Genomic DNA, 114,612 nt, shown 5'->3' on the forward strand with positions numbered 1-114,612 from the left:
GCCGCCGCGACCGCGTCCGAGCTCGTCGCCAGGGATGGGCAGCACGGTGATGCCCGCTTTGTCGTACTTCTCGTTGGTCCAGACGTTGCGCTCGTAGCCAATCACCACGCCCGGGCGGATGGTCAGCACGTTGTTGGCGTCGTTCCACTGCTCGCGTTCGGCTTCAAAGGCGTCGCCGCCGGTGGTGATCAGGCGCACCTGGTTAATGCCGAGCGCTTTCTCGATGGCGTGCAGCAGGTCGGTTTCCTGAGTGCGCAGCAGGCCGCCGCGTCCGTCCGGGGTAAGCGTCCAGCACTGGGCGTCCTTGCGCACCACTTCCGGGTAGACGGAGAAGGTGTCCACGTCGATGTGGGTCATGACGGTGTCGAGGTGCATACAGGAGCGGTGTTTGGGCAGCTCAACGGCAATCACGCGCTCGGCCTGGCGGTGCTTAAACAGGCTGTTAGCGAGGAACTCCACGCCCTGCGGCGTCGTGCGCTCGGACATGCCGATCAATACCGCCCCGCGGCCAATCACCAGTACGTCGCCGCCTTCTAAGGTGGCGTGGTCGTAATTAATATTCTCGTCGCCGAAATACTTAATAAAATCGCCGTCGGCAAACGCCGGGTGCCAGCGATATATTGCCCGCAGGTTATTGGTTTCACGCTGACGGGCTGGTTTGGCCATTGGGTTAATAGAGACGCCGTTATAAATCCAGCACGAGGTATCGCGGGTAAATAAATGGTTCGGCAGCGGCTTCATAATAAAATCATTCGCCGTGTGGGTATCCACCACCATATTTTTAATGGCCGCCGGAATTTCGCCGTAGGTTAATCCGCCGCTCAGTCTGCGCGCCAGTTCGCGGTGCGGCATATCCGCCAGCCAGCCGCGCACGTCGCCAGCAAAGGTTGGGCCGAGGCGGTAGTCAGAGATTTGCGTCTCCAGCAGCCAGGCTTTCGCCTCAGCGATATCAAGGGTTTGTGTCAGCAGGTCGGTCAGCAGCAGGACTTCCACCCCCTGCTCGCGCAGCGTGTTGGCGAAGATGTCATGCTCCTCACCCGCCCGCTCAACCGAGAGCACGTCATCAAATAGCAGCTCCTGACAGTTTGATGGCGTTAAGCGTTTCAGACTTAAATTTGGGCGGTGCAGCATAACGCTACGCAATTGACCAATTTCAGAACCGACGTAATGCTTTTCCATAATTATTCCTTTAACTGTTTTTCAGAATAAAAAGGGCATGCGCCATGTCATGTATTTAATTGCATGGCGGCTAAGCTCAATTGATTTCGTGGTTCATACTAGGCAGTTAAATAATCCGTATTGTGATATTGCTCACGCGAAAATGGATATTAAGCGGTTTGTTTTCATTTGCATGATTCGCATCAGATAATGATTAATTGGCTATTCTGGCGAGGTGAATAGCTAAGCACTATCCGTTGTCATTATTTGCAGTTGTTAGTGTTTTGTAGAATTTCATGCTTTGAAATATTTTGTTAAGCTATTGATTTTAATTGTTTTTATGGTTTGTGTGGAATGGCTATGCAATATTGCTAATTAACTATTTTTGGCTTAAGGAAAATCAATAAATATTTATTGAATTTAATAGCAAATTATCAAAGTGCTAAAATGTGAAGCGGTAGCGAGTTTTGTTGTTAAGGCATGATGATCAGTAAGTTAGCGCAAGGCCGTGATAACGAAGAACTGAAGATATGCATAATGACTGCATAAATGCCTGCGAAGGCTTAACAGCAAATTAACACCATTCCCGATAAACATGCGTTCGCGCAAATCCCGCCTAAAAAGGACTGGTATGGCAGCCAGGATTCTCGTATAAAAGATAAAAATGAAACGTTGTTTTATATCGAGGGTTTTCTGATGATTATCGGCAACATCCACCATCTGCACTCCTGGCTGCCTGACGAACTGCGACAGGCCATCGAGCACGTTAAATCTCACGTCACCGACGCGACGCCGCTCGGCAAGCACGACATCAACGGCAACAGTCTGTTTTATCTGGTCTCCGAAGACACGACCCAGCCGTTCGCCGAGCGTCGCGCCGAGTACCACGCGCGCTATCTGGATATTCAGATCGTGATGAAGGGTCTGGAAGGGATGACCTTCAGCACCCTGCCGCCCGGCACGCCGGACACCGACTGGCTGGCGGATAAAGATATCGCCTTCCTGCCGGAAGGCGAGCAGGAGAAAACCGTGGTGCTGAGCGAAGGGGATTTTGTGGCGTTCTGGCCGGGTGAGGTGCATAAGCCGCTGTGCGCGGTGGGCGCGCCGGCGCAGGTGCGTAAGGTTGTGGTGAAAATGCTGGTGGAGTAAGACCCCTCATCCCAGCCCTCTCCTACAGGTAGAGGGTTAGGGTGCGGGCATCAGGCCGCATCGCCGCCTGATTTGCGGGCCTACAAGGGATTGCGTAGTTAATTGATATCGCGGAATAAGGTTGGCCGGGTAAGCGTAGCGTCACCCGGCAAAAAGAGCGCACCAAATCAATTTCATTGTTAGTACGTCGTTTGGCTCATTTTGCGATAGCCAGATTTCTTGAAAAATCCGCATTAGAAACTGACTGTACCTTCCATAAGTTGTTTTCTTTAACCATGCAGTCTATGACTACGTGCTCCTGCTTTTTGCCAAATGCAATGTATACGTTGACACAAACTGGATCAGTATCCCCGGCTATGGCTGTTACATTCTGGGGCCAGTCATCGCCAACGTATTGCGCTTTTAAAAACATATCGGCTTCGTAAAACTCTTCGTCGGCATAACGCGGAGCCTGCGTATGACGGAGTTTTTTCATTGTTGATGCTGTGACATATTTATCTATTTCGTTTCCATCAGTAATGGGAAATGCATCTTTGTTGATTTGATTAATGTACCAGCTGTTAAATTTTACAGCACGCTCAATCGGGTCAGAGTGGCCAGCCATTACAGAGAAAGAAAATATGAAGAGAAGCAGTAAGATATTTTTCATATCAGTAGTGCCTGTAAAGGGTGATTTTTGGCTGTATCTTCCGATATGTCTGGCCGGGATAAAGGCTGTTCTGTTTAAAATCTGAATACCAGGTACCCGATTCGTCGTAGATACATGCATGCCCATTCTGATGCGCACCTGGTAATGCGTCAATTACTGCGACATCACCCTCAATGGGTGTGCCGTACACCTTGCTGAATCCTGCCTTCTCAAGAGAGCGCCAGAAGTTTTTTGCATCAGCACCATCAATTTTCAAACCTCCGGCACGAATAGCTGCAGCGACGGCGCGAGCGCAGTAACCCGTACTGTTATGATGTGCGTGGCTGCGGGCATATGACACAGCTTCATGCTTATTCCATGACATAAAATAATCCTTATTTTATTAACTAAACGTAGTAATAAGGAAACATTACACCGAATATTTACAATGGTTTGTAATTGATAATAATCTAATATTAACCATCATCAATCTAATAAATAATGGTTAATAAAATTATAAATACATATTATGGTTGATGCTTATCTGAGGATGCGTCAGTAAAATGATTTTTTTGCGCGTAAACTGGAAATGATTATCTGCTGAAAAATAATTCAGCAGATAATCACCATCTCAAGGTAACAGAGAGGCTCACTCCCCAAGCGTCGCCACCATCACCGCCTTAATCGTATGCATCCGGTTTTCCGCCTGGTCGAACACGATGCTCGCCGCCGACTCAAACACCTCGTCCGTCACCTCCATCCCGCCGTGCAGGTCGAACTCCTTCGCCATCTGCTTGCCGAGCGTGGTCTGGTCGTCATGGAACGCCGGCAGACAGTGCAGGAACTTCACGTCCGGGTTGCCGGTCAGCGCCATCATCTGGGCATTCACCTGATACCCACGCAGCAGCGCAATCCGCTCCGCCCACTTCTCTTTGGCTTCGCCCATCGACACCCACACGTCGGTATAGATAAAGTCCGCGCCCTTCACGCCCGCCGCCACGTCTTCCGTCAGCGTGATTTTCCCGCCGTGCTTCTCCGCCAGCGCGCTGCACTCCGCCACCAGGCTCTCTTCCGGCCAGCAGGCCTTCGGAGCCACCAGGCGCAGATCCAGCCCCGTCAGCGCCGCCGCTTCCAGCATCGAGTTGCCCATGTTGTTGCGCGCGTCGCCCGCGTAGACCAGCGTCATCTCGTTAAACGCCTTGCCCGGCAGGTGCTCCTGCATGGTCAGCAGGTCCGCCAGCAGCTGCGTCGGGTGGAACTCGTTGGTCAGCCCGTTCCACACCGGCACGCCCGCATACTGCGCCAGCGTCTCGACCACTTCCTGGCCGTGGCCGCGATACTGAATGCCGTCGTACATCCGCCCGAGCACGCGCGCGGTGTCCTTAATTGACTCTTTATGCCCAATCTGGCTGCCGCTCGGCCCTAAATACGTGACGCGCGCGCCCTGGTCAAATGCGGCAACTTCGAAAGAGCAACGGGTACGGGTCGAGTCTTTTTCGAAGATGAGCGCGATGTTTTTACCGGTAAGCTTCTGTACTTCCTTGCCATTTTTTTTATCGGCTTTGAGCTGTGCGGCAAGGGTCAGCAGAGAAGTGAACTGTGCAGGGGTAAAGTCGAGCAATTTCAGAAAGTGTTTCTTGTACAGATCAGACATTTTATCCTCACATGGCGAACGCCACTTATTGAATTAAAATTCACTTTATATGTGTAATTATTCATTTGCAACCCCGTTTCACAATTCTTTCTTACAAAGGTGGAGGCAAACCCGTCCGTGTGTGAAAATAGAAGTATCTGCCGCACTTTAAAGAGGATTGAGCCATGGCAAACCCGGAACACCTGGAAGAGCAACGCGAAGAGACGCGTCTGATTATTGAAGAGCTGCTGGAAGACGGTAGCGATCCGGACGCGCTGTACACTATTGAGCATCATTTCTCTGCGGATGATTTCGACGCGCTGGAAAAAATGGCCGTGGAAGCCTTCAAGCTGGGTTACGAAGTGACCGAGCCGGAAGAGCTGGAAGTGGAAGAGGGCGACACCGTCATCTGCTGCGACATCCTGAGCGAAGGCGCGCTGAAGGCGGAGCTGATCGACGCGCAGGTTGAACAGCTGATGAACCTGGCCGAGAAGTTTGAAGTGGAATACGACGGCTGGGGAACCTATTTCGAAGATCCGAACGGTGAAGACGGCGAAGAAGGCGACGACGAAGATTACGTCGACGAAGACGACGACGGCGTGCGTCACTAAGCGTTTCAGGCGGTGGCGCGCGCCACCGCTTTTTCAAGGCAGAACCATGGATTACCCGCAGATACTCGCCCCCGTACTCAACTTCCTCCAGTGCCCGACCCCGCAAGCATGGATTGATAAAGCCCGCGATCCGGCGAACCTGCCGCTGCTGCTCACCGACCACATGGTGTGCGAGCTCAAGGCCGCCCAGACCGCGCTGCTGCTGGTGCGTAAATACGTCGCCGACGAAAGCGGTGCCGACGCGCTGCTCGACTGGCTCAAGCCCTACGAACAGTTCACCTTCCGCGACGGCCCGGAGCCGGACTTCATCGCCCTGCACAGGCAGATTGGCAAAAGCGTGATGCCCAAAACCGACGATCCGTGGGGCCAGGCGCTTATCGACAGCATGGTGCTGCTGATCAAAGAGGAGCTGCATCACTTCTGGCAGGTGCGCGAGGCGATGCTGGCCCGCGACATTCCGTACGTCAAAATCACCGCCAGCCGCTACGCCAAAGGGATGCTGAAGGAAGTACGCACCCACGAGCCGCTGACGCTGATCGACAAGCTCATCTGCGGCGCCTACATCGAAGCCCGCTCCTGCGAACGCTTCGCCGCGCTGGCCCCGTTCCTCGACGACGACCTGCAGAAGTTCTATCTCTCGCTGCTGCGCTCGGAAGCGCGCCACTATCAGGACTACCTGACGCTGGCCCAGCAGGTGAGCGACGACGATATCTCACCGCGCATAAAGCTTTTTGGCGAAATTGAAGCCACACTTATCTCGACACCGGACAACGAGTTTCGCTTCCACAGCGGCGTGCCGGTGTAAACCGGCATAACTCAAGGATAAGGATGCGAGATGAATAAAACGTGGACCCGTATTGTGATTGTCGTCATTGCGGCTGCCGCCGTGGCGTTCTGGGTGTTTTTCGACAGGCAGCGCGCCCCGGAACGGCAGATGGATAACGCCCTTAACGCGATGCCCGCCTGGCAGGTGATTAAGGAGCAGGAGCCCGCGCTGCATCAGCGCATCCTCGACCAGATGGCCGCCCTGCAAAAAGCGGGCGAGCCGGAGCAGCAGATTATCGACACCATCCAGCCGCAGATCCTGCATCTGCAGATGTCGCGCCTGCAAAACGCCCCGGACGCCAACGTGGTGAACTACATGACCATCAACATGGAGCAGACCGCCGCTATCCAGAAGGTGAGCGACGACGCCTGCTTCCGCTTCCTCTACCCGATGGTGAAGGGCGGCATCAACCCGATGCGCATGCTGGATAAAGACCTGATGACGCGGCGCATGCAGGCCGACGCCGACATGATGCGCGCGGCCTACGGCAAAAACCGCCACACCGTGACCCCGGCCGAACGCGAGGCGGCCGTCGAGGATGTGCGGCCGATTATGAAGCAACTTGCCGATAAGTACGGCGAGGACATCCAGCTGCTGCAGATGCCGGAGAAGGCGGCGGGCAAAGAGAAGCTCTCCTGCGATATGGTGCAGGAGATGTGGGCGAAGGTGCTGGCGCTGCCGGAGCAGAAGGCGGCAGGGGTGATTCGGCTGGCGGTGTCTGAGCTGGACTGACGAAGGGCGCTGGTTTTTTGGGCACTTAGCGCGGGTTTAGCGCGTCGTCGCTTGCATGGCGGCGCGCGACAGGTATAATCCACAACGTTTCCGCATCCCCTTCAGTGCCGAAGTGGCGAAATCGGTAGACGCAGTTGATTCAAAATCAACCGTAGAAATACGTGCCGGTTCGAGTCCGGCCTTCGGCACCAAAAGATGCAAATCAAAGTCGCTTAAGGGCGGCTTTTTTTGTGTCTATATTCATCTAAATTTACTCATCACCAAACGTAATAAAATCGAATTTATTGGTGATAAATAACAATCGATATTGCTTGAACATTCTGCATATAACTGGTTCTTTCCCTGCTGAGTTTGAAAAGCAAAATGTTAAACAGGACGCTTAACAATTCCCTGGCAATATTATCGTTACCACTTTCCCCTATGTGCATGAGCATGGTCCAGCTTGAGCGGCATAGCATCCGCGTGTCCAAAGCTACGGTTGAACGCTGCAAGATGGCAAGGTGTACAAAGATGCACTTTCCCATAGTTGCTGTCGGCATATGCCCTGATTGGGCTGATGTAGCTGTGGCATTCGGCACAGTAATGTTTTTCTGTAACGATTTTCCCCCTTCTGACCTTCAGGATCAGCGGACCGTGCTCACCGCTGACAAGATTATCATAATCGCTGGTTGCAATATTATAGCGGGTCGGTTTTCCATGCCGTTTAGCTGTAGCGTCCGTCTTTTCTTGGCGACTTCCTAGTGCCTTGAGGATTTTCTTCTGCGAGTAAGGTGACAAGACAAATCCCGGATTATTTACTTTCGACATTGTAGTTTACCTCTGGTTACGATCCATAAACTCACTCAATACGAGACTTTCGTGAAGGCATCAAACCGGAAATTACGCTCTAAATCTATGATCAGGATCAGTCGATAATCTGCATCAATAAATCACATCATTGTTCGGGTCTTAACCATGGCATATCACCTGCGGGCCGATTACAATCATTACTTGATTTTTTGCGAGCAGCATTCCGGATTTTTGATGACAAACACCATGAAAAAAAATGACAAACGCTGGATTGGCGATCTGCTGGGCGGTTCGTTGATGGTCCGAGAGAGCCGAACCATTGCTGAGCTGTTGCTATCTGAGCCAGATGAAACGACCTGGCAGCAGCAAATAATCAATGAAAATATTCTTCAGGCATCCTCCACCAGTACCGCAAATCGTTATGCCAGAACCTTAAGGCTGCGATTAATGACCCTGGATCGTGAGTGTTGGCAACTGATTGCTAATGGCAGTGAAAGCGAACGTCTGCAGATGCTGTTGGTTGCGTTGATGATACAGTCGCCAGTTGTTGCGGAGTTTATTGCTGATGTCGTAAATCCGGCTCGCCAACAGTTTAAAGAAAAGCTTGGTTTAAATTGCTGGGGTGATTTTGTGGATGAGAATCTTCGTTTGCACCCGGAGCTGGCTGCATTCTCTGATTCATCTATCCAAAAAATGGGTAACAATCTGATTAAGGCGCTTGCAGAAGCAGGTTACCTGGATAGCCCACGCCGCCGGAACTTACAAAACGTTTTCCTTCTACCAGATGTTGCAACGGCCTTGCATCGTTTAAACAAAGCCGAATTGCTTCCTGTTCTGGAGGGTAAAGCATGAATGATCCGATCCTTGAATATCGTTTAAAACAGTTAGAAGAACGTATCGGCGACGATCGTTTTTTGAAAAACCAAGGCTCCGGCAACGAGATTGGCTTCTGGATCTTTGACTATCCGGCGAAGCAGGAGCTTCAGGTCCGCGAGTATTTACACTTTTTATTCAAAAAACTGGATAAAAAATATACCTATAAAACACTCAATATCTTCCAGGTTATCATCGATATGCTTGAAGAACGTAAGCTCTTTGACCGTATCTGCCAGCGGGAGCCTGAGCTTGGCCTTGAGACACTGAAAAAGCATCTGGCAGCCCCACTAAGCCAAAAAAAAATCGCGGAATATATTGCGCGTACGGTCGATCTTCCGGCACAGCAATTTGTCATTCTGACGGGCCTCGGTAACGCCTGGCCATTGGTTCGCGGTCATGAGCTTATGAGCGCACTTCAGGACGTGATGGGGTTTACACCACTGCTGATGTTCTATCCTGGCACCTACAGTGGATATGATCTTTCTCCACTCTCAGGCATTAACTCGCGTAACTATTACCGCGCCTTCAGACTGGTACCAGAAACCGGACCTGCGGCGACTTTGACTCCTCGTTAAAAGACGACAGCAATGAACATAGAAAAAATTTTTGAGAAACCGCTAAAACGTAATATTAACGGCGTAGTTAAAGCCGAGCAGACCGACGACGAAAGCGCCTGGATAGAACTGGATGAGTACGTCATCACTCGGGAGCTCGATGGCCACCTGCGTCAGTTCTTTGAAGTCTATGCCCCAGCTACTGGACCCGGCAGATTACAGCTTGCCGATAAAATGGGCGTCTGGGTTTCAGGCTTCTTTGGGTCCGGTAAATCACACTTCATTAAGATCCTTTCCTATCTGCTGGCGAACCGCGAAGTTAGCCACAATGGCGTCACGCGTAATGCGCTCTCCTTCTTTGAAGAGAAAATTGATGATGCACTGCTGTTGGCCGATATTCGGAAATCGGTTCAGCATCCGACTGATGTCGTACTATTCAATATTGACTCACGCGCTAATGTCGAAGATGGCGTTGATGCCATTCTCAAAGTCTTTCTGAAAGTCTTTAACGAACTGGCTGGTTATTGTGGGGACTTCCCACATATTGCACACCTGGAACGTGAGCTCGATAAGCGTGGGCAGTTTGATACCTTTAAAGCCGCCTTTGCGGATATCACCGGCTCTCGTTGGGAAGATGAACGTGATGTTTATCTGATGATAAACGATCAGATGGCTAAGGCGCTGAGTGTTGCTACAGGCCAGAGTGAAGAGTCTTCTCGCCAGTGGATCGAGCAACTTGATAAGAACTTCCCTCTGGATATCAAAAATTTCTGTACGTGGGTTAAAGAGTGGCTGGATAGTCAAGGCAACCGCAACATTCTGTTTATGGTCGATGAAGTTGGGCAGTTCATTGGTAAAGATGCACAGATGATGCTGAAGCTGCAAACTATCACCGAAAACCTGGGCGTTATTTGCGGTGGACGCGCATGGGTGATTGTGACCTCCCAGGCCGACATTAATGCCGCCATTGGCGGTATGAGCAGTCGCGATGGTCAGGATTTCTCCAAGATTCAGGGGCGTTTCTCAACGCGCTTACAACTCTCCAGCTCGAATACCTCAGAAGTTATTCAGAAACGTTTGCTGGTGAAAACTGATGCGGCAATACCGGCGCTGGAAGCTATCTGGCAGGAAAAAGGCGATATTCTGCGTAACCAGTTGGCGTTTGACACGACAACGACAGCTACGCTGCGAGCCTATACAAACAGCCGCGAGTTCGTGGATAACTATCCGTTTGTACCGTGGCATTACCAGATCCTGCAAAAGGTCTTTGAATCAATCCGTACCAAAGGGGCCGCAGGTAAGCAGTTGGCAATGGGGGAACGCTCTTTGCTGGATGCCTTCCAGTCAGCTGCAGTCCAGATTTCTGCCGATGGTCTGGATAGTCTGGTCCCGTTCTGGCGCTTTTACTCAGCGATTGAAAGCTTCCTGGAACCTGCAGTTAGCCGCACTATTATTCAGGCCTGCCAGTCTCCGTCACTGACGGAGTTTGACGGCAAACTACTAAAGACGCTGTTCCTGATCCGCTACGTCGATGTGCTGAAAAGTACTCTCGACAATCTCGTCACGCTCTCTATTGAGCGTATTGATACTGATAAAGTGGAACTCCGTCGACAGATTGAAGCCAGTCTTAATCGTCTGCAGGCTGAGATGCTGATCTCGCGTATTGATGACAAATTTGTTTTTCTCACTAACGAAGAAAAAGAGATTGAAAACGAAATCCGCAATATTGACGTGGAATTCACCACCATCAATAAGCAACTCTCAACGATCATTTTCGAAGAGATCCTGAAAAACAAAAGATATCGCTATCCGGCCAATAAGCAGGATTTTGATATCAGTCGTTTTTGTAACGGACATCCGCTGGATGGTGCGAATCTTAACGATCTGGTGGTTAAGGTGCTCACGCCACTGGACTCGAACTACGAGAGCTATAAGGGTGCGCATTCTAATAGTCTGCTGATGACGGACAGTAAGGACTGCATCTTAATTTGTCTGCCTGATGAGGCTCGTACCTGGCAAGACCTGACCATGTACGCACAGACCAAAGCCTTCCTTAGCAAGCAAAGCGGACAGCGTCCGGAACAGGCAACGCTGTTGGCAGAAAAAGGCCGTGAAAATGGCATGCGCGAAAAAACGCTGAAGGCGCAGATTGAAGGCTTGCTGGCTCAAGCTGATGTCTGGGCGCTGGGCGAACGGCTGGATAAGAAATCCTCTTCGCCGTTAGCTATCGTGGATGCAGCCTGCGGTTACGTTATCGAGAACAGTTTCTCTAAACTAAAATTGCTGCGTCTTAGCACCGGAGACGTAAATCGTGAAACTCACGCGCTGTTGACAGTAGAAAATGATACCCAGCTCGACATCGGGGAAATGGAGGAATCCAATCCTGAGGCAATGCGTGAAGTGGATAACTGGATCAGTATGAGTATTGAGACTCATAAGCCAGTTTACCTGCGGGATATACTCACCACTTTTGGCCGTCGCCCATTTGGCTGGCCGGAAGATGAAGTCAAATTGCTGGTTGCTCGGTTGGCGCGTAGCGGAAAATACAGCTTCACTCTACAAGGCAGTGAAATCGCACTGAAGCAGGCGTGGGATGCGTTTAATAATTCACGTCGTTACAGCGATTTGCGTCTGCATAAAGTTCGTCGCCATGACGAAGCACAATTGACTAAAGCTGCGCAGCTGATGGCTGAGATTGCCGGAGAGCCGTTTAACGAGCGTGAAGAACAGTCGTTGGTATCTCATATTCGCGAACTCTTTGGCCGCTGGAAGAGCGAACTGACCGTTTTTAAAACTCGTGCAGAGAGTGGACAAAACCCTGGCCGTAAAGAGATAGAAGAAGGGCTGGTATTGCTGAACGGGATTCTCAACGAGAAAGAGGAATACGCGGTCATTGAAAAAATCACCGCAGCGGCTGACGATCTTAAAGATTTCTCGGAAGACTGGGACGATTTGGTCAGCTTCTACAAAAACCAATACGCCACATGGCAGCGCTTGAGTATGGCGTTGAATGGAAGTTTTAAAGCTAACCGTAACGCGCTGGATAAAGACGAAACGGCCCAAAAGGCTTTGCAGGAGTTGGAAGGTATCTACAGCAAGGCACGACCTTACGGAGAGCTACACCGGATTATTCCGCTGATTGAAACCGTTGAAACCATCAACCAGCGTCTGGTGGAAGAATACCGAAGCCATGCGCTGCAGCAGATAGATAACCATATCAATGAGCTGAAGCAAAGCATGCAGGAGATGCACGTCCCTGCTGACTTGCAGCACTCGCTTTTACACCCGATGCAGCAATCGCGTAAGAAAGTGGAGCAGAACGGCCTGATCCCACAGATTATGGAAGAACAGGCTGAGGTTCGAGCGCTACAATTCAAAGCAAACGAACGACTGAACGGCTGGGTTGAAGAACAGCGTAAGAAAGTGCCTGAACCAAAAACTGTCCCTCAGCCAGGGATTATCGATCCAGTAGCTAAGCCTGAACCCAAGCTGAAAAAGACCATCTACGTGAACACGCGTAAAACGATGGAACGAGCTGCGGGTGTGACAACGCTGGATAACGCCGAACAGGTAGACAAAGCGCTGGAACAACTCCGTAAAACGCTAATGGATGCTATTAACGCAGGCGAACGCGTTCAGCTTCAGTAATTTCCCCATTTTCAGGGCAGATGTTGTCTGCCCTTTTCAGGACTTCACATGAATACGTCAAATATCAAAAAATACGCCCCAGTGGCACGTAAACAGTTCCGCGATGCGGTCATGCAAAAACTGACCACGCTGGGTATTGAGGCCGATAAAAAGGGAAACCTGCAAATTGCGCAAGCAACCGATCTTGGCGACAGCGTGCGTTATGGTCAGTTCTCGTTGGATAAATCACTGGCTTCACGCCGTGAGCGTCTGGTCAAACGAGCAGAAAAGCAGGGCTACGACGTGCTGGTGGAACACATTGCTTACACCTGGTTTAACCGCTTCTGCGCTATTCGCTATATGGAGCTGCATGGCTATCTTGATCACGGTTTCCGTATGCTGTCTCACCCGACGCTGGAAGGGGGTTTTGAGGTTCTGGATCATGTGCCGGAAGTGGCTGACGCTCTAGGGCAGGACAAAGCGCGACTGGTGGAGATGAAGCTGGCAGGCGATCGCGATGAAGAGCTATATCGTGAACTGTTGCTTGCCCAGTGCCATGCGCTACACGGGGCAATGCCTTTCCTGTTCGAAGCAGTCAATGATGAAATTGAGCTAGTACTGCCGGATAACCTGACTCGCACCGACTCCATTCTGCGCGGGCTGGTGGACATTATTCCTGAAGAAGACTGGGAGCAGGTCGAAGTGATCGGCTGGCTGTATCAGTTCTACATCTCCGATAAGAAAGACGAAGTGATCGGCAAGGTGGTAAAGAGCGAAGATATTCCCGCCGCCACTCAGCTGTTTACCCCGAACTGGATTGTGCAGTACCTGGTACAGAACTCGGTGGGCCGCCAGTGGCTGCAAACCTACCCGGACTCGAGCCTGAAAGGCAAAATGCCGTACTACATTGAGCCAGCGGAGCAAACGCCGGAAGTGCGGGCACAGTTGGCAGCTATCACCCCATCCAGCATTGAGCCTGAAAGCATTAAAGTGCTGGATCCGGCCTGCGGCTCCGGGCATATCCTGACTGAAGCCTATAACGTACTGAAGGCCATTTACGAAGAGCGCGGCTATCGTACCCGTGATATTCCGCAGCTGATTCTGGAAAACAATATCTTCGGCCTCGATATCGACGACCGTGCCGCACAGCTGTCTGGTTTTGCAATGCTGATGCTGGCCCGCCAGGATGACCGTCGTATTCTGGGGCGTGGCGTTCGTCTAAATATTGTTTCCCTGCAGGAAAGTAAGCTGGACATCGCAGAACTGTGGACCAAGCTGAACTTCCACCAGCAGGTGCAGCGTGGCAGCATGGGAGATATGTTTGCAGAGGGGACGGCACTGACCAATACCGACAGCGCGGAATATAAGCTGCTGATGCGTACGTTGGCATTGTTCACCAGTGCGAAAACGCTGGGATCGCTGATTCAGGTTTCACATGAAGATGAAGCGGGGTTAAAGGCGTTTCTGGATAGGTTGTATCGTCTGACTATTGAGGGTGATATTCAGCAGAAAGAAGCGGCGACAGAGCTGATCCCGTATATCCAGCAGGCGTGGATACTGGCGCAGCGCTATGATGCTGTGGTGGCAAATCCGCCATATATGGGGGGGAAAGGAATGAACGGCGAGCTGAAAGAGTTTGCTAAAAAACTATTCCCGGACAGCAAGTCGGATCTGTTTGCGATATTCATGCAGCATGCGTTTTCTTTACTTAAAGAAAACGGCTTTAACGCGCAAGTGAATATGCAGTCGTGGATGTTCCTGTCGAGCTATGAAGCGCTACGTAACTGGTTGTTGGATAATAAAACATTTATAACCATGGCGCATTTAGGTGCGCGGGCATTTGGGCAAATCTCGGGAGAGGTAGTTCAGACTACTGCATGGGTGATTAGAAAACATCACGCGAAGTACTACCGACCTACGTTCTTTCGTTTAGTTGAGGGGAATGAAGAACAAAAACAACAATCATTATTTAAGAAAACTAACTATTTTGATAATGTTGTGGCTGATGATTTCAAAAAAATCCCTGGCTCCCCGATTATTTATGATATTGATAAATCTATTTATTCCTCATTTGAAAAATTACCTTCACTGATTGAGACGCATCATGCTTGTTCGGGATTGCAAACAGGAAATAATGATGTTCACCTGAAACAATGGCATGAGGTCAATTATCATGGGGTTTTTTCACAATATAGCGACATTAATAATAGAGGGAGTTTTAAATGGTTTTTCCATCGTAAAGGCGGTGAGTTTAGAAAGTGGTATGGGAATATTGACTACATTCTGAATTGGGAAAACGATGGGGAAGATATCCGGAATTCTAAATCTGCTCGCCCTCAAAACTTAGATAAGTGGTTTTTAAACGGTGCCACATGGTCACACACATCGTCAACCTCATTTAGTGCAAGATTATTACGAAATATAGACACAATAAACGTTGAAGGACCATCTGCGTTTGCAAAAGAACCTGAACAACTATTGGGATATTTGTCGTCAAAATTAGCATTTTATTTTATGAGTATTTTGAGTCCAACTCTACATTTCCTTGTTGGGACGGTATCTCAGTTACCTTATAAAAGTGGTGTTGGTGATGTTAACGTTATTCGTCGTTTGATCGAAATATCTAAAAGAGACTGGGATTCTTACGAGACATCATGGGATTTTTCATCTAACCCCTTAGTTCAGTTCGGATTTCAACAGACTGTGTTATCTCATTGCTACCATTCAATTAAACAAAATTGGCAAGATAGTATGTTTGAAATGCAACATTTAGAGGAAAAAAATAACAGAATTTTCATTGAAGCATATGGTTTAGAGGGAGTGCTAGCTCCCTACGTAAATTTAAACGAAGTAACTTTAAATAATAACCCGCACTTTCGATATGGTAGTAAAAACAACGAAGCTGAGCTCAAAATCATTCAACAAAGCGATACTATCGCAGAGCTTATTTCATATACTATCGGCTGTCAGATGGGTCGCTACTCCCTCGATCGAGAAGGTCTTGTCTATGCTCACGAAGGCAACAAAGGTTTCGCGGAGCTAGTCGCCGAAGGTGCCTATAAAACTTTCCCTGCCGATGAAGATGGCATTCTGCCATTAATGAATTCAGACTGGTTCGATGACGATGTTACAGCGCGCGTTAAAGAGTTTGTCTGCGTCGTGTGGGGTGCGGAACATCTGCAGGAAAACCTCGACTTTATCGCCGAAAGTCTCTGTTTGTACGCAGTCAAACCGAAAAAAGGTGAGTCTTCTCTGGAAACCGTTCGCCGCTATCTTTCCACTCAGTTCTGGAAAGATCATATGAAGATGTACAAAAAACGCCCGATTTACTGGCTGTTCAGCTCTGGTAAAGAGAAAGCATTTGAGTGCCTGGTGTATCTGCACCGTTATAATGAAGGCACATTGTCGCGTATGCGTACCGAATACGTAGTTCCGCTGCTGGCGCGCTATCAGGGCAATATCGACCTGGTAAACGATCAGCTTAAGAGTGCTGAATCGGGAGCTGCTACCACGCGTCTGAAAAAAGAACTGGATGGGCTGACCAAAAAATTCAACGAGCTGCGTAGCTTCGATGACCGCTTGCGTCACTATGCTGATAGACGCATCACTATTGATCTGGATGACGGCGTTAAGGTTAACTACGGCAAATTTGGTGATCTGCTGGCGGATGTAAAAGCCATTACCGGCAGTGCACCTGAAGAAATTTGAATTTAAATTATCAACAAGCCAGTTCTCCAATAGTTCTGGCTTTTAATAAATTTAAAATATGCCCGTTATTTGAACGCCAGCATGTTTATTGAATTTATTGGGATTGAATATGAATACGTCCAACATCAAAAAATATGCCCCGGTGGCACGTAAACAGTTCCGTGGTGCAGTCATGCAAAAACTGACCACTCTGGGTATTGAGGCCGATAAAAAAGGCAACCTGCAAATTGCGCAAGCAACCGATCTTGGCGACAGCGTGCGTTATGGTCAGTTCTCACTGGATAAATCACTGGCGTCACGCCGTGAGCGTCTGGTCAAGCGTGCCGAAAAGCGGGGTTACGAGGTGCTGGTGGAGCACATCGCTTACACCTGGTTTAACCGCTTCTGCGCTATTCGCTATATGGAGCTGCACGGCTATCTTGATCACGGTTTCCGTATGCTGTCTCACCCGACGCTGGAAGATGGTTTTGAGGTTCTGGATCATGTGCCGGAAGTGGCTGATGCTCTGGGGCTGGACAAAGCGCGCCTGGTGGAGATGAAGCTGGCGGGCGATCGTGACGAAGAGTTGTACCGTGAACTGCTACGGGCGCAGTGTCATGCGCTGCACGGCGCGATGCCTTTCCTGTTCGAAGCTGTCAATGATGATATCGAACTGGTACTGCCGGATAACCTGACTCGCACCGACTCCATTCTGCGCGGGCTGGTAGATATTATTCCTGAGGAGGACTGGGAGCAGGTCGAAGTGATCGGCTGGCTGTATCAGTTTTATATTTCCGAGAAAAAAGACGATGTGATCGGCAAGGTGGTGAAGAGCGAAGATATTCCCGCCGCCACTCAGCTGTTTACCCCGAACTGGATTGTGCAGTATCTGGTGCAGAACTCGGTGGGCCGCCAGTGGCTGCAAACCTACCCGGACTCGAGCCTGAAAGGTAAAATGCCGTACTACATTGAGCCAGCGGAGCAAACGCCGGAAGTGCGGGCACAGCTGGCAGCTATCACCCCATCAAGCATTGAGCCTGAAAGCATGAAGGTGCTGGATCCGGCCTGCGGCTCCGGGCATATCCTGACTGAAGCCTATAACGTGCTGAAGGCCATTTACGAAGAGCGCGGTTACCGTACCCGTGACATTCCGCAGCTGATTCTGGAAAACAATCTCTTCGGCCTAGACATCGACGACCGTGCGGCGCAGCTTTCCGGATTTGCAATGCTGATGCTGGCCCGCCAGGATGACCGTCGTATTCTGAGTCGCAGCGTGAGGCTGAATATTGTTTCCCTGCAGGAAAATAAGCTGGATATCGCTGAGCTGTGGACCAAGCTGAATTTTCACCAGCAAGTGCTGCGCGGCAGCATGGGAGATATGTTCAGCGAAGGGCCGGCACTGGCCAATACTGACAGTGCGGAGTATAAGCTGCTGATGCGCACACTGGCATTGTTCACCAGCGCGAAAACGCTGGGCTCATTGATTCACGTCTCTCATGAAGATGAAGTGGCGTTAAAAGCGTTTCTGGATGGGCTGTATCGTCTGGTTGTTGAGGGCGATATTCAGCAGAAGGAAGCAGCGACAGAGCTGATCCCGTATATCCAGCAGGCGTGGATCCTGGCGCAGCGTTATGATGCGGTGGTGGCGAATCCACCTTATATGGGTGGGAAAGGGATGAATGGCGAGCTGAAAGAGTTTGCTCAAAAGCAATTCCCGGACAGTAAATCGGATTTGTTTGCGATGTTTATGCAACATGCATTTTCTTTGCTCAAAGATAACGGCTTTAATGCGCAAGTGAATATGCAGTCATGGATGTTCCTGTCCAGCTATGAAGCGTTTCGTGGATGGTTGCTGGATAATAAAACCCTTATTACGATGGCACATTTAGGCGCTCGGGCGTTTGGGGAAATTTCTGGAGAGGTGGTTCAAGCGACAGCATGGGTGATTAATAATCACACTACTGAAAGTTACCAACCAGTATTTTTCCGCTTAATTGAAGGTAATGAAGAGCAAAAGAAAAATGCTTTGCTTGAGCAAAAAGAACGTTCCGATAAAACCACTCAGAATAATTTTAAAAAAATCCCTGGCTGTCCAATAGCATATTGGCTTCCTAAAGAAATAATTGATGTTTTTTCTACCTCAACTAGGGTAACTGAAGTAGCTAACTCTCGTGCGGGGATGACGAGTGGCAATAATGATTTATTTACCCGTCAATGGTTTGAAGTAGTTCATGATAAAATAAAATATGATGCTTCCGACTGGAACAATGCTGTTAATAGTGGTTGTCGCTGGTTTCCATATAACAAAGGAGGGGCTTACAGAAAATGGTTTGGTAATATTACACTGGTGATTCGCTACGATAATGACGCAAGAAGTGCCCTTAAAAATACAGGCAATAATTGTGCTTCAGAAGATTGCTATTTTAAAGAAGGTACAACCTGGACGGATTTGAGTTCAGGCCGATTAGGGGCCCGCTTTTTACAGAAAGGTGCAGTTTTTGATATCGCAGGGCATTGTGCATTTCCGGTAAAAAATGATGGGCATTACCTTGCATTAGCAATGCTAAATACAAATTTTGCTAATGATATATCTAAAGTTATAAATGCAACGATGCATTTTCAACCAGGAGATTTTCGTAAGCTGCCTTTTCCACATGGACTCCAAGAAGAATTGGTGATAAAATATACTCTCGAAAACATTAGAGTAACCAAAAAAGACTGGGATAAGAAAGAAACATCTTGGGATTTTAAATTGTCACCAGTAATTGCTACTAAACAAGCAACAATATCTCAGTCTTATAAAACAATGATAAGCAATAATAAAATGGATATCGCTCAAGTACAAAAGAATGAAGAGGCGATTAACAGTTTATTTCTAAAAGCCTATGGGGTTGATGATTTTTACGATAAAAGTATACCACTCAGTCAAATTACACTATCTGTAAACCCATATTATCAGTATTCCCTTAAGGATGAAAATGATAGTTTATTATTTGACCGATTGCAGTCTGATACCTTAGTTGAATTTATAAGCTTCATTATTGGCTGCCAAATGGGTCGATACTCTCTCGATCGTGAAGGTCTGGTTTACGCCCACGAAGCCAACAAAGGCTTTGCTGAATTAGTCGCTGAAGGTGCTTACACGATCTTCCCTGCCGATGAAGACGGTATCCTGCCATTAATGGATACCGACTGGTTCGACGACGATATTACAGCGCGTGTGAAAGAGTTTGTCCGCACCATTTGGGGTGCAGAACACCTACAGAAAAACCTCGATTTCATCGCCGAAAGTCTCTGCTTGTACGCAATCAAGCCGAAAAAAGGCGAATCTTCGCTGGATACCATCCGTCGCTATCTTTCCACTCAGTTCTGGAAAGATCATATGAAAATGTACAAAAAACGCCCGATTTACTGGCTGTTCAGCTCCGGTAAAGAGAAAGCTTTTGAGTGCCTGGTGTATCTGCACCGTTATAATGAAGGCACGCTGTCGCGTATACGTACCGAATACGCGGTTCCACTGCTGGCGCGTTATCAGGGCAATATCGATCTGGTTAGCGATCAGTTGAAGAATGCGGAATCTGGTGCTGCCACCACGCGTCTGAAAAAAGAGCTGGATGGGTTGACCAAAAAATTCAACGAGCTACGCAATTTTGACGATCGCTTGCGTCACTATGCTGATAGACGTATCACTATTGATCTGGATGACGGCGTTAAGGTTAACTACGGCAAATTTGGCGATCTGCTGGCGGATGTAAAAGCCATTACCGGTAGCGCACCTGAGGAGATTTGATGAAAATAGCGGCGATTTATACGCAGAGTGTTGGCCCATTACGCAATGCGGAAATTAGCTTTAAAAACGACTGGACGGGAGAAATAGAGGAAAACGTTCTCCTTACCGGCCCGAACGGCTGCGGTAAATCGACGCTGCTTCGTGGTATAGCTATGCTGTGGGATGCCTTGGGTTATTGGCTTGATCAGCGGGATTTCATGCCGCTCAGAATGGAACCCAAGAAATGGCTGCGCCGTTGGGATGGAGTAGCTATTGTTCTTGAGGATATGGAGTTTCTTGGGGATGAAAAAGTGGGCGTCTATTTCGGTAATAAGGAATGGGTCGAAGAATTAATCATTGAACATCCTGATATTTCCTGGGCTGGAGAAACCTTTGGCAGTCGCTCGACACGCATAAACTTAAGTAAAGGTGTCTGGAGCACTGGGACAGGTCATTCGTCACTTGCCCCTTATCTTGTTGATAAATGGTCTCAGATTAGACAACGTTTACTGATTACCAGTGAGTACGTTGATGCTCCAAATATTATCTATCTCGACGCAGATGAGCGACGCTGGGTGTCCCCGCAAAAAAATATATCGTCCTTATCTCAGGATGATTTAAGCCAACGCTGGCTGGCGACTTACTCTCCATCAACGGACTGGAAAGATCAGCTGGAAGCATCGCTGTTCAACATGAAAGCGACGCTCCCCGATCAGTATCCTGAGATGATGAGAACTCTGAATCAGTTTTTCTCAGGCAAAGTCATTGAAGAAGATATTCAGCCAGGGCAGCGTCAGCAGGTCAAACTTGCTAACGGTGAAACTCATACGTTGGATGAACTGAGTTCTGGTGAGCATCAGGTCTTGATCATGCTTTTTATGGTTCAACGCTGGCTTCAGCCGGGCGGGGTCGTTTTAATTGATGAACCGGACCTACATCTTCATCCTTCTCTGGTTCCACCTCTGCTTGCGACATTAGAAAACATTATCCAGAAAAAACGTGGCCAACTCATTTTGACTTCCCACGCCACTGATGTTTGGGAAAGGTACGAGAACCTAGGAATCAGGACAGATTTGAGTCGACTCAAGGAAGTACATCATGGCAAAGATTGATAAATTAATTCAAGATATCAAAGACCGTGATCTTGCTGCCTTTCCTGATAAACAAGTCCTCGTACTGGAAGGAGTGGATGACATAGCAGCATTTCGGCAACTGTTGACCAAACATAATCCTGGTTGGGAACAGCAATGGGTATTGGTTAAAGCTAACAAAAAACAGAATGTCCTGGATATTCTCGCATTAGAAAAGACCTGGTATGGCCTTATCGATCGCGATGAATGGTCTGAAGAAAAGATTATGCAGCTAGAGCAAGAACATCCTCGCCTTATGTTTCTACCCAGATTCTGTATTGAGAGCTATCTGGTCAATCCTTCTGAAATCTGGGAGGCGTTACAGCCAAAACATCAGGCACGTATTGAAGGTGGAGAGCCCGCTTTCACCAGCCTGTTTGTGCAGGAAGCGCAACGTTGGCTTAACCATTCCGCGATTTGGTATGTCGTTAATCCCCTTTGGGAACGCCTTCGTGCTGCTGGGTTTAACTCAGCACTGCTTGATGTTGATACCGTTCAGCAAGATGCAGAGGTTGAGCGAATTTTGCGCTCTTGGGGAGCTTTAATTAATCCAGAAAACCTTGCCCAAGAAATACAGCGGCGCAAGGCGCAGGTCGAGAGTCTTTCTCTATCTGAACAATTGTCCATCTGTATTCATGGCAAACTCTTCTTTGAAAAGTTTGTTGATCCACTTCTGACGAGTTTCTTGGGACAGCGTGGCAGGGAACAACGTCAAAAGGATCTATTTAGGACGCTTCCAGTTCCTAATGATTTATCCCCGATTTGGGTGAGAATGGGATTATAAATTGCAAAGTAAAGAATTAGTTGCTGGACTTACTGACAAGTTCTTATATCACCGTATCGTCTTCTGGCACGACCCGGAACAACGTTTTACCGATTCGCTCAATGAGCTGGATCTCGACAACGTTACGCTGCTGGATATGCGCGGCGTTTCTGTGCTCGCAACAAAAAAACGACTCGAAATCGACGAGCCTGCGCAGAAATTTTTACTCTATTTCACCTGTGAGGTTCCTGCTCGCGAGCAGGACTGGTTGTTGGATATCCGCCTTTATAGCACCGAATTCCACGCTGATTATGCGGCGATCACTTTGCATTCGCTGGGTATCCCGCAGTTGGGGTTACGCGAACATATTCAGCTGCGCAAAGCCTTCTTTACCGTCAAGCGAACTCAGATCCTGAAGGGATGGGTTACCGAACGGGAAACGGAAAACTCTCTCGATAAGAAAATGCTGGCGGTGGTAGTCGGGGCCAGTACTTTTGAAACCAAAGAGATTCTGTTTGCTTTGGTTCAGCAATTTGTCGCGGCACGGCAGCAAGATGACAGCGAGCTAGAGAACACCTTCGCCATACTGAAGAAGCTTGGCCTGGATGAGGTACTCTGGGAGATTCTTCGCATTGAGCTCGGGTACCAATCTGAATCTCCTTCCTTGGATAACCTGCTTCTAAAACTGTTCTGTACCGATCTCTGGGCGCAAGGTGATGAAGCGCATCGTGACTGGTTGAGTAAAAATGTGCTGACAACTGCGGCTGGACGAGCCTCTTCACTGGCCTTTATGGGGGCGTGGCGCAACGATCGTCGCTATAAAGCAGAATACGATTATTGTGCAGAGGATTTGCAACAAACACTGCAGCCAAAAGAGTACTACAACTACAGCTCACCGTACGCCCTGGCAAAATGTGAAACCTTCGAGGCCATTGAACAACTTATTATCCGTGGTCTGGTGACCCAGTTGCAGGAAGAGAGCACCACTCTGGACAGAGATGCGTTTAAAGCACTGGTATCTGAGCGCAGTGCTAAATACTGGAGCCAGACACGTCCAGAGTATCTTTCTATCTGGAATGCTATTCGTCAGGCGGAACGTTTGCTGAATTTGCGTAACCGCTACACTGACGGGTTTAATTTCCCCGATACAGGCGCGTTCTGGAAGGCCTACTGCGACGAAATTTATCGCTTCGATCAGACCTATCGTTTGTTTAATGAATATGCTGCACCGGTGCACAGCAAAGGGGCGATGATCCTGCATGAACTGGATAAATTCATTGAAGAGTTGTACAGCAACTGGTATCTGGCCGAGCTGAGTCGCGGCTGGAACAAACTGCTGGATGCGGAAAAACGTATGCAGGTATGGCAATTTACTGGCATACCACTGCAGCGCAATTTCTATAAAGAGAATGTTAAACGTCAGTTTGACACCTCTCAGGTGAAACGCGTTTTTGTCGTGATCTCGGATGCACTGCGCTATGAAGTGGCGGAAGAGCTGGGCAGGCATATTAACCATGAGAAGCACTTCAGCGCAGAGCTGCGCTCCCAGACCGGAGTGCTCCCAAGCTATACCCAACTGGGCATGGCTGCACTGTTACCTCATGAGTCGTTGAGCTATCTTCCTGATAATTCTGGCGTAGTCTACGCCGATGGGATGTCCACTTCCGGGTTTGAAAAACGAGCCGCTATTCTTGCGAAGGTGAATGGTGTAGCGCTGAAAGCAAAGGACTTGCAGAATGCCAATAATCAGGAAGTGAACGAACAAATCCGTAACGCTTCCGTGGTTTACATCTGGCACGACACTATCGATGCCATGGGTGATAAGGCGGCAACCGAAGATAAAACATTCGAGGCTTGCCGAAGCGCTATTACCGAGCTAAAAGATCTGGTCTCACGCTTACGTAGCCGATTTAATGCCAGCCGAATTTTTGTTACCGCCGATCACGGGTTCCTGTTCCAACAACAAGCGCTGGTGGAGCAGGATAAAACGAAGCTGGAAAGTAAAGCTAAAGACACGATTGAAGCGAATAAGCGTTTTATTGTGGGTCATCAACTGCCTGAAAGTGAATTTTGCTGGCACGGTAAACTGGCAGATACAGCAGGCGCAAGCGATGAGAGTGAATTCCTGTTGCCCAAAGGGGTACAGCGTTTCCACTTCGTAGGTGGTGCTCGTTTCGTTCATGGCGGAGCCATGCTGCAGGAGGTGTGTGTTCCTGTGTTGAAGATTCGCGCGCTTGAAAAGAAAGCGGCTGAGAAGCAACCCCAGCGGCAGCCCGTGTCCGTCGTTGCGCGGGATCAGGTGATCAAACTGGTTAACAGCATTGATAAAGTTGGTTTTATTCAGACTTCGGCAGTGAATGATCTAAATGAGCCGCGTACGCTGAATATCTTTATCGTCGATGAAAACAACCAGGTCGTCTCCGGCACGGAAACAGTATGCTTCGACAGTGATAACGAAGATATGGGTAAACGCACCCGCGATGTAACCATGAAACTCATGGGGACGGCATTCAATCGTAAAAACAAATATGTTCTGATCCTGGAGAATGCGGACAGCACAACAGAGTATGGTCGCTACCCGATCACGATCGACCTGGCATTTCAGGATGACTTCTTTTAAGTGAGGCGTTATGCAACAGCAGGATAACTCAGCCAGTAACATGGAAACGGCCTCTGTGTTGGCTCAGGACCTGGATTCATTGTTGAATCAGTACTTTCGCGGTCGCGTGGTGCGTAAGGATCTGACTAAGCAACTTAAAGAAGGGGCTAATGTTCCGGTTTACGTACTGGAATATCTACTCGGTATGTACTGTGCCTCCGATGACGATGAGGTTGTCGAGCAGGGGCTACAGTCGGTTAAGCGTATTCTTTCTGATAACTACGTCCGCCCGGATGAAGCAGAAAAAGTGAAATCACTGATTCGCGAGCGTGGTTCTTACAAAATTATCGATAAGGTCACGGTAAAGCTAAACCAGAAGAAAGACGTTTACGAAGCCCAGCTTTCTAACCTCGGTATTAAAGATGCCCTGGTGCCGTCTCAGATGGTGAAAGACAATGAGAAACTGTTGACGGGTGGTATCTGGTCCATGATCACCGTGAACTACTTTTATGAAGAAGGGCAAAAAACGTCTCCTTTCTCGCTGTTCACACTGAAGCCGATCCAGATGCCAAATATGGATATGGACGAGGTATTTGAGGCCCGCAAGCAGTTTGATCGTGACCAGTGGATTGATGTGCTGTTACGTTCTGTCGGGATGGAGCCTGCGAATATTGAACAGCGTACCAAGTGGCATCTGATTACTCGCATGATTCCCTTTGTGGAAAACAACTATAACGTCTGTGAGCTTGGACCACGTGGTACCGGTAAGAGCCATGTTTATAAAGAATGCTCCCCTAACTCCCTGCTGGTATCTGGCGGGCAAACCACGGTAGCGAACTTGTTTTACAACATGGCCAGCCGGCAGATTGGTCTTGTGGGTGTGTGGGACGTCGTCGCGTTTGATGAAGTGGCAGGGATCACTTTCAAAGACAAAGATGGCGTACAGATCATGAAAGACTACATGGCTTCAGGTTCGTTCTCTCGCGGTCGTGACTCCATCGAAGGTAAAGCCTCCATGGTGTTTGTCGGCAACATTAACCAGAGCGTGGACACGCTGGTCAAAACCAGTCATCTGCTTGCACCGTTTCCGGATGCGATGATTGATACTGCATTTTTTGACCGCTTCCATGCTTATATTCCTGGTTGGGAAATTCCAAAGATGCGTCCGGAGTTTTTCACCAATCGCTATGGTTTGATTACGGATTACCTCGCTGAATACATGCGCGAGATGCGTAAACGTAGCTTCTCCGATGCAATTGATAAATTCTTCAAGCTGGGAAATAACCTCAATCAGCGTGACGTGATTGCCGTACGCCGCACGGTATCCGGTCTGTTGAAGCTTATGCACCCAGACGGCGCGTATGACAAAGAAGATGTACGGGTTTGCCTGACCTATGCACTGGAGGTCCGCCGTCGCGTTAAAGAGCAGCTTAAGAAACTCGGTGGCCTGGAGTTCTTTGATGTGAACTTCAGCTATATCGATAACGAAAGTCTGGAAGAGTTCTTTGTAAGCGTACCGGAGCAGGGTGGCAGTGAATTGATTCCTGCTGGAATGCCGAAACCTGGCGTAGTGCATCTGGTCACGCAGGCTGATTCTGGCATGACGGGGCTCTATCGTTTTGAAACGCAGATGACTGCCGGTAATGGCAAACATGCGGTATCAGGTTTAGGGTCGAATACAGCAGCGAAAGAAGCGATCCGCGTGGGTTTTGACTACTTCAAAGGTAACTTAGGTCGTATCAGTGCTGCGGCTAAATTCTCTGAACATGAATATCATCTTCATGTGGTGGAGCTGCACAGCACAGGACCGAGTACAACCACCAGTCTGGCCGCGTTAATCGCGTTCTGTTCCATATTGCTGGCAAAACCGGTTCAGGAACAAATGGTCGTATTGGGCGGCATGACATTGGGCGGCGTGACGAATCCCGTTCAGGATTTAGCTGCATGTCTGCAGGTAGCATTCGATAGCGGTGCTAAAAAGGTACTGCTCCCTATGGCGTCTGCTATGGATATTCCTACCGTACCGACTGAGTTATTTACCAAGTTCCAGGTAAGCTTTTATGCTGACCCTGTGGATGCGGTGTACAAGGCATTAGGTGTGAATTAAATGATATTATTACCAGTACTGTGTTCACTGCGTTACTGGTAATTTCATTTATTCCAAATATTCTTTTGAAATTTAAATTATGTGTTTTCATAAATTATTTGATCCCGGTTTTATGAAATAAAAATACAAGAATACAAACGGGATACAGTTTTCAAGAATCGGAATGGATTTGAGGTAATTTAGCATCTCGACTGGCGCAGTGCCGTGAGAAGCCTTACTCTGGAATGCGTTTCGGACCTGGAAAATAATCACGCAACTTTGTGATTTTCCACGCAGTATTCAATTTTAGGTCCTACTTTGGGGGCAAATTCTCAAAATAAAACCTCACAACCCATTAATTTTCAATGAATTAAAAGAAAAGGCGAGTCCGGCCTTCGCACTCATCCTCTAAACACTTCCCTCCGATGCCACTCAACAAATCCCTCCCGCGGATAATTCCCTTTCACCATCGGCAACGTAATCTGCTTCCCTGCAAAATCCCAGAACAGCCGCCCAACAATCCCGTTCTCATTCACCGCCTCAGATACCAGCACCCGCATACTCTCATCCAGCCCAATCGATCCCTTATCAAATACCTTATGATGAATTGCACACAACGCCAGTCCGTTCGGGATCTCACATGGTCCGCCAAACTGCTTCCACTTGATATGCGCGGCTTCAAGTCCAATAGAGGCGTTATCATGTCGCATGTTAAACCCGCAGATTGCACACTCATAGTTATAAGCTCGCAGCACCTGCTGGCGGAACAGCGGATCGCGAACCTTACGAATCTGCTGGATATCAAAACCCATCTCATCCGCGATCTCTTCCTGAATGCTTTCAGGAAAATGTGCTTCAAGGATCTGCTGCGCCAGCGAGCCGATCAGATTTTTGTTCTTATTCAGCAGCGCAAAGTGTTCTTCATCAAACCCGCCTGCGACGTTATGTTCCACAAGTTCTTTAACGGGCGGCTGCTTACTACCGGTGGTCGAACAAAACTCTGTATTCTTCAGATCCCAAAAACCGTCCCCTTTGAGCCGCCAGAAGGGCATATTTGGGTAATGCGCCTTCCTCTGTGGGCCAAAGCGTTCTAGCAGGCTAAGCAACTGTTCGTGGACCTCTGTACCGTAATCAAACAATCGCGCATGCCCCTGCTGATAGTTCGCCAGCACGTACAGAAGCAATAAAGGTTTATGCGGCGCACGCTGTTCGCCTTTGCGCCAGATGGTGATGTCGGCAATTGCCTGTTCGAGAGTTTTGCTGGAAGCCATCGCGTTACGGAAGAAGGTAAATAATTGCGATGATGCTCGCAAAACCCAGACCAATCAACCCGCAATCAACAAAAACATGACCTTACCGCAAAGAACCCTATTTCCTGAATCCTCCTCGCAAATTCCAAATTTACCCCACACCAAACCGCTGTATTTATATTCAGTCCTGTATAATGAGCAACAGAAATTACGCCGAACGGCAAAGGAAGTATCAAGGAATATTTAAAGAGAGAATTCGCGATATGAAGGTGCTGCAACACCCCCATACCGCTAACCACAACCAACTAGAATGGAGTTGTATATGGCTGCGACGAATTTTAAGCCAGAGTTTACTGTTTGCAAAACAGAATCAGACGCTTTCACCGGCATGATTGAAAACCGCGAGCTGGTACGCAAAAACAGCGCCCGCCGTCTGCACGGTAACCAGCCCAATGCGGCACCCGTTCATCCCCGCGCGGAAACGCCGCAGGACAGTGCAGCCTGCTGCGAACTGTATGCACGCATAGACATGAAATACCTTCTGTTGGGTGGCGACTGGTTAACCCGAGCGGGCTTTATCGACGGCATGCCCGTAAAAATCCGCGCCATGAAAGACTGCATTGTGATTACGCCGCAGCATACAAGAGAATTATGGGGATGCCTGGAAGGTATGAGTGTGGTGAATATTAATAAGCAGAAAGTCGCTCAGTGGTTAAAAACATTTCCGGGCGCGTTAAATGATACCGGCGATATTCCGGTGATTAAGCGCAACGCCTGATAAATATCCCGGCCCTGCGCCGGGATGATTATTTAAGCCGTCATCAAAACACCGGCACCCCCAGCCCAACTTTCACCTCCCTCAACGTCGCCTGCGTCACCCCCTGCGCCCGTTCCGTCCCGCGCTTCAGCATCGCCATCAGCTCTCCCTTGTCCTGCATATACATCGCCCTGCGCTCCCGCATCGGCGCAATCAGCTCCTGCAGGCACGCTTCAAGCTCGTTCTTGCACGCCCGGTCACCCAGCCCGCCCGCCTGATAGTGCGCCTTCATCGCCGCCACTTTGTCCTTATCAGGATAAAACGCGTCGAGGTACGTAAACACCACGTTCCCCTCAATCTGCCCCGGGTCGCTCACCTTCAGGTGATTCGGGTCGGTGTACATGGCGCTGACCGCACGGTGAATGGTCTCTTCGCTGGCCGAAAGGTGCAGCGTGTTGCCCAGCGATTTCGACATCTTGGCGCTGCCGTCGATGCCGGGCAGGCGGCTGGTGTCGCTCAGCATCGCCTTGCAGTGGCGCAGCACCGGGGCGGGCAGCAGGCTGTTCATCTTGTGCACAATCTCGTTGGTCTGCTCAATCATCGGCAGCTGGTCGTCGCCGACGGGCACGCACTCGGCCTTAAACGCGGTGATGTCCGCCGCCTGGCTGATGGGGTAGGCCATAAACCCGACCGGCAGCGAGCGGGCAAAGCCTTTCTGCGCAATCTCGTCCTTCACCGTCGGGTTACGCTCCACGCGGGCGACGGTGACGATGTTCATATACAGCATCGTCAGCTCGGCGAGGGCGGGCAGGGCGGACTGCAGGCAGATGGTGGTCAGGTTCGGGTCGATGCCGGCGGCGAGATAGTCGGCCAGCACTTCGGGGATGTTGTCGCGGATCTTCTGCGGGTTGCTGCCGTTGTCGGTCAGCCCCTGCAGGTCGGCAATCAGCACAAACTGGCTGTGCGTGTGCTGGAGCGCCACGCGCTGGCGCAGCGATCCGACGAAGTGGCCGAGGTGCAGCGGGCCGGTTGGGCGGTCGCCGGTGAGGATGGTTTGCGTGTTCATAAAGACTCCTTAATGTGCAGTTGCCGAAAGGGGTCTTAGATGTGTGAAAGCCGCCTTTCGGCGGCTATCTGAAAATGGGGAAAACTACTCCGTGCCGCCTTTAAGAAGGCAGCCACCAGCGGTTTACGGTGAGCACGGCGTGGTTTATGTTCATCTCTTTACCGTACCACGTCCGGCGCGAAAAACAAAAGGGCACGTCATGCTGCAATCTCTCAACCACCTGACCCTTGCGGTCAGCGACCTGCAAAAAAGCGTCACCTTCTGGCACGAGCTGCTGGGCCTGACCCTGCACGCCCGCTGGAATACCGGGGCCTATCTCACCTGCGGCGATCTGTGGGTCTGCCTGTCGTACGACGAGGCGCGCCAGTATGTGCCGCCGCAGGAGAGCGACTACACCCACTACGCGTTTACCGTCGCGGAAGCGGATTTTGAACCGTTCTCGCAAAGGCTTGAGCAGGCGGGCGTCACCGTCTGGAAGCAGAACAAAAGCGAGGGGGCGTCGTTCTATTTTCTCGACCCGGACGGGCACAAGCTGGAGCTGCACGTGGGCAGCCTCGCCGCGCGGCTGGCGGCGTGTCGCGAGAAGCCCTATGCGGGCATGGTGTTTACCTCAGACGAGGCTTGAGGCGCGCACCTTCAGCCTGCCCGCCAGCGTCACGTGCGTGGCAGCATCTTCCTGATTACACAGGTACTCCACCGCCAGCCGTCCCAGTTCGCTGTAGGGCAGCTGAATACTGGTCAGCGGCGGGGTGAGCTGTTCGGAAATCTTCTGGTCGTCATAGCCCGCCAGCAGCATGTCCTGCGGGATGCGCACGCCGTTCACCGCCAGCGCCTGATAGCAGCCAATCGCCAGCCAGTCGCTGGCGCAGAAGATGGCGTCCGGGCGCTCGGTCAGCTCCAGCAGAGAAGTCGTGGCGGTAAAGGACTCGCTGAACTGCCAGTTGGTCTGGCGCACCAGGCCGTCGTCGCACGCGAGTCCGGCCTGCTGTAATGCCGCCTGGTAGCCCGCCAGACGCTGGCGCGAGGCCTCCATCCAGCTCTCGCCGGTAATGTGGGCGATGCGCGTGGCCCCGCAGGCGATGAGGTGTTTAGTCACCTGGAAGGCGTTGGCGTAGTCGTCCGGAATAAACGACGGCAGCAGCGGCGAGCCGGGGTCGCGCTGGTTGAGCAGCACCAGCGGGATGCGGGTGCAGTCCTGGAATGCCGTCATGTCCACCAGCGTGGTGACCGGTGAGGCGAGGATAATCCCGATGCAGTTGCGCTTCTCCAGCTGGCGAATGATGTTCAGCGCCAGCTCCACGTCGTCGCCGTAGTCGTAGACGGTGAGCAGGGTTTCGTTGCGCCACGCCGCTTCCCGCGCCTGGCTGATGGCGTCGATAAACGGGTCAAAGCTCTGCATGGAGCTCACCAGCAAGGCGATCTCTTCCTGGTTGCGCGGGGCGTGTACGGCGGGGAGGCGGTCGTAGCCGAGCTCGGTAGCGACGCCAATGACCCGCTGGCGGGTGTCGTCGCTGAGCTTGATGTTGCGGGACTGGTTAAGCACCAGCGATACCGTCGCCTGCGACACCCCTGCCGCCCGCGCAATATCGTTCATCGTCACTTTCGTTTTTCGCTTCATCCGTCCTCTCCCTTTCGCGATTTCGCATCATACCCTAACCGCACGCTTACGCGCCGTCGATCACGTTTCTCATTCATCGAAGCGCGAACTTTGTGAGGGGCATCGCTTTTCTTCGTGCGGGAAATTGCGCATTTATCCCGCAGCTAATATTTATTAGCTAAATATTATCAGTAAGAGGACGCGTAATGAAAGATCAGTGGAGCAGGGAGCAGGCACAGGCGTGGTATCAGCAAAAGGGCTGGCTGTGCGGGTTTAACTATCTGCCGTCGACGGCGGTGAACTGGACCGATATCTGGCAGGCAGAGACCTTCGACGCCGGGACGATTGACCGCGAGCTGGGCTGGGCGGCGGAGGCGGGCTACAACACCCTGCGCATCAACCTGCCGTTTATCGTCTGGGAGCACGATCGCGACGGGCTGATGGCACGCATCGACCGCTTTTTGACGATTGCCGACGGCCACGGCTTCAGCACCATGCTGACCCTGATGGACGATTGCGGCTTCTCCGGCGACGAGCCGTATCTCGGCCCGCAAAAGCCGCCGGTGCCGGGGAAGCACAACAGCCAGGCGGCGGCGAGTCCGGGGCGCGACAAGGTGTGCGATCCCAACTGCTGGGCAGACATTGAGCGCTATATCCGCGACGTTGTCCGCCAGTTCCGCGAGGATAAGCGCGTGCTGTTGTGGGATCTTTACAACGAGCCGGGCAACCGCGGCATTTTCGCGACCGGCACGCAGGAGGTGCAGTACGACGCGAAGCTGGAGACCTGCGCCCACGCGCTGATGAAGCTGGCGTTCCAGTGGGTGCGTGAAGAAGATCCAACCCAGCCGCTCACCGTCTGCGCGTGGCGTCTGCCGCCGGAAGAGGAGGGCGAGACGTTCTTCCGGCACCCGCTGGACCAGACCGCGCTGGCGCTCTCGGACGTGGTGAGCTTCCACGCCTACACCCACACCGGGCGCATGACGGCGATTATCCAGCAGCTGCAGGCGCTCGGTCGCCCACTGTTCTGTACCGAATGGCTGGCGCGCCACGTTGGCAGCACCATCGAAGAGCAGCTTCCGCTGATGTACGCGGCGAAGGTCGCGCCATACCAGTGGGGGCTGGTGCGTGGCAAAACCCAGACGTGGCTGCCGTGGCCGGTGGTGATGAAGGAGTTCACGGACTACTGCCGCCTCTGGTTCCACGACGTGTTTGAGGAGAACGGCATTCCGTTCTCGCGCCGTGAAATCGCCCTGATGCAGCAGCTGCGCAAGATCGCCCCACAGGCGCAGGACTAATAATATCGACCCGGCGGTTCACCGCCGGGCAACCAGGCAGGCATATAACAATGGCAACGACAATGAAAATCCCGTCTCGCGAGCTGTGGTCTTATTTTGGTTATGGTTTAGGTCAGTGTTTTAGCTTTGGTTTAGTGGGTTCGTTTATTAACTATTTTTACACCGACGTGCTGGGGATCTCGGCGCTGGCGGCGAGCACTATCTTCCTGATTGCCCGCGCGTGGGACGCGGTTCACGATCCGCTGTTTGCCAGCATTATGGACACCATTAACAGCCGGTTCGGCAAGTTTCGCCACTTTTTGCTGATCGCCCCGCTGCTGATCACCGGCGTCACGCTGCTGTCGTTCTATAAAATCGAAGCGGACATGACCACCAAAATCCTCTACGCCGGGGTGACGTATATCCTGTGGGGGACGCTGTACGCCATCTCCGATATCCCGTTCTGGTCGATGTCGTCGGTGATGACCAACGACTCCGCCCAGCGCACCCGCGCGGTGACGGCGGCGATGCTCGGGGTGAACGCCGGGATTGCCTGCGCCAATATCTTCTTCCCGAAGCTGGCGGCGTTTTTCGCCCAGTACAGCAACGATAAAGGCTACTTTATGGCGGCGCTGGTGATGATGCTGGTGGGCCTGCCGCTGATGCTCAACGGCTTTATGCAGATCAAAGAGCGCGTGCCGCCGAGCCCGGAAAAGGTGACCATCCGCGACACCTTCCACAATCTGCGCCAGAACAAGCCGCTGTTTATCGTCCTGCTGTCGTTCTTCTTCTGCGTGTTCCACAACGTGGCGGGCGGGCTGTATATCTACTTCTTTATCAACAACCTGGGCGATGGCAGCCTGCAGATGGCGATTGGCGTGATGGGGATCGTGGCGGCGGTGCTGTGCCTGGTCGCCCCGATGCTGACGCGCCGGATGCAGAAGCGGAAGCTGTTTATGATCCTCTGCGGGCTGGACGTGGCGGTGCGCGTGGTGATGTGGTTTGTGGGCTATCAACAGGTGACGATGCTGTTTATTCTGCTCGGCCTGAGCACGCTGTTCGTGATGATGACTAACATCCTCACCTCGTCGATGATTGCCGACACCATCGAGTACGCGGAGTACCACACCCACAAGCGCTGCGCGGCGATCACCTTCTCCGGGCAGACCTTTACCGGCAAGATGTCGGTGGCTGTGGGCGGCGGGCTAATCGGCGTGTTTCTGACGACGATCGGCTACGTGCCGCAGGCGCAAATTCAGAGCGAAGGCGTGCTGTCGGGGCTGTTCTTCGGGATTTGCCTGCTGCCGGCAATAGGCTCGCTGATCCGCATGGGCTTTATGTCGCGCTTTACCTTTACCGAGGAGAAGCATGCGGAGATTTGTCGGCTGCTGGCGGAGCGCGAGCACGGCGTTGTGCAACGTGGTGAGCCTGGGCAGAAGCATGAGCCTAGGCTTACGGTGAATTGATTAAGTAGCGCCCGCGCTGCGGGCGTTTCTTAAAAGGCTACTTGATATCATGAAGCAACTTTAATAAAAGGCTTTCATCGGTAGATTTAATTTTCTGAAAATAAACAGGCTCAGCTACAGGAGAATCCCATTGGTGTATCTCATCCTTCTTAAACGGGATACATTTCATAGCGGTGTTTTTTAATCGTTTTATGCGAAGGTCATATTCGTCAAAGTTGTCTGGCGTAGTTTTCAGGCTCAGCGATCTGGCATGATTGATTTGCGTAGGGCAAATAAGCTGAATGTTTCCAAGCGAGAAAATGTTTACGCCGGTGATAAAGAATCTCGAAGGGATATCTTTATAATAACGTGTGTTCCATGTTAAACCATCAAACATCGCTGGTGGGTGAGTGTGAGTATCTATGTAATATTGATGTGTGCGCCAATCGCTTATGCCGGAAAGGTTCATGGTCATGTTAATGATCATATTGGGGGTGGGGCGGAAAATCATTGTCAGGACAAGCATGCTGACGGGAATAATGATTAGTGTATAAATGATTATTTGCAATAAATTTTTATTTTTCTTTTCATTTATCAGGATTATTCCTGGGAAAATACCCACAATAATCATCGCGACCGAGAGAGCAAGGAAAATGATAACCTGTAAGAACGTATTACTTTCTTCGTTAAAATCTAGCTGACCCGCGATAAAAATGAGTGGGAAGATTTGTGTAAAAGCAGGTGCAATCAATAACAGAGGCAGACAGTTCCTGACGGCCTTTTTCTGCAAATATTTTACATCACGCGTATCATCAACATCCTTGTATGAGTGAACGTTGAACATAAGCTTGTAGCATAAGCCATACGATGCGGCCAGTATTATGGCTATCGCTAAGGCAAGAACGATAAAACCATTTATATCCAGAAAAAATTGTAAGCAGAACGCTCCGATAAGCACAACGCACATCACAAAGCTATTACCAAAACAGACTGAGGTAAAGCTATGTGTTAAACCTTCGTATTTAACAAACTCTTTCTCATGTGCGGTGTAAATTAAATAAGTAAGGAAAGATGAGATAAAAATGACAAGGCTGAAGCCAAGTAGTGAGACAAGGGTAAACCCAAATATTATTCCTACTGCGCTACTCACGCTTAATGCATCATATAAAATATCAAGCCGGTCAATATTCGCAAGATAGAACCATATAACGCTAAATGTACAGGCTGTGACAAATGAAGAGGATGTTAAAATAGCGATGATAAACTTTCGGGTTAGCCGCTTATGAAGCTGGATATTCATCTTATGTAGTCTCCCTTTGAAATGAAGGAATACTAGTCACAAGGGAGTGGGAGTTCTACGCTCAAATTTAGTATGCCGGGAAGTGCATATTCAGGCTGACGCCTTCTGGCGTCAGCCCCGGGAAATTACAGCGACTTCACAAACGCCAGCAGATCTTCGTTGAGCTGGTCCTGGTGGGTCAGCGCGAAGCCGTGCGGCGCGTTGTCGTACACCTTCAGCGTGGCGTTTTTGATCATCTCTGCCGCCAGCTTGCCGGTGCTTTCAAACGGCACGATCTGGTCGTTGCTGCCGTGAATCACCAGCGTCGGCACGTCGATTTTCGCCATATCCGGGCGGAAGTCGGTTTCGCCGAAGGCGGTCACGCAGTCGATGGTGCCCTTCAGGGACGCCAGCAGGGCGATGTTCAGCGTCTGGGTCAGGGCACCGGCAGAAACGGTCTGCCCGGCGTTGGTGCCGTAGAACGGGGTGGCGAAGTCGCTGATGAACTGGGCGCGATCTTTACGCAGCCCGTCGCGAATGCCGTCGAACACGCTCTGATCCACACCCTGCGGGAAGGTATCTGATTTGCCGAAGATTGGCGTGACCGCGCCCAGCAGCGCCAGACCGGCGACGCGCGCGCTGCCGTAGTTGTTGATGTAGCGGGTCACGTCGCCGCCGCCCATGGAGAAGCCCACCAGCGTCACTTCGCGCAGGTCCAGGGTGGTGATCAGATCGTTGATGTCGGACGCAAAGGTGTCATAGTCGTAGCCGTTCCACGGCTGATCCGAGCGGCCAAAGCCGCGGCGGTCAAAGGCGATGGCGCGGAAGCCGCGCTCGGCCAGGTAGTTCAGCTGGCTGTCCCACATGTCGCCGTCCAGCGGCCAGCCGTGGCTGAAGAGAACCGGTTTGCCCGCGCCGCAGTCTTTGTAGTAAATCTGCGTGCCGTCTTTTGCCTTAAACGTTGCCATAGTGTGTTCCTGTGCAGGTGATGGTTGTGGTTATACCGGCGCGACCAGGTAGCGAATAGCCGGTGATGTTGTGCCCTGATGAAAAGCCAGAACGCGGCTCTGCAGCAGGAGGTCATTCATGGTGTGGCGCTCCTGCTGGCGCAGATGTTCAATCCAGGAGCCCATCAGGAAGGTCTCGATAAACAGGCCGGGACGCTCGATATCCTCGTACACCGCCCAGCTCATCGCCCCGGCGCGGCGGCGTACCCGGCGCAGCTCGTGGACCGCCTCCAGGAAGGCTTTCGCGTTGTGCGGGTCGATGATGTACTCGTGCGAGACCAGCACCGGGCCGCGCTCGTTCGGCAGGTCGATCTCCACGCCGTCCAGCGGCTGTCCGCTCAGGTCGAGGTTCAGGTCCGGATCTTTGCCCAGCTTCCAGCGGAATACCGTCGCGCTCGCCAGCACCATCCCCAGCGTGGCGACAACCAGCGCGGTCGGGGTGCCGAACCGGGAGGCAATCTGCCCCCAGATGGCGCTGCCCGTGGTCATTGAGCCGAAGAACACCGTCAGGTAAACCGCCAGCGCCCGGGCCTTCACCCAGCGGGCGGCGCTGCGCTGCGCGCCGAGGTTCAGCGTCGAGAGCACCGCAATCCACGCGAAGCCGGTGAAGAACTCAAACAGGTTGAGCAGCCAGACGTGGCGCACAAACGCCAGCGCCAGCATGGTGAGGGCAAAGACCAGGCTCGCGGCCACCATCAGCCGGTCGGCGTTCAGCCGCTGGCGCAGGCGCGGCAGCAGAATGGCCCCGGCAATCGCCCCCAGGCCAATGCAGGCCAGCATCACGCCGTAGCCCGCCGGGCCCAGGCCCAGCTCGCGGCGCGCCACCAGCGGCAGCAGCGCCCAGCCCGCGCTGCCGAAAACGAAGAACGCCACGGTACGCACCAGCACGTTGCGCAGCACCGGGGCGGCGTGCACGTAGCGGATGCCGGTGCGCACCGCAGAGAAGAAGTGCTCCGGCGGCAGACGCTGAATGGACGGGGCCGGACGCCAGTGCCACAGCACCCACGCCACGCCGACGACGGAGAGCGCGTTCAGGGCAAACACCATCCACGGCCCGGCGAGCGACAGCAGGAAACCGCCCAGCGCGGGGCCAATCGCCCGGCTGATGTTCACCCCGAGCGAGTTCAGCGCCACGGCGGCGCCCAGCTCCGGCTTGCTCACCAGATCGGGCACCACGGCCTGGAACGGCGGCGAGCTCATCGCCGCCCCCACGCTCAGCAGAAACGTCGCCACCAGCAGCACGGTGGGGGTGACGTGTCCGGTGAAGGAGAGCACCGTCAGCCCGGCGGCGGCGATGAACACCCACAGCTGGGAGAAGAGCAGGTATTTACGCCGGTCAACGATGTCCGCCATCACCCCGGACGGCAGGGCGAAGAGGAACATCGGCAGGCTGCTGGCCGCCTGCACCAGCGCGATATCCAGCGGGTCGGCGCTCAGGGTCAGCATGCTCCAGTTGATGCCGACGTCGCTCATCCATGAGCCGACGTTAGAGACCACCGTGGCGATCCACAGCATGCGGAACACCGGCTGGCTCAGCGGCTGCCAGGGAGAAACCGTCGATGCGGGCGTCGTCTCGACGTGTGCGTCGCGAACGTCGTTAACCTGGGTCATGCGAACCTCTCCGCTGCCTTACGCTGCAGCCGCCACTGGCCCGGCCCGGTGAGGGCGAGAGTGGTGAAGATAATCAGCAGCAGCCAGCCAAACTGCCCTTCGGCAATCGACCAGTTCGGGTGGACCGCCAGCATCGCCACCAGCAGCACGGCGATAATCGGCAGGCACGCCAGGCGGGTGTAGACGCCCACAATGATCAACAGCGGGCAAATCACCTCGGCGACAATCGCCGGGATCAGGCTGGCGTAAGGCCCGAAGCCGAACGGATCTTCAATGCGCGTCAGCTCTTCGCTGAAGTGCAGCACTTTCGGCAGGCCGTGCACGTAGAGCAGCAGCAGGCTGCCGGTCAGGCGCAGGAAGAACAGCCCCAGGTCGATCCGGGGCGGCATAGTGGTGTTTTTCATCAGAATGCAAAGCAGCTGCAGCCCAGCGCCCCCCAGAAAGCGTTATCGTCGGACACCGGCATCGCTGACGTGCGGGCGAAATCATGCTGGTGGCTGTGAACCCCGCACGGCCCGCTGCAGTGGTGGACGGCGCTCATACCCACGCGTGCGGCCTGCGGCGGCGCGCTGCGGTAGTGGCCAGGCACCTTGACCACCGGGGACCACTCGGGCAGGACCGGGATGGCCGGCGGCGCGAGCGGGCCAAAGCTGCCCGCGGCGTAGACGATATCGCCGTTGACCACCGTGAGAACGGACTCGATGCCCTTGATCTCCTCTTCCGGCACGCGGAAGTAGTCTTTGCTCAGCACGGCCAGGTCGGCGAGCTGGCCGACTTTAATCTGTCCCTTCTGGTTCTGCTCGCTGGAGAACCACGCGCTGCCCTGGGTCCAGAGCATCAGGGCGGTATCGCGATCCAGACGGGCGCTGTGATCGTACATCTGCATCCCGCCGACGGTGCGGCCGGAGACCAGCCAGTAAAGCGCGGTCCACGGGTTGTAGCTCGCCACGCGGGTGGCGTCCGTTCCCAGGCCCACCGGCACGCCGGTCTCGAGCATTTTCGCCACCGGCGGCGTGTGGCGGGTGGCTTCGATGCCGTAACGCTCGGCAAAGTACTCCCCCTGGAAGGCCATGCGGTGCTGGACGGCAATGCCGCCGCCGAGCGCTTTGATGCGGTCGATGTTGGCCTGGGTGACGGTTTCCGCATGGTCGAAGAACCAGTGCAGGCCGTTGAACGGAATGTCGCGGTTCACCTTCTCGAAGACGTCCAGCATGCGGCTGATGGATTCGTTATAGGTAGCGTGCAGGCGGAACGGCCAGCGGTGCTCCACCAGATGGCGTACCACGCGCTCCAGCTCATCCTCCATGCCCTGCGCGAGGTCCGGGCGCGGCTCGAGGAAGTCTTCAAAATCGGCGGCGGAGAAGACCAGCATCTCGCCCGCGCCGTTGTGGCGGAAGAAGTCGCTGCCCTGGCCCGGCGTGAGCATGTCGGTCCATTTTTCAAAGTCTTCCAGCTCGTGGCCCGGACGCTGGGTAAACAGGTTGTAGGCGATGCGGATGGTCATCTGCTTCTTCTCGTGCAGCTCGGCAATCACCTCGTAGTCTTCCGGGTAGTTCTGGAAGCCGCCGCCCGCGTCGATGGCGCTGGTCAGCCCCAGACGGTTGAGCTCGCGCATGAACTGGCGGGTGGAGTTCACCTGCTGCTCCAGCGGCAGCTTCGGCCCTTTGGCCAGCGTGGCGTAGAGGATCATGGCGTTCGGACGGGCAATCAGCATCCCGGTCGGGTTGCCGTTGGCGTCGCGCTGGATCTCGCCGCCCGGCGGGTTTGGCGTGTCTTTGGTGTAGCCGACCACCTTCAGCGCGGCGCGGTTGAGCAGGGCGCGGTCGTAGAGGTGCAGGATGAAGACCGGGGTGTCCGGCGCAGCGTCGTTAATTTCGTCAAGGGTCGGCATGCGGCGCTCGGCAAACTGGAACTCGGTCCAGCCGCCCACCACGCGCACCCACTGCGGCGACGGGGTGCGCAGCGCCTGCTCTTTCAGCATCCGCAGGGCGTCGGCCAGGGACGGCACGCCTTCCCAGCGCAGCTCGAGGTTGTAGTTCAGCCCGCCGCGAATCAGGTGCAGGTGCGAGTCGTTCAGGCCGGGGATGGCGGTGTGGCCTTTCAGATCGACCACTTTGGTGCCGTCGCCGTGGTGCTGCATCACCTCGGCGACGGTACCCACTTCCAGAAATTTTCCGTCGCGCACGGCAACGGCTTCCGCGACAGGATTCTCGCGATCGACGGTGTGAAACTGGCCGTTAACCAGAATGAGATCGGCTTTACCGAGGGTAACCATAACTGCTCCTGACTGAGAGGGGAATGGTCAGGATTATGGGAACCGGTTTCGGCAAAGATCCAGTTATACAATAGGATAGGTATACCAAAGTATAACTATACCTAAGGTTAACTATACGAAGAGATAATTACGCGCGGAGAAGGAAAACCGCAGGATGAGGGTGACTTTATCGCCGTGGCACTCGCGGCGATTTCTACCCTTAACCACTGGAAAATGCTATGACCTCTTCAAAGCTCGAAGTGTTAACCCCTGCGAACTGTCAGATCATCTTTATCGATCACCAGCCACAGATGGCGTTTGGCGTGCAGTCGATTGACCGCCAGGTGCTGAAAAACAACACCGTGGCGCTGGCGAAAGCGGCTAAGGTGTTCAACATCCCGACCATCATCACCACCGTAGAGACCGAAAGCTTCTCCGGTAACACCTATCCTGAGCTGCTGGACGTGTTCCCGGGTCAGGACATTCTGGAGCGCACCTCCATGAACTCCTGGGACGACCAGAAGGTGCGCGACGCGCTGAAGGCCAACGGCAAGAAGAAGGTGGTGGTTGCCGGTCTGTGGACCGAAGTGTGCAATAACAGCTTCGCCCTCTGCGCGATGCTCGAAGGCGACTACGAAATTTATATGGTGGCGGACGCGTCCGGCGGCACCTCCAAAGAAGCCCACGACTACGCGATGCAGCGCATGATCCAGGCGGGCGTGATCCCGGTGACCTGGCAGCAGGTGATGCTGGAGTGGCAGCGCGACTGGGCGCGTAAAGAGACCTATACCGCGGTGATGGACATCGTGCGCGAGCACTCCGGCGCGTACGGCATGGGCGTGGATTACGCCTACACCATGGTGCATAAAGCGCCGTCTCGCCAGAAGAGCGAGCACCGCACCCTAGCGCCGGTCCCGGCTCGCTAAGTTCCGCTGGCGGGCTGGTCCCTCATCCGGCTCGCCGCTGCCTCTTTCTCTGGAGTTCATAATGAGTACTGGGCTGATATCCCTTGCGGCAGGCGTGTTGATTGGCCTGATGTATGCCGTGCTGAAGGTGCGCTCCCCCGCGCCGCCCGCGCTGGCGTTGATTGGCCTGCTGGGGATGCTGGCGGGTGAACAGGCGACGCGCCATCTGTTATCCCGGGACGGCGCGCCTCCTCCTCAGGTGACCGTTCCGCAGGCTAAATCGCAGACGGGAGCGTCCTCATGAAGGCATGGATAATTTCGCTGGTGTGCGGCGTGGTTGCTGGGGTAATTTACGCCCTGCTCGACGTTCATTCCCCGGCACCGCCGGTTGTCGCCCTGCTTGGCCTGTTCGGCATGCTGGTGGGCGAACAGCTCATCCCGGTGGGACGACGTTTACTGAGTCGCGAACCGCTCACCCTCGCCTGGTTTCGTCACGAATGCGTACCGAAAATCAGCGGCTCGGCGCCCCCTGCGCCCGCGAAGGACGATCGCGACGTATAATGATTTTTTAGAGGAAAGACAGCATGACGCTGCCGTGGCGCATTGCCATCATTGATGACGAACGTTCCGTCCGCAGCGGGCTGAGTAATCTCCTGGAGTCGGAAGGGTATTCGACCGATACGTTTGATTCGGCAGAGGTATTTCTGAGCCATCCGCTTGCCCTGTCCGGCGCGGCGCTGGTGATCACCGACATCAAGCTGCGGGGCATGAGCGGCCTGGAGCTGTTTGAAAAGCTGCGCCTGCTGGCCGTACCGCCTCCGCCCGTGCTCTTTATCTCCGGTCATGCTGATGAAAATATGCAGCGGTACGCTCTCGGTCTGGGCGCCGCTGCTTTTTTGCGTAAGCCCATTAACATCGATATTCTGCTGGATCATATTCAGCGGGAGCTGGCCCGCCGACAATAAGGATCGCGGATGAACGAACACGAGCAGCCTGCATTCTGGCCCGCCCAGGGGAATCTTCACCAGGGGCGGGTTTTTGTCCTTAAAGAGGATGTGATTTTTACCGTGCTGGCGCAGGAGGGCGGAATCGCCTGGATGCATGCGCGACATTCTCATTCCGGCGGCTCGTTCATTATCGCCACCGCGGTCAGCGACGAAGAGGAAGAGCGGGCCACCCGGCTGCTGAAAAACGAGTTTGCGCTGCGTGACGCGCTGCAGGACAGCTGGGCCATTCGCGCCGTCGCATCCACCCAGTACCGGGGGCGCTTCGCGCTGGTATATGCGCCGTTTGCGTTTGAGCTGCTGGCGCGGCGCGCGGGCAGGGCGATCTCGGGGATCACGCGCTTTATCGAGATGGCGATCCAGATCTGCGTTCCCCTGCGCCAGATGCATCTGCAAAACCTGATCCACGGCGATATCAAGCCCGGCACGATTTTTGTTCATCACGATGCCACCTGCCGTCTGGGCAGCTTTGGCCTCTCCTGTAGCCTCTCCGGTGCCTTCACCCAGACCCGGCTTGCCGTGTCCGGCGGCACTCCCGCCTATATGTCTCCAGAGCATACCACCCGCACCCAGCGCCCCGTCGACAGCCGCAGCGATCTCTACAGCCTCGGCATGGTGCTGTATGAACTCCTGACCGGACGCCTGCCGTTTGAGCTGGGAGAGGACGAGCAGACCAACTGGGCGCACTACCATATTGCCTCGGCGCCGCTGGCCCCGGATGCGATCCGCCCGGACGTGCCGGGAATGCTGTCGACCATCATACTGAAGCTGCTGGAAAAGCACCCCGATAACCGCTACCAGACGGTTGACGGGCTGATTGCCGATCTCCGCCGCTGCCAGGCGACGTTAACCTGCGAGGGCGAGATCGTCGCCTTTACCCCCGGTCAGCAGGATCGCACTCCGGCGATCCATCTGGCGGACTCCCTGTTCGCGACGCATCCGCAGGCGAATGATGTCGTTGCCGCGTTTGAGCGGGTGGGGCAGAGCCTGGTCCCGGAGCTGGTGACGATCGGCGGGCCGTCCGGGATCGGCAAATCCTCCATTATCGCGACGGCGCTTAAAACGCTGCAGCAGCGTACGGTGCTGCTGGCGGTGGGCAAAGTCGATCAGTTTTCACCGTCGTTGCCTTACGGCGTATTAAGCTCTGCGTTCCGCGCCCTGACGCTGCACCTGCTGGGGCTGCCCGCAAACGACGTGGCGAAGTGGAAAATCCGCCTGTCTCGCGCCCTGGAGGGACACGAGGCGCTGGCCGTCAGCCTGGTGCCCGAGCTGGGACTGCTGCTTGAGAGCAAGCCGCGCTTCTCGACGGATACGTTTTCCATTGATGCCCGGGCGCGCTTCAGCCATATGGTGCTGGCACTGGTGAAGACCTTTGCCTCGCAGGGCTGCCCGCTGGTGCTGGTGCTCGACGATCTCCAGTGGAGCGACGCTGCCAGCCTGCACACGCTCAAATATCTGCTGATGAACTGCGGCGCTATCCCGCTGCTGGTGGTCGCGGCCCACCGGGATATCGGCTCTGTGACCGACGCCTCCCTGCAGGCGCTGCTGGCAAGCCTGCCGGAAGCGGCGCAAAACGCGAGCGAGATTGCTCCGCAGGCGCTTTCCGTGAAAGCGGTGGCGCGCTGGCTGGCGACGGTATTTCGCACCCGTAGCGCGGCGACGGCCGATCTCGCCACGCTGATCCACGAGAAGACCGGGGGTAACCCGCTCTTTGTGCACGAGTTTTTCCGCCGTATCGTTGATGACGGGCTGGTGGTACACAACAAATATCAGGACAAGTGGCATTACGATCTGCAGGCGATCCGCGCCCGGCATTACACCGAAAACGTGGTCACCCTGGTGCTGGAGCAGCTCGAAGAACTGCCCGACGAGACGCGTCGCCTGCTGGGCAGCATCGCCTGCCTTGGCGGCACGGGCGAGATGGAGATGGTCTGCCGCGTGGTCGGCATGTCGATGGCAGAAATGCGCTATGCGCTGCACCCGGCGGTGATGGCCCAGCTCATCGTGCTGACGGAAAAAGCGTATTCCTTCACCCACGACCGGGTACAGGAGGCCGCCTTCGCGCTGCTGGATCGGCATGAGAAAAGCCATATTCACCTTACGACTGCCAGCCTGCTGGCCGACGCCGCGCGCCAGGCGGCCGGGAACGAACTGCTGTTCCGCGCCGTTCACCACGTCACGGCCGCGCTGGACAGCATTCAGCCCGCGCCGCAGCGCCAGATGTTCCGCGAGCTGAGCCTGCTGGCCGCGCGGCGCGCGAAGCGCTCGGGAGATTACCCGTCGGCACTCAGCTATATCCAGACCGCCAGAGCGCTGGGCAACGCCGGGACGGTGTCGGACTTTATGCTCGATATTGAAGAGGCGGGCTGCGAGTTTGCGCTGGGGCACCTGGAGCGGACCCGCGAGCTGTGTGACGCGATCCTCGGCTGCCCCGGCGGGCTGACCGAAAAGGCGCTGGCGGCCAACCTGCTGGTGGAAGTGTACATTCGCCAGTCGGACAGCCGTCTGGCGCTGGAGGCGGCGCTCTGCTGGCTGGGGGTCTTTGGTATTCAGATCGGCCGCTATCCGGAAGATGCCGACTGCGACGAGGCCTGGGCGCTCTTTTGCAACCGCACGGCAGACGCGCCGCAAAACCTGTTTGCCCAGCTGTCGCGGATGGATAACCCGGAAACCGAAGCGGTGATGAACCTGCTCTACAGCGCCAGCATTTGCGCCAGCTTCATCTGCCCGCGCCTGCACTTTTTACTGCTCTGCCGCATGATGCACCTGACCCTCGACCACGGCATTACCGGCGCGTCCACCACGGCGATGGCCTGGTTTGGCGTGCTGATTGGCCACCGCTACGCCGAGTACCGCCTCGGGTTCCAGTACGGCACGCTGGCCCGCGAGCTGGTGAATCGCCACGGCTACGATGCGTTCGAAGCCAAAACCCTGCTGCCGCTCGACCAGCTCAGCGTCTGGACCCAGCCTTTGTCGTTCACCATCGAGTGCGCGAAAGCCTGTTTTACCTCAGCGGTGACCCACGGGGATATGACGATGGCCTGCTTTGCGGCCTGCCACCAGGTGATTAACTTCCTCTCGCGGGGCGATCACCTGGACGGGGTGCTGACCAGCATCGATCGCGGCCTGGCGTTTGTGCGTAAAACCCACTTCCAGGACGTGGAGACCATTTTGATGGTGCAGCGCGGCTACGTTGAGTTCCTGCGCACGCCTGTTATCGGCACCTGGACTGCGTCGCAGGTATTGCCGGAGGCGCTGCTGCCCGCGTCGCCGGAGCAGGCCCCGGAGCAGACCTCCACCATGCTGTTCTGGTACTGGCTCTATCGCGGTATGGCCCACTTTACCTGCGGGGAGTATGCCGACGCGCAGGCGGATCTGGAGATGGCGGGGTGGTACGCGTGGTCTGCGCCGGGGCACATCCATCTGCTGGATTACCATCTTTACAGCGCGCTGGCGCTTTCCCGTCAGCTGACGCCGGAGACCTTCTCGGCGAACCACCGTCGCAGCATTCACGCCCACTATGACAAAATCGCCCTCTGGGCGCGCGTTAATCCCGGCACGTTCGCGGATAAAGAGGCGCTGATCTACGCCGAAATCGTGCGTCTGGACGGGATGAACAGCATTGCGCTTGAGCAGTATGAGAAGGCGGTCCGGCTCTCCCGCGAGGGCGGGTTTAACCCGATCAACGCCCTGGCCCACGAGCTGGCGGGGCGCTTTGCGCTGGCCTGCGGCTATCCGACTGCCTCGGACGCCCACTTCCGCGGCTCTATTGCCGCCTGGGGGCGCGCGGGCGCGCAGGCCAAGGTGCGCCAGCTGGAGCAGGATTTCCCGCACCTGCTGGCCTCCGGGCAGGCCAGCGCCTACGACACGGTGGCGTTCGCCCAGAACGAGACCATCCGCGATCTGCAAAGCGTGATCAAAGCCTCCCGCGCGCTGTCGGAAGAGATTAATCTTGAGCGCCTGATCGAAAACCTGATGACCATCCTGCTCGAACGCGCCGGGGCGCAGCGTGGCCTGCTGCTGCGCGTGAGCGATAACCTTATCCCTGAGATCGAGGCCAGCGCCTGGACCAGCACCGAGGGCGTGCGGGTGCGGATCCTGAAAGACGTGCCGACGGCGACCGACCTGCCGCTGTCGGTGCTGGCGGCGGTGATCCGCACCGGGCAGGAGATCCGCACTGGCAGGCCGGAGGAGTTCCATCCCTTCAGCCAGGACCCTTATCTTGTGACCTCGGGGGCGGCGGTTATGTGCGTTCCGATGTTCAAACAGGCGCGGCTGGTGGGCGTGCTCTATCTCGAAAACCGCTTGATGCCGGAGGTCTTCACCGCCGAGCACTCGCGCGTGGTGAGCCTGCTGGGCGCGCAGGCAGCGGTATCCCTGGAGACGGCGCGGCTGTACGCCGAGCTGCTGGCGGAGAACATCCAGCGCCGCCGGGTGGAGAAAGAGCTGCGATCCAGCCAGACCTCGCTGATGCTGGGCGAGCAGATCAGCCACACCGGCAGCTGGCGCTGGGAACTGGAGCAGGATCTGATGTATGTCTCGGAAGAGTACGCCCGCATTCTCGGCCTGCCCGAGCAGCAAAAGATGATCTCCATGGCAGAGTTTTTGACCTTCGTCCATGAGGACGATTACGCCCGCATCAGCGCCATCGTCACCCAAAGCGTGCGCGAAGGTCTCTCCATGCGCGCGGAGTTTCGCGTCAAGCGTCCCGATGGCTCGACGCGCTACATCCTCGGAATTGGCGATCCGGTGGGCGTGGGCAGCGAGGTGAACGAGTACTACGGCATCATCACCGATATCACCAGCCAGCGCGCCGCGGAGGATGCCATGCGGGTGGCGCAGGCGGATCTGGCGCGGGTGTCCCGGGCCACCACCGTCGGACAGCTGACCTCCTCCATCGCCCACGAGATCAACCAGCCGCTGATGTCGATCGTCTCGAACGCCGGAGCGAGCCTGCGCTGGCTCAGCCGCGAGCCCGCCCGGCTGGATAAAGTGCGGGAAGGGCTGGAGGAGATCGCCGCGGAAGGCGCGCGGGCGGGGGAGATCATTCGCAGCATTCAGTCCCTGACGCGCAAGCAGGATCCCACCTTCTCGCGCATCGATCTGCACTATCTGATCCACCATATCATCGCGCTTTCGCGCAGCGAGCTGGAGCAGCGACACATAAGCGTTGATTATCTGTTGAAAGCCAGCGACAGCTTTATCACCGGCGATAGCGTGCAGATCCAGCAGGTGCTGTTGAATCTGGTGATGAACGCGGTAGAGGCGATGGCCGAGGTGAAGGATCGCGCCAGCACCATTACCCTCAGCACCGCCAACGCGGACGGGAAAGCGATCGTCGAGATTGCCGATACCGGCAGCGGCATTGAGCCCGAGCGGCTGGAGCAGATTTTTGACTCGTTCTATTCCACCAAGCCACAGGGAATGGGGATGGGGCTGACCATCAGCGCCAGCATCATCGAGCGCCACTGCGGGAAGCTGAGCGCGCGCCGCCGGGAGCCGTACGGCACTGTGTTTGCGTTTGCGCTGCCGCTGGCGGCGCAGGAAGGGTAAACGTTACTCCGCAGGCTGGCTTTTGGTCAGGCGCTCAACGGCCCTGACCAGCTCTGCCACAGAGCGCACCTGCATTTTCTCCATCACGCGGCGGCGGTGCACCTTCACCGTGATCTCGCTAACGCCCAGCTCGGCGGCAATTTGCTTGTTCAGCATGCCGCTTATCGCCAGCGTCAGCACCTCGTGTTCGCGCGGGGTGAGGGACATATGGCGCTGCTTCAGGGCGTAGTGCTCTTTATTGCGCACGGCGTTGTGTTCCGCCAGCTGAAGCGCGGACTCGATGGCGTCGATAAGCGCGGTGGATTCGACGGGCTTGGTGAGAAATTCGTACGCGCCGCCTTTAATGGCGCGCACCGACATCGGGATAGTGCCGTGGCCGGTAAGAAAAATAATCGGGATTTCGCGCCCGCTGTCCTTAAGGGCGTCAGCCACCTCAAAACCCGAGATGGTAGGCATTTGCATATCAAGCACCACGCACGACGGGAGCTCTTCAAAGCGGTACTGAAGAAACGCTTCTGCCGATGAAAAGCCGACGGCGTTTAGGTCTGCCGATTCCAGCAGCCCAATCACGGACTGCCTGACTGCGTCATCATCATCTACAACATACACAATGTGTTCCATTCACCGCCCCGGTGCTGATTGACATGTCGAGGATGCAAACAGTCACTACGGCGACGTAAGAGACTGTTTATGCTGACTTTCATCTTAACACATTAACTATCATTATCATTTAACAATATGATAACCGTATGAAGTATAGCGAGCCGGGGCGGGAGTGGTGAAGGAACGAAACGCGTGCAACATGGGCAGTATGCCCCAGCGCCCTCGTTATTTGTCGGTGAGGACTTTGATCGGTAAAACAGGCTACACTCTGGTTTTGAGCGCTAAATGCTGAGGACATAACAATGCACTACACACTGAAAGAAAGCGACAAGGATAAAGCGGAAGGGTCAAACGGCGCGGGCGCTCTGCAGCAAAAACTGCTGGAGTCTCGTTCGATTGTGATCTCCGGTGAGATCAATCAGGAGCTGGCGCAGAAAGTGATCACCCAGATGATCCTGCTGCAAAGCGTCAGCAACGATCCGATCAAGCTGTATATCAACAGCCAGGGCGGCCACGTGGAAGCGGGTGACACCATTCACGACTTCATCAAATTCATTCGCCCGGAAGTGCACGTTATCGGCACCGGCTGGGTGGCGAGCGCCGGGATAACCATCTTCCTGGCAGCGAAAAAAGAGCACCGCTACTCGCTGCCAAATACCCGCTTTATGATCCACCAGCCGCTGGGCGGCGTGCGCGGTCAGGCGACGGATATTGAGATCGAAGCGCGCGAGATCATCCGCATGCTTGATCGCGTGAACAAGCTGATCGCCGACGCCACCGGCCAGCCGCTGGAAAAAGTGAAAAAAGACACCGACCGCAACTTCTGGATGTCTCCGGCAGAAGCGCTGGACTACGGCATTGTGGGTAAACTGATCACCCATTATGACGAGCTGAAGCTGGATTAAGTTTTCGCGGCGTGTTTGTGTCGGGTGGCGGCTTCGCCTTACCCGACCTACACGCTTTTTACCCTCGCTTGACCCACGACAAAGCAGCCCTCCACGCTCTCCACCATAATCGCGCCTGTTTCCCTTCTCACTGGTGCTACCCATGGCGTATCAACTGAACCTGAACTGGCCGGAATTTCTTGAGAAATACTGGCAAAAACAACCCGTTGTGCTGAAAAATGCCTTCCCGAATTTTGTCGACCCGATTACACCGGACGAGCTGGCGGGTCTGGCGATGGAGCCGGAGGTCGATAGCCGTCTGGTAAGCCATTTCAACGGTAAATGGCAGGCCAGCAACGGTCCGTTTGAGCACTTCGACGATCTGGGCGAAACCGGCTGGTCGCTGCTGGCGCAGGCGGTGAACCACTGGCATATGCCCGCCGCGGAGCTGGTGCGTCCGTTCCGCGTTCTGCCGGACTGGCGTCTGGACGACCTGATGATCTCCTTCTCCGTGCCCGGCGGCGGCGTGGGTCCGCATATCGATCAGTACGACGTGTTTATCATTCAGGGGATGGGCAGCCGCCGCTGGCGCGTGGGCGACAAGCTGCCGATGCGTCAGTTCTGCCCGCATCCGGCGCTGCTGCATGTCGATCCGTTCGAGCCGATCATCGACGAAGATCTGGCCACGGGCGATATCCTCTACATCCCGCCAGGATTCCCGCACGACGGCTTTACCCATGAAACGGCGCTCAACTACTCCGTCGGCTTCCGTGGACCAAACGGCCGCGATCTGATCAGCAGTTTCGCCGATTACGCGCTGGAGAACGATCTGGGCGGCGAGCACTACAGCGATCCGGATCTGACCTGTCGCGAACACCCGGGCCGCGTGGAGCAGTACGAACTCGATCGCATTCGCCAGATGATGTTCGACATGATTAGCAAGCCGGAAGATTTCACAAAATGGTTCGGCAGCTTTGTCTCCACCCCGCGCCACGAGCTGGATATCGCCGCCGCCGAGCCGCCGTACGCGCCGGAAGAGGTGCTGGACGCGCTGCAGGGCGGCGAAACGCTGTCTCGCCTGAGCGGCCTGCGCGTGCTGAACGTCAACGGCAGCTTCTTTATCAACAGCGAACTGCTGGAGACGGTTGACGCGAAGGGGGCGGATGCGCTGTGCCGCTACACGGAACTCGGCCAGGCCGAGCTGGGCGATGCGCTGAAAAACCCGGCGTTTGTTGAAGAGCTCACCGGGCTGATTAACCAGGGATACTGGTACTTCGACGAGTAGTGCGGCACGGTTTTCTCCCTCTCCCTGTGGGAGAGGGGCGGGGTGAGGGCATCAGGCCGCACTAGCCCTCCTCCATCGCTATCACAATCGCTTCACCCAGCTTCTTCAACGCCTCGCGATGTTTCTCCGTCGGCGGCAGCGCCACGTTGATCCGCAGGCAGTTGCGGTACTTCCCTGATGCGGAAAACAGCGACCCGGCCGCGGCCTGGATCTTCAGCCGGCACAGCTGCTTGCTGACGCACACCATGTCGACCTTCTCCGGCAGCTCAATCCACAGCAGGAAGCTGCCCTGTGGGCGCGTGACGCAAATCTCTGCTGGAAAGTACTGCCGTACCCAGCAGGTGTAAGTTTCCATATTCTGCTGATAAATCTGGCGCATGCGGCGCACGTGGCGATGGTAATGACCGTCGCGAATAAACGCCGCCACCGCCATCTGCGTGCCCGGCACGTTAAACCCGCCGGCGGCGTATTTCATGTGCATCACCCGGTCGTAGTAGCGTCCCGGTACAATCCAGCCGACGCGCAGGCCCGGCGCCACGGTTTTGGTAAACGAGCTGCAGAGGATCACGCGGCCGTCGATATCCATCGAATGAATGGTGCGCGGGCGCGGGTACTCCGCCGCCAGCTCGCCGTAAATGTCATCCTCAACAATCACGATATCGTGCCGCTGGGCGAGGGCCAGCACCTGCTTTTTCCGCGCCTCCGGCATGATAAACCCGAGCGGGTTATTGCAGTTGGGCACCAGAATCACCGCCTTGATTGGCCACTGCTCCAGCGCCAGCTCTAACGCTTCGATGCTGATCCCGGTTTCAGAGTCGGTAGGAATTTCAATCGCCTTGATGTCAAATCCGCGCAGCATCTGCATGGTGCCGTGAAACGACGGCGATTCCACCGCCACGATATCTCCAGGTTTGCATACCGAGAGCAGGGCGATTGATAGCGCACCGTGGCAGCCGTTGGTAATCACAATGTCGCTTGCCGAGACGGTAGAGCCGCCGTCCAGCATCAGGCGCGCGATCTGCTCGCGCAGCTCCAGGCGCCCGTCGAGCACGTCATAGCTCAGCATCTCGCCGGGGTTATGCTGCGCGATGCGGCTCATCTCGCGCCACAGGGGCTTCAGGCTCGGCTGGTTAATGTCCGGCGAACCGCCGCCAAAGGAGATCATCTCTTTGTCGGCGCGGGCGTCCAGCAGCATCATCACCTCATCCCACTGGGTAACGTCCACGGGGCGCTGCACCGGGCGCGTCATCGCCGGGACGGGCGGCTGGGCTTTTCGCGGTGAGACAAAATAGCCGGAGCGCGGCTGAGGGGTTATCAACTGGAGGTTTTCGAGGATCTGGTAGGCCTGCTGTATGGTGCTGATGCTCACGCCGTGCTCCTGACTCAGCGTGCGCACCGACGGCAGACGTTCGCCGCTGCGATACAGCCCTTGCTCAATGCGTTCAGCCAGAAGATTGGCCAGATGTTGGTAGCGTGTCATGCTGTATCCTTTGTTTTCACCATACAGATTATAAAACCAGTACAGATTGCTGCGAAAATTGCCATGCAGATACTGTTTTAGCGGATCTGTATGTTAAACAAAAGTTGTTTTTGCATCTGTATTGCACGGGTGGATTTCCGGGATGATAACCCCGCTGACACAGTGAGGAGAGCATCATGGAATTCTACGAGAATCGTTCAAAACGTCCGTTTATTGTGTTTGTCTGGATCGCAAAAACGCTGCGTAACTGGTATCGCATCAACCGCACCCGCCGCATCCTGAGCCAGATGAGCGACGAGCAGCTCAAGGACGTTGGGTTATCGCGATATGATGTGTGAGCCGTATCATCGCCCGGTGGCGCTACGCTTACCGGGCCTACGGGATCGAGTAGGCCGGGTAAGGCGAAGCCGCCACCCGGCGATGGTTAGCGCAACAGCGCAAACGTCTGCCGCTTCGGCCTTTCCAGTAAATCCAGCGCCTCCTGATACGAGCGCACGTTGTTATAGCCCATCACCAGCCCGTAACGTTTGCCCGACCCGCGATACCACTCCGAGAGCGCATTGACCTGCAGCTGATGTTCCTGCCAGCAGCGCGCCACTTCCCGGTCACGGCTTCCTTTGGTCAGGAACGCCACGATATGCATCCCTCCGTCGTTTTGCTCGGTGAAAAACAGATCGCCATACACCTCCTGCAGGGCGGCAATCATCCAGTCGCGGCGGGTCTGATACAGCGCGCGCATCTTTTTCAGATGACGGAAAAAATGCCCTTCGTTGAGAAACGCGGTGAGGATCTTTTGCGTCAGCACCGGCTGGCCGCTGGTGGTGATGTCCGCGCAGTCGGTAAAGGCTCCGACGGTGCTGGCGGGCATCACCACGTAGCCCATGCGCAGCGACGGCATGATGGTTTTACTGAAGGTGCCCATAAAAATCACCCGGTCGTGCTGGTCGAGGCTTTTCAGCGACGGCAGCACCTTGCGGGTGTAGTGAAACTCCCCGTCGTAATCGTCTTCGATAATCCACGCCTCGTTCTGGCTGGCCCAGTCGAGAAGCTGCTGTTTACGCGGCAGGGAGAGCGTGACCGCCAGTGGGCTCTGGTGCGACGGGGTGACGATGGCAAATCGGGCGTCGCGATGGTGACGCAGCAGGTAGTCCGTATCGATACCTGAACGGTCGACCGGCACGGTGTGCAGGCGCGGCACGATCCGCTTGAGCAGCTGCTGGCCCATAAAATAGCCCGGATCTTCAAACACCACCTTGTCGCTGCGGCTGGCGAGGGTGTCGAGGATCAGCCGCAGGCTGCCGCTGTAGCCACTGGTGATCAGCACCTGTTCAGCGGTGCAGGATAAACCGCGTGAAATATTGAGGTAGCTGGCGATGGCCTGGCGCAGCGGATACCAGCCCAGAACGGGCGGGTTGAGCATCTCCTCCTGTCGCATAGCCCGCGTCGCCTGGCCCGCCAGCAGCAGCCATTTTTTATACGGGAAGCTGTCGAGGGCGGGGATGCCGGGACGCAGAAACCCGGCCCGCTCGCGCTGGCTGATGAGCGAGGCCGGAAGCGCTCCGGTGGGCTGCTCCGCAGGGGCACTCTTATCCGGCAGCAGTAAGTCCGGGTTAACCCGCGTGCCGCGCGCGCCCTGGCTCACCAGATACCCTTCACCCGTCAGAATGGCATACGCCGTTTCGACGGTTTTACGCGCCACCTTCAGCTCTTCCGCCAGCACGCGGATGGCAGGCACCCTGTCGCCCGGCTTCAGCACGCCGCGCATGATGTTGTCGCGGTAGCGGGAATAAATCTCGTGATAGCCCGGCTTCATGTCCTACCTCATTTCACGCTTTTTGTATCTTTTTACTATGTCATGAACGGCGTAGATTTGCCTCATCGCACGGCACATGCCGCACAAAAAGAGGAAAGACCATGAGCACTCGCGTTAACCACCATAAAGTTACACCTGCCCTCGCCAACGCGCTGTCTGCCCTGAGCATGGAGGTAGCAAAAACCTCCATCGATCCGGCGCTGAAGCACCTGATCGACATTCGCGTGTCGCAGCTGAACGGCTGTACGTTCTGTCTGGATATGCACTCAAAAGAGGCGAAAATCGCCGGCGAGCGCGAACTGCGCCTGTACCATCTGGCGGCCTGGCGCGAGTCCCCGCTGTTCAGCGCCCGCGAGAAAGCGGCGCTGGCGTTCACCGAAGCGCTGACCCAGATTGGCGTTCACGGCGTAAGCGATGCGCTGTACCGCAGCGTGGCGGAGCACTTCTCGGACGTCGAGATTTCAGAGCTGAACTTCGCCATCGTGGCGATCAACGCCTGGAACCGTCTGGGGATCACCTCCCGCATGGCGCCCGGCGCGCTGGACGCGGCGTACGGGCTGAACAAGGCTAACCTGGAATAATTCCGCGCTCGCGGATCATCGCCACCAGCGCCCGCAGTCCCGGCGGGACGTGGCGATGGCCGGGGTAGTACAGGCGCAGCCCGGCAAACGGCTGCGCCCAGTCGTTTAAGACGCTCACCAGTTCCCCGCTTTTCAGCTCGTCCCGAATATAGAGTTCCGGCAAAAATCCCACCCCTAATCCTGCTTTCACGGCGCGGATCGAGGCAAAAAGATCGGACGTCGCAAAGCGCGGCGGCACGGCAAGGGCGTACGTTTCCCCCCGACGCGCCAGCTCCCAGCGGTAGATCCCGCCGTGGGCCATGCGCATGCCGATCCCCTGGTGTGAAAGCAGATCGTCCGGCGTTTCGGGTATGCCGTGACGGGCGAAATAGTCCGGCGTGGCGGTGACGAGCTGGCGGATCTCACCGGTCAGCGGCACGGCGATCATGTCCTGCGGGACGGACTCTTCGAGGCGGATCCCCGCGTCATAGCCTTCGGCAACGATGTCGATCATCCTTGCTTCACTCACCGTTTCCACGCGCATTTTCGGGTAGCGGATCATGTAGTCGATCAGCAGCTGCTCCAGAAACAGCGTGCCGATATGGTTCGGCACGTTCAGCCGTAGCGTACCGGCGGGTTCCCCGGTGTCGCTGTGGATCTCCTCGCTGGCGAGACGGATCTCCTGCAGGGCAGGGCCGATACGCGCCACGTACCGTTGCCCGGCGTCGGTGAGGGCCACGCTGCGGGTGGTGCGGTTGAAAAGTCGCGTCTCAAGGCGGCTTTCCAGCCCGGCGATGGCGTTGCTGACCGCCGTGGCGGACATCCCCAGCTCCTGCGCCGCACCGCGAAAACTGCCGCGCCGCACCACCGCCATCACCACTTCCAGCTCTGTCAGACCTGAACGATGCATAGATTATCCTGAAAATCGAAACAACCCTTGCAGCATAGCGTGGATTATCGCAACGGAGAAGCCGTGACAGACTGGGCTCACACAGCCTGAGGAGGTTTATATGCACACCATCGAACAGATCTTTATTAACGGCGAGTTTGTTACCCCGCACGGTACCGAGTGGTTTGATTTGTACAATCCGGCGACGGCGCAGGTCATCGGCCAGGTTCGTCTGGCGGATGAGGTTGACGCAACGCGCGCCATTGCGGCGGCAAAAGCGGCGTTTCCGGCGTGGTCGCAGACCACAAAGCAGGAACGCCTCGCGGCGCTGAAGCGCATGCACGCCGCCGTGGCCGCTCGCCACGACGATCTGCTGGAAGCGGTCATTGAAGAGTACGGCGCGCCCGCCTCGCGCTCGGCGTGGATGGCTAGCTATCCGGCGGAGGTGATTGCTCAGGCAATTGAGGCGCTGGAGGCGTTTGAGTTTGTCACCCCCGCAGGTGCAGCGACGGTGCAGATGACGCCGCTTGGGATGGCCGGGTTGATTACGCCCTGGAACAGCGACGCGGGGTTTATCTGCGGCAAGCTGGCGGCCGCGCTGGCTGCGGGCTGCACGGCGGTGATCAAGCCGAGCGAAATGAGCGCCCTGCAAACGCAGATTGTCACCGAAGCGCTGCGCGATGCTGAATTACCGCCGGGGGTATTTAATATCGTCACCGGACGCGGCGAGACGGTAGGCGAAACGATTAGCCGTCATCCGGACGTGGCGAAAATCTCGTTCACCGGCTCCACGAATACCGGCAAGGCGATCCTGCGTAACGCGGCGGAAAGCTTTAAGCGCGTGACGCTGGAGTTGGGCGGTAAATCGCCGACGATCCTGCTGGATGATGTGGATCTGGCGCAGGCGATCCCGCTGGTGATTCAGGCCGGGTTTATGAACAGCGGGCAGGCGTGCGTGGCCGGAACGCGCATTCTGGTGCCGCAGGCGCGCAAGGCTGAGATCGAAACCGCGCTGGCGCAGGCCGTGGCGGTGGTGAAATCGGGCGATCCGCGCGATAGCGCGACGGACGTCGGCCCGATGGTCAGCGAAAAGCAGTGGCTGCGGGTGCAGGGCTATATCCGGAAAGGTATCGAAGAGGGGGCACGCCTGCTGGCGGGCGGTGAAGGGCGACCGGAAGGCACGCGGGACGGCTGGTTCGTGCGTCCGACGCTGTTTGCCGACGTGAACAACCGGATGACCATTGCCCGCGACGAGATTTTCGGCCCGGTGCTGTGCGTGATCCCCTATCATGACGAGGCGGAGGCGATCGCCATTGCCAACGACACCGACTACGGCCTGAGCGCGATGGTGCTGGGTGGTGATGTAAACCGCGCGCGACGCGTGGCGCAGCAGATTGTTTCCGGTCGCGTGCTGGTGAACACCCTGGCTCATGAACCGAAAGCACCATTCGGTGGCTTCAAGCACTCCGGTTTGGGGCGCGAGATGGGCGAGTGGGGAATTCGGGCGTTTATGGAGCCGAGGTCGATGGTGGGCTAAAACTTCGCTATTTACCGAAGCATTGTGCTTTTCCATCCCGCATGCTCTCCCCAACATCGCAACGGAGAGAAAACCATGATCGCAGTCATTTTCGAAGCTAAAGCCGCGCCTGCCCATCAGGCGCGCTATCTTCAGCTTGCCGCAGAGCTTAAGCCGCTGCTGGCGGACATCGACGGCTTTATTGATATCGAACGTTTTCAGAGCCTGACCACCGACGGCAAAATCCTGTCCCTTTCCTGGTGGCGGGATGAAGAGGCCGTCCGCCGCTGGAAGCAGAACGTCTTTCATCAGGCGGCGCAGGCCGAAGGGCGGGAGTCGATTTTTGCGTACTACCGCATCCGGGTGGCGCAGCTGGTGCGGGAATACAGTTCCGAAACCGGAGGGCATGCCGATGTATGACGTTCATGTCATTTTTCGCGATACCCCCGGTGAACTGGCGCGGTTTGGACAGCTGCTGGGCCGCAACGACGTGGGGCTGGAGGGCGGTGGCGTATTTGGTACACATGCCCATTTCCTGGTGGAAGACGGGGAAAAAGCGCGACGCGTGTTGCTCGACGCCGGGTTTACCGTACAGGCGGTGCGACAGCCGGTGATCAGAAAGCTTAAGCAGGAGCGTCCAGGCGAGTTGGGCGAGATCGCGGCGGCGCTGGCGGCACGCGGCGTGTCTATCCTGACTCAGTACAGCGACCATGCGAATCACCTTATTCTGCTGACGGATGATGATAAGCTGGCCGCTGAGATCACCGAACCCTGGGCGGCCCATGCTTAAGACGAGTTTACCTCCTGACAACAGCGCGATGCTGGAAAAGGCGATTGCCGCGGTGGCGGCTGCCATGGCCGATCCGTCGCGCGTGAAGATGCTGTGTGCGCTAATGGACGGGCGGGCGTGGACGGCCACTGAACTGAGCGCGGCGGCAGACGTCGCCCCGTCGACCGCCAGCGGGCATCTCGCCCGGCTGCTTGAAGGGCAACTGATTACCTGCCTGTCGCAAGGGCGACATCGCTATTATCGTCTTGCCGGGCACGACGTGGCGGCGCTGGTGGAGCAAATGATGGGGCTTTCGTGGAGCCGCATTACCCCGCCGGAAACCACCGCGCCGAAAGCCATGCGTGAAGCCAGGACCTGCTACGACCATCTCGCAGGCGCGGTGGCGGTGCAGATTTATGATTTCATGCAGACGGAAGGCTGGCTGGAGGCTGATGGTTCAGCGTTGACACTCTATGGCCGGGAGCAGTTCCTGACGCTCGGCATTTCGTTAAGCGCGCATCCGCGCCGGAAGGCCTGCTGCGCCTGCCTGGACTGGAGCGAGCGGCGATTTCATCTCGGCGGTGAGGCGGGCGCTGCGTTGCTCATCCACATGGAAAGCAAAGGCTGGATCCAGCGGGTAGCGGGGTATCGGGAGGTGGTTGTGACGGCGTCGGGGAAGGCCGCTGTAAAGAGGCTTTTTAGCCGCTAAAAACGCCCGGTGGCGCTGCGCTTACCGGGCTTACGCGTACATCGCCGCCAGTAACACCTTTCGCAATTCCTGCGCTTATGCCTCTCGTTTCTTGATACTTACCCTGATAACTATTATCTTGACCGCGTGTGACGAGAGGTTTCCCCATGAGTGAAGAAGAACTGTTCTGCCGCAGACCGATGGGCATGCGGATGGCGATGATCGTGCGCCAGTGGCGTGCCGTCATCGACGAGGCCATTCTCGATACCGGGTTAACCCAGTCGAGCTGGACGGTGATGATGCAGCTTCATCAGCTCGGGGATAACGTCTCAATGAGTGAGCTGGCGGAGGTGCAGGGCATTGAACTGCCGCCGCTGATGCGCACCCTGACACAGCTGGAAAAGCAGGGTTACCTGCTGCGCGCCACATCGCCTTATGACAAGCGCATCCGGCTTCTGACGCTGACGCCTGAGGGAAAAGCCCTGTTACAAAGGCTCAGTCAGGTGATTGAGACGTATCAGGCGCGCGTATCGCAAAACATCGCGCCGGAACATCTCGACATTTTCAGCGCCACGTTGAATCAAATCGCCTGCAATTTGCGGACAATCCGCGAAGAAGATAACAAGACCGAAAAATAATGACCCCTGAACAAAAGTTTGCCCGCTGGGTAAGGGTGAGTATTGCCTCTTTCCTGCTGATGTTTGTCTATTTTATCGTCGCGGATATCTGGATCCCGCTGACGCCGGACTCCACCGTAATGCGCGTGGTGACGCCGGTGTCTCCGCGCGTCTCCGGCTACGTGGCGGCGGTACATGTCCACAACAACAGCCAGGTGAAGAAAGGCGATCTGCTGTTTGAGCTCGACGACACGCCGTTTCGCAATAAGGTGGAAGCGGCGCAAATCGCGCTTGAGCAGGCACGCCTGTCCAATGAACAGCTGGACGCGCAGATCGCCGCCGCGCAGGCCAGCCTGAAAACCGCCGTGCTGACCGCGCGTAACGACAAAGTGACCTTTGACCGCTACCAGAAGCTGAGCACGCTGCAGAACGTCTCGCAGGCGGATCTGGATAAGGTTCGCACGACCTGGCAGAGCAGCGAACAGTCCGTCAGCTCAATTCAGGCCAACATCCAGAACCTGCGCATCCAGCGTGGTGAGCGCGAAGAACACCGCAACGTGACGCTGCAAAAATACCGCAACGCGCTGGATGAAGCTGAGCTGAACCTCGGCTGGACGAAGGTCTATGCCCTGGCGGACGGCACGGTCAGTAATCTGCAGTTGAGCCCCGGCTTTTACGCTTCATCCGGTTCCGCCGCGCTGGCGCTGGTGAACAACCAGACCGATATCGTGGCCGATTTCCGTGAAAAAAGCCTGCGCCATACCCATCAGGGCACCGATGCGGCCGTGGTGTTTGACGCCTTCCCGGGACACGTTTTCCGCGCCCACGTCACCAGCAGCGACGCGGGGATCCTGGCAGGTCAGGAGGCCGTTAACGGCCAACTCTCCGAGCCGGAAACCTCCAACCGCTGGGTGCGCGACGCCCAGCGCATGCGCATTCACGTGACGCTGGACGAGGCGCTGCCGAAGCATCTGCCGACCGGCGCCCGCGCGACCGTGCAGCTCTACAACAGCGAAGGGCCGTTTGCGCGCTTCTTCTCCGGGATGCAGATCCACCTGGTAAGCCTGCTTCACTATGTCTATTAGTACCCTGGCGCGGGTCTTTACCCCGCACGGCAACATCGTCTACACGGCCAACGACTTTCGCCAGACCCTGCGCATCGTCTTTGCCGGGATGATTGCGCTGAGCATCTCCAGCTTTTACAACACCAGCTACGGCGTGTTTTTCGTGGTCTACCCGATCATGCTGCTGTCGCTGGTACCGGTGTTTAACCGCCACGTGGCAAAGCAGTTTATCTTCAGCGCCGCGCTAAACTGCGTCGAAATGATCCTCATCATCGGCTATCTGTCGCAATGGCCGGTCATCATGACGCTGGTGGTCTTCGCTCTGTACGTGATGCGTTTTCGCTTTATGAGCAAGGGACCGCTGTTCCTGTTTGGCTCAATGGGCGTGGTGTGCCAGAGCGTGATGCTCAACTTTATGAGCTACCCCACCACCAGCTGGCACACGCTGCTGTTTTCCAACATCGAAGCCAGCGTAATGGCGGTGTGCCTGAGCGCGCTGATGAACTACCTGCTGCCGGACGTGGAGCCCCGCAAGCCGCCGCCGCTGATTGAGAAAGACGACGCCCGCGTGCGCCACGAGTCGCTGCTCTCCGGTACCGTCGCGACGCTGATTTTTGTGGTGTTTCAGATTAGCGACTTAAGCGACTCGCTTTCGGCGCTGATGGCGGGGATTTTAATCCTGTTCCCGATGCACTACCGAGGTTCGGTGATGAGCTCAATCTGGCGCGTGGTCGGCGTGGTGCTGGGCTGCCTCTATATTCTGGTTGTGCAGCTAATACTCTACGATCACAGCAGCCATATGCTGCTGATGATGCCGCTGATCGGCCTCGGGCTGGCGTTTGGCGCGCGTCTGCACGTGATGGAGAAGGTGGGGGCGGGCGTGGGCTTCTCCAGCATCACCACCATCGGCATTATGTTCGGGCAGAACATGCACCCTGACACTGACCTGGTGTTCAGCGATCTCTATCGCATCACCTCCGTCACCTTTTCGCTGGTGGCGACGCTGACGATGGTCTTTCTGATGCACCTGATCCTCAACCGCTTCGAGGCGACCCGCTACGTCATCGCGCCGCCAAAAGCAGATTAATGCCCCAGCACGGCAGGCAGCTGCGAGAGTAAAAACAGGATCAGGCCAATCGTCCCGCCCACCAGGGTTCCGTTGACGCGGATAAACTGCAGATCCTTGCCAATGTTCAGCTCAATCTGGCGGGACATGTCTTTGGCGTCCCAGCTTTTCACCGTGTCGCTGATGTGGCGGGTCAGAAACGCCGCGAAATCCGGCGCGAGGCGGTGTGCGGCCTGCTCCAGATGCTCGTTCAGCGAGGCCTGCAGGTTCGCATCGTTTGTCAGCGTTTCACCGAACCACAGCCCGGCGTTGGCGATGCGCTGCTTCACGCGCGAATCTTCACTCTGCATATCTGCCTTCAGCCACTGGCGCAGATCGGCCCACATCTCGCCCAGATAGCGGTTAAAGGCCTCATCGTTTTTCAGGTAGTGCTTGATGTTGTCGGCTTTTGCCGCCATCTCCGGATCGTTTTTCAGGTTGTCGATAAGCTTCAGCGTGGCGCGGTCGAACGCCTGACGGATCTGGTGCGTGCGGTCGTGGCTGATATCATCCAGCAGCGTATTCACCGCGTTCGACACCATCTCCGCGCTCTGATCGCCCAGCCACTCGGTGGGCAGCACCATCGCCTTGCGCGGGTGCTCGGTCTTCAGCCAGTGGACAATCTGGTCGGCAATAAACTCCCGCGTGCTCTCCCGCTGAATCAGGGTAATCAGGCGATTGATGATGGCGTCGAGCAGCACCTGGTGACGGTTGTTTTTGGTCATGCTCTCCAGCATCACGGCGCTGGTTTCGGTGAAATCGACCTTGTCGATGGCCTTATGTACCGCGCGTTTAAGCAGGCGCTGAATGCGCCCGTCGTCGGTCAGTTCCAGAAAACCGCTCATCACCTGCATCAAGTGCAGCCCGACGCGCTGGGCGTTGTCGGGCTTGCTGAACCAGACGCCGATCATCTGCGCGGGCTCATAGCGGCGGATCAAATCGACCAGCGACTGGGTATCCAGAAACTTCTCCTGCACGAACTGGCCGAGATTGTCGCCAATCCGGTCCTTATTGCGCGGGATGATCGCCGTATGGCGGGAGATAAAGGGAATCGGCACCCGGCGGAACAGCGCGACGACCGCAAACCAGTCAGCCAGCGCACCGACCATTGCCGCCTCGGCAATGGCCTTGACGCCGCGCACCCAGAAGGTCTGCGGCAGGAACAGGGTGGTGATAAAGGCCGCGGCGGCAACCAGCAGCAGCGACAGCGCCAGCATCTTGGCGCGTTTGAGTTCAGCTATTTTTTCCATGGGTTAAGGATAGAGGGTTGTGGGAGAGAAGTGCAAAGTACCCTGACAGACAGTTTTTGTAGGCCGGGTAAGGCAACGCCGCCACCCGGCATTTGCACTACCGTATCAATTCTCCTGATAAGCCTTTTCAATAAGCAGTTTCGCTTTCATCAGGTCATGTTCATTTCGAACGACTAGCTCAACGTTGCCCGTTCCCCAGTGCCCAATATGTGTTACATCCCGGCTAAATCCCTCTTCTAGCTGAATATTCTCAGGATCCAGTTTCAGCCACAAACGGATATGGGGATCGGTAACGGGGTAAACGCCGGCGCAAACAAAATTCCTCAGACGGCGGAATGCGCCGTATAGCTTTAGCTCCTTGTATTGCACCTCATCGCCAAGAGACAGGACGTAGCTCTTAAGCTGTTCGAACAAAGTGGCTAATTCGGTGGACGCGCTGGAGATCTGTTCGCTATGCGAGCGTGTGTTACGCTTGCCAGCGGCAGCGGTTAGCGTATCGGTTGCAGTTTCTGAAAACGCGTTTTCAACCACCGCATTCACCAGTTCGAACATCAGCAGATCGTCAGAAAAAAGCTTGTAACGAATCAGGCTGATATTACGGTTAATTTGCTGAACGGCATGTTCGTCATACTTATTGAAATCAGCAGCAATACAGAGCAAGCGCGTGCCAGACCAGTCGATGGCCTCTGCCGTCTCTTTGCCGAGCTTCTCCATCACCAGCCACTTAAATTCAGCCTTATGATCGAGAAGCCAGTCCAAATAAAACAGCCCCTGGTTGATGACATTTTCATTGCTGTGACGTTTATATTCGATAATGACCGGGCAGTTATTTTCGTCCAGACCCAGTGAATCAATGCGTCCACGGTGGGTCTTACCGGTACTGTATTCACTGTCGAGAAAACGAACGCCGAGAAAGGTATCCATTCGGGATTCGATCAAGGATTGCAGCTCTTTTTCGATGGTTGCTGCTTTACCGGAAAGTTCTTTTACGCCGCTAGCGCCGTAGCGAAAGATCTGAATATCACTCATGAATTGATTCCCTGCGCATTTTTGCGATGTCATACATCAGGTGAGCAAACCCTTTGGCAACTTCCGGTGACGATAAATATTGCATCATCATCTCCTTGTGCGCTTCGTTGCTGTCTATCACGGCATCATCAATGGCTTTCGTAAAGTCGCCCAGCATCGCTTGCTCACGGGTGTTGTTGTCGAGTTGGGTCATGACAAGTTTGTTTTCTGCGAGCTTATCGTAAACCACAAAGGCATAGTTGAGCATGTCTTTATCGGTCAGGTTTTCGGTGATAAACAGCTCGTTGAGCTGCGCCAGCACCTGCGACATAAACTCCTCTTTCTTATCTTTTGCTTTTGCGGTGCCGACGCCATTAACCGAGTTGAGCTTATATTCTGCCGCATCCTCCTGAAGCTTAATATGCTGCTCATGGATCTTTGAAAGCCGATAGTGGCTCATTTCAACATTGGATAGATCGACTTCATCTTCATCTGTTGCCTCTTCACGAAGTAAGGGGCGAAGGTGTCGACAATAAAGGCTTAATTTCTCCAGCGACTTGTCATCGTAGGAGACGATCTGCGACATAAATTCATAAAAGCGTACAAAGCTACCGAGATCTTTTTTAAAAATCTCCAGGCGATCTTTTTCCTTCTTGCAGGCTTTAAAACTGTTTTCCGCGTTTGCGAGCAAGATGGGGTTAGGAGAATCCCTTTTTGTTAACTCATAGATCTGTTTGGCGCTGATATACGCCTCTTTCGCGGAGGCATACCGCATTGCCCAGCGGTTTACTGCGGGCAGGCAAATATTGCTGAGCGTCGCATTCGATTTCTTCTTGCTGTAAAAAGCCTCGCACAGCTGTTCGACTTCGTGCCATAAAAATATCCCCGTCGCGCGAAGTTTCTCGTACAGATCGAACACCAGACCCGGATCGCTGACATCGGTCAATTCAGCTGTCTGGTAGTAGGGCTGGAAGGCAGCGAGAATATCGTCAGGTTCGTTATAAAAATCGAGTACAAAGGTGCCAGATTCCCTTTTGCCGGGATAGGTTCGGTTGAGACGCGACAGCGTCTGCACGCACTCCACGCCGCCAAGCGCTTTATCCACGTACATGGCGCACAGCTTCGGCTGGTCGAAGCCGGTCTGGAACTTGTTGGCCACCAGCATCACCTGATAGTCATCAGTATCAAACGCCTTACGCATATCGCGGCCTTTGAGCGCAGGGTTCATATTGATTTCAGTAAATTTCTGGTGCAATAGCGCAAGGCTGTTCATGTCATTTTCCTGAAACTCAACTTCGCCTGAGAACGCCACCATCGCAGTGATCTTCCCGTAGCCCATGTCGGCAATGTATTTATCAAACGCCAGCTTATAGCGCACGGCGGCTTTGCGAGAGCTGGTGACCACCATCGCTTTTGCTTGTCCGCCGAGCAGATGCATCACGTGCTGGCGGTAATGCTCAATGATGACTTTTACCTTTTGCGAGACATTGTGGTCGTGCAACGTCACCCACTGGTTGAGCCTGATCTTCGCCCGTTTGCTGTCCACTTCCCGGTCTTTATCACCCATTTTTTGCAGCAGCTTATAGGCCACTTTGTAATTGGTGTAGTTTTTCAGCACGTCGAGGATAAAGCCCTCCTCAATGGCCTGACGCATGGAGTAAACGTGGAACGCCGCAGGTTTGTTGGTTCTTGATGCGGGTTCGTGCGGGTTGGGTCGGCGGCCAAAAAGCTCCAGGGTCTTCGCCTTCGGCGTTGCGGTGAAGGCGTAGAAATTAAGGTTGCTGCTCCCGCTGCGTGCGGCAAGGGTGGCGTCGAGGATATCTTCAGAGGTCAGGACCACATCCTCGTCGGCCCCTTCGCTCATCAGCACTTCTTTCAGCTGGCGCGCCGTGGAGCCGCTCTGGGAGGAGTGCGCTTCATCTGCGATGATCGCGTAGGTTCGTTCTTTGAGGCTGGTGCTGTTTTCGATCGCTTTGAGTACGAACGGGAAAGTCTGAATAGTGACGATGATGATGGGCTGCGAGTGCTCCAGCGCGCTGGCAAGCTTCTCCGATTTCGAGCCTTCTCCCTCGCGGTTGTTGATTCGCCCGACCACCCCATCCGCATGTTCAAACTGATAGATGGTGTCCTGCAGCTGATCGTCCAGCACGGTACGGTCAGTCACAACAATCACCGAGTGGAAGCGTTTTTCACCCTTTTCGTTATGCAGGCAGGAGAGCTGATGCGCCGTCCAGGCGATGGAGTTTGATTTTCCGGATCCGGCGCTGTGCTGGATAAGGTATTTGTTGCCGGTGCCTTCTTCGTCTGCGGCGGCAATCAGCTTGTTCACCACGTCCCACTGGTGATAGCGCGGGAAGATCAGGCTCTCTTTTTTGACCTTTTTACCGTCCCAGTCCTCTTTCTCCTCGATTTGAAGATGCACAAAGCAGGCAAGGATTTTCAGCAGGTTCTCAGGGAGTAATACCTCGTTCCACAGATAGCTGATGGCGTATTCCTGGTTATCTTCCGGGATGTCGTTCCCCGCGCCGCCTTCTTTGGTGCCTTTGTTAAACGGCAGGAAGAATGTGTCATCACCTGCCAGTTTGGTGGCCATGTAGACCTCATACTGGCTGACGGCGAAATGCACCAGCGCGCCGCGCTTGAAGGTCAGCAGCGGCTCAGGCTTGTTGGTCTCCGGATCTTTTGGCAGGCGCGTTTTTTTGTACTGGTTAATGGCGCTGTTGACCGTCTGCTTGAACTCGGATTTCAGCTCCAGAGTGGCAACCGGGAGGCCGTTGATAAACAGCACCAGGTCGATGCGCCAGCGTTTGGCTTTCGCCTCCGCCTCGGTGCCGCTCGCGTGGGGGCTGTAAACCAGTTCCGGAACGATGCGGCAGATGTTCTGCCGATAGCGCGCAAGGGTGTCCGGGTTGAGGTTGTGATCCGGCTTAAACTGGCATAATGAGAAGCGCGCATTATGGCTTTTGATGCCGTGGCGCAGCACCCCCAGAGTACCGTAGGTCCGGGACTGGAGATCGGTGGCGTTGGCATCGGCTTTTTTAAGCTGCGCGACCAGCGCATCGAGAAAATGACGCTCGGTGTCGTTGGGATATATGCGGATGAATTTTTCCCACTCCTGCGGCTGGGTGATTTGAACAAAGGTCAGTGCATCCTGCGGATAGAGGGCACGTTCGCGATCGTACTTGCTGCCCGTGCCGGGAACCCAGCCGTTTTGGCACATCTGCTGAATGATATCGGCCTGCAGGTTCGATTCTTTGGTGACGTCGGCGATCATGCTGTGGTCTCCTCAGCGGTGAGGGATGATTCGGTGCTGCTGGCGGGAGGCGTCCAGTCGCGCAGATCGATTTTGCCGGTGACGGCGGCGGAAATCAGGGCGGTGCGGCGCTCTTTGAGGAGATCGATTTGTTGGCGTTGTTTTTGGATTAGGGTGTCGATTTGTGTTGTTTTATAATCAAGGTAATCAACTAAAATTCCAGCCTCATATTTTGTAGGTAAAATTATATAGCTGTTACTTATTAAGTCTTGGTTAAGTATTTTTGCGCCGTATATGTTTGTCGTGGTATTTTTATCGATAAATAAAGGGAGTGAGTAATATAAAAAAGACAATGGTAGAAAAGGATTTTCTACAAATGAAGCAATTGCTTCATTTGTATACATATCAATTCCAGCAAAAGATACAGAACCTACTGAGAGCTTAAAGCTATAAAGTAATGAGCCCTTTGGGGTAATCTTCATATTTGAGTCCTTTATGGCTACATCAGAGATTTTTTTTGTCGTATTTGTAATTATTTTTTCTTTTAGATCGGAAATATTAGCCCATAGACTTTTACCGATAAAATTAGCCTCATTTTTGGTTGAGGGCGTCCACCCTACTTGAAATGGGGCAACATATTTAATTTTACTTGCCATCCAATCAGCAGGTATTTTACTCAACCACTCAATCCCAGAATCTTTCATCGGCACATCAGGGTTTAGCCCTTTAGTTACGGCATGGCTAATCACTGCCTGACTTTTTTCTTTGAGTAGTTCGATGAGTTGGCATTGTTTTTCGATTAGGGTGTCGATTTTTGCTGTTTCGTGTTCCAGGAAACTAGCTATTTTTTCTGATAAAGAATAAGAACAGGTAGGTACAGGTAACTGACCAATAAAATCCCAACTTGCTCGTGGCATTTTGGAGCCATAAGTTGAAGAATTAACCTGCTCAATAAATTCATTTGTTAATGAATAGTAATTCAGAAATCTTGAATTTAATTTGGTTGTACGAAGCACAAGAAACTCGGATGAACATACGCCAGCGAAAGTTGCCAGCCAAGATTTGGCAAGGTAAGGCCGTAACTTCCCGAAAAGGATATCGTTTTTTTCAAAGGATATCGATGTGCCATCTATTATACTTTCCTCCTTTGAAACATATTTCCCGTCAACGCTAGAGATATTTTCCAACCCAACATATAAGGCGGGTGTACAGGTGGATTTTGTGGTAAACAAATCTGCGATGTATTTAAGTTTAGCGGCATCCCAATCTTTAGGAATCTCCCCCAACCACTCAACCCCAGAATCCTTATATTCCGGATACGCCTTATACTTAGCCATCAGGAGTGTACCTCCTGCAGCAGCTTCATAATCTCCGCGCTCAGCGCATCCAGCTCCGCGTCAATCTCCTCCAGCGGACGCGGTGGTTTATAGACATAAAAATGCCGGTTAAACGGAATCTCATACCCTACAACGCCAACCTCGCCGTCGCGGGCGTCGCGCTTGTCGGCATTAATCCACGCGTCCGGCACGTGCGGCAGCACCTCCGCCTTCACGTAGCCTTCAATCAAATCGCTGGTCGAAACAGACGGATCGAGCGCCACGTTCTCGTTGTCGCGCAGGTCTGCGTCCTGTTCAAACTCCACCACCTGTCCGCGGTAAGCAAACGCGCCGTACAGCGGCTGCGCATCTTCCCTGAGGACCTTTTTAACGACCGGCTCCGCGTCCGGGTTTTTGCGGGTAATGGCCTCGATAAACTGCTTATGCTCTTTGGCATCCAGCTTAACGGCGGCGGTTTTGAACGCCGCTTTGAGCGTCATCTGGAACTGATTGAAATCATCGCTCGGCTGAGCGCGACCACCCGCTTTACCGTCCAGCGCCGACTGGATTTTTTGCGCTTTTACCATCAGCGCGCGCTGGTGCTGCCACAGCGTTGCGTCGAGCAGATCTTTAATCTGCTTCTCTTTAAGCTCGGGGAATTCGGCCTTAATAACGGCGCGTGCCTCCACCTCAAACTCGGCAAAACTGCCGTAGTTCTCGTCCTGCCAGAAGGCACCGAACGCGTCGTACAGGCACGCCATCGGTGCGTTAAACGGTTTCGGCGCAAAGCGCAGCGCGGCAATGGATTCATCCGTAACCTGCGCCGTCAGGCGCAGCGGGCGCTCAATGGTCAGGCGGCGGAAGCCAAAGTCGGTGCTGCTGAAAATCTTGCAGGCGAAAGTGCGTTTGTCATCGATGTCTTTAAGTTCCACAGCCTCGAAGTCGCCAAAGGTGCGGGTGATAAGCCGAATATCCTCCTCGCTCATCATGTTGCGCTTCGCGCCCAGTGATTTACGCATTTTGCTGCACAGCTTGCTGGCGTCGATCAGCTGGATCTTGCCCTTACGCTCCGCCGCCTTTTTGTTGGACAGGATCCACACGTAGGTGGCGATCCCGGTGTTGTAGAACATGTCGGTGGGCAGGGCGACGATCCCTTCCAGCAGATCGGCTTCAAGGATGTAGCGGCGGATCTCGCTTTCGCCGCTGCCCGCGCCTCCCGTGAATAGTGGCGAACCGTTGAGGATGATCCCGATGCGCCCGCCGGTATCGGCATCACGCATTTTGCTGATCAGGTGCAGCAGGAAGAGCAGCGAGCCGTCGGAAACGCGCGGCAGGCCAGGCCCGAAGCGGCCATCAAATCCTTTGCGATGTTCGTTGTTAACGTCGGCTTCTATCTTCTTCCAGTCCACGCCAAACGGCGGGTTCGATAGCATGTAATCAAAGCGGTCGGCGGGAAGCTGATCGTTAGAAAGGGTGTTGCCCAGCTTGATGCGGCTGACGTCCTGACCTTTTATCAGCATATCAGCCTTGCAGATAGCGTAGGACTCCGGGTTCAGCTCTTGTCCGAACGCGCGCATCACTGCATTCGGGTTGAGTTCATGAACGTACTCCATTCCGGCAGAGAGAAATCCGCCAGTGCCCGCCGTCGGATCGTAAAGGGTTCGAATGACGCCCTCTTTGGTGAGAGCCTCGTCGTCTTCCATAAACACCAGCGAGGTAGTGAGACGCACGATATCGCGCGGCGTGAAGTGTTCACCGGCGGTTTCATTCGAGCTTTCGGCGAAACGGCGGATCAGTTCTTCAAAGACCAGCCCCATATCATGGTTGGAGATGGCCTGCGGGCTGAGATCGGTGGTGGCAAACTTCTGCACCACTTTATAGAGGAGGTTGGCATCATCCAGCAACCCGATGAATTCGCTGAATTTAAAGTGCTCGAAAATTTCCCGCGCATCTCTGGAAAAATACTGAATGTAGTTTTCCAGGTTGGCCCTGATGTCGTTTTGACCCATTTTGCTCAGATCCAGCGGCGAGGCGTTAAAGAACGTCAGCCCGCTGGTGGCGCGCAGGATTAACTTTTCTTTCGCTTCTTCAGGCAGGGGCGAAGAACGGACCTTTTGAGCCTCAATAACGACGGCCTCTTTAGTCTCTTCAAGGACGCATTCCAGGCGGCGCAACAGGGTAAACGGGAGAATAATGCGGCCATATTGAGATTGCTTAAAATCACCGCGCAGGAGATCTGCAACAGACCAGATAAAGGCTGCCGTTTGGGAGAAATTCAGGGTACTCATAAAAGCGTCCTTGCCCATTTTTCAGGCATTTTTGATGATGAATTAAAACCCTCTTTTTATCATGACTAAAAGTATCGATCGACTAAAAAATCGATCTAAATCAATGTGTTATGTTTATAGATTGCAATAATTCATGGGTGTCATGAATGTGTATTTCAATACAAATGATGGAGCCGGGTCATATAGTATTAACGCACAATCGCCACAGCACCCATCCCCCAAACCCCATCAGCACCACCCCCGCCGTGCGCTCAATCCACCACAGCGAACGGCTGAGCTTCTGTTGAACCACGGTCAACCCCATCAGCGATACCAGCGCCAGATCCCACGCCAGCACCACCATCACCATCCAGACGCCGCAGGTCGCCTGTTGAAGCAGCGTCACGTCCGGCCCCAGCAGCGCCGTCATCAGCGCCAGATAGAACAGCGCGTTCTTCGGGTTTAACAGCGCCGAGCCGAGCCCCAGCAGGATCTGCTTGCGAAGCGAAGGTAAGCGCTGGTGGGTTTCATTCAGCGTCAGAGTCTGAGATCGGCTGCGCACCAGATGCGAGCCGATCCACAGCAGATAAAGAGCCCCGCAAAGCTCGATCAGCGTAAACAGCCACGTAAACTGGCGCAGCGCGCTCCAGCCGATAATCACCAGCAGGATGTAAAGCCCGTTGCCCGCGGCGATGCCGAGGCACAGTCCGGCGCTACCCCGCAGCCGATAGCGCGCGGCGTAGCCCACCAGCAGGAAGAAATCAGGGCCCGGGCTTAGCAGGGCGACAAAGTGCGCCAGCGCCAGGGCGAGAAAAGCGGAAGGGAAGAACAGTTCCATAGCAACCTCAGTTTAAAAATCTGCGGTCAGACTACGGCGCTGCAAACGCTATTTATTGTCGGATATTGATCGGCCCGTAGCGTACTGGCGCGGCGTGGCGGCGGTATAGCTGACGAAGATCTTATGAAAATGGCTCTGATCGGCAAAGCCGCTCTGGTAGCCAACGTCGGCGATGTCGTCCCCGGCGCGCAGCCGCGCTTTGGCGAACTCCACGCGGGAGATGTTGAGGAAGCTGCCCGGCGTCAGGCCGGTATCCTGCCGGAAGGTGCGGATCAGCGTCTCCTTGCGCAGCGAGAATCGTTGGGCAAGTTCATCGAGGGAAGGCGGAGCGGCCAGGTCAGCAAGAAACGCCTGCCGCACGTGCTGGCTGGTTGAGCGAAGCGCATCTGCGTTTTTCTCGCATCGGGGAAGGGCTGAAAGCAGCGTATCCACGGATGCAGGCGACATCGTCTCAACAATATCAAGGTAGCGCTTAAAGAGCGTAGGGTCGCGAATCACCTGGAGCGCCAGAGGAAGATCGGTGTCGATATAGAGCATATGGTAGCTGCGCGGTTGCCCGGCGACGGGGTTGCAGCTGTGCGGCGCAGAGGCCGGGATCACAATGAGGTCCCCGGGGTTAAGGATGTATTCTCTGTCATGGCACACGCAGCAGGTCTGGCCTTCCATAATCGCGCCGATAGAGAGCTGAGGGTGACTATGGCGTTTGTACGCCTGCGTGCTCCGCCACGTGCTGCGCAGCTCAAGGCCTGAGGCGCGGTGAAAAGTCTGCCGGATGTGTCGGGTATCGGTCATAAGCACTCCTTCTGGACGTTTTTTATACCATGTCAGCGAACCGTCTGGCAGCGCTTCATTAAGAACCTTCCGGATATACCCAACTTTACGTCCACGGCCAGTCATGTTGACTACCCTTAATACCCTAAGCGGTAAAACAAGGAGATTCGACATGGCTTATCAGACAGTAAACCCTGCCACTAACCAGCTCATCAAAGAATACCCCTCGCATACCGACGCGGATATCGAAGCGGCGCTGAAGGCGGCCGATGCGCTTTACCATTCGGACTGGGCGAAAGGCGACATCAGCCAGCGTCTGCCGGTGCTGCATAAGCTTGCCGACCTAATCGACGAGCGCACCGAGGATCTGGCGAAAATCGCCAGCCAGGAGATGGGTAAGCTCATCGAACAGAGCCGCGGCGAAGTGAAGCTGTGCGCGCAAATCGCCCGCTATTACGCTGACAACGCGAAGCAGTTCCTGGCCCCGGTGAAGTATCAATCCGAACTCGGGGAAGCGTGGGTGGAGCATCATCCCATCGGCGTGCTAATGGCCGTTGAGCCGTGGAACTTCCCGTATTACCAGCTGATGCGCGTTCTGGCGCCAAATCTGGCGGCGGGTAACCCGGTGATCGCCAAGCATGCCAGCATCGTGCCGCACTGCGCCGAAACCTTTGCCCATCTGGTCCGCGAGGCGGGCGCGCCGGAAGGTGCATGGACCAACCTGTTTATCTCGTCCGAGCAGGTGGCGAACATCATTGCCGACGATCGCGTGCAGGGCGCCGCATTAACCGGCTCCGAAAAGGCTGGCAGCGTGGTGGCCGCGCAGGCGGCGAAGCATATCAAGAAATCCACGCTGGAGCTGGGCGGTAACGACGTGTTCGTGGTGCTGGATGACGCAGACCTTGAGAAGGCCGTGAAAATTGGCGTTAACGCGCGGCTCAACAACGCCGGGCAGGTCTGCACCGCGGCGAAGCGCTTTATCCTGCATGAAAAGATTGCGGATGCCTTCCTGAGCAAATTCACCGAGGCGTTTAAGCAGGTGAAGATTGGCGATCCGCTGGACGAAAGCACCACGCTGGGGCCGCTGTCGTCGAAAGATGCGCTAGAAACGTTGACCAAACAGGTTAACGAGGCGGTGAAAAACGGCGCGACGCTGCACTATGGCGGCAAACCGGTACAGCGCGACGGGAGCTTTTTCGAACCGACGATCCTGACGAATATCTCCCGCGATAACCCGGCGTATTTCGAAGAGTTCTTCGGCCCGGTAGCGCAGATTTACGTGGTGAAAAACGATGACGAGGCGGTCGCGCTGGCTAACGACTCCCACTACGGCCTGGGCGGGGCGGTATTCAGCCAGAATATCGAGCGCGCGAAGAAAATGGCGTCGCGGATTGAGACCGGGATGGTGTACATCAACTGGCTCACCGATACCGCACCGGAGCTGCCGTTCGGCGGGGTGAAGCGCTCCGGTTACGGACGCGAGCTGTCGGATCTGGGGATTAAAGAATTTGTGAACCAGAAGCTGGTGGTGGTGCGTAAGTAACGTAGTAATAAAAAACCTGCCGAATGGCAGGTTTTTTATTTATCAGGTGGATTAGAAGCTCACGCCGCCGCCGAAGTAAGCGCCGTCTACCAGCGTGTGGTTTGGACGACCGTCTTTGCCATCAACGCTCACGTGACGATAACCCACCTTCAGCGTCACCGGCTTCACTGGCGTCCAGCTTACGCCGCCGTTCGCTTCAACGTAGTTTTTCACGCTGTTGTTCAGGCCGTCTGGAGCAACGTAGCCTTCACCGAATACCCTGATGCTGTCGGTCAGGGCAACGTTCACACCGCCGCCGACCGGGAACGCCACGCCGTTATCGCCTTTCTTCGGGCCAACGTAGAGGGCCTTAGCGCCTGCGTTCAGCATCACCGGGCCGACCTCGAAGTTGTAGCCTGCACCCACGCCACCGGTCGTGGTGCCGTCGTCGGTGTTTTTCAGCCAGCTACCTTCGGTGTACAGACCAGAGGTTGATTTACCCATTTCGACGTTCAGGTTAGTGAAGTTCTTACCCTGCTCAATGCTGCCGCCCATGGCCAGTGCGGAGCCTGATACGGCGGTCAGAGCGGAAAGAAGGAGAACGTTGAGCTTTTTCATGAGTTTTTCCTCTTCATCAAATTAATCTGAGGGCACCTTAACAAGAGCTGTTTATCACTGCAAATGTGATGTTTGTCGCGTTTTTAAGCTGATTTTGTTGGGTTTTTGAATTTTAAATGTTGGTTGAATGTTGAGCCGGCAAGGAGTCAATACGTAATGCATTCGCGTTTAGGGATGGTTCAGGGTTTTGATTAAACGTACGCTGAACGAGCCGGAGAATGTAGTTCGTGTTGAATTAATTGAGTTTCTAATAATTTCCAAAAGTGTTTCAGTTGTCACAGATTAAGACACAGGTTTACATTTCTGGAGGTGGTTATACGTCCCGCAACGCCAGGTCGCTTTCCGCCATGTCATTTTTCTGACACGTTCCTTCTTTACGTTGTTGGCTTCACTTACTGGATGCTAACAATATGAAAAGAAAAATTATTCCTGTGCTTATCGGCTGTGCGCTCTCTTTCTCTGGCCTCGCGGCGCAGCCCACTGCTGAGCGCTATGTCGTCAGCTTCCCTGAAGGCTCCCACGTGAGCTACAGCGGCGCGTTTGCCGATGCGTTTCCGAACGGACTCCCTGTGGGAATCGGCTCCGGCCTGCTGTTTACGGGCAAGCAGGGCGATGCCCTGACCTTTGCGACCGTGACCGATCGCGGTCCCAACGCCGATGCGCCAAAAATGGGTAAAAGCGAAGCCAAAATATTTGTCACGCCGGATTTCGCGCCGCTGCTGATGACCATCCGCGTCCAGAACGGCAAAGCGGAGGCGGTTGATGCCCGCCCGCTGCATGACGATAAAGGCGAGATTAACGGTCTGCCGCTGCAAAGCGGCGTGATTGGTTCCACCAATGAAGTGGCGTTCAGCGATACCTTAAAGACGCTCAAGGGTGACAACCGTGGCCTGGACACAGAAGGCATCACCCCGGACGGAAAAGGCGGCTACTGGCTGTGCGACGAATATGGTCCGTTCCTGATTAACGTCGACAGCAAAGGGAAGATCTTGGCGATCCACGGGCCGCAGGCGGCGGAAGGGGAAAAATCCATCGCGGGCGGTCTGCCAAACATCATCAAATGGCGCCAGCCGAACCGGGGCTTCGAAGGCCTGACCCGGATGCCGGACGGACGCATTATCGCCGCCGTGCAGAGCACGCTGGACATCGACGGTAAGAGCAAAAAGCAGGCGCTGTTTACGCGTCTGGTGAGCTTCGATCCGGCAACCGGCAAAACCGCAATGTACGGTTACCCCATCGACAGCGCGGCCTACGACAAAAACAGCGATGCCAAAATCGGCGATATCGTGGCGCTTGATGACCAGCACATCCTGCTGATTGAGCAGGGAAGCGATAAAAACGACGGAATGCGTAACCTGATTTACAAGGTGGATCTCAGCAAGGCGAGCGACCTTTCCGCCTTCGACAAGCCGGGCGAGTACCCTGAGTTTGATGATGAGAAAACCCTGGCGCAGCGCGGCATTACCCTTGCGGCAAAAACGCAGGTCGTCGATCTGCGTGCGTTGGGCTGGCAGCAGGAGAAGGCCGAAGGGCTGGCGCTGATCGACAGCAAAACGCTTGCGGTGGCGAACGATAACGACTTTGGCGTAAAGGTAGCGATGCAAAATCCGGTCGAGGGCAAGAAGCTCAAGGATTATCGGGTGAACGCAGAAGGCAAGCTGACGCTGGATGATAAACCAGTTGAAACCACGCTCAGCGTGAAGCCGCTGAAGAAGCCGGAGTCCGACAGCGAGCTGTGGATTGTGACGCTTCCGGAGGCGGTGAAATAATACCAGGGCTTACCCCTCACCCTAGCCCTCTCCCCATAGGGGAGAGGGGATGTTCGATGCGGTTATTTCTTCAGACCCGCAAACGCCGCCCGAATTTCTTCCTCCGGCAGTTGGATGCCAATAAACACCATCACGCTGTGCGGCGCTTCATCGCCCCACGGTCGGTCCCAGTCGGCGCTGTACAGGCGCTGCACGCCCTGGAACAGCAGGCGGTTGGGTTCGCCGTCAATCCACAGCATTCCTTTGTAGCGCAGCAGCCTGTCGGCAAACGACAGCAGCAGGTTCTCCATCACGCGGGAGACCTCGCTGATATCCACCGGATAATCCAGCTCCACCACAATCGACGCCACGTCGTTTTGCTTATCTCCCATAAAGTGGAAGCGCGGTTTCGCGGTGACGTTCTCCTCCAGCATAAAGCCGTTGGTGTTGAACAGCTGGGACAGGTCGATATCGCCGTGCGTCACCGTGTAAATCGGCGCGCGGGAGTTAATGCGGGTCAGGCGCTCGCGAAGCTTTTCGCTTTCGCCCGCCACGTCGGTTTTGGTCAGCAGGATGCGGTCGGCGTAGCCCACCTGAGACTGGGCGATGGTGAACTGGTTCATCTGTTCGTCGGCGTGGACCGCATCAACCAGGGCAATCACGCCGTCCAGCAGATAGCGCTGACAAAGGATCTCATGGGAGAAAAAGGTCTGAATAATCGGGCCGGGATCGGCCATGCCGGTGCACTCGATCACCAGGCGGTCAAAGTCGATTTCCCCGCGATCGCGGCTGTCGAGCAGGTCCAGCAGGGCATCTTCTAATTCGTTAGAGCGGGTGCAGCAGATGCAGCCGTTGGTCAGGGTTTTGATCTGCGTGGCGCGATCGCCAATCAGCTGGTCGTCTACGGAGACTTCGCCAAATTCGTTTTCGATGACGGCGATTTTGAAGCCGTGCTGCTCGTTCAAAATGTGGCGCAGCAGGGTGGTTTTACCGGCGCCGAGGAAACCGGTCAGCAGGGTAACGGCAATCGGGGTCATGGTCTCTCCTTTAGCAGCAGCGGACGCCGCCTTCTCCACTTCCGCCGTAGCGCGCTTCCTGACGCTCGCGGAAGAATTCGGTGTAGGTCATGTACGGCTTATCCGGATGGTTGGTCTTCATATGCTCAACGTAGTTGTCATAGTCCGGAATGCCAATCAGCATTTTCGCCGCCTGACCGAGGTATTTTTTTGCTTCGCCTAAGTTACCAAACATAACGGGTCCTGATAAGAAAAAGCCCGGTGGCGCGCAGCGATCCGGGCCTGGAGTGACATGCTGGATTAATGGTGTGAAGAGGTCTTCACGCCGCCTTCAGGCACCGGCACGTACGGGGTTTCTTTGTCCGTACGGCCGTCGGCGTTACGCACTTTCAGCCAGGTTTTGATGCCATAGAAGATGATGCTGTACACCACCACCAGGAACAGAATGCTCAGACCCGCGTTGGTATAGTTGTTCACCACGATATGGTTCATGTTGGCAATCTGCTGGGCGGTCAGATCCGCGCCGCCTGCGGCAATCTTCTCTTTGTACTGGTTAGCCATGAAGAAGAAGCCTTCCAGCTGCGGGTTGGCGCTGAACAGCTTCAGGCCAAGCGCCCATGTGGTGCAGAGCAGCAGCCACAGCGCAGGCACCACGGTGACCCAGATGTATTTGGTGCGTTTCATCTTCACGAGGACAACGGTACCGAGCACCAGAGCTACAGCCGCCAGCATCTGGTTAGAGATACCGAACAGCGGCCACAGGCTCTTCACGCCGCCGAGCGGGTCGACAACGCCCTGATACAGCAGGTAGCCCCAAAGGCCGACGCAGCCCGCCGTGCCCAGAATGCCCGCTACCAGAGAGTCGGTTTTCTTCAGGAACGGCACGAAGTTACCGAGCAGGTCCTGCAGCATGAAGCGGCCCGCACGGGTACCGGCGTCCAGCGCGGTGAGGATGAATAGCGCTTCGAACAGAATACCGAAGTGGTACCAGAAGCCCATGTCCGCCCACGGCAGCACTTTGTGGAACACGTGTGCGATACCGACAGCCAGCGTCGGTGCGCCACCGGCGCGGTTCAGCACGGACGGTTCGCCGATGTCTTTCGCCGTCTGCATGATCTGCTCAGGCGATATCACGAAGCCCCAGGAGCTGACGGTCGCCGCCGCGTGTGCGCTGGCGTCTTTCAGCTGCGCCATAATCAGCGCCGCGTTGTCGCCGCCCATCTCGTGCAGGTTCGGCATGGTAATACCGAGACCCGCCGGAGGGGTGTTCATCGCGAAGTACAGACCCGGTTCGATGATAGACGCGGCAACCAGCGCCATGATCGCCACGAAGGACTCCATCAGCATGGCGCCGTAGCCGATGAGGCGTGCGTCTTTCTCGTTTGCCAGCAGCTTAGGCGTGGTACCGGAGGAGATCAGGGCGTGGAAGCCGGAGACCGCACCGCAGGCGATGGTGATGAACAGGAACGGGAACAGGGCGCCTTTCCACAGCGGACCGGTACCGTCGATGTACTGGGTCACCGCCGGCATTTTCAGTTCAGGGTTGATGATCACAATCCCGATTGCCAGCCCGACGATCACGCCGATTTTCAGGAAGGTCGCCAGGTAGTCGCGCGGGGCCAGAATCAGCCAGACCGGCAGCAGCGCGGAGATAAACGCATAGCCAATCAGCGCGAAGGTGATGGTGGTGTCCTTGAAGGTCAGCGCCGGGCCCCAGTACGGGTCGTGCGCGATGACGCCGCCGAAGTAGATAGAGGCCACCAGCAGCACGATACCAATGACCGACACCTCACCTACGCGTCCCGGTCTCAGGAAGCGCATGTAGATACCCATGAACAGCGCAATCGGCACGGTTGAGCAGACGGTGAAGACGCCCCACGGACTTTCGGCCAGGGCTTTCACCACGATCAGGGCCAGCACCGCGAGGATGATGATCATGATCAGGAAGCAGCCGAACAGGGCGATAGTCCCCGGCACGCGGCCCATCTCCTCTTTGACCATCTCACCCAGAGAGGCGCCGTTACGGCGAGAAGAGATAAACAGCACCATAAAGTCCTGCACCGCACCGGCCAGCACCACGCCCGCCAGCAGCCAGAGCGTACCCGGCAGGTAGCCCATCTGCGCGGCCAGTACCGGGCCGACCAGCGGGCCTGCCCCGGCGATAGCGGCAAAGTGGTGACCAAACAGCACGTAGCGGTTGGTTGGCACGTAGTTCAGGCCGTCATTGTTAATGACCGCCGGAGTGGCGCGCGTTGGGTCGAGCTTCATGACCTTCTGCGCGATGTATAAGCTGTAGTAGCGATAAGCCACAAGATAGACGGAAACGGACGCGACCACGATCCACAGGGCGCTTACGTGTTCGCCCCGGCGTAATGCGACAACCGCCAGACAAAAAGCGCCGAGGATCCCGAGTAAGGCCCAGGGCACGTGCTTCAGTAGTTTTTTAGTATCCATAGTAAGACCTGGTTTTTTATGTAAAGAAAAAAGGGTCAGGGTTCGTTGTGAGGAGGTATTGATTAATGCTGGAGCGATCGTGCCAGATCAACGCGCGCGTAAAGGACGGTAAATGAATGAGTGGTTGAAAGTGCCGGGTGAGCGGTCAAAGGCGGCGACGAGCGGTTTCGGCTCGCCGCCAGTGGGCGAAATTATGTGATTGAGATCACTTGATTATTCGGGTTGCGTTCCACTGCCAGATAGTTCTCCAGCGTTCTGATGAGCTTCTCCTTCAGCCAGCTCGGTTCCAGTATCTGAATATGGGGGAGCCAGTAGAACAGCAGCGGCAGGATCTGGTTCTCGTGTGCCGCCTGGCAGCGCAGCGTGACGCCGCCCTGTTGCTCCTCCAGCAGCTCCTGTTCCGGCAGAAGATCGCGGCGCAGGAAGTAATGTGAAATATTATCTTTAATAAATATTTTCACTGCGAAAGTATCTTCAGATACCCAGGGGTCGAGGCTTTTCTCCAGCAGCTCAAGAACATTTTCTTCAGGAGTGAAGGTCGTTTTCTGAATATCAAACCAGCTAATTTGGCTCAAGGAGAAGGATTTCAGGCGGCTATTTTCGGTGGCTTGTAAATACCATATATTTTTTTTGTTAATGAGTTTATAGGGATTAATCAGACGGGTTTTACCCTTATAAACGATCTGACAAACATTATGGTTTTTAATCGATTTCTCGATTTTCGTTAAATGACGGCGAATATCACGCTCTACCGTGTGTTCTGCTTCATTGCCAAGAATAAGAATATGGTTTTCGTCAACGCGCGTTTCAAGCTTCTGCCAGAATTCCGTATTTCTTTCAGGGAAAAAGCTGTCAGCATTCAGGAAGTTAGCAAGGGTGTGATGTAAGCCTTGTCCGCCGGGCGATTGTGCAGAATGGATCAGCCGATATAGCCCGTTACCGAAATGTTCAACAATGGGAGAGAGGGCATTTAAATCCCGGTAGACGGTACGCTCGGTAATTTTAAATTTCTCCATTAGCGCACTGCGGTTTACCACACCGTTTAAATGTAGCTCAACCAGAATATCGACCAGACGTTCAGCCGAGCGGCTACGCGTCGTTTTAGCCATAAGGTCATCCTGTATATTTAGGTATGCGCTGAATGATGCGGATGCACTGACAGGTAGTGTCAGTATTCAGTCACAGAAAATTTCTCTTATGGCTATATAACGGCGTGATTTAGGGGAAACCTTAGGAGTTTTTGTAGAAAGCGGCGCTGGCCGGAAAAAAAGGCCAGCGCGAGGGGGCATCACAAGGCGGCTTCTGCCTCCAGCATGACCGGGTGGAAACGGCGCCTGAAGTAGATCAGGCCGTGTCCCGCGTCACTCAGGATAATGTTTTTAACTTCAACAAGGTAGACAAGATGCGTGCCGATGGTTTGCACCTGGCTAATCTCACCTTCAAGGCTGGCGAGCGCACCCTTGAGCACAGGCTGCGCCAGCGGCCCTTTCTGCCAGCAGGAGAGTGCAAAGCGCTCTTCCATCGTCATACCGGTCATCCCGGCGAAATGGCGAGCCATGATCTCCTGCTCGTGGTTCAGCACGTTAACGCACAGCCTGCCGTTGCCCTGGAATACCGGGTTCATGGCGCTGTTGGCGTTGATGCACACCATGACCGACGGCGGGGTGTCCGTGACCGAACAGACGGCGGTGGCGGTAATGCCGCAGCGGCCCGCCTCGCCCTCGGTGGTGACCACGTTTACCGCCGCCGACAGGCTACTCATTGCGTCGCGAAAACGCAGGCGTTGTTCATCTGAATGCATTGCAACCTCCCGCTGCGCTATTTCAGCAGCTTGTCGAGCATGTTGATATCGCTGTTGTTGTGCAGGTGCGGTACGGTCCAGCCGTGCTGGTCGTATTCGGACATGCAGCGGTCGACCATCGCCATCATCTTGTCCATGTTGCCGGAGCTCTGCGCCTGGCGCAGACACTGCAGGCGAATTTCATCCTGGCTGCCGGAGTAGTTAATTTCGTACAGCTCGTGACGACCGCCGAACTCGCTGCCGATGGCGTCCCACATCAGTTTCAAAATCTTGATACGTTCAACGTGATCCATGCCGTTGGAGCCGCGCACGTATTTCGCCAGATACTGGTCGATCTGCGGATTGTTCAGATCCCGGGCGCTGGACGGCAGGTAAATCAGGCCGGACGTCACGTTACGCTCGATGATGTTCTTGATTTTGGCGTAGGCCATCGGCGCCATCACGCGGTAGGTTTGCAGCGCGGCGTGATCCGGCAGATACGCGCCGTTGACCCACGGGGTGGCTTCGGAACACATGGAGTCGCTCAGCGCCCAGAACATGTTGCGCCAGGCCACCACTTCGCCGAGATCTGCCTGCACGCCGCGGAACTCCAGGGTACCGGTGCACTCCAGGGATTTCTTCAGCAGGGCGGTGATGAAGTCGAGCTTCACCGCCAGGCGCACGCAGGCCTGCAGCGGGTACATGCGGGCGAAACCGCCTTCCATCGTCCAGCGACGGCAGCGGTCGAAATCGCGGTAGATGAGCACGTTTTCCCACGGGATAAGCACGTGATCCATCACCAGGATCGCGTCGTTCTCGTCAAAGCGGCTGGAGAGCGGGTAGTCGTAAGGGGAGCCGGTCGCGCCTGCCACCATCTCGTAAGAGGCGCGGGAGATCAGCTTCACGCCCTCGGCATCCATCGGCGCGACGAACATCAGCGCGAAGTCCGGGTTTTCGCCCATCACCTGCGCGGAGCCGAAGCCGATCATGTTGTAGTGGGTCAGCGCCGAGTTGGTGGCCACCACTTTCGCGCCGCTGACGATGATCCCGGCGTCGGTCTCTTTCTCCAGCTTGATGTAAACGTCTTTTACCTCGTCCGCCGGCTTGTGGCGGTCGATCGGCGGGTTAACGATGGCGTGGTTGAAGTACAGGCCGGTTTCCTGAATGCGGGTGTACCAGTTCCGGGCGTTCTGTTCGAACTGGCCGTAGAAGGCCGGGTTAGCGCCGAGCGCGCAGCCGAAAGCGGCTTTGTAGTCCGGCGTGCGGCCCATCCAGCCGTAGCTCAGTCGCGACCACTCGGCGATGGCATCGCGCTGCTGGCGCAGGTCGTCGGCGCTTTTCGCCACGCGGAAGAACTTGTGGGTGTAGCCGCCGCTGCCGGTGTCGGTGCCCCAGCACAGCGTGTCCTGCATGTCCGGCTTGTGCAGCGCGTCGTACATCTGTGCGATGGAGGCCGCCGCGTTGCGAAACGCCGGATGGGTAGTGACGTCTTTGACGCGCTCGCCGTAGATATAAATCTCACGACCGTCCTGCAGGCTTTTTAAATACTCTTCGCCGGTTAACGGGCGTTTGGCGTCTGCGCGGAACTCTTCAGGCTTCATAGGGACCTCGTATCGGAATAGTGTTGTTAAATTTATGTTTTGTTTTTGTTGTTTAATTGAAGCCTGAGAGGGGCGTAACGTGAAGGGACGATTGGGACAACGACGGGTACTTTTCGGGTGGGATGTGGTTTTGTGATCTGTGCGGCTTTTCGGCGGGTGGCGCTGCGCTTACCCGCCCTACGAACCGTGATGCGTTCAGGAAACCGGTACTTTCTGCGCCCGATACGCGCTGGGCGAGCATCCCACTAAGCGGTTAAAAAAGCGGGCGAAATAGGCCGGATCTTTGAACCCCAGCTGCCAGGCAATTTCGCTGACCGTGCTGTCGGAGAAGAGCAGCAGGCGCCTGGCCTCCCGCAGCTGGCGGTCGAAGATCAGCCGTTTTGGCGGGCGGTTGGCGAAGCGGCGGCAGATATCGGTCAGGCGGGATTCGGTCAGGTGCAGCTCGCTGGCGTATTCCGGCACCGTCCAGTGCTGGTGGTAGTGCGCATCAATCAGCTGGGTAAAGCGCTGGAACAGCTTCAGCTCGCCGCGCATGCCGCCCGAAGCGTGGTCGTCGAGCTTCGCGTTGCGCAGCAGCAGGGTAAACACCGCCTGCGCCAGCAGGACCAGGGTATGCCCGCGCCCGGGCAGCTGTTCCGTGGATTCGCGGGCGATCAGCTGCCAGTAGTGCTTCAGCGCCGCCAGCTCGTCCGGCCTGTCGGCCAGCGAGAGGCAGATCCCCGGCAGGCCAAACGCCTCCCGCGTGCCGGGGTAGAGCACCTCCAGCAGCGGCCAGATCAGATCCTCGCGCACCGTCAGCACGTGACCGTCGCTGTCGGATTCGGTGATAAACGCGTGCGGCACCGACGGCGGCGTGAGGACGAACAGCGGGGCCTGCACCGAATAGCGGTGATCGTCGAGCTGGAGCTCAATCTGCCCGGTATCGAGAAAGTGCATCTGAAAGTACTGGTCGTGACGATGCGCCTGCATGTCGCGGCCAAAAAAGGCCGCCATGCGGGCAAATGACTGGTAGTGCACATCGTCGGTGCCCAGACTTTCGTCGTACTCCTTGCTGATATCAATGTTGGCGATAGGGTTCTGGCACACGATCGTTCCTCTGTTGATCCCGCTGCGTCATCGGAATGCGCGTCAGCACCAGCGCGCCGACCACCAGCAGCCCGGCCACAAACCACAGCCCCGAGCTGAAGCTGCCGGTCGCGTCGCGCAGGATCCCAATCAGCAGCGGGCTGACGGCGGAGCCGACGTTGCCGATGGCGTTGATCACCGCCAGCGCCACCGCGCGGGACTGCAGGCTAATAACCCGATCCGGCGTGGTCCAGAATATCGCCATGGCGGTAAACGATCCGGTTGAGGCCATGATGATGCCAAGCAGCTGGATCAGGCTGTGATCCGTCGCGGAGGCCAGCATCCATCCCGCCGCGGCGAACAGGTACGGCAGGATGGTGTGCTTTTTTCGCTCTTTCAGCCTGTCGGAACGGCGGCTCCACCAGATCATCCCGAGGATGGTGCAGAACTGCGGGATCGCCGCCAGCAGACCGATGACGATGTTGCTGCTTCCCGTGTTAAAGCTTTGCAGGATCTGCGGCGTCCAGATGTTGATTGCACTCAGCGTATTGGTCAGGCAGAAGTAGGCCAGCGTGTAGAGCAGCACGGCGGGCGTGAGCACCTCGCGCAGCGTGGAACGCGGCGTGACGGATTGGGCAATCGCGACCTCCTGCTCGCGGGCGATCATCGTTTTCAGCGCCTGCTTTTCGTCCTCATCCAGCCAGGTGGCCTGGTCCGGCGTGTCGTTGAGGTAAAACCAGGTCACCACGCCGAGCACCACCGATGGCAGCCCCTCCAGCAGGAACAGCCACTGCCAGCCCTTGAGGTTCCACAGCCCGTCCATCGCCAGAATGTACCCGGAGAGGATCGAGCCGAGCATCATGGTTACCGGCATGGCGATCATGAACAGCGCGTTGGCGCGGGCGCGGTGATAGGCCGGGAACCACCAGGTGAGATAGACCAGAATCCCCGGCAGGAAACCCGCTTCGGCAATGCCCACCAGCATGCGCAGGACGTAGAGGGTTTCGGGGCTGGTGGCGAACATGGTGCAGGTAGAGGCAACTCCCCACACCACCATGATCCCGGCGATCCAGCGGCGTGCGCCGATCTTCGCCAGCATGATGTTGCTCGGGATGCCGCACAGCACGTAGGTGACGTAAAACAGCGTCGCGGCCAGGCCAAACATGGTTGACGTGAGGCCAAGATCTTTACCCATCGTCAGCCCGGCGAAGCCGATGTTGATGCGATCGAGGAACGAGAAGACAAACAGGATAAAGAGAAAGACGATCAGGCGTCGGAACAGCTTGTGAATGACGCGGTGTTCAACAGCTTTATTATCATGGGCTTGCAGGGTAGAGGTCGTCATGGTGCGCTCCAGATCTTACGTTTAGTAGACGGATTTATTGTTATGAACTGACGTAACCGGTGTTTCGATAAAGCGTGCCGCCAGCGCTTCCGCGCCGCGGGCAAGCAGAGTGGTGTCGACGCCGACGGCAACAAACAGCGCGCCGAGTTCAAGATAGCGTTTTGCCAGCGGCTCGTTCGCCATCAGGATGCCGGGTGCTTTACCGGTGGCGCGTATCTGCGCGATCGCCTGCTCAATGGCGGCCTGCACCTCCGGGTGCTGCGGATTGCCGGCAAAGCCCATGTCGGCGCTCAGATCCGCCGGGCCGATAAACACGCCGTCGACGCCTTCCACGTCCAGGATCTGCGGCAGGTTTTTCAGCGCCTCGCGGGTTTCAATCTGCACCAGCACGCACATGGCGTCGTTGGCCTGCTGCAGGTAATCGGGAACGCGGTTCCAGCGCGACGCGCGCGCCAGGGCGCTGCCCACCCCGCGAATGCCCGCAGGCGGGTAGCGGGTGGCACGTACCGCCAGCCGCGCTTCGTCGGCGTTTTGCACCATCGGCACCAGCAGGGTTTGCGCGCCCACGTCCAGCAGCTGTTTGATCTGCACCGGGTCGTTCCACGACGGGCGGACCACCGGCTGGCTTGGATAAGGAGCGATAGCCTGCAGCTGGGTTAAGACGGTCTGCACGCTGTTCGGCGCGTGCTCGCCGTCGATCAGCAGCCAGTCGAAGCCTGCCCCGGCCAGCAGCTCGGCGCTGTAGCTGCTGGTCAGCCCCAGCCATAACCCGATTTGCGGACGGCCCGCCTGCAGCGCCGCTTTGAATGCATTTTGCATGGCTATCTCCTAGACAAAACGGCAGCTGATGGAGCCCATGCTGCTATAGTCGACGTGGAAGGTGTCGCCTCTGCTGGCGGGCACCGGGCGGGTAAACGAGCCGCCGAGGATGATTTGCCCCGGCTCAAGCTGCACGTCGTACGGCGCAAGCTTGTTGGCCAGCCACGCCACGCCGTTGGCCGGGTGGTTAAGGACGCCTGCGGCCACGCCGGTCTCTTCGATCACGCCGTTGCGGTAGAGCAGGGCGGAGATCCAGCGCAGGTCCAGCTCGTCGGGCTTAATCGGACGGCCGCCGAGGATCACCCCCGCGTTGGCGGCGTTATCCGAGATGGTGTCGAACACCTTGCGCGGGCGCTGGGTCTCCGGGTCGACGTTGTGGCAGCGGGCGTCGATCAGCTCCAGCGCGGGGATGACGTAATCCGTGGCGTTGTAGACGTCGAAGATAGTGCAGTTCGGGCCGCGCAGCGGTTTTGCCAGCACGAAGGCCAGCTCCACTTCAATGCGCGGGACGATGAAGCGGTCGACCGGGATGTCGCTGCCGTCGTGGAAGAACATGTCGTCCAGCAGCGCGCCGTAGTCCGGCTCGCTGATCTGCGAGCTGGCCTGCATCGCTTTGGAGGTCAGGCCGATCTTGTGGCCCTTCAGCACGCGGCCTTCGGCGATTTTCAGGCTGACCCATTCGCGCTGGACGGCGTAGGCGTCTTCAATGGTAATCTCCGGGTAGTCCAGCGAGATCGCGCGGATCTGCTCCCGGGACTGTTCCGCCTGATGCAGACGATGGGCGATCAGAGTATGGGTATGTTTGTCGAGCATGGCGATATCCTGTTTTATCTTTGTTTTCACCCTCTCCCTGTGGGAGAGGGGACTGACCGTGCCGGTATTACTTAAACAGCGCGTGCACGTTGTTCTGTTTGTAATTAAGGGTCGGGTGCAGCTCGTCAAGCTCGAACGACAGCGCCAGGTAGCGGCTCGCCATCAGCTCCGCGAAGTGCGCTTTGATAAGGCCAAACAGCATCTCCCCCACGGCTTCCCGGCTCTCCAGGCTGCGCCCGGCGCCGATCTTCAGCGTCATATGGACAAAGGCGTAATCGTGCCTGCCGTCAGCCATCTGCCAGGTGTCCAGCCAGTGGGCGCGGCTGCGGATGCCGCCGATGGGGAAGATGCCCGTGGCGGCCAGCGCCTCGTTAACTTTGGCGAACAGCCCCGGCAGGTCGGCCTGCTCGCGGATGTTGTCGGTACATTCAGCAATAAAGTGCGGCATGGTGGCTCCTTAGGCGGGCAGTGGGAAAACGGCGTTGACCTGGCCGGTTCCGGAGCTGGCGAACAGCTCGGTGAGAAACTCCACCTTGCCGTCGTATTTGTCCCAGCCGAGCATGCCCAGCAGCATCACCGTGTCGTGCATGTTGCCCTCGCCGTAGCAGTAGTCGGCGTATTCCGGCAGCATGCTGCAAAACTCTTTAAACTGACCCTCGCGCCACAGCTTCACCACGCGCTCGTCCATCTGGCGGTCGAACTCCCGGGTGTAGCTGTTCATCCCTTCCTCGGCGCGCTGGTCGTCGATAAAGCGGTGCGACAGCGAGCCGCTGGCGAGCACCGCCACGGTGCCGTCATATTTTTCGATGGCGCTGACGATGGCCTCGCCCAGCCTGCGGCTGTCGGCGAAGTCGTGAACCGTGCAAAACGCCGAGATGGAGACCACCCTGAAGTGCTTATCCGCGTTCATGTAGCGCATCGGCACCAGCGTGCCATACTCCAGCTTCAGGCTCGGGATGTTGTGCGCTTTGGCGCGCACGCCGAGCTTCACCGCCTCGTCGGCGATGAGCTGGCCGAGTTCCGGATTGCCGTCGTAGTCGTAGGTCATGTCGCGGATAAAGTGCGGCAGCTCGTTGCTGGTGTAGACGCCCGAAAAATGGTCCGCACAGTTGATGTGGTACGCGCTGTTCACCAGCCAGTGGGTGTCGAAGACGATAATGGTATCGACGCCCAGCTCCCGGCAGCGCTTGCTAATTTCTTTATGCCCATCGATAGCGCCCTGGCGGCAGCCGTGGTTTTTGCCCGGCAGTTCGGAGAGATACATCGACGGTACGTGGGTGATTTTCGCCGCTAACGCTAATTTACCCATGCTCAGATCCCCCACTTTGGAATCGGATGGTCGCCCATGGAGATGCAGACGTTCTTCATCTCCGCGAATACCTCGAAGCTGTACTCGCCGCCCTCGCGGCCGGTGCCGGAGGCCTTCACGCCGCCAAACGGCTGGCGCAGGTCGCGCACGTTCTGGGTGTTGACGAACACCATGCCCGCTTCGATATTGCGCGCCAGACGCAGCACCTTGCTGACGTCCTGGGTCCAGATGTACGACGCCAGGCCGTACTCCACGTCGTTGGCCAGGCGCAGCCCTTCCGCTTCGTCCTTGAACGGCAGCAGGCAGGCCACCGGCCCGAAGATCTCCTCCTGCGCCACGCGCATGCGGTTGTCGACGTCCGCCAGCACGGTCGGGCGCAGGAAATTGCCGCCCTTCAGGTGCGCAGGCAGGTCGGTCGGTTTGTCCGGGCCGCCCGCCAGCAGGGTTGCGCCTTCCTCGATGCCGAGGCGGATGTAGCCGGAGACTTTTTCCCAGTGCTGCTGGCTAATCAGCGCGCCAATCTGGGTGTTCGGATCGGTCGGGTCGCCCACGCGCAGGCGGTTGGCGCGCTCGGCGAATCGCTTGACGAATTCCGGGTAGATGCTCTGCTGGATAAAGATGCGCGAGCCCGCGGTGCAGCGCTCGCCGTTGATGGAGAAGATGGTGAACAGGGCGGCGTCCAGCGCGCGCTCGATGTCGGCGTCTTCAAAAATCAGCACCGGGGATTTGCCGCCCAGCTCCATGGAGTACTTCTTCAGCCCGGCGTTTTTCATGATGTTGCGTCCGGTGGCGGTACCGCCGGTGAAGGAGACCGCGCGCACGTCGTGATGACGCACCAGCGCGTCGCCTGCCGTGGCGCCATAGCCCTGAACGACGTTCAGCACGCCCGCCGGAATACCCGCTTCGAGGGCCAGTTCGCCCAGACGGTCGGCGGTTAGCGGGGAGAGTTCAGACATTTTCAGCACCGCGGTATTACCTAAGGCGAGGCACGGCGCGACCTTCCAGGTGGCGGTCATAAACGGCACGTTCCACGGCGACACCAGCGCGCAGACGCCCACCGGCTGCACCAGGGTGTAGTTGAGCATCTTGTCGTCGACCGGGTAGGTTTTACCGTTCATCTGCTGGCACACCTCGGCGAAGAACTCGAAGTTGTGCGAGGCGCGCGGAATGAGCACGTTTTTGGTCTGGTGGATCGGCAGCCCGGTATCGGCGGTTTCCATGGCGGCGATCTCCGGCACGTTCTGGTCGATCAGATCGCCCAGACGACGCATCAGGCGCGCGCGCTCCTTCATCGGCAGATTAGCCCACTTCGGAAACGCCTCTTTGGCGGCGGCAACGGCCTGATGGATTTCGGCTTCTCCGCCTGAGGCCACTTCTGCCAGGACCTCGCCGGAGGCCGGGTTAGTGGTGTGGAAGTAGTCGCTGCCCGCGACGTTTTTACCGTTGATCCAGTGGTTAATCTTTTTCATTTTGCCGTCTCCTCACTCACAATTCGGTTCACCAGGCGTCCCACGCCTTCCACTTCCACCACCACCTCATCGCCCGGCACCACGTCGGAGAGCCCCTTCGGCGTGCCGGTGGCAATCATGTCGCCCGGCTGCAGGGTCATAAAGTCGCTCAGGTAGGCGATCAGGTACGGGATGCTGAAGATCAGATCCGCCGTGGTGCCTTCCTGACGCAGCTCGCCGTTGACGAAGGTGCGCAGGGCGAGGTTGTGCGGGTCGGGAATGGCTTCTTTTGGCACGACGTTTGGGGAAATGGGGGTCAGCCCGTCGCGGCTTTTTACCCGCAGGTTCGGGCGGTAGTAGTTTTCCAGGTAGTCGCGGATGGCGTAGTCGTTGCAGACCGTGTAGCCCGCAACATAGTCCATCGCCTCGGCTTCGCTCACCTTACGCGCGGTTTTGCCGATGACCACCACCAGCTCCGCTTCATAGTGCATGTACTCGATATTGTTCGGGCGCACCGACGTCTGGCCGTCGCCGTTGAAGGTGTTTGGCGCTTTGATAAAGACCAGCGGCTCGGTGGGCGGCTTGAAGTCCAGCTCGCTGGCGTGGTCGGCATAGTTCAGGCCGAGGGCAAACAGCGTGGCGTGCGGCGGCGTGCTGTGCGCAAAAGTGACGTCGCGCTCGTCCACCACCGGGTTTTCCAGCGGCGGAAACCCTGCCGCCAGAATACGCACCCGATCGCCCGGGCGGATCTCAACGCGGCTTTGCGGGGTACCGAGCAATATCGCATCGCCGGGATTGAGGGTAGCGAACTCGCTCAGGGCGCTCAGCAGTTCGGCTGCGGTACGCTGAAGGTCGGCCGTGTTCCAGTGGTCCGCTTCGCGGCCGTTGATCTCGGTGATGATGGTCAGGTTATCCACGTTACCAACGGCGACCATTTCACCGAGCGGGCAAAATCCGTCACGGCATTTCGCCCTGATGGCCGGGCGGTAGAAGCTCTCTTCCGGCAGGCTCACCTCGTTGGCGAGCGCGTATCCCGCAATGTATTCCGCGGCGTCCTCCACGCGCACCTTGCTGGCTGTTTTGCCCACGACCAGCGCCACCGTCGCGCCGCTCAGCACCGTTTCCCCCTGCGGGAACGGAATGGGCTCGCACGCGCGAATCACGGTGTTATGCGGTTTGATAAACCACACCGCCGTTTTCGGCGGCGTGTTGTAGGGGGCTTTTTCAAAGGCCTCACGCCAGGCTTCACGCTGGCTTTGATGGTTGAGGGCGACGGCAAAAACGGTACCTTTCATTCACATACTCCTCAGGCCGGATGTCCGGCTTGGATTTCATTAATATGTTAATGATCTGTTTTTATGCTTTTGCTGTTTATTTCGCAATCAGAAGTGAAAAAATTGTGATATGAATAACAATAAATTTACATATTGGGTTTTATTGATATTTAAATCATGGAGTTAATAAAATTGACGGGTTTCTGTTAGACTTTTTGACGGAAAACGCATTGTTTATAAAAACATCTTTTAGTGATTGTTTACTTGTTAATGATGTAAAGGGGAGACGCTATGCATGATTCATTAACCATCGCCCTGCTGCAGGCGCGGGAAGCGGCGATGTCGTACTTCCGCCCAATCGTGAAGCGCCATAACCTGACCGAGCAGCAGTGGCGCATTGTGCGCGTGCTGGCTGAACATCCGTCGATGGATTTTCACGATCTGGCGTTTCGCACCTGCATCCTGCGCCCGAGCCTGACCGGCATCCTGACGCGCATGGAGCGCGACGGCCTGGTGCTGCGCTTGAAGCCGGTGAACGACCAGCGCAAGCTGTACGTATCGCTGACCAAAGAGGGAAATGCGCTGTATGAACACGCCCAGGCGCAGGTGGAAGAGGCGTATCAGCAGATTGAGGCGGAATATACGCCGGAGAAGATGAAACAGCTGACGGCGCTGCTGGAAGAGTTTATTGAACTCGGAAACCGTCATAACGCAGCGCGGGATGAAGAGTAAAAACCACAAATTCCAGGATGAATTTCGTAAAGTTTTCCCTTTCCAGGCCGAAAATTCTGTATCTGTCTGAGGAAAGAGAAAACATGTTAAACCGTATCAAGATTGTCACCAGCTTAATGCTGGTTTTAGCGATATTTGGCCTTTTACAACTCACATCCGGTGGTCTTTTCTTTAATGCTCTGAAGAATGACAAAGAGAATTTCACCGTCCTGCAAACCATTCGCCAGCAACAGTCCACGCTGAACGCCAGCTGGGTAGCGTTGCTGCAAACCCGTAATACCCTGAACCGCGCGGGTATCCGCTACATGATGGATCAGAGCAATATCGGCAGCGGCGCGACCGTGAACGATTTGATGCAAATCGCGTCTGCGTCTCTGAAACAGGCGGAAAAAAACTGGGCTGCCTATGAGGCCCTGCCGCGCGATCCGCGTCAAAGCGATGCGGATGCCATGGAGATCAAGCGTAACTATGATATTTACCACGGCGCGCTGGCGGAGCTGATTCAGCTGCTGGGCGCTGGCAAAATCAACGCCTTCTTCGACCAGCCGACCCAGAGCTATCAGGACGGTTTTGAGAAGCAGTACGTGAGCTACCTGCAGCAGAACGACAAGCTGTATCAGACGGCGGTCGAAGACAGCAACAGCTCCTACAGCCAGGCTATCTGGGTGCTGATTAGCGTCCTGATTGCCGTGCTGGTGGTGATCGTGGCCGTCTGGCTGAACATCAAGCAGACGCTGATCTCTCCGCTGAATCGTCTGATCGACAACATTCGCCATATCGCCAGCGGCGACCTGGTGAAGCGCATTGAGGTTCAGGGCACCAACGAGATGGGTGAACTGGCCGACTCGCTGCGTCATATGCAGGGCGAACTGGTGCGTACCGTTGGAGACGTGCGTAACGGCGCGAATGCGATCTACAGCGGCGCGAGTGAAATCGCGATGGGCAACAACGACCTCTCCTCCCGTACTGAACAGCAGGCCGCTTCCCTGGAAGAGACCGCTGCCAGCATGGAGCAGCTGACGGCGACCGTTAAGCAGAACGCCGAGAACGCTCGTCAGGCAAGCCATCTTGCGCTGAGCGCCTCCGAAACCGCGCAGAAAGGCGGCAAAGTGGTGGATAACGTGGTGCAGACCATGCGCGATATCGCGGGCAGTTCGCAGAAAATTGCCGACATTATCAGCGTGATCGACGGCATTGCTTTCCAGACCAACATTCTGGCACTGAACGCGGCGGTAGAAGCGGCGCGTGCGGGCGAGCAGGGCCGTGGTTTCGCGGTGGTGGCAGGTGAAGTGCGTAACCTGGCCCAGCGCAGCGCCCAGGCGGCACGCGAGATCAAGAGCCTGATTGAAGACTCCGTGGGTCGCGTGGAAGTGGGTTCAACGCTGGTCGAAAGCGCCGGTGAAACAATGGGTGAGATCGTGAACGCGGTTACCCGCGTAACGGACATCATGGGTGAAATCGCCTCTGCGTCTGACGAGCAGAGCCGCGGTATCGACCAGGTGGGCCTGGCGGTAGCCGAGATGGATCGCGTGACCCAGCAGAACGCCTCGCTGGTTGAGGAATCTGCCGCAGCGGCGGCCGCACTGGAAGAGCAGGCAAGCCGTCTGACGCAGGCCGTGGCGGTATTCCGCATTCAGCAGGAGCAGATGAAAGCGCGCGAATTCGCTTCAGCGAAAACCGTTGCAGCACCGGCGATGGCGAGTAAAACGGTTACCGCTGATGCAGGTGATAACTGGGAAACCTTCTAACGCCATATGTTGTGCCGGGTGGCGGCTGCGCCTTACCCGGCCTACGGTTCGTGGTTTTGTAGGCCCGGTAAGCGCAGCGCTACCGGGCGATATTACAGAGGCAGGCGCATGGCGCAGCGCGTTTCATACGCGAAGCCGTGCGCCGTCTCTTCTTCCCTTTTCCGACGCAGTTCAGGCGTCAGCGTCGTCATTTTTTCAAACCCCAGCCGGGCATAGAACGGCGCATTCCACGGGACGTCCCTGAACGTCGTCAGCGTCAGCGCTGTCAGCCCCCTGTTACGGGCATGTTCTGCCACGCAGGCGATGAGCTGCCTGCCGATCCCTTTTCCCTGCGAGTGCAGATCGACCGAGAGTTCGACAATAAACAGTGATGACGGATGGGCTTCGGCAAGGATAAACCCGACGGGGTGGTCGTTTGCCAGCGCCAGCCAGCTTAGCCCGCGTTCGACATAGCCGAGGTGTTGTTCAGCGGAAATGACCACGCCATCGGCAAGCCAGGCGAGTGCCGGGAAGTCACGGAAGCACCCGGCTGCCGCGCGTTCAATGGCGGGCAGGGCGGCAACGTCGTTGCGGGTGGTAGGGCGAATGCGAATAGTCATGGCGGCAAGTATAGCCTGACCCGTCGACATTATTCCGAGCAGATCAGCACCGGCGAATAGAAATTGCTGATCACCAGCGCGTCTTCCGGCGTGCGCTCGATCGTCAGAAGCCTTTTATTGCCCAGCGTCAGGCCGGCAACGTATTTTTCAAAGACCCCGGGCGGCATGGCGTCATGGCTAAAACGCTCCACTTTTTGAATAGCAATCTCATACAGTTCGCCCTCCACGTGACGCCATTTAAACATCTCCTGGCGGGAAACCTCCCAGCTGCGCGGGGCATTCACCACGCTGCCGTTAACCGTGATATACCCCGTTTTGTCGGGATGAAAACGCATAATGATCTCACCGTCAAAGGTGAAATCGTGGCTGTCGCGCCGGTCGGAGAAGGTCAGGTTTCCATCGCAGGCCACCGACAGCGGGGGCGTGTGAAAGTACCACGCCGTCACGGCGCCCAGCAGCAGCAGGTTGAGGAACAGGATTAGCCAAACTTTTTTGTGTCTCATATCACCACTCGTAATAGTAAAGCGTACGACAGGCGCTGGCTTTACCCCGCGTGAGGGAACATTGGGAGAGCACCAGCCGCCCTTCGTGGCCGTAGAAAAGCGTTCTCTGAATGTGCATGTAGAAAATTGAATTTTTCAGGCACGGAAGATGGCCGTCCTTCTGAAGCGTTTGCGCCAGCGTTATTGCCTTCCCGTGAAACACGTCCGCCAGCGGCGTAAAGGTGTAGACCGGGCAGGTGCCGATATGCGTCAGCAGATGGATCTCCCTTTGTGAATTTTCTGGCTTGATCAGCGCGATCCAGAGGCATAGCGCAACGACGACCAGCGTGAGCGCGCCGCAGAACAGCCATTCCGGGCGAACGCGCCATGCAGGTTTTGCCGTTTCGGCGGTCGGCGGAGCCTCCTCCAGCGGAGTGACCGTGACGTCCGCGCTGAGCATAAAGCCCGTTTTCGGTACGGTAATGATAAGCAGCGCGTCGGGAAGCAGGGCCGCCAGCATCTTGCGCAGAATGCTGATGTACTGGTTTAAGGAGTTGTTAGATCCCTGGAGCCCTCGCCGATCCCAGACTTCCTGGAGAAAGGTTTCCCGTTCAACCACGTTCCCATGATGCTGAACCAGCAGCTTCATGATGGTATTGGCCGTACAGGTGAGGAGCTGCGCATCCTCATCCGGCGCATTGATAAGAGAAACAGAACCGTCCTCGTCGTTATAGACGATGGCGTCAGCAAGCAGGTATTTCATAAGTTGTTGTAATAAAAACAGAGATAAAAAATAAAAGAGAAGGTCTACGCCTTCCGGGCTGCATTGCTGGCTATTTTAACGCCACTGTTACCGATAACATTGATCCAGACAGGATTTTGGGTGGTTTAATAAGTCAGGGTGATAATCACGTCATCAATAAATTCCCCGGTACCGGTTAGCGGCTGTGCCGGGACCTCGCCATAAACGGTGTAGTTCTGGGTGCCGCCAGCGGGATTGGTGACCTGCAGCGCATCGCCGCTGCTTCGATCTCCCCAGCGTCGCGTGGCCGCCTCATCCTGCCAGAGCCCGTAGCGCAGGCACTGGCCCTCGCTGTTGCAGAGCTGCCGCTGGTTACCGCTGGCATGGTTGCCTTTGCCCATGGCAAGGGTGAACGCGGTTCCGGCCGGACAGCGCGTGGTCAGGGTGGCGGTGGAACGTGTCGGACGCAGGGTCGCGGTGCTGGTCAGGGTGCCGAAGTTAAGGGGCGTCACGCGCTCGATGTAGCACCCCTGGCTGATTTCAGCCTGCGCGCTGGTGCCGCCCTGCACCTGCTCCCCCTCTGCGGAACCGTCCGAGCAGTTTTGCAGGGCATCCTGACGCAGGGCGCTGTGCCAGGCGATACGCAGATTCATGTTGTAGTTGTAATAGTGGTAGGCCGGAAGCTGGCTTTGCCCTGCCGGAATGGTAGCGATAAGCGGAAAGGTACCGCTGACGTTGGCATTGCTTTGCGCGGCCAGAGTCTGCTGAATCAGGTTCCCGCTGCTGGCAGGCCCCAGCTCCTGAGAGCGCGCTGCGCCGTTCAGCAGGCGGAAGAGGAGGGTGTACTGTTTTCCCTCCTGGTCCCCCGGCGAGATCATCTCAAAGGGCGGGGCGTCTACGCTGCTCAGGCAGACGTTGAGATATTCCGTCCTGCCCTCGTTGTCGGCCTGGCAGCTAAATTTGACCTCGGTGTTGACGAAGGTGGTATTGCCCGCCACGACGTTTCCAAAGTTAATGGCGGGCATGGAGGTTATCCAGCAGGCTGCCGCCATCGCCTTCACGGACAGGACGAGCAGCAATAATAACGGTGCTCTTAATGACACAGTTGTTCTCCGATATTCTGTATAGATGACGCGGTACGGGGCGCCGGAAGCGTGACCCGGCACGCTCCCTCACCGGTTTTCACCACCAGTTCACCCGGCAGGGGCGGATCTTCAAGCCAGATAAAGCCATCGCGTCCCACGATGGTGGCACCCTGCGGCGTTGACACGACGCTGCCCAGCGGGAGCGGCCTGCGGCGGCTGTCGACCAGCCGGGCCTGAACCGTGACGGCGTGATGGACGTTAAAATCGACTTTGACCGCGCTGCTGTTGCCCGGCCTGGCATGCATGTCGGTGACGGGGGCGATCACATCGGCGGGCAGATCGAGCGGGTTAATGCTGACTTTGCTGTTGTGGTAGCGCGGCAGGTCGGTCAGCAGGAGATAACCGTCCTCATCCGTTTCACCGGCCGGGCGGTTTTCCAGCATCACCGGTACGTGCCCAATACCGTGCGTGGAGACCAGCGCCATGCCCTGCTGGATGTAGCGCAGCGCGTGCAGGCTGCCGTCCAGCAGCGTCAGGCTACCTTCGGCGGAGGCGTACTGGTTGCCCTGGCTGGCACCCTGCTGCAGCCCAACGTGCCATTCGCCCTCTCGGCCCAGATAGCCTACGTCCGCATATCTTTCACGTCGTTCGCCAAAGCCCTGGCCCAGCTCCCATGACCAGCCGCCGGCCTCATCGTCCGGCTGGTGGCGGTAATCCATGCGCGGCGTATCCCGGCTGGCCTGAGCGGAGAGCGTGTCCTCGCGACCCAATGGGACGGAAAACAGCAATTGAACGTGACTCGACGCATCCGTAAACGAGCGGGTATAGCTCAGCGTGGTGGAGATGTGTGCCGGCAGCGACACCGACCAGGAGGCGTTGAGGTAGCGCTCTGTGCTGCCCTGAATGTTCTGCTGTACCCAGCCCGCGCCCACGGTACCGAAATGGGGGACGGACTGGCTTACCCACACGCTGTCGCTGCGCCTGACCGGCGCGGCACCGCTCATGCGGGCGTTGTCGGCGAAATCCGCCCCGGTACGGACGGTGCTGGCAGAAATGCCCGTTCCTCTGCCGTTCCACTGCCAGCCGAGGCCCCACTGAACGCCCTGACCGTAAGGGCTGTCGCTCACGGCAACGTGCTGGCTGACCACCCCTACGGCGGGGGAGACCAGCCAGTCAGCGCCCGTGCCCACGTTGTGCAGCCTGCGCTGCTGCTCCGTATGCAGCGCCAGCGTCAGGTGATTATTCACTCCATAGCGCCAGCCCGCGTCCAGCAGCGGCGAGGCGGCATAGTCGTCGGAGTGCAGGGCGTAGTTTTCCCGCATCCAGCCGATGTCCAGCGAACCGCTGCTGAGCCCTTCCGCCAGCATGCCCGGGGCGCCGTAGAGATCGAGCTGTACGGCGCGACGCTGACCGTTGATATCGGTAATCACCACCTCCGCCTGCCCGCTGCCGGTGAAGGACGGCAGGGTATCCAGCAGAAAGTCTCCCGGCGTGACGCGCTGGCTGCTCTGCTTAAGGCCGTCGATATACAAATCGATCGTGGAAGGCAGCACGGCCGTGTCGCTGTAGCGGCTGCGCGGTTCGGTATTGAGCTGGGGATTAAGCTCAAAATTACGTGCCCAGTGCAGACCGCCAAAGCGTATCTGCCGGCTCCAGCGGGTGCCGGTGGTGACGCTGTCGCCCAGCGCCAGCGTGGTCAGCGAGTCGGTGTTGTCCCACTGCCAGCGGGTTTCGAGACGGGTGTGGGTAGGCCGACCGGCGCTGTTTTCCTCCCCCGCATGGCTTGAAAAACTACTGCTGAACGTTCCGGGTAGCCCTCCGGACGCGGTCAGCATGGTCTGGGCGTTAAGCTGGCGCTTCCCCTGCGCATCGCTGGCGTAGAGCGCGTATCCGAGCGTATACGCGCTGACGGGCTGCGCATCAGGATAGCGGTACATCGGCGTGGGCCTTGAGACGATCAGATGCTGCTGGCCCTCGAGCGCGTCTGCTTCTGCGGTAATCGACACCTGCTGGGACAGCACGTCGAGATTGACCTTCAGGCCCGGCAGGGAGGTTAGCTCAACCCACTCTGCGCGATCGTCCGGGGCGTGAAGCCCCAGCTTTTTCATGTCGCTGCGGCTTATCCATAGCGTATTATCCACCACCCGGCAGGCCCACAGCTCGCCTCGCGGGGCGTGGTTCACGGTAATGGCCAGCCATTGTACGGTGTCGGCGGGTTCAGCCCGGGCTGACAGCATGAGCGGTAGCCAAAACAGGAGCGCGAGAAGCGAGCGGGCGCAGGGGTATCTGGCTGGCATGATGGTCATCATTGAGATAGACGCGCAGCGAGCTGAGCGCGTGTCGTGAGGGCTGCTTGAGCGATAAAAGGGCGATTTTTCCCGGTAGCACATAGCCCGCCAGGCCTTTAATCGACCCTACAACCTGCCCATCGGCCGTCAGGGCCTCAAGGTGGCTCAGGCGGATATGGCGGTTTCCGGCGTTAAAGCAGCGGAGAGTGGCCGGTATGTCTGCCTGCTCACAGCTCAGGGCATCGTGGCTGACGGGCGCGCTCTGGTTCCCGGCAATGAACACCGGAATCGAGTAGCGCAGCAGGAAGTGCACCGCGGTGGGATTGGCGGCGCGGGACGTGGCGTCCGGCAGTTCGTCGATGATCAGCCGGTAACTTTGCTCCTGTGCACGGTTGCCTGGCTGCATGACGATAATGCGCACCAGCTGCTGCTGGCCCGGCGCCAGTGATGTCATCGCCGGGCTGGTGACCACCTCCCCGGTGTTCACCAGAACATCTTTACCGTTTTTTTGCGTCCATTCGTACACCCGAATCTGCGCATGGATGGCCGCTTTCCCGCTGTTAGTGAGATAGACCGCCGCTGCCCGCTGGTCGCTCTGCAGATCGAGCGTTACCGGGGCCACCTGAAGCGTGGCGGCCAGCGCGTAGCGTGACAGCAGCGCCAGCATCATGAGCCATAGAATGAAGCAGGGAAGGTAGCGACGCACGATCAGTACTCCAGTTTTAACGTGATATCGTCGCTGTAGGTACCTGCCTGGGCGGTTGTCAGCGCCCCGGCTTCAATGACGCCATACAGCGTTTCCTCCTGTTCCACACCGTTGCCGGTATCGTCCAGGCCATTCGTGCCGGTGATTTGCGTCTGTTTGCCTTCGTCGGCAAAGAGTTTCCACGCAATCTTCTGTGCGCCCGTTTCGCCGTTTTCCGATTTCAGCCAGAAGGTTCCGTTTTCGCCGTCGTTGCTGGTGGCGGTGAGGGTGAAAGGCGTGCCGTTGGTACAGACGATATCGACCTGCGTTTTGGCCTGGATTTCGCTCGACTCATCGGAGCCGTGACGCGAGAAGTTGAGGTCGTTGGCTTTGAGGGTGCACGACTTTACGACCTCAAGTGATACGTGCATCGTCGCGCTTGCGCTACTGTCTGCGGCGATCGCAGCAGCAGGAAGCAGGAGAACGGAACAACATGCAACGGTGGGAATAATTTTCATGATTTTATTTCCTGACGTGAGTAACAGTGGAATTACAAAGCGAATGACTGAGCGTCCAGCAGGCAGAGTTTTCGATGGAATTCCGCCAGGCTGTGGCAGCAAAATTTGTTCATCGCGTTACGCTTGTGGGTGTAGATCGTTTTAGGGGACTTATTCATGATTTTTGCGATGCGAACCGGACTGAATCCTTTATGGAGCAACATGCAAACCCGTCTCTCCTGATACGAGAGCATGGCGGCGTTTTCGAAGGCGAATGTCGTGTCGCTAAAACAGTGGCTTAGCTGCGAAAAAGAGAGGTTGTCCGCGACCACTCGGACCCGCTCGTTGCGCAGGAAGGCGTGAACGTCGCAGACCCGCGCTGCATCCGTAAATACCAGCCAGTTCTCTCCAGCGTGTGTATTGAGCAGCCGTTCCTGCAGGCGCAAAAGCCCTTCCGGATTAACGTCATGGATCCAATACATCTCCGGGCGAGGGGTAACGGCCGTCGAGATCATCGAAGTGAGGCCAAGCCATAAAAACGTATTCCCGCTCAGAACGATAACCTGATAGCCAGCATTCAGAATGAAAGGGGTCATTTTCTACCCCACAGATAGCCCTGGCCGTAATCGGCCGCGCTGGCGCGGGCCAGCGCGAAATCACCCGCGGTTTCGATGCCTTCGATCAGTACCTTGCTGGCGATGCGCTTGCACTGGCGGGTGAGATGCAGAAACTTTGCCTGCTCGATCCGTCCGTTCCAGAAGGTATGTTTGTCAATTTTGATGCCGCAGAAGCGGATCTGGCTGGTCAAAAGTTCGGGAAGAAGGTCTTCGCAAACATCGTCTGCCCACACTTCTATTCCCCACTGATGGAGCGTTGCGATGCATTTCCTCAGCGCCCGGCTTTGCGTATCGTCGAGTTGTACCATCGTATGGAGATCGGTGACCTCGATAGCAAGTCTCTCCGGGCAGGGTGTTTCTTCTTTGAGCCTGTCGAGGAAGTCCGTTTCCAGCAGTAAATCCGATGTCGCATTGAGGTAATACTTGTCGCCCTCTTCGCAAAACATGGCATGACGAAGCTGCGCAAAGAAGTGCGCCTTACGCAGCGTCGAGGACATCGAGCCAAAGTAGTCTTCAAGATCGACGTGGGGCTTTGCCGTGGACAATACCTCCCAGGCAATCACATTTTCGCTGCGCAGTGCCCGGATGGATTCGAACTTATAGCCGGTTAGCATGATAAAAGTGCGTAACGCTCCGTGGTGATTTCAGGAGCTGCACATTTTATTTATTTGGTTTTTGGCGGGATATTTATAGATAAAAATGGCTTATATAAAGTGTTTTTATCTAATTTATAAGGATTGTAAAGGATTATTTATTTTCATAAGCACCCGGCAGAACGCCGGGCGCGACGCGCATTAACCCGCTTTGCTGATGATTTTGATTTCGACCATGCCAATTCCGATCTCGCGCGGTGAGTGCCCAAGGATATTTCCCTCATTCGTGGACTGCGGGTCCGGCGGCACGATCACCAGGGTATTGCTGCGAGAAGGATTCTCAAAATGCAGCGTTTGTGTGCTCACGTCGTATCCAAGCGTTAACGTCTGCTCCCGATCCCCCACGCGCACGGGTACGGGCTTGTTAGCATTGGGGCCATACGCTCTGGCGGTGATCACCAGGTCGAACTGTTCCGGCAGCGGATGGGCGTATTCAATTTTCACCTCATTGCCCAACTGCGCGTTGGACCAGCGCCCCCAGGACTCCGGACGCGAGATGCCGCTAAACTGCTTCACTTCTTCCGGTGCGCCGGCCACGTTAAAGATAAAGCTATCCGCTTTGTAGCGAATATCGTTATCGCTGATTTTCAGCATGTCGATGTTGTGCTGATAGCGCGCGGTATCAATCACCGTATCGTTGAACGCGGTTTTGCCCTTCCACTGCGCCTTATCAACGTGCTGCACGGTTTGCTCCCCGCCGAGCTGACCCTGAGAGACGCACCAGTCGGTAGAAAGCGCCAGCGGCTGCGACCAGAGCTGGCCCATTTTGTAGCATCGGTCGACCCAGACAAAATTATCGCGTGGCGCGAAATCGGCCAGCTGATAGCGCAGCGGCGCGGAATATTCGCTTTCCGGCAGCGGCTCAACGCGCCCTTCCGACACGCGCACCAGCAGCGGCAGACGGAAGCTGCTGCCCGAGAAGGCAATCGTGTTTTTATCCCGATCGACGGTGAAGTCCTTCATCTCTTTCGGGAAGTTCCACAGGCGGATAATGTCTGGCTTCCAGGCGAGGATTTTATCCTTCATGTTGAGGAACACTTCCGACAGGGACTGCCCCGACAGCGTGCTGCGGCCAAGGCCAATAAAGTTGTCGCCGCCCAGAATGTCCAGCACGGTTGCGCCGTTATCCATGGAGTTGCGTTTGGTGGCAATGACCTCCCGCTGCGGCTGGTCGCCGCGCAGGACGAAGAACAGGTTGCTGCGATCCTGCTTATTGAGCTGATTCCATGCGCTGTTTTTCATCGCCAGATGGTCAGACGAGACGACGATGACGGTGTTTTTAAAATATGGCGAGGCTTTGATTTTCTCGACCAGCGCGGCAATGTGTTCCTGGCTACAGGTGACGGCGCTGAAAGACTTGTTGTTTTTGCCGTCCACGTCATAGCTTTTGCGTTTGCAGCTGCGCGAGACGAATCCGTCCGGATGGTGTGTGTCCACCGTCAGCGCAAAGAGGGAGAAACGCTTGCCCGTGCGGGACAGCTCCTCGAATTTCTTCCAGGTTTCGTCGAGTACCGTATCGTCATAGAAGCCCCAGTCGTTGCGGTAGCTCGGATCGGCAACCGTCGTTTTTAACTCCTCTGAGCCATACAGGTGATCAAAACCGTGGGATTTCAGGAACACATCTTTTCCGGCGAAGCGCAGGTTTGCCCCCTGCACAAAATAGTTTTCGTAGCCGGAGTTTTTCAGGATATCGCCGAGGCAAATATTCTGCGGGAAGAAGGTCGACATGGAGGCTGAGGCGTTACCTTCAAAAGGCGCGAACAGCGGAATACCGCACTGGGAGGCAACCATCCCGGCAATCGTATAATCCGTTCCGGGCAGCTGCATGGTGTGGCTGAAATCGAGCCCTTCATTTTTCAGCGCACCCAGATCCGGCGTCAGCTCCGGGAATGCATCGTTATCAAAGTACGTGCGTTCCAGGCTTTCACCGTAGATATAGACCAGGTTGAGCTTCGGGTTGGCGATCGTTTTCGACGGTTCTTTGTAGTAAGCCACGAAATCCGGATCGCCGTCGCGCGACTGGGATTTCACCAGCTCGGTGATCTGATGGAACGCCGGGCTGGCGTCGACGGAGGCCAGCGCCAGGAAAAGCGCCAGCAGGCTATAGCCATGATGGTGTGGAAGGTGGCGGCGGCGGCGCAGCACCCAGGCCAGCGCGCCAAATATCGTCACCAGCGCGACGATAAGGCCGAGCCCCGGCAGAATGTACTTGCCCACACCCGCGCCCGTCAGGCTGTTCGTCAGCGTGTAGAGTACCGCATCGTTAATACCGTCACCGGTAAAGTAATCGCTGGCGTATAAGGTAATGTTTAAAATAATAAAAATGCCGAGCACCACCAGCGTGGCGATAAACCACCAGGTATGACGGCCTGCTTTCCAGGCGTAAACGCCGACGGAAGCCAGAAAAAGGATAAGAGACATGAATTCAGACAACAGCATATCCTCGTGACGCCAGATAATTTGCTGGCTAACTGTTTATTTTTTGGGTCATACAATGTAATTGCGATGTCGTTAAGCTGCAATTTTAGTGTCACGAAAGTGTGCTGTTGTTAGGATTTGGTTTAGAAAATCGTTTTTATGAAGACGTGCACATCCTGACAAACGGACGCTGAGGCGGTGGCAGGTGGGGAAAACGCTCATTTAGCGCCGCGCTGCAAGACTATCGCATTAAACGCGGCGTGTTGTGGCAGAAAATGGGGTGGATCAGGAGATGAAATTAACGCCTTGTTTCAGCACCAGATCGCAGGCTTTGGTTTTCACCTGTTTTGCCAGAGAAGAGTTGCCGAGGGTGCTCAGATTCAGCTGCTGCCCGTTTTGTGCGTTAAGCAGGCCCTGAATGCCGTCCATATAGTTGGTGTCCGCTTTTTGCTCCTGGGTATCCAGACCCAGTTTACCAAGCACCTGGTTTTTCACGTTTTGCGCGTCGGTCACGGAGGCCAGCTTTTGCTTCGCGCAATATTCAAGAATCCCCGCCGCGTTGTTCATCGTGCCCGCGCTAAGGCTCTGGGAGCTGTTGCCCAGCAGGCTGGTAAGAGAAGAGGCGGAGAGTCCACCCTGAGAGCTGCTGCTCTCTTTGGTCAGCTCATTTGCTGCGCTTGACAGGGACTCCTGCCAGGACGCCGCTTGCGCTGCACCGGTCACCAGCAGCGCGCCTAAAAAGGTGCTGATTAGAATCTGTTTTTTCATTATGGCTCTCTCAAAAAGGTCCGTTTTGGGCCAAGGGGTTCCAGTATATACCTATGCCCTGTCGGCGATTCCTGGAACTGTCTTAATACTCTTTGCCGGTAACGCGGCTGCGGTAACTTTCCCAGTCGAAGATGACATAAAGACTGTTACCCAGCTTCATGCGGTCCATAACGCGTTCCCCCAGCAGGCGGGTCATCTCGTCGATGTTGTGGTTCGTCAGCATGCCGGTAGGGCGTTTGGACGAGGAGCGGCGATCGACAATCTGGTTGATGATCACTTTTTCATAGCGGGATTCCGTCTGAACGCCAATCTCGTCGATGACCAGTAAATCGACATTGCTTAAATCATTAAGTAATTGCTCTTCGCTGGTTTCGCGGTTGCTGAAGGTGTCTTTCATCGCGGACATGATATCGGCCACGGTGATGATAAGAACCGATTTACCCCGCAGAAGCAGCTCGTTGCAGATGGCGGCTGCCAGGTGGTTTTTTCCGGTGCCCGGCTTGCCGCTAAAGATGAAGCTGGCGATATTGCCGTCGAATTCATCCACGTACTGACGGGCGGCGGCAAGGGCGTTCATCTGCCCGTTGGTCTCAATTTTATAGTTATCGAACGAGCAGTTCTGGTGCAGAGGGCGGATACCGGAACGGTTAAAGGTGCGCTGCATTTTCATCGCCCGATTTTCGCGGGCAAGCGCGGCGGCGCGGATCTTGCCTTGCTCTTTTTGCCACGCCAGCAGCTCTTCACCGGTGGTGAAAGCAGGCTTCACGTTGGCAGGCATCATTTTTTGCAGACGTTTCATCAGGTCGCCGACGTTCTTCATTTCGCACCTCGGAATCCGCTGGGGATCTGTTTATCCGGTTCGGAAAACGCGTTGATGTCGCGTTTGGGCTGGCCGTTGTTGCCGGCGCGGGTAATTTGAAGATGACGCGCGAGCTTTTGCTGCCACTGAATATGGGTGAAGACTTTACCTTCCGCCTGCCACCAGGCAGTAAACGCGGCAAGCTCTTCCGCGGTGGCCGGTTGGGTTAACGCAATCCCCCACAGCGCGGCCTGCCGCTGAAAATCCGCATCCGGCTGCCAGCCCGTGTAAAGAGCAAATTTTCCCATTGGAACGGTCACGGGAACGTTGACTGGCTCATCAAAGAACTGGTTGTCCAGCGTGACATCGCTCGCCGGGCGTGACAGTTGCGCTTCAATCTCCAAAAGCTGTGCCAGACGTTCCGGTGTGATTGCGTAAAACGCCGGCGCGTTGTCGGCAAAAACGGCAACCGTGCCGCCTTCAGCGTGGGTCAACACACCGCGTGGGTCGCGCATAAAGGCATCAATGCCAGCAATGCTGGTGGTCAGAATTCTGGAGGACATAACGCTTACTCTACTGATTACTACGGGCGTGATATGGGCTTATGGTAGCACAGAGAGGGGAAAGGGAAGGAGGGGATTTCCCCGGTAGCGCTGCGCTTACCGGGGCTACAGTCGTAGGCAGAATAAGCGCAGCGCTATCAGGCAGTTATCACGCAATGATGTTCAGCGTGACGTCGATGTTGCCGCGGGTCGCGTTAGAGTACGGGCAAACAATGTGTGCCGCATCGACCAGCTTTTTAGCTTCCGCCGGATCCATACCTTCAACATGGATGTTCAGCTTTGCTTCGATACCAAAACCGGTTGGCAGCGGGCCAATCCCCACTTCGCCTTCAATATAGGCATCTTTTGGCAGGGTGAATTTGTCGCGTGCGGCCACGAACTTCATCGCGCCCAGGAAGCAGGCAGAGTAGCCCGCAGCAAACAGCTGCTCAGGGTTAGTCACTTCTCCGCCCATGCCGCCCATCTCTTTTGGCACACCCAGTTTGACGTCCAGTACGCCATCGGAGGAGGTGGCACGGCCGTCACGGCCACCGGTGGCTTTTGCTTTGGCGGTATAAACAACTTTTTCTAAAGACATGGCAGGTTCCTCATCTTGTTTTGATATGTGCTATTAAATAGCGTGCGATATATGTGGGTAAATAATAACGCGTAAAGTATAGCGTTACGCGCGGTGTAGCTGTTGTCGCAAAAGTTCGAGCTGCTGTTTGAGCGCCAGCAGGGTGTCAGTATCACACTGCGCTGCGCAACCAACCGCATCGGGAATACCCAATGCCTGCTGCTGGAGCTCACGTCCCGCTTCACTCAGGGTGACGGCGACCTGACGTTCGTCTTTACGCGAACGGTGACGGTTGATTAGGCCGGCACTTTCCAGCCGCTTCAACAGCGGCGTCAGCGTCGCAGAGTCCAGAAACAGCCGTTCGCCGATGTCCGACACCGTTATGTCATCCTGCTCCCACAGCACCAGCATCACCAGATATTGCGGGTAAGTCAGGTTCAGCGGTGCCAGCAGCTGCCGGTACAGCTTATTAAGCGCCAGATTTGCCGAATAGAGAGCAAAGCAGAGCTGGTTATCCAGCTTGAGCGCAGCGGTTGCGTCGTTCGTTTTCGCGTTCATGAGATGAATATAGATAGTGTGCAATTTAATTGCAAGCAATTTTATGGGCAGGTGTAACGGAGCGCTACCTGAACGGCCATTTTGCGGTAGTGCTCGCGCTGAGCCTGTTCGTCTGCGCCATCTTCAAACAACAGCGTAAAGGTGTAGCTGTTGGCAACGTAGTGAAAGCTGAAGCTGCTTATCAGGCGGTGAAGATCTCGGGCGTCAACGGTCTGGCTGAATAGCTGTTTTTCTTTGCCCCGGAGCAGGATGCCCTCCAGCAGGTCGAGCGCGCTACGGTTGACTTGGCGAAGATAGTTCGACTGCTGCATAAAGCGGCCGCGCTGCATGTTTTCCATGCAGATAATCCGGATGTAATCCGGATGGTCGGCATGATAGTCAAAGGTAGCTTCAACCAGATTGACCAGCGCTTCGACGGGAGGCATTCCCGCCAGGCTAAGTGCTTTTTCACTGGCGCGAATCTGAGTGTAAACATGTTCCAGAACCAGGAGATAGAGGTTCTCTTTATTCTTAAAATGGTAAACCACCATGCGTTTGGTCGTACCCGCTTTCTCCGCGATCTGCTCCATGCGGGCACCGTTCAATCCATACTCGGCAAAAAGCGCGATGGCGCTCTGAAAGATTTTCTCTTTCAGGCTAGATTCTTCGCTGTGCTCGGGGTGTTCGCTGTCAGGGTTAGCCACATCCTTTCCTTATTTTCACCAAACGGACCAGAAGGATTATCTCCACGGCAGCGAAATAACACAAATATCAAACGCGTGGGCGTTTGCGGTACAGCCACAGCCCGGGGATCGACAGCCCGATAGAGAGCGCGCCAACGATGGACGACGCCTTAAGAAAGTTGCTCAGAAGAAGGATCATCTGAGGTTCGGTGTAGCCAAAATGGCTGATTTTCACCGCGGAAATCATCGCTGTGTACGCAGATATGCCCGGGAACATCGGGATAACGGCGGCGACGGTGAACACTTTGGGATGCGCCAGATACCAGCGCGACCACTGGATGCCGATACTGCCAACCAGCATGGAAGCCATAAATGTTGACCATTCGATGTTAAAACCCGCCGTCATCATCACCATTCGCGAGCCATGGCCAATCGCGCCCAGCAGGGCACACCATGGCAACGCGCGTTGCGGAACGTTAAATACCATCGCAAAGCCGACGGCAGGAATGGCGGCCAGAAGCATGTCCTGTGCCAGCGCCAGCAGAAAATCTATCACGCCCATCCGCGTAACCCCCAGAGTGTCATGGCCATGACCACGCCGATGCAGGTCGCCAGCGTCAGCAGGCTGGCAATAGCCCAGCGTGCCAGACCTGTATTGATGTGCCCTTTAAACATGTCGGCGACGGCGTTTATCAACGGAAAGCCCGGGACCAACAGAAGCACGCTGGCGGCCATAGCAATCGTCGGGGTGCTGGCAAACTGCGGCAGGCGCAGCAGCAGACCGGAAACCGTGGTGGCGACAAACGCGGTAATACAGAAGTTAATTTGCGGATGCAGCTGTCGGTGCGTCAGCAGCTGGCGAACATACATGGCGATGCTGCTGGCGAAAAAGGTGACGATCGCACCGTCCCAGCCGCCTTTATTGAGCTTACAAAAGCAGGCGCACGACAGCCCTACCATCAACACGACAAGCCAGCGCGGATAACGTAATGGCTTAATTTGGCTGAACCTTTTTTCAATCTCCCGAAGTTCGAGAAGCTTATGTTCAGCAAGGATGACGATGTGCTGCACTTCGGTCACGACGTGCATGTTAATGCCACGGTCATGGTTTTTGCGGGTGGAGGTCAGGCACTGACCATCTTTGATCGTGGTCAGCACAATGGCGTTGGATGAAATAGCGCTTTCAACGCTATCCATACCCAGCGCCAGTCCCAGTCGGGTGGAAAGCTCCTCAACCAGCGCGCTTTCCGCGCCATGCTGGAGCAGAAAAAGACCGCACTGGATACATAGCCGCGTGATAGCACGCTGCGTTGACCGATCTGCCTGCATGTATTGTCCTGAAAAAGGGTGAAAGTTGCCGGTTGGCCCATAGCAATTATTTTTAACACAAAGTGCAGTGTCTCTTGCTGTGGGCCAGATCAAGGTTTATGCAAACACTTGCTGCCCCTTAGTGCGGAAGAGGTTGGGATTAATTTATCATTTTCATGAATAATTAATATTGAAAGATAAGTTATTTATATTTAGTTATTCTAATTTTATATTGTAGTTATTTTAATGGCACTGCAATTAAATTTTATTTCGCTTTGTGAGATATTAGTGCTGTTTAGGCATTTCTTATACTAAGAATACATCTCATCTTCTACTTGTATTAACCTGCATTACACTCAGGGACAAAAATACTCATACGTTGATGCGTTTTAACGTTACTCATCAAATGAAGAATGGACACGGAGGGTCTATGTTGTCTTTGCACGGTAAGCATAGCGTTATCATCAGCCGGATACCTGTGATGCAAAACGGGTTAGGGGGCGTGATGACTCGCCATTTCCCCGATTTTGAATTGACCTATTGCAACTCATTGCAGGAGTTAACGCTGCTCCAGCTACGCCGCGCTGACGTTATCATTGCCGACATTTCAGGCGAATACTGGAATCCTCGAGGGGCGCTTGAAGAGTATTTCAGTTTATTGAATCAATACCGGAATATTCACTGGATCTTTTTAGTTTCGCGGCCACTTAACCCTATTGCCGTTGAGTTACTTGTGCGCCCTGAAAGTACGTTGCTTTCTGATATGGAACCCATTGAAGGCCTGGTTAACGCTGTACGGGCAGGTCGCGAACGCGCAGAGCGAGTAAGCCAGATGTTGTTAACCCCGGAACCTCTAAGTTCAGAGGAGGAAAACGAACATGTTATCGCACTCACGCACTCCGAACGCAAGGTATTGAGACTGTTAGGTAAAGGATGGGGGATCAACCAAATCGCCACATTGCTCAAGAAGAGCAATAAAACCATCAGTGCGCAGAAAAACAGTGCGATGCGACGACTTTCATTACGCAGTAACGCCGATATGTACGCCTGGATAAACAGTACACAGGGAATGCGAGAGCTGAGTTTGATGTCAGCCTATGGAGAGTTCGAAGAATGGAAAAAACCGATTCAACAAGCCATATTGCCATCGTCGAAAATTGCACGATGAGTGCTGTTGGGCTACAGCATCTTTTTGCGATGCCCGGCCTGAATCATTACCAACTGCATCTGTTTAGTGAATTTGACAGCTTTAAGAAAGCACTTCAGCACGTCAATTTTTTCTCGCTGATCTATTCATATTCCGATGCGCGGGAAGAGCGTCGTAGCTGCCTGGCGCACCTGCGGGATTTTGCGTTTACGCATGGTCATATCCAGCGCATCATCCTGGTCGCTGACGAGATGGAAGCAAGATTAATTAGCTATCTTTCCCCGTCACGCCTTCACGGTGTGGTTAGTAAATCGCTGACGCTTGAGCTCCTGCAGAAGGAACTCATGGTGTTGTTGAGTGAAACCTTGTGTATCAATGACAATATGATGAATCACTGGTACCGGAGTCAAAGCAGAATGTTAAGCCCAACGGAAAGGGCAATATTGCGTTATATGTCTTGCGGGTATTCCATTCCTCAAATCGCGGCACGGCTTGAACGCAATATTAAGACCATCCGGGCGCATAAGTTTAATGCGATGGTGAAGCTGGGGGTGAACTCTGACGTAGGGTTGCTCGATGCGGCAGATATTATTACCCACCTTTCGGCAAGAGAACCGCGAAGTCCGACGCTTAGCAAGCCGACCTTTTTATAACCTGCCTGTTGCGCGCCAGACAGGCTCTGGCGCATCAATCAGATGCAAACATCCACCCATTTTGCGGAAGTCAGCTCTGCCATTCTGTCAGGTGAGATACGCACAGCGCTGTGAATTGCGCCTGCGGCGGGCAGCACTTCGGCGTACTGCTTTAACGAGACATCGCAGTAAACCGCGAGCGGGTTTTCCAGGCCGAACGGGCACACGCCCCCAACGGGGTGACCGGTTATGGTCACCACTTCATCACTGCTGAGCATGCGCGCTTTTGCACCAAAGGTGTCTTTCAGCTTTTTGTTATCCAGACGCGCATCGCCTTTCGCTACCACCAGAATCACCTCATTTTTCACCTTTAGTGACAAGGTCTTGGCGATTTGTCCCGGTTCCACACGGTGGGCGGCAGCAGCCAACGCAACGGTAGCGGTACTCTGGCTAAGTTCAATGACGTCTATATCCGGCGCGTTGTCGGCAAAAAACTGCTGTACAGACTGCAAACTCATTGTTTCCTCCTGACAAATATCCTGCGTAATCTGTCATAAGAATTTATGCTCTGTAAATATCTCTTCAGTAACAAATATACCGAACGGCTGATTTCTGGATCCTCTTCACAATCACGGAAACCGGTTACAGTAACCGGTTGCAGAGCGTGATGCGTCGATTAATACTGAGTACGTAACGTCCCCTGTATCTAATAATAAGAGCAAATTATGAAACCATTCCGTCTTAGCAGTACTACTGGTACACAAGCCAGCAAGGTTGTGAAGGTGATTTATGGAACAACGTGCGGCGCAAATGTGCCCGTAACAAACGTCTGACAGGAGATCTGCCATGTCTGCCAACCATGCTGCGTTTAACCTGATATTCCGTTTTGTTGAAAATTACGTCAGCCCGATTGCCGGGCGGATCTCTTCCCAGCGTCATGTGATGGCCATTCGTGATGGGTTCATCTCCGCGATGCCATTCATGATTGTGGGTTCATTTTTGTTAGTGTTCGCATACCCGCCATTTTCGCCTGATACCACCTGGAGTTTCGCCCGCGCCTGGCTGGATATGGCGAAGCAGTTTGAAGGTCAGATCCTGACGCCGTTTGATATGACGATGGGCATTATGTCCATTTATATCTGTGCGGCCATTGCCTATAACCTTGGCAAACACTATGTCAAATCGCACCAGCTAGACCCGTTTATGTGCGCCATGCTGTCGCTGATGGCATTTCTGCTGGTCGCGGCACCGAAAACCAAAGGCACGCTGCCTGTCGACAGCCTGGGTGGAACGGGGATTTTTACCGCGATTCTGGTGGCGATCTACTGCGTTGAGATGATGCGTTTCCTCAAGGCGCACAACATCGGTATTCGCCTGCCAGACCAGGTACCTCCGATGATCAAAAACTCTTTTGATCTGCTCATCCCTGTGCTGGTGGTGGTCTTGATGCTTTACCCTCTGAGCCTGGTCATTCAGTCTCAGTTCGGCATGCTGATCCCGCAGGCCATTATGTCGGTCTTTAAACCTCTTGTTTCCGCAGCGGATTCCCTGCCTGCGATCCTGCTGGCCGTGTTGATTGGTCATCTGCTGTGGTTCGCCGGGATCCACGGAGCCGCCATCGTCTCCGGGATGCTTCAGATGTTCTGGCTCACGAACCTCGGCGCGAACCAGACCGCTCTGGCCGCCAGCCAGCCTCTGCCGCATATTTTTATGGAGGCGTTCTGGACGTTCTTTATCGTGATTGGCGGGTCGGGCGCCACGATGGGGCTGGTGATTTGCTATCTGCGTAGCCGTTCAGCGCATTTACGCTCTATCGGTCGTTTGAGCGTGGTACCCAGCTTCTTTAACATCAATGAACCTGTCATTTTCGGTACGCCGATTGTGATGAACCCGGTGTTCTTTATTCCGTTCCTGCTGGCACCGATGGTAAATGCCGTGCTGGCCTGGGCGGCGATGACGTTTGACCTGATTGGACGCGTCATCTCAGTAGTCCCCTGGACAGCACCGGCGCCAATAGGTGCAGCGTGGGCTCTGGGCTGGGATTTCCGCGCGGCTATTCTGGTTGTGGTTCTTGCCTGCGTATCGGCAATCATCTATTTCCCGTTCTTCAAAGTATACGAGAAACAGCTGCTGGAGCAGGAAGCGGAAGAAGCGCAGCGTAACGCGGAAGAGGACAATCAGCAGGTGGCATAGGTAAAAACAAAACGGCAACGCATGTTGCCGTTTTTAGTGTTTATTCCCTCTCCTTGTGTGAGAGGGTTTAGGCCGGGCCCGGTTTTGTAGGCCCGGTAAGCAAAGCGCCACCGGGCAATTCACTGCTCTACTTCAGCGTGCAGTCCCCACACTGCTTAACGTCCGGCAGGCGATAGCGCTGGCAGCAGGTGCGGCGAACCAGAAGCCCATCACGGAGCACGACGGTGCGGAATAGCGGGTTGTCACGGCCATCGGAAAGCTGTTTTGCAAAGAAACAGGACTGACGCAGGGCATCAACGTTCTCATCACCAAGCAGAGGCTTCATTTCCGTTAAATACCAGTGGATTAAATAGCCCGTATTGCTCCAGATAAGCTTTGCATTAATCTCTCCCGTCGCTTCAAGCACTTCCACCACCGGGATCAGGGCCTGGATGATAAGCTGCTCCATACGTTCCTGAGCCGTCAGGCGTTCAGCGTTCTGGTCTTCGTGGAGATCAATCCAGAAACAGGCCGCACGCCCGGTTTCGTGGAACTCGACGTGGAAATTATCCGGCGAGAGTTCCAGCATGCTCTTCTGGGTTAACAGCGCCAGCATGAGGGGGGGCACCATCAGCCCGATATACCACTGCGCCCATAGAGAGAGCAGGGGTTTATTTTCCCGCGTAAGGGTGGGCTGATTGCGATAGATATGGTCGGAATAGGTAGCCAGCAGAGACTGTAGTTTTGTCGGGTGACGCCACTCTGAGAGCGTCATGGCGTGATTCGGGTGCGCTTCATCAAGCCGGATGAAGTCCAGCAGGTGGGCGCGCGTCTCCGCAATCTTATCCCGTATGGCATCCGCAAGCGAAACATTCCCGCTGGTGAGGGGCGCTCGCCAGAGGAGTGGTTCGACGATGTGTGCGGTATGCGTAGCCATAGTATAGATAGAAATCTAAATGATAATGATTGCCAATCCTAACTATTGCTTATACCAATGGCAAGACTTTTGTCCGGGTGACATCGTCGTGATGTTTAAGCCGTCTGCAGCTCTTCACTCAGCAGAATGTTATTGCGCCCCATATGCTTGGCTTCATAGAGGGCTTTGTCCGCTTTTTCCAGCGCGCCTTCTACGTCTTCATCCTCGAAAATGGCAATACCAATGCTGATGGTGACGTTTGTCGCTACGCTCTCGTTAAACAGATGCGGGATTTTCAAATCGTAGACTTTCTGACGGATCCGCTCGGCCGTCTGGCGAGCATGTTCGAGAGAAATATTCGTCAACAGCACCATAAACTCTTCCCCGCCAAAACGCGCCACAATATCGCGAGAACGCACGGCGTCGCGGATTGCCGCAGAGACACGCTTCAGCGCCTGGTCGCCCATCATGTGGCCATAATGGTCGTTATAGGCTTTGAAGTGATCGATATCCATCAGCAGGACAAAATGCTCGCCATTTTCAACCGTCGGCAGATTCTCCAGACGGCTTTGCAGACCGCGACGATTATAAAGCCCGGTAAGCGGGTCCATCATGCTGAGATCGGTAAGGGTTTCTCGCTCTTCCAGAAGACGTGAGAGCAGCTCCTGAGCAAAACGGTCGTTACGTGTTTGCAAAATGTTATGAATAGCAATTGCCACCACAGGAAGTGCGAAAGAATAGGTCATTCTCAGCCATATATCGTGATCGCTTAACCACAGGCAGACAATAAACGTAGGCAGTGAGTGCAGCGTAAAGGCTTTGATATTACTGGCGAATGCCAGCGTTCCGATAAAAAGCACCGTTAATAGGGCGATTAACAAATACGTCGCGTGATCGTGGGTAATTAAGGCGAATTTAGACACAATTTGCCAGGCCCACAAAATACCGAATATCCCTGAAACAAAAGGAATATTTATCTTCCGCGCGCGCTTTCTCCAGTGCCAGACGAACAGGCCGGTGCTGATGGAGAAAATAGCAATAAGTGGGGCTGATAACAGGCGTACAGAATTGAGCGGATTTGTTACCGAGAACACTGCCGAGGTTGCGTTCAGAAATAAAAATAAACGTAACGACAATTGATATTTTCTGTGAACCAAAGACCGCCAGGATTGTGATGTCATAGTCGTGCGTTTTTATTAAAATTTAATTAAAACAAATAAGTAGGTGCTGTATCGCAATAAAATATGAAAAAAACTCAAAGAGTAATTATCAGAAAATCTTTAGATGTTGTTAACAGGTGTGCAATTTATCACCTTAGGCATTTCCTGTCATTACGGGAAAGGTAAAGGACGATGGATTTTGATTCATTCAGCTGACAAATGATAATTCGTGTCATATGATATTGGTTATCATTATCGTTCCGAGAGGGCAGAGCATGTTGAACAGGGCGCTTGGCAGTGGTTGGGGGGTATTGCTACCGGGAGCCATTCTCGGCGGGTTGACGTTTGCCGATCTCTCCCTTGATACATGGAAAGCGATCATTGTGTCAGGACTGTTAGTCACGTCAGGCATGATCTG

Annotated in this window: 102 protein-coding genes and 1 tRNA gene (2 of these 103 cut by a window edge); 42 read left to right on the plus strand and 61 right to left on the minus strand. The window is 55.5% G+C overall.

What is annotated here, in order from left to right:
- Positions 1-1,179, minus strand: the 5' portion of a protein-coding gene (arcA, locus tag ACW9E7_RS01350; protein ID WP_008501384.1) for an arginine deiminase. Its footprint begins 42 nt before the window's first position; only the first 1,179 of its 1,221 coding nucleotides appear in the window; it begins with the start codon at positions 1,177-1,179; its stop codon lies off the left edge, out of view.
- Between the two features lie 675 nt (positions 1,180-1,854).
- Here arcA and ACW9E7_RS01355 point away from each other — a divergent pair.
- On the plus strand, positions 1,855-2,307 hold the full coding sequence (locus ACW9E7_RS01355; protein ID WP_458727123.1) for a YhcH/YjgK/YiaL family protein: 453 nt from the start codon (positions 1,855-1,857) through the stop codon (positions 2,305-2,307).
- Positions 2,308-2,503: 196 nt separating this feature from the next.
- Here the strand turns inward: ACW9E7_RS01355 and ACW9E7_RS01360 are convergent, their stop codons facing one another.
- The 4 genes from ACW9E7_RS01360 to argL all read right to left on the minus strand — a co-directional run bounded on the left by ACW9E7_RS01360 (position 2,504) and on the right by argL (position 4,654).
- Positions 2,504-2,956 carry a DUF3828 domain-containing protein gene (locus ACW9E7_RS01360; protein WP_458727124.1) on the minus strand — a complete coding sequence of 151 codons (453 nt, stop codon included), beginning with the start codon at positions 2,954-2,956 and terminating at the stop codon, positions 2,504-2,506.
- Position 2,957: 1 nt separating this feature from the next.
- The gene (locus ACW9E7_RS01365) at positions 2,958-3,320 is read right to left on the minus strand and encodes a CHAP domain-containing protein (RefSeq protein ID WP_221702848.1); all 363 of its coding nucleotides are present in this window, start codon (positions 3,318-3,320) and stop codon (positions 2,958-2,960) included.
- Between the two features lie 264 nt (positions 3,321-3,584).
- Positions 3,585-4,589, minus strand: coding sequence for an ornithine carbamoyltransferase (gene argF, locus ACW9E7_RS01370; protein ID WP_010427327.1), 1,005 nt, complete (start codon positions 4,587-4,589; stop codon positions 3,585-3,587).
- The gene (argL, locus tag ACW9E7_RS01375) at positions 4,559-4,654 is read right to left on the minus strand and encodes a putative translational regulatory protein ArgL (protein ID WP_213014347.1); all 96 of its coding nucleotides are present in this window, start codon (positions 4,652-4,654) and stop codon (positions 4,559-4,561) included. The genes argF and argL overlap by 31 nt, the downstream gene beginning before the upstream one ends.
- A 99-nt stretch (positions 4,655-4,753) precedes the next feature.
- On the opposite strand from argL, the gene rraB reads away from it, so the two are divergent.
- From rraB to ACW9E7_RS01395, 4 genes are all read left to right on the plus strand, one after another.
- Positions 4,754-5,179, plus strand: a complete 426-nt coding sequence (gene rraB / locus ACW9E7_RS01380) for a ribonuclease E inhibitor RraB (RefSeq protein WP_014882320.1) — start codon at positions 4,754-4,756, stop codon at positions 5,177-5,179.
- 46 nt (positions 5,180-5,225) lie between these two features.
- A complete protein-coding gene (gene miaE / locus ACW9E7_RS01385; protein ID WP_003862942.1) occupies positions 5,226-5,984 on the plus strand; it encodes a tRNA isopentenyl-2-thiomethyl-A-37 hydroxylase MiaE in 759 nt (252 codons plus the stop codon).
- Between the two features lie 30 nt (positions 5,985-6,014).
- A complete protein-coding gene (locus tag ACW9E7_RS01390) occupies positions 6,015-6,737 on the plus strand; it encodes a topoisomerase II (protein WP_458727125.1) in 723 nt (240 codons plus the stop codon).
- 106 nt (positions 6,738-6,843) lie between these two features.
- Positions 6,844-6,928: transfer RNA gene (locus tag ACW9E7_RS01395), tRNA-Leu, on the plus strand.
- Positions 6,929-7,142: 214 nt separating this feature from the next.
- Here the strand turns inward: ACW9E7_RS01395 and ACW9E7_RS01400 are convergent.
- Positions 7,143-7,544: a hypothetical protein gene (locus ACW9E7_RS01400; RefSeq protein ID WP_131775249.1), complete on the minus strand. Its 402-nt coding sequence runs from the start codon at positions 7,542-7,544 to the stop codon at positions 7,143-7,145.
- Positions 7,545-7,760: 216 nt separating this feature from the next.
- Between ACW9E7_RS01400 and ACW9E7_RS01405 the strand changes: the two genes are divergently transcribed.
- The 9 genes from ACW9E7_RS01405 to brxL all read left to right on the plus strand — a co-directional run bounded on the left by ACW9E7_RS01405 (position 7,761) and on the right by brxL (position 26,638).
- Entirely contained in the window at positions 7,761-8,378 is a 618-nt protein-coding gene (locus ACW9E7_RS01405) for a DUF1819 family protein (RefSeq protein ID WP_058675378.1), read from the plus strand.
- Complete coding sequence (locus ACW9E7_RS01410) at positions 8,375-8,977, plus strand: DUF1788 domain-containing protein (RefSeq protein WP_058675377.1); 603 nt, start codon at positions 8,375-8,377, stop codon at positions 8,975-8,977. The genes ACW9E7_RS01405 and ACW9E7_RS01410 overlap by 4 nt, the downstream gene beginning before the upstream one ends.
- Positions 8,978-8,989: 12 nt before the next feature.
- The gene (brxC, locus tag ACW9E7_RS01415) at positions 8,990-12,604 is read left to right on the plus strand and encodes a BREX system P-loop protein BrxC (protein WP_458727126.1); all 3,615 of its coding nucleotides are present in this window, start codon (positions 8,990-8,992) and stop codon (positions 12,602-12,604) included.
- Between the two features lie 48 nt (positions 12,605-12,652).
- Positions 12,653-16,291 (plus strand): BREX-1 system adenine-specific DNA-methyltransferase PglX, encoded by a 3,639-nt coding sequence (gene pglX, locus ACW9E7_RS01420; protein WP_458727127.1) that lies wholly within the window; start codon positions 12,653-12,655, stop codon positions 16,289-16,291.
- A gap of 109 nt (positions 16,292-16,400) precedes the next feature.
- Complete coding sequence (pglX, locus tag ACW9E7_RS01425) at positions 16,401-20,060, plus strand: BREX-1 system adenine-specific DNA-methyltransferase PglX (protein WP_458727128.1); 3,660 nt, start codon at positions 16,401-16,403, stop codon at positions 20,058-20,060.
- Positions 20,060-21,151, plus strand: a complete 1,092-nt coding sequence (locus tag ACW9E7_RS01430; protein ID WP_458727129.1) for an AAA family ATPase — start codon at positions 20,060-20,062, stop codon at positions 21,149-21,151. Before pglX (ACW9E7_RS01425) ends, ACW9E7_RS01430 begins: the two co-directional genes overlap by 1 nt.
- Complete coding sequence (locus tag ACW9E7_RS01435; protein WP_458727130.1) at positions 21,138-21,953, plus strand: hypothetical protein; 816 nt, start codon at positions 21,138-21,140, stop codon at positions 21,951-21,953. The genes ACW9E7_RS01430 and ACW9E7_RS01435 overlap by 14 nt, the downstream gene beginning before the upstream one ends.
- 1 nt (position 21,954) lies before the next feature.
- Positions 21,955-24,552, plus strand: a complete 2,598-nt coding sequence (gene pglZ, locus ACW9E7_RS01440) for a BREX-1 system phosphatase PglZ type A (RefSeq protein ID WP_458727131.1) — start codon at positions 21,955-21,957, stop codon at positions 24,550-24,552.
- 10 nt (positions 24,553-24,562) lie between these two features.
- Positions 24,563-26,638 carry a protease Lon-related BREX system protein BrxL gene (gene brxL / locus ACW9E7_RS01445; RefSeq protein ID WP_458727132.1) on the plus strand — a complete coding sequence of 692 codons (2,076 nt, stop codon included), beginning with the start codon at positions 24,563-24,565 and terminating at the stop codon, positions 26,636-26,638.
- 380 nt (positions 26,639-27,018) lie between these two features.
- Here the strand turns inward: brxL and ACW9E7_RS01450 are convergent, their stop codons facing one another.
- Positions 27,019-27,888 (minus strand): phosphorothioated DNA-binding restriction endonuclease, encoded by an 870-nt coding sequence (locus ACW9E7_RS01450; protein WP_458727133.1) that lies wholly within the window; start codon positions 27,886-27,888, stop codon positions 27,019-27,021.
- A gap of 301 nt (positions 27,889-28,189) precedes the next feature.
- Here ACW9E7_RS01450 and ACW9E7_RS01455 point away from each other — a divergent pair, with 301 nt between their 5' ends.
- Positions 28,190-28,645, plus strand: coding sequence for a SymE family type I addiction module toxin (locus ACW9E7_RS01455; protein WP_190269294.1), 456 nt, complete (start codon positions 28,190-28,192; stop codon positions 28,643-28,645).
- Positions 28,646-28,688: 43 nt separating this feature from the next.
- Here ACW9E7_RS01455 and trpS read toward each other — a convergent pair whose 3' ends face one another.
- A complete protein-coding gene (trpS, locus tag ACW9E7_RS01460) occupies positions 28,689-29,690 on the minus strand; it encodes a tryptophan--tRNA ligase (protein ID WP_458727134.1) in 1,002 nt (333 codons plus the stop codon).
- A 199-nt stretch (positions 29,691-29,889) separates the two neighbouring features.
- Between trpS and fosA the strand changes: the two genes are divergently transcribed.
- Positions 29,890-30,315: a FosA/FosA2 family fosfomycin resistance glutathione transferase gene (gene fosA, locus ACW9E7_RS01465; protein WP_021240641.1), complete on the plus strand. Its 426-nt coding sequence runs from the start codon at positions 29,890-29,892 to the stop codon at positions 30,313-30,315.
- Here the strand turns inward: fosA and ACW9E7_RS01470 are convergent.
- Positions 30,301-31,308, minus strand: coding sequence for a LacI family DNA-binding transcriptional regulator (locus ACW9E7_RS01470; protein WP_458727135.1), 1,008 nt, complete (start codon positions 31,306-31,308; stop codon positions 30,301-30,303). The genes fosA and ACW9E7_RS01470 overlap by 15 nt on opposite strands.
- A gap of 185 nt (positions 31,309-31,493) precedes the next feature.
- Here ACW9E7_RS01470 and ACW9E7_RS01475 point away from each other — a divergent pair, with 185 nt between their 5' ends.
- Positions 31,494-32,582, plus strand: coding sequence for a cellulase family glycosylhydrolase (locus tag ACW9E7_RS01475; protein ID WP_458727136.1), 1,089 nt, complete (start codon positions 31,494-31,496; stop codon positions 32,580-32,582).
- Positions 32,583-32,632: 50 nt separating this feature from the next.
- The gene (locus ACW9E7_RS01480) at positions 32,633-34,027 is read left to right on the plus strand and encodes an MFS transporter (protein ID WP_458727137.1); all 1,395 of its coding nucleotides are present in this window, start codon (positions 32,633-32,635) and stop codon (positions 34,025-34,027) included.
- Between the two features lie 37 nt (positions 34,028-34,064).
- On the opposite strand, the gene ACW9E7_RS01485 is transcribed toward ACW9E7_RS01480, so the two are convergent.
- The 5 genes from ACW9E7_RS01485 to ACW9E7_RS01505 form a co-directional block, all read right to left on the minus strand.
- The gene (locus tag ACW9E7_RS01485; RefSeq protein ID WP_458727138.1) at positions 34,065-35,306 is read right to left on the minus strand and encodes a hypothetical protein; all 1,242 of its coding nucleotides are present in this window, start codon (positions 35,304-35,306) and stop codon (positions 34,065-34,067) included.
- Positions 35,307-35,431: 125 nt separating this feature from the next.
- Complete coding sequence (locus ACW9E7_RS01490) at positions 35,432-36,253, minus strand: alpha/beta fold hydrolase (RefSeq protein ID WP_458727139.1); 822 nt, start codon at positions 36,251-36,253, stop codon at positions 35,432-35,434.
- 30 nt (positions 36,254-36,283) lie between these two features.
- On the minus strand, positions 36,284-37,903 hold the full coding sequence (locus ACW9E7_RS01495; RefSeq protein ID WP_458727140.1) for an MFS transporter: 1,620 nt from the start codon (positions 37,901-37,903) through the stop codon (positions 36,284-36,286).
- Positions 37,900-38,307 carry a DoxX family protein gene (locus ACW9E7_RS01500; protein WP_458727141.1) on the minus strand — a complete coding sequence of 136 codons (408 nt, stop codon included), beginning with the start codon at positions 38,305-38,307 and terminating at the stop codon, positions 37,900-37,902. The genes ACW9E7_RS01495 and ACW9E7_RS01500 overlap by 4 nt, the downstream gene beginning before the upstream one ends.
- The gene (locus tag ACW9E7_RS01505) at positions 38,307-40,178 is read right to left on the minus strand and encodes an amidohydrolase (RefSeq protein WP_458727142.1); all 1,872 of its coding nucleotides are present in this window, start codon (positions 40,176-40,178) and stop codon (positions 38,307-38,309) included. Before ACW9E7_RS01505 ends, ACW9E7_RS01500 begins: the two co-directional genes overlap by 1 nt.
- 218 nt (positions 40,179-40,396) lie before the next feature.
- Here ACW9E7_RS01505 and ACW9E7_RS01510 point away from each other — a divergent pair, with 218 nt between their 5' ends.
- The 5 genes from ACW9E7_RS01510 to ACW9E7_RS01530 all read left to right on the plus strand — a co-directional run bounded on the left by ACW9E7_RS01510 (position 40,397) and on the right by ACW9E7_RS01530 (position 47,619).
- On the plus strand, positions 40,397-41,083 hold the full coding sequence (locus ACW9E7_RS01510) for a hydrolase (protein ID WP_008501349.1): 687 nt from the start codon (positions 40,397-40,399) through the stop codon (positions 41,081-41,083).
- Positions 41,084-41,144: 61 nt separating this feature from the next.
- Positions 41,145-41,366, plus strand: coding sequence for a DUF1427 family protein (locus ACW9E7_RS01515; RefSeq protein WP_032660957.1), 222 nt, complete (start codon positions 41,145-41,147; stop codon positions 41,364-41,366).
- Positions 41,363-41,623, plus strand: coding sequence for a XapX domain-containing protein (locus tag ACW9E7_RS01520; RefSeq protein ID WP_111964146.1), 261 nt, complete (start codon positions 41,363-41,365; stop codon positions 41,621-41,623). The genes ACW9E7_RS01515 and ACW9E7_RS01520 overlap by 4 nt, the downstream gene beginning before the upstream one ends.
- A 23-nt stretch (positions 41,624-41,646) precedes the next feature.
- Positions 41,647-42,027: a response regulator transcription factor gene (locus ACW9E7_RS01525; RefSeq protein WP_111964145.1), complete on the plus strand. Its 381-nt coding sequence runs from the start codon at positions 41,647-41,649 to the stop codon at positions 42,025-42,027.
- Positions 42,028-42,036: 9 nt separating this feature from the next.
- Entirely contained in the window at positions 42,037-47,619 is a 5,583-nt protein-coding gene (locus tag ACW9E7_RS01530; RefSeq protein ID WP_458727143.1) for a trifunctional serine/threonine-protein kinase/ATP-binding protein/sensor histidine kinase, read from the plus strand.
- 3 nt (positions 47,620-47,622) lie between these two features.
- On the opposite strand, the gene ACW9E7_RS01535 is transcribed toward ACW9E7_RS01530, so the two are convergent.
- Positions 47,623-48,240, minus strand: a complete 618-nt coding sequence (locus tag ACW9E7_RS01535) for a response regulator transcription factor (RefSeq protein WP_458727144.1) — start codon at positions 48,238-48,240, stop codon at positions 47,623-47,625.
- A 284-nt stretch (positions 48,241-48,524) separates the two neighbouring features.
- Here ACW9E7_RS01535 and ACW9E7_RS01540 point away from each other — a divergent pair, with 284 nt between their 5' ends.
- Both ACW9E7_RS01540 and ACW9E7_RS01545 read left to right on the plus strand, forming a co-directional pair.
- Entirely contained in the window at positions 48,525-49,127 is a 603-nt protein-coding gene (locus ACW9E7_RS01540) for an ATP-dependent Clp protease proteolytic subunit (protein WP_008501342.1), read from the plus strand.
- Between the two features lie 142 nt (positions 49,128-49,269).
- The gene (locus ACW9E7_RS01545; protein WP_458727145.1) at positions 49,270-50,391 is read left to right on the plus strand and encodes a ribosomal protein uL16 3-hydroxylase; all 1,122 of its coding nucleotides are present in this window, start codon (positions 49,270-49,272) and stop codon (positions 50,389-50,391) included.
- A gap of 61 nt (positions 50,392-50,452) precedes the next feature.
- Here the strand turns inward: ACW9E7_RS01545 and ACW9E7_RS01550 are convergent, their stop codons facing one another.
- The gene (locus ACW9E7_RS01550; protein WP_458727146.1) at positions 50,453-51,871 is read right to left on the minus strand and encodes an aminotransferase-like domain-containing protein; all 1,419 of its coding nucleotides are present in this window, start codon (positions 51,869-51,871) and stop codon (positions 50,453-50,455) included.
- Between the two features lie 176 nt (positions 51,872-52,047).
- Between ACW9E7_RS01550 and ACW9E7_RS01555 the strand changes: the two genes are divergently transcribed.
- Complete coding sequence (locus ACW9E7_RS01555) at positions 52,048-52,209, plus strand: DUF1127 domain-containing protein (protein ID WP_022650337.1); 162 nt, start codon at positions 52,048-52,050, stop codon at positions 52,207-52,209.
- An 86-nt stretch (positions 52,210-52,295) separates the two neighbouring features.
- On the opposite strand, the gene pdxR is transcribed toward ACW9E7_RS01555, so the two are convergent.
- Complete coding sequence (gene pdxR, locus ACW9E7_RS01560; RefSeq protein ID WP_458727147.1) at positions 52,296-53,684, minus strand: MocR-like pyridoxine biosynthesis transcription factor PdxR; 1,389 nt, start codon at positions 53,682-53,684, stop codon at positions 52,296-52,298.
- A gap of 101 nt (positions 53,685-53,785) precedes the next feature.
- Here pdxR and ACW9E7_RS01565 point away from each other — a divergent pair, with 101 nt between their 5' ends.
- The gene (locus tag ACW9E7_RS01565) at positions 53,786-54,265 is read left to right on the plus strand and encodes a carboxymuconolactone decarboxylase family protein (protein WP_023310248.1); all 480 of its coding nucleotides are present in this window, start codon (positions 53,786-53,788) and stop codon (positions 54,263-54,265) included.
- Here ACW9E7_RS01565 and ACW9E7_RS01570 read toward each other — a convergent pair.
- Positions 54,252-55,154 carry a LysR family transcriptional regulator gene (locus tag ACW9E7_RS01570; protein ID WP_458727148.1) on the minus strand — a complete coding sequence of 301 codons (903 nt, stop codon included), beginning with the start codon at positions 55,152-55,154 and terminating at the stop codon, positions 54,252-54,254. The two genes, ACW9E7_RS01565 and ACW9E7_RS01570, sit on opposite strands and share 14 nt — an antisense overlap.
- A gap of 100 nt (positions 55,155-55,254) precedes the next feature.
- Here ACW9E7_RS01570 and ACW9E7_RS01575 point away from each other — a divergent pair, with 100 nt between their 5' ends.
- From ACW9E7_RS01575 to ACW9E7_RS01605, 7 genes are all read left to right on the plus strand, one after another.
- Positions 55,255-56,670, plus strand: coding sequence for an aldehyde dehydrogenase family protein (locus ACW9E7_RS01575; RefSeq protein ID WP_458727149.1), 1,416 nt, complete (start codon positions 55,255-55,257; stop codon positions 56,668-56,670).
- A gap of 75 nt (positions 56,671-56,745) precedes the next feature.
- Complete coding sequence (locus tag ACW9E7_RS01580; protein ID WP_033144543.1) at positions 56,746-57,069, plus strand: antibiotic biosynthesis monooxygenase family protein; 324 nt, start codon at positions 56,746-56,748, stop codon at positions 57,067-57,069.
- Positions 57,062-57,439: an amino acid-binding protein gene (locus ACW9E7_RS01585; protein ID WP_149367776.1), complete on the plus strand. Its 378-nt coding sequence runs from the start codon at positions 57,062-57,064 to the stop codon at positions 57,437-57,439. Before ACW9E7_RS01580 ends, ACW9E7_RS01585 begins: the two co-directional genes overlap by 8 nt.
- Complete coding sequence (locus ACW9E7_RS01590; protein ID WP_458727150.1) at positions 57,432-58,127, plus strand: ArsR/SmtB family transcription factor; 696 nt, start codon at positions 57,432-57,434, stop codon at positions 58,125-58,127. The genes ACW9E7_RS01585 and ACW9E7_RS01590 overlap by 8 nt, the downstream gene beginning before the upstream one ends.
- Before the next feature lie 146 nt (positions 58,128-58,273).
- A complete protein-coding gene (locus ACW9E7_RS01595) occupies positions 58,274-58,744 on the plus strand; it encodes a MarR family winged helix-turn-helix transcriptional regulator (protein WP_458727151.1) in 471 nt (156 codons plus the stop codon).
- Positions 58,741-59,808 (plus strand): HlyD family secretion protein, encoded by a 1,068-nt coding sequence (locus ACW9E7_RS01600; RefSeq protein ID WP_458728361.1) that lies wholly within the window; start codon positions 58,741-58,743, stop codon positions 59,806-59,808. The genes ACW9E7_RS01595 and ACW9E7_RS01600 overlap by 4 nt, the downstream gene beginning before the upstream one ends.
- Positions 59,798-60,874: a DUF2955 domain-containing protein gene (locus tag ACW9E7_RS01605; RefSeq protein WP_458727152.1), complete on the plus strand. Its 1,077-nt coding sequence runs from the start codon at positions 59,798-59,800 to the stop codon at positions 60,872-60,874. Before ACW9E7_RS01600 ends, ACW9E7_RS01605 begins: the two co-directional genes overlap by 11 nt.
- Here the strand turns inward: ACW9E7_RS01605 and ACW9E7_RS01610 are convergent.
- From ACW9E7_RS01610 to ACW9E7_RS01640, 7 genes are all read right to left on the minus strand, one after another.
- Complete coding sequence (locus ACW9E7_RS01610; protein ID WP_458727153.1) at positions 60,871-62,142, minus strand: DUF445 domain-containing protein; 1,272 nt, start codon at positions 62,140-62,142, stop codon at positions 60,871-60,873. The genes ACW9E7_RS01605 and ACW9E7_RS01610 overlap by 4 nt on opposite strands.
- Positions 62,143-62,247: 105 nt before the next feature.
- Positions 62,248-63,171: a DUF5655 domain-containing protein gene (locus ACW9E7_RS01615; RefSeq protein ID WP_458727154.1), complete on the minus strand. Its 924-nt coding sequence runs from the start codon at positions 63,169-63,171 to the stop codon at positions 62,248-62,250.
- A complete protein-coding gene (locus tag ACW9E7_RS01620; RefSeq protein ID WP_458727155.1) occupies positions 63,164-66,424 on the minus strand; it encodes a type I restriction endonuclease subunit R in 3,261 nt (1,086 codons plus the stop codon). Before ACW9E7_RS01620 ends, ACW9E7_RS01615 begins: the two co-directional genes overlap by 8 nt.
- Positions 66,421-67,740, minus strand: coding sequence for a restriction endonuclease subunit S (locus tag ACW9E7_RS01625; RefSeq protein ID WP_458727156.1), 1,320 nt, complete (start codon positions 67,738-67,740; stop codon positions 66,421-66,423). Before ACW9E7_RS01625 ends, ACW9E7_RS01620 begins: the two co-directional genes overlap by 4 nt.
- Entirely contained in the window at positions 67,740-70,007 is a 2,268-nt protein-coding gene (locus ACW9E7_RS01630; RefSeq protein WP_458727157.1) for a type I restriction-modification system subunit M, read from the minus strand. The genes ACW9E7_RS01625 and ACW9E7_RS01630 overlap by 1 nt, the downstream gene beginning before the upstream one ends.
- A 178-nt stretch (positions 70,008-70,185) precedes the next feature.
- Positions 70,186-70,824 (minus strand): LysE family translocator, encoded by a 639-nt coding sequence (locus ACW9E7_RS01635; protein ID WP_458727158.1) that lies wholly within the window; start codon positions 70,822-70,824, stop codon positions 70,186-70,188.
- Positions 70,825-70,872: 48 nt separating this feature from the next.
- Positions 70,873-71,616, minus strand: coding sequence for a helix-turn-helix domain-containing protein (locus ACW9E7_RS01640; protein ID WP_458727159.1), 744 nt, complete (start codon positions 71,614-71,616; stop codon positions 70,873-70,875).
- A gap of 151 nt (positions 71,617-71,767) precedes the next feature.
- Between ACW9E7_RS01640 and ACW9E7_RS01645 the strand changes: the two genes are divergently transcribed.
- Positions 71,768-73,138, plus strand: a complete 1,371-nt coding sequence (locus tag ACW9E7_RS01645) for an NAD-dependent succinate-semialdehyde dehydrogenase (RefSeq protein ID WP_458727160.1) — start codon at positions 71,768-71,770, stop codon at positions 73,136-73,138.
- Positions 73,139-73,189: 51 nt separating this feature from the next.
- On the opposite strand, the gene ACW9E7_RS01650 is transcribed toward ACW9E7_RS01645, so the two are convergent.
- Positions 73,190-73,735 carry a YfaZ family outer membrane protein gene (locus ACW9E7_RS01650; protein ID WP_133293723.1) on the minus strand — a complete coding sequence of 182 codons (546 nt, stop codon included), beginning with the start codon at positions 73,733-73,735 and terminating at the stop codon, positions 73,190-73,192.
- 410 nt (positions 73,736-74,145) lie between these two features.
- Here ACW9E7_RS01650 and ACW9E7_RS01655 point away from each other — a divergent pair, with 410 nt between their 5' ends.
- The gene (locus tag ACW9E7_RS01655; RefSeq protein WP_458727161.1) at positions 74,146-75,504 is read left to right on the plus strand and encodes an esterase-like activity of phytase family protein; all 1,359 of its coding nucleotides are present in this window, start codon (positions 74,146-74,148) and stop codon (positions 75,502-75,504) included.
- Between the two features lie 62 nt (positions 75,505-75,566).
- Here ACW9E7_RS01655 and yjiA read toward each other — a convergent pair whose 3' ends face one another.
- The 14 genes from yjiA to hpaG all read right to left on the minus strand — a co-directional run bounded on the left by yjiA (position 75,567) and on the right by hpaG (position 90,428).
- The gene (gene yjiA, locus ACW9E7_RS01660; RefSeq protein WP_115876542.1) at positions 75,567-76,520 is read right to left on the minus strand and encodes a GTPase; all 954 of its coding nucleotides are present in this window, start codon (positions 76,518-76,520) and stop codon (positions 75,567-75,569) included.
- Positions 76,521-76,530: 10 nt separating this feature from the next.
- On the minus strand, positions 76,531-76,734 hold the full coding sequence (locus ACW9E7_RS01665; RefSeq protein WP_003856610.1) for a YbdD/YjiX family protein: 204 nt from the start codon (positions 76,732-76,734) through the stop codon (positions 76,531-76,533).
- Between the two features lie 65 nt (positions 76,735-76,799).
- Positions 76,800-78,953, minus strand: coding sequence for a carbon starvation CstA family protein (locus ACW9E7_RS01670; RefSeq protein ID WP_111964124.1), 2,154 nt, complete (start codon positions 78,951-78,953; stop codon positions 76,800-76,802).
- Between the two features lie 191 nt (positions 78,954-79,144).
- On the minus strand, positions 79,145-80,062 hold the full coding sequence (locus tag ACW9E7_RS01675) for a helix-turn-helix transcriptional regulator (protein ID WP_115876541.1): 918 nt from the start codon (positions 80,060-80,062) through the stop codon (positions 79,145-79,147).
- Between the two features lie 179 nt (positions 80,063-80,241).
- Complete coding sequence (locus ACW9E7_RS01680) at positions 80,242-80,754, minus strand: 4-hydroxyphenylacetate 3-monooxygenase reductase subunit (protein WP_111964122.1); 513 nt, start codon at positions 80,752-80,754, stop codon at positions 80,242-80,244.
- Positions 80,755-80,771: 17 nt separating this feature from the next.
- A complete protein-coding gene (gene hpaB / locus ACW9E7_RS01685; protein WP_008501307.1) occupies positions 80,772-82,334 on the minus strand; it encodes a 4-hydroxyphenylacetate 3-monooxygenase, oxygenase component in 1,563 nt (520 codons plus the stop codon).
- A gap of 195 nt (positions 82,335-82,529) precedes the next feature.
- Positions 82,530-83,420: a 4-hydroxyphenylacetate catabolism regulatory protein HpaA gene (gene hpaA / locus ACW9E7_RS01690; protein ID WP_458727162.1), complete on the minus strand. Its 891-nt coding sequence runs from the start codon at positions 83,418-83,420 to the stop codon at positions 82,530-82,532.
- Positions 83,392-84,744, minus strand: coding sequence for a 4-hydroxyphenylacetate permease (gene hpaX / locus ACW9E7_RS01695; protein ID WP_458727163.1), 1,353 nt, complete (start codon positions 84,742-84,744; stop codon positions 83,392-83,394). Before hpaX ends, hpaA begins: the two co-directional genes overlap by 29 nt.
- A 21-nt stretch (positions 84,745-84,765) precedes the next feature.
- Positions 84,766-85,563: a 4-hydroxy-2-oxoheptanedioate aldolase gene (gene hpaI / locus ACW9E7_RS01700; protein WP_458727164.1), complete on the minus strand. Its 798-nt coding sequence runs from the start codon at positions 85,561-85,563 to the stop codon at positions 84,766-84,768.
- Between the two features lie 9 nt (positions 85,564-85,572).
- Positions 85,573-86,376, minus strand: coding sequence for a 2-oxo-hept-4-ene-1,7-dioate hydratase (gene hpaH / locus ACW9E7_RS01705; protein ID WP_458727165.1), 804 nt, complete (start codon positions 86,374-86,376; stop codon positions 85,573-85,575).
- Positions 86,377-86,443: 67 nt separating this feature from the next.
- Positions 86,444-86,824 (minus strand): 5-carboxymethyl-2-hydroxymuconate Delta-isomerase, encoded by a 381-nt coding sequence (locus tag ACW9E7_RS01710; protein WP_115876536.1) that lies wholly within the window; start codon positions 86,822-86,824, stop codon positions 86,444-86,446.
- Between the two features lie 9 nt (positions 86,825-86,833).
- Complete coding sequence (hpaD, locus tag ACW9E7_RS01715; RefSeq protein ID WP_133293729.1) at positions 86,834-87,685, minus strand: 3,4-dihydroxyphenylacetate 2,3-dioxygenase; 852 nt, start codon at positions 87,683-87,685, stop codon at positions 86,834-86,836.
- A 2-nt stretch (positions 87,686-87,687) separates the two neighbouring features.
- Positions 87,688-89,154 (minus strand): 5-carboxymethyl-2-hydroxymuconate semialdehyde dehydrogenase, encoded by a 1,467-nt coding sequence (gene hpaE, locus ACW9E7_RS01720; RefSeq protein ID WP_025912116.1) that lies wholly within the window; start codon positions 89,152-89,154, stop codon positions 87,688-87,690.
- The gene (gene hpaG / locus ACW9E7_RS01725; protein ID WP_458727166.1) at positions 89,151-90,428 is read right to left on the minus strand and encodes a 4-hydroxyphenylacetate degradation bifunctional isomerase/decarboxylase; all 1,278 of its coding nucleotides are present in this window, start codon (positions 90,426-90,428) and stop codon (positions 89,151-89,153) included. Before hpaG ends, hpaE begins: the two co-directional genes overlap by 4 nt.
- A gap of 270 nt (positions 90,429-90,698) precedes the next feature.
- Here hpaG and hpaR point away from each other — a divergent pair, with 270 nt between their 5' ends.
- Positions 90,699-91,139: a homoprotocatechuate degradation operon regulator HpaR gene (gene hpaR / locus ACW9E7_RS01730; RefSeq protein ID WP_045907716.1), complete on the plus strand. Its 441-nt coding sequence runs from the start codon at positions 90,699-90,701 to the stop codon at positions 91,137-91,139.
- An 83-nt stretch (positions 91,140-91,222) separates the two neighbouring features.
- Positions 91,223-92,887, plus strand: coding sequence for a methyl-accepting chemotaxis protein (gene tsr / locus ACW9E7_RS01735; protein WP_458727167.1), 1,665 nt, complete (start codon positions 91,223-91,225; stop codon positions 92,885-92,887).
- 92 nt (positions 92,888-92,979) lie between these two features.
- On the opposite strand, the gene ACW9E7_RS01740 is transcribed toward tsr, so the two are convergent.
- From ACW9E7_RS01740 to ACW9E7_RS01825, 18 genes are all read right to left on the minus strand, one after another.
- Positions 92,980-93,486 carry a GNAT family N-acetyltransferase gene (locus ACW9E7_RS01740; protein ID WP_288459239.1) on the minus strand — a complete coding sequence of 169 codons (507 nt, stop codon included), beginning with the start codon at positions 93,484-93,486 and terminating at the stop codon, positions 92,980-92,982.
- A gap of 29 nt (positions 93,487-93,515) precedes the next feature.
- A complete protein-coding gene (locus ACW9E7_RS01745; protein WP_023615762.1) occupies positions 93,516-93,989 on the minus strand; it encodes a hypothetical protein in 474 nt (157 codons plus the stop codon).
- A 1-nt stretch (position 93,990) separates the two neighbouring features.
- A complete protein-coding gene (locus ACW9E7_RS01750) occupies positions 93,991-94,731 on the minus strand; it encodes a winged helix-turn-helix domain-containing protein (protein WP_458727168.1) in 741 nt (246 codons plus the stop codon).
- Positions 94,732-94,856: 125 nt separating this feature from the next.
- The gene (locus tag ACW9E7_RS01755; protein WP_458727169.1) at positions 94,857-95,813 is read right to left on the minus strand and encodes a Csu type fimbrial protein; all 957 of its coding nucleotides are present in this window, start codon (positions 95,811-95,813) and stop codon (positions 94,857-94,859) included.
- The gene (locus tag ACW9E7_RS01760) at positions 95,804-98,092 is read right to left on the minus strand and encodes a fimbria/pilus outer membrane usher protein (protein ID WP_458727170.1); all 2,289 of its coding nucleotides are present in this window, start codon (positions 98,090-98,092) and stop codon (positions 95,804-95,806) included. Before ACW9E7_RS01760 ends, ACW9E7_RS01755 begins: the two co-directional genes overlap by 10 nt.
- Positions 98,013-98,789 (minus strand): fimbrial biogenesis chaperone, encoded by a 777-nt coding sequence (locus ACW9E7_RS01765; protein WP_458727171.1) that lies wholly within the window; start codon positions 98,787-98,789, stop codon positions 98,013-98,015. Before ACW9E7_RS01765 ends, ACW9E7_RS01760 begins: the two co-directional genes overlap by 80 nt.
- Before the next feature lie 2 nt (positions 98,790-98,791).
- Positions 98,792-99,286, minus strand: coding sequence for a Csu type fimbrial protein (locus ACW9E7_RS01770; RefSeq protein WP_458727172.1), 495 nt, complete (start codon positions 99,284-99,286; stop codon positions 98,792-98,794).
- Positions 99,287-99,318: 32 nt separating this feature from the next.
- Positions 99,319-99,861, minus strand: a complete 543-nt coding sequence (locus ACW9E7_RS01775) for a helix-turn-helix transcriptional regulator (RefSeq protein ID WP_458727173.1) — start codon at positions 99,859-99,861, stop codon at positions 99,319-99,321.
- A complete protein-coding gene (locus tag ACW9E7_RS01780) occupies positions 99,858-100,496 on the minus strand; it encodes an EAL domain-containing protein (RefSeq protein ID WP_115876526.1) in 639 nt (212 codons plus the stop codon). The genes ACW9E7_RS01775 and ACW9E7_RS01780 overlap by 4 nt, the downstream gene beginning before the upstream one ends.
- A gap of 180 nt (positions 100,497-100,676) precedes the next feature.
- A complete protein-coding gene (gene opgB / locus ACW9E7_RS01785) occupies positions 100,677-102,968 on the minus strand; it encodes a phosphatidylglycerol--membrane-oligosaccharide glycerophosphotransferase (protein WP_458727174.1) in 2,292 nt (763 codons plus the stop codon).
- Positions 102,969-103,238: 270 nt separating this feature from the next.
- Entirely contained in the window at positions 103,239-103,721 is a 483-nt protein-coding gene (locus ACW9E7_RS01790) for a DUF2501 domain-containing protein (RefSeq protein ID WP_073001066.1), read from the minus strand.
- Between the two features lie 82 nt (positions 103,722-103,803).
- Complete coding sequence (gene dnaC / locus ACW9E7_RS01795; protein ID WP_014168503.1) at positions 103,804-104,541, minus strand: DNA replication protein DnaC; 738 nt, start codon at positions 104,539-104,541, stop codon at positions 103,804-103,806.
- The gene (gene dnaT / locus ACW9E7_RS01800; RefSeq protein ID WP_127729538.1) at positions 104,538-105,083 is read right to left on the minus strand and encodes a primosomal protein DnaT; all 546 of its coding nucleotides are present in this window, start codon (positions 105,081-105,083) and stop codon (positions 104,538-104,540) included. The genes dnaC and dnaT overlap by 4 nt, the downstream gene beginning before the upstream one ends.
- 148 nt (positions 105,084-105,231) lie before the next feature.
- Positions 105,232-105,660, minus strand: coding sequence for an organic hydroperoxide resistance protein (locus ACW9E7_RS01805; RefSeq protein ID WP_111964104.1), 429 nt, complete (start codon positions 105,658-105,660; stop codon positions 105,232-105,234).
- An 84-nt stretch (positions 105,661-105,744) separates the two neighbouring features.
- Positions 105,745-106,197, minus strand: coding sequence for a MarR family winged helix-turn-helix transcriptional regulator (locus ACW9E7_RS01810; protein ID WP_111964164.1), 453 nt, complete (start codon positions 106,195-106,197; stop codon positions 105,745-105,747).
- Between the two features lie 41 nt (positions 106,198-106,238).
- Positions 106,239-106,880, minus strand: a complete 642-nt coding sequence (locus ACW9E7_RS01815) for a TetR family transcriptional regulator (protein WP_223581156.1) — start codon at positions 106,878-106,880, stop codon at positions 106,239-106,241.
- Positions 106,881-106,947: 67 nt separating this feature from the next.
- Positions 106,948-107,421 carry a threonine/serine exporter gene (locus ACW9E7_RS01820; protein WP_020885295.1) on the minus strand — a complete coding sequence of 158 codons (474 nt, stop codon included), beginning with the start codon at positions 107,419-107,421 and terminating at the stop codon, positions 106,948-106,950.
- Positions 107,412-108,188, minus strand: coding sequence for a threonine/serine exporter family protein (locus tag ACW9E7_RS01825; RefSeq protein ID WP_115876516.1), 777 nt, complete (start codon positions 108,186-108,188; stop codon positions 107,412-107,414). Before ACW9E7_RS01825 ends, ACW9E7_RS01820 begins: the two co-directional genes overlap by 10 nt.
- A gap of 409 nt (positions 108,189-108,597) precedes the next feature.
- Here ACW9E7_RS01825 and ACW9E7_RS01830 point away from each other — a divergent pair, with 409 nt between their 5' ends.
- Complete coding sequence (locus ACW9E7_RS01830) at positions 108,598-109,335, plus strand: helix-turn-helix transcriptional regulator (RefSeq protein ID WP_115876514.1); 738 nt, start codon at positions 108,598-108,600, stop codon at positions 109,333-109,335.
- Positions 109,332-109,967, plus strand: a complete 636-nt coding sequence (bglJ, locus tag ACW9E7_RS01835; protein ID WP_458728362.1) for a DNA-binding transcriptional activator BglJ — start codon at positions 109,332-109,334, stop codon at positions 109,965-109,967. The genes ACW9E7_RS01830 and bglJ overlap by 4 nt, the downstream gene beginning before the upstream one ends.
- Positions 109,968-110,005: 38 nt before the next feature.
- Here bglJ and ACW9E7_RS01840 read toward each other — a convergent pair whose 3' ends face one another.
- Entirely contained in the window at positions 110,006-110,464 is a 459-nt protein-coding gene (locus ACW9E7_RS01840) for a YbaK/EbsC family protein (protein WP_115876508.1), read from the minus strand.
- 328 nt (positions 110,465-110,792) lie between these two features.
- Between ACW9E7_RS01840 and ACW9E7_RS01845 the strand changes: the two genes are divergently transcribed.
- A complete protein-coding gene (locus tag ACW9E7_RS01845; protein WP_458727175.1) occupies positions 110,793-112,139 on the plus strand; it encodes a PTS sugar transporter subunit IIC in 1,347 nt (448 codons plus the stop codon).
- Between the two features lie 127 nt (positions 112,140-112,266).
- Here the strand turns inward: ACW9E7_RS01845 and fhuF are convergent, their stop codons facing one another.
- Together fhuF and ACW9E7_RS01855 are read right to left on the minus strand one after the other, a co-directional pair.
- Positions 112,267-113,055: a siderophore-iron reductase FhuF gene (fhuF, locus tag ACW9E7_RS01850; RefSeq protein ID WP_271368908.1), complete on the minus strand. Its 789-nt coding sequence runs from the start codon at positions 113,053-113,055 to the stop codon at positions 112,267-112,269.
- A gap of 95 nt (positions 113,056-113,150) precedes the next feature.
- Positions 113,151-114,215 carry a GGDEF domain-containing protein gene (locus ACW9E7_RS01855; protein WP_458727176.1) on the minus strand — a complete coding sequence of 355 codons (1,065 nt, stop codon included), beginning with the start codon at positions 114,213-114,215 and terminating at the stop codon, positions 113,151-113,153.
- Between the two features lie 215 nt (positions 114,216-114,430).
- On the opposite strand from ACW9E7_RS01855, the gene ACW9E7_RS01860 reads away from it, so the two are divergent.
- Positions 114,431-114,612, plus strand: partial view of a DUF1435 domain-containing protein gene (locus ACW9E7_RS01860; protein ID WP_172621901.1) — the 5' portion only. It continues 88 nt past the right edge of the window; the window shows 182 of its 270 coding nt (coding positions 1-182); it begins with the start codon at positions 114,431-114,433; the stop codon falls past the right edge of the window.

The sequence above is a fragment of the Enterobacter sp. H2G27 genome (genome assembly GCF_054403075.1).

What these genes read in the sequence shown, in the direction of transcription:
- ACW9E7_RS01355 (WP_458727123.1), top strand. Translation starts at nt 1,855, where the DNA reads ATGATTATCGGCAACATCCACCATCTGCACTCCTGGCTGCCTGACGAA.
- ACW9E7_RS01360 (WP_458727124.1), bottom strand. Translation starts at nt 2,956, where the DNA reads ATGAAAAATATCTTACTGCTTCTCTTCATATTTTCTTTCTCTGTAATG.
- ACW9E7_RS01365 (WP_221702848.1), bottom strand. Translation starts at nt 3,320, where the DNA reads ATGTCATGGAATAAGCATGAAGCTGTGTCATATGCCCGCAGCCACGCA.
- argF (WP_010427327.1), bottom strand. Translation starts at nt 4,589, where the DNA reads ATGTCTGATCTGTACAAGAAACACTTTCTGAAATTGCTCGACTTTACC.
- argL (WP_213014347.1), bottom strand. Translation starts at nt 4,654, where the DNA reads ATGAATAATTACACATATAAAGTGAATTTTAATTCAATAAGTGGCGTT.
- rraB (WP_014882320.1), top strand. Translation starts at nt 4,754, where the DNA reads ATGGCAAACCCGGAACACCTGGAAGAGCAACGCGAAGAGACGCGTCTG.
- miaE (WP_003862942.1), top strand. Translation starts at nt 5,226, where the DNA reads ATGGATTACCCGCAGATACTCGCCCCCGTACTCAACTTCCTCCAGTGC.
- ACW9E7_RS01390 (WP_458727125.1), top strand. Translation starts at nt 6,015, where the DNA reads ATGAATAAAACGTGGACCCGTATTGTGATTGTCGTCATTGCGGCTGCC.
- ACW9E7_RS01400 (WP_131775249.1), bottom strand. Translation starts at nt 7,544, where the DNA reads ATGTCGAAAGTAAATAATCCGGGATTTGTCTTGTCACCTTACTCGCAG.
- ACW9E7_RS01405 (WP_058675378.1), top strand. Translation starts at nt 7,761, where the DNA reads ATGACAAACACCATGAAAAAAAATGACAAACGCTGGATTGGCGATCTG.
- ACW9E7_RS01410 (WP_058675377.1), top strand. Translation starts at nt 8,375, where the DNA reads ATGAATGATCCGATCCTTGAATATCGTTTAAAACAGTTAGAAGAACGT.
- brxC (WP_458727126.1), top strand. Translation starts at nt 8,990, where the DNA reads ATGAACATAGAAAAAATTTTTGAGAAACCGCTAAAACGTAATATTAAC.
- pglX (WP_458727127.1), top strand. Translation starts at nt 12,653, where the DNA reads ATGAATACGTCAAATATCAAAAAATACGCCCCAGTGGCACGTAAACAG.
- pglX (WP_458727128.1), top strand. Translation starts at nt 16,401, where the DNA reads ATGAATACGTCCAACATCAAAAAATATGCCCCGGTGGCACGTAAACAG.
- ACW9E7_RS01430 (WP_458727129.1), top strand. Translation starts at nt 20,060, where the DNA reads ATGAAAATAGCGGCGATTTATACGCAGAGTGTTGGCCCATTACGCAAT.
- ACW9E7_RS01435 (WP_458727130.1), top strand. Translation starts at nt 21,138, where the DNA reads ATGGCAAAGATTGATAAATTAATTCAAGATATCAAAGACCGTGATCTT.
- brxL (WP_458727132.1), top strand. Translation starts at nt 24,563, where the DNA reads ATGCAACAGCAGGATAACTCAGCCAGTAACATGGAAACGGCCTCTGTG.
- ACW9E7_RS01450 (WP_458727133.1), bottom strand. Translation starts at nt 27,888, where the DNA reads ATGGCTTCCAGCAAAACTCTCGAACAGGCAATTGCCGACATCACCATC.
- ACW9E7_RS01455 (WP_190269294.1), top strand. Translation starts at nt 28,190, where the DNA reads ATGGCTGCGACGAATTTTAAGCCAGAGTTTACTGTTTGCAAAACAGAA.
- trpS (WP_458727134.1), bottom strand. Translation starts at nt 29,690, where the DNA reads ATGAACACGCAAACCATCCTCACCGGCGACCGCCCAACCGGCCCGCTG.
- fosA (WP_021240641.1), top strand. Translation starts at nt 29,890, where the DNA reads ATGCTGCAATCTCTCAACCACCTGACCCTTGCGGTCAGCGACCTGCAA.
- ACW9E7_RS01470 (WP_458727135.1), bottom strand. Translation starts at nt 31,308, where the DNA reads ATGAAGCGAAAAACGAAAGTGACGATGAACGATATTGCGCGGGCGGCA.
- ACW9E7_RS01475 (WP_458727136.1), top strand. Translation starts at nt 31,494, where the DNA reads ATGAAAGATCAGTGGAGCAGGGAGCAGGCACAGGCGTGGTATCAGCAA.
- ACW9E7_RS01480 (WP_458727137.1), top strand. Translation starts at nt 32,633, where the DNA reads ATGGCAACGACAATGAAAATCCCGTCTCGCGAGCTGTGGTCTTATTTT.
- ACW9E7_RS01485 (WP_458727138.1), bottom strand. Translation starts at nt 35,306, where the DNA reads ATGAATATCCAGCTTCATAAGCGGCTAACCCGAAAGTTTATCATCGCT.
- ACW9E7_RS01490 (WP_458727139.1), bottom strand. Translation starts at nt 36,253, where the DNA reads ATGGCAACGTTTAAGGCAAAAGACGGCACGCAGATTTACTACAAAGAC.
- ACW9E7_RS01495 (WP_458727140.1), bottom strand. Translation starts at nt 37,903, where the DNA reads ATGACCCAGGTTAACGACGTTCGCGACGCACACGTCGAGACGACGCCC.
- ACW9E7_RS01500 (WP_458727141.1), bottom strand. Translation starts at nt 38,307, where the DNA reads ATGAAAAACACCACTATGCCGCCCCGGATCGACCTGGGGCTGTTCTTC.
- ACW9E7_RS01505 (WP_458727142.1), bottom strand. Translation starts at nt 40,178, where the DNA reads ATGGTTACCCTCGGTAAAGCCGATCTCATTCTGGTTAACGGCCAGTTT.
- ACW9E7_RS01510 (WP_008501349.1), top strand. Translation starts at nt 40,397, where the DNA reads ATGACCTCTTCAAAGCTCGAAGTGTTAACCCCTGCGAACTGTCAGATC.
- ACW9E7_RS01515 (WP_032660957.1), top strand. Translation starts at nt 41,145, where the DNA reads ATGAGTACTGGGCTGATATCCCTTGCGGCAGGCGTGTTGATTGGCCTG.
- ACW9E7_RS01520 (WP_111964146.1), top strand. Translation starts at nt 41,363, where the DNA reads ATGAAGGCATGGATAATTTCGCTGGTGTGCGGCGTGGTTGCTGGGGTA.
- ACW9E7_RS01525 (WP_111964145.1), top strand. Translation starts at nt 41,647, where the DNA reads ATGACGCTGCCGTGGCGCATTGCCATCATTGATGACGAACGTTCCGTC.
- ACW9E7_RS01530 (WP_458727143.1), top strand. Translation starts at nt 42,037, where the DNA reads ATGAACGAACACGAGCAGCCTGCATTCTGGCCCGCCCAGGGGAATCTT.
- ACW9E7_RS01535 (WP_458727144.1), bottom strand. Translation starts at nt 48,240, where the DNA reads ATGGAACACATTGTGTATGTTGTAGATGATGATGACGCAGTCAGGCAG.
- ACW9E7_RS01540 (WP_008501342.1), top strand. Translation starts at nt 48,525, where the DNA reads ATGCACTACACACTGAAAGAAAGCGACAAGGATAAAGCGGAAGGGTCA.
- ACW9E7_RS01545 (WP_458727145.1), top strand. Translation starts at nt 49,270, where the DNA reads ATGGCGTATCAACTGAACCTGAACTGGCCGGAATTTCTTGAGAAATAC.
- ACW9E7_RS01550 (WP_458727146.1), bottom strand. Translation starts at nt 51,871, where the DNA reads ATGACACGCTACCAACATCTGGCCAATCTTCTGGCTGAACGCATTGAG.
- ACW9E7_RS01555 (WP_022650337.1), top strand. Translation starts at nt 52,048, where the DNA reads ATGGAATTCTACGAGAATCGTTCAAAACGTCCGTTTATTGTGTTTGTC.
- pdxR (WP_458727147.1), bottom strand. Translation starts at nt 53,684, where the DNA reads ATGAAGCCGGGCTATCACGAGATTTATTCCCGCTACCGCGACAACATC.
- ACW9E7_RS01565 (WP_023310248.1), top strand. Translation starts at nt 53,786, where the DNA reads ATGAGCACTCGCGTTAACCACCATAAAGTTACACCTGCCCTCGCCAAC.
- ACW9E7_RS01570 (WP_458727148.1), bottom strand. Translation starts at nt 55,154, where the DNA reads ATGCATCGTTCAGGTCTGACAGAGCTGGAAGTGGTGATGGCGGTGGTG.
- ACW9E7_RS01575 (WP_458727149.1), top strand. Translation starts at nt 55,255, where the DNA reads ATGCACACCATCGAACAGATCTTTATTAACGGCGAGTTTGTTACCCCG.
- ACW9E7_RS01580 (WP_033144543.1), top strand. Translation starts at nt 56,746, where the DNA reads ATGATCGCAGTCATTTTCGAAGCTAAAGCCGCGCCTGCCCATCAGGCG.
- ACW9E7_RS01585 (WP_149367776.1), top strand. Translation starts at nt 57,062, where the DNA reads ATGTATGACGTTCATGTCATTTTTCGCGATACCCCCGGTGAACTGGCG.
- ACW9E7_RS01590 (WP_458727150.1), top strand. Translation starts at nt 57,432, where the DNA reads ATGCTTAAGACGAGTTTACCTCCTGACAACAGCGCGATGCTGGAAAAG.
- ACW9E7_RS01595 (WP_458727151.1), top strand. Translation starts at nt 58,274, where the DNA reads ATGAGTGAAGAAGAACTGTTCTGCCGCAGACCGATGGGCATGCGGATG.
- ACW9E7_RS01605 (WP_458727152.1), top strand. Translation starts at nt 59,798, where the DNA reads ATGTCTATTAGTACCCTGGCGCGGGTCTTTACCCCGCACGGCAACATC.
- ACW9E7_RS01610 (WP_458727153.1), bottom strand. Translation starts at nt 62,142, where the DNA reads ATGGAAAAAATAGCTGAACTCAAACGCGCCAAGATGCTGGCGCTGTCG.
- ACW9E7_RS01615 (WP_458727154.1), bottom strand. Translation starts at nt 63,171, where the DNA reads ATGAGTGATATTCAGATCTTTCGCTACGGCGCTAGCGGCGTAAAAGAA.
- ACW9E7_RS01620 (WP_458727155.1), bottom strand. Translation starts at nt 66,424, where the DNA reads ATGATCGCCGACGTCACCAAAGAATCGAACCTGCAGGCCGATATCATT.
- ACW9E7_RS01625 (WP_458727156.1), bottom strand. Translation starts at nt 67,740, where the DNA reads ATGGCTAAGTATAAGGCGTATCCGGAATATAAGGATTCTGGGGTTGAG.
- ACW9E7_RS01630 (WP_458727157.1), bottom strand. Translation starts at nt 70,007, where the DNA reads ATGAGTACCCTGAATTTCTCCCAAACGGCAGCCTTTATCTGGTCTGTT.
- ACW9E7_RS01635 (WP_458727158.1), bottom strand. Translation starts at nt 70,824, where the DNA reads ATGGAACTGTTCTTCCCTTCCGCTTTTCTCGCCCTGGCGCTGGCGCAC.
- ACW9E7_RS01640 (WP_458727159.1), bottom strand. Translation starts at nt 71,616, where the DNA reads ATGACCGATACCCGACACATCCGGCAGACTTTTCACCGCGCCTCAGGC.
- ACW9E7_RS01645 (WP_458727160.1), top strand. Translation starts at nt 71,768, where the DNA reads ATGGCTTATCAGACAGTAAACCCTGCCACTAACCAGCTCATCAAAGAA.
- ACW9E7_RS01650 (WP_133293723.1), bottom strand. Translation starts at nt 73,735, where the DNA reads ATGAAAAAGCTCAACGTTCTCCTTCTTTCCGCTCTGACCGCCGTATCA.
- ACW9E7_RS01655 (WP_458727161.1), top strand. Translation starts at nt 74,146, where the DNA reads ATGAAAAGAAAAATTATTCCTGTGCTTATCGGCTGTGCGCTCTCTTTC.
- yjiA (WP_115876542.1), bottom strand. Translation starts at nt 76,520, where the DNA reads ATGACCCCGATTGCCGTTACCCTGCTGACCGGTTTCCTCGGCGCCGGT.
- ACW9E7_RS01665 (WP_003856610.1), bottom strand. Translation starts at nt 76,734, where the DNA reads ATGTTTGGTAACTTAGGCGAAGCAAAAAAATACCTCGGTCAGGCGGCG.
- ACW9E7_RS01670 (WP_111964124.1), bottom strand. Translation starts at nt 78,953, where the DNA reads ATGGATACTAAAAAACTACTGAAGCACGTGCCCTGGGCCTTACTCGGG.
- ACW9E7_RS01675 (WP_115876541.1), bottom strand. Translation starts at nt 80,062, where the DNA reads ATGGCTAAAACGACGCGTAGCCGCTCGGCTGAACGTCTGGTCGATATT.
- ACW9E7_RS01680 (WP_111964122.1), bottom strand. Translation starts at nt 80,754, where the DNA reads ATGCATTCAGATGAACAACGCCTGCGTTTTCGCGACGCAATGAGTAGC.
- hpaB (WP_008501307.1), bottom strand. Translation starts at nt 82,334, where the DNA reads ATGAAGCCTGAAGAGTTCCGCGCAGACGCCAAACGCCCGTTAACCGGC.
- hpaX (WP_458727163.1), bottom strand. Translation starts at nt 84,744, where the DNA reads ATGACGACCTCTACCCTGCAAGCCCATGATAATAAAGCTGTTGAACAC.
- hpaI (WP_458727164.1), bottom strand. Translation starts at nt 85,563, where the DNA reads ATGCAAAATGCATTCAAAGCGGCGCTGCAGGCGGGCCGTCCGCAAATC.
- hpaH (WP_458727165.1), bottom strand. Translation starts at nt 86,376, where the DNA reads ATGCTCGACAAACATACCCATACTCTGATCGCCCATCGTCTGCATCAG.
- ACW9E7_RS01710 (WP_115876536.1), bottom strand. Translation starts at nt 86,824, where the DNA reads ATGCCGCACTTTATTGCTGAATGTACCGACAACATCCGCGAGCAGGCC.
- hpaD (WP_133293729.1), bottom strand. Translation starts at nt 87,685, where the DNA reads ATGGGTAAATTAGCGTTAGCGGCGAAAATCACCCACGTACCGTCGATG.
- hpaE (WP_025912116.1), bottom strand. Translation starts at nt 89,154, where the DNA reads ATGAAAAAGATTAACCACTGGATCAACGGTAAAAACGTCGCGGGCAGC.
- hpaG (WP_458727166.1), bottom strand. Translation starts at nt 90,428, where the DNA reads ATGAAAGGTACCGTTTTTGCCGTCGCCCTCAACCATCAAAGCCAGCGT.
- hpaR (WP_045907716.1), top strand. Translation starts at nt 90,699, where the DNA reads ATGCATGATTCATTAACCATCGCCCTGCTGCAGGCGCGGGAAGCGGCG.
- tsr (WP_458727167.1), top strand. Translation starts at nt 91,223, where the DNA reads ATGTTAAACCGTATCAAGATTGTCACCAGCTTAATGCTGGTTTTAGCG.
- ACW9E7_RS01740 (WP_288459239.1), bottom strand. Translation starts at nt 93,486, where the DNA reads ATGACTATTCGCATTCGCCCTACCACCCGCAACGACGTTGCCGCCCTG.
- ACW9E7_RS01745 (WP_023615762.1), bottom strand. Translation starts at nt 93,989, where the DNA reads ATGAGACACAAAAAAGTTTGGCTAATCCTGTTCCTCAACCTGCTGCTG.
- ACW9E7_RS01750 (WP_458727168.1), bottom strand. Translation starts at nt 94,731, where the DNA reads ATGAAATACCTGCTTGCTGACGCCATCGTCTATAACGACGAGGACGGT.
- ACW9E7_RS01760 (WP_458727170.1), bottom strand. Translation starts at nt 98,092, where the DNA reads ATGCCAGCCAGATACCCCTGCGCCCGCTCGCTTCTCGCGCTCCTGTTT.
- ACW9E7_RS01770 (WP_458727172.1), bottom strand. Translation starts at nt 99,286, where the DNA reads ATGAAAATTATTCCCACCGTTGCATGTTGTTCCGTTCTCCTGCTTCCT.
- ACW9E7_RS01775 (WP_458727173.1), bottom strand. Translation starts at nt 99,861, where the DNA reads ATGACCCCTTTCATTCTGAATGCTGGCTATCAGGTTATCGTTCTGAGC.
- ACW9E7_RS01780 (WP_115876526.1), bottom strand. Translation starts at nt 100,496, where the DNA reads ATGCTAACCGGCTATAAGTTCGAATCCATCCGGGCACTGCGCAGCGAA.
- ACW9E7_RS01790 (WP_073001066.1), bottom strand. Translation starts at nt 103,721, where the DNA reads ATGAAAAAACAGATTCTAATCAGCACCTTTTTAGGCGCGCTGCTGGTG.
- dnaC (WP_014168503.1), bottom strand. Translation starts at nt 104,541, where the DNA reads ATGAAGAACGTCGGCGACCTGATGAAACGTCTGCAAAAAATGATGCCT.
- dnaT (WP_127729538.1), bottom strand. Translation starts at nt 105,083, where the DNA reads ATGTCCTCCAGAATTCTGACCACCAGCATTGCTGGCATTGATGCCTTT.
- ACW9E7_RS01805 (WP_111964104.1), bottom strand. Translation starts at nt 105,660, where the DNA reads ATGTCTTTAGAAAAAGTTGTTTATACCGCCAAAGCAAAAGCCACCGGT.
- ACW9E7_RS01810 (WP_111964164.1), bottom strand. Translation starts at nt 106,197, where the DNA reads ATGAACGCGAAAACGAACGACGCAACCGCTGCGCTCAAGCTGGATAAC.
- ACW9E7_RS01820 (WP_020885295.1), bottom strand. Translation starts at nt 107,421, where the DNA reads ATGGGCGTGATAGATTTTCTGCTGGCGCTGGCACAGGACATGCTTCTG.
- ACW9E7_RS01825 (WP_115876516.1), bottom strand. Translation starts at nt 108,188, where the DNA reads ATGCAGGCAGATCGGTCAACGCAGCGTGCTATCACGCGGCTATGTATC.
- ACW9E7_RS01830 (WP_115876514.1), top strand. Translation starts at nt 108,598, where the DNA reads ATGTTGTCTTTGCACGGTAAGCATAGCGTTATCATCAGCCGGATACCT.
- bglJ (WP_458728362.1), top strand. Translation starts at nt 109,332, where the DNA reads ATGAGTGCTGTTGGGCTACAGCATCTTTTTGCGATGCCCGGCCTGAAT.
- ACW9E7_RS01840 (WP_115876508.1), bottom strand. Translation starts at nt 110,464, where the DNA reads ATGAGTTTGCAGTCTGTACAGCAGTTTTTTGCCGACAACGCGCCGGAT.
- ACW9E7_RS01845 (WP_458727175.1), top strand. Translation starts at nt 110,793, where the DNA reads ATGTCTGCCAACCATGCTGCGTTTAACCTGATATTCCGTTTTGTTGAA.
- fhuF (WP_271368908.1), bottom strand. Translation starts at nt 113,055, where the DNA reads ATGGCTACGCATACCGCACACATCGTCGAACCACTCCTCTGGCGAGCG.
- ACW9E7_RS01855 (WP_458727176.1), bottom strand. Translation starts at nt 114,215, where the DNA reads ATGACATCACAATCCTGGCGGTCTTTGGTTCACAGAAAATATCAATTG.